Origin of the sequence: Komagataeibacter sp. SM21 (assembly GCF_041402665.1) — a bacterium.
Taxonomy (GTDB): Bacteria; Pseudomonadota; Alphaproteobacteria; order Acetobacterales; family Acetobacteraceae; genus Komagataeibacter; species Komagataeibacter saccharivorans.
Map to the genome: position 1 here is coordinate 54,862 of NZ_JBGLOV010000006.1, position 109,557 is coordinate 164,418.

The 109,557-nt window shown below is 63.2% G+C and carries 106 protein-coding genes, 5 tRNA genes and 1 riboswitch (1 of these 112 only partly in view); of the genes, 61 read left to right on the plus strand and 50 right to left on the minus strand.

From position 1 onward, the window contains the following. Positions 1 to 196, minus strand: partial view of a TIGR00645 family protein gene (locus ACBR42_RS07980; protein WP_102325660.1) — the beginning only. Its footprint begins 401 nt before the window's first position; only the first 196 of its 597 coding nucleotides appear in the window; its start codon is at positions 194 to 196; its stop codon lies off the left edge, out of view. Positions 197 to 284: 88 nt separating this feature from the next. Next, a complete protein-coding gene (locus ACBR42_RS07985) occupies positions 285 to 1,505 on the minus strand; it encodes an NADP-dependent isocitrate dehydrogenase (protein WP_110547269.1) in 1,221 nt (406 codons plus the stop codon). A 231-nt stretch (positions 1,506 to 1,736) separates the two neighbouring features. Here ACBR42_RS07985 and ACBR42_RS07990 point away from each other — a divergent pair, with 231 nt between their 5' ends. Next, positions 1,737 to 3,392, plus strand: coding sequence for a phosphoethanolamine transferase (locus tag ACBR42_RS07990; RefSeq protein ID WP_371207687.1), 1,656 nt, complete (start codon positions 1,737 to 1,739; stop codon positions 3,390 to 3,392). Positions 3,393 to 3,409: 17 nt separating this feature from the next. Here the strand turns inward: ACBR42_RS07990 and ACBR42_RS07995 are convergent, their stop codons facing one another. Next, on the minus strand, positions 3,410 to 3,805 hold the full coding sequence (locus tag ACBR42_RS07995; RefSeq protein ID WP_102325363.1) for a hypothetical protein: 396 nt from the start codon (positions 3,803 to 3,805) through the stop codon (positions 3,410 to 3,412). 79 nt (positions 3,806 to 3,884) lie between these two features. Next, positions 3,885 to 4,502 (minus strand): GDSL-type esterase/lipase family protein, encoded by a 618-nt coding sequence (locus tag ACBR42_RS08000; protein ID WP_371207688.1) that lies wholly within the window; start codon positions 4,500 to 4,502, stop codon positions 3,885 to 3,887. A 129-nt stretch (positions 4,503 to 4,631) separates the two neighbouring features. Here ACBR42_RS08000 and ACBR42_RS08005 point away from each other — a divergent pair, with 129 nt between their 5' ends. The 3 genes from ACBR42_RS08005 to ACBR42_RS08015 all read left to right on the plus strand — a co-directional run bounded on the left by ACBR42_RS08005 (position 4,632) and on the right by ACBR42_RS08015 (position 6,542). Next, positions 4,632 to 5,705 (plus strand): restriction endonuclease, encoded by a 1,074-nt coding sequence (locus tag ACBR42_RS08005; protein WP_118962717.1) that lies wholly within the window; start codon positions 4,632 to 4,634, stop codon positions 5,703 to 5,705. A 292-nt stretch (positions 5,706 to 5,997) separates the two neighbouring features. Beyond that, positions 5,998 to 6,204, plus strand: coding sequence for a hypothetical protein (locus ACBR42_RS08010; protein WP_371207689.1), 207 nt, complete (start codon positions 5,998 to 6,000; stop codon positions 6,202 to 6,204). A gap of 5 nt (positions 6,205 to 6,209) precedes the next feature. Next, a complete protein-coding gene (locus tag ACBR42_RS08015) occupies positions 6,210 to 6,542 on the plus strand; it encodes a multidrug efflux SMR transporter (RefSeq protein WP_102325366.1) in 333 nt (110 codons plus the stop codon). A gap of 34 nt (positions 6,543 to 6,576) precedes the next feature. Here the strand turns inward: ACBR42_RS08015 and ACBR42_RS08020 are convergent, their stop codons facing one another. Next, positions 6,577 to 6,936 carry a hypothetical protein gene (locus tag ACBR42_RS08020; RefSeq protein ID WP_371207690.1) on the minus strand — a complete coding sequence of 120 codons (360 nt, stop codon included), beginning with the start codon at positions 6,934 to 6,936 and terminating at the stop codon, positions 6,577 to 6,579. Positions 6,937 to 7,112: 176 nt separating this feature from the next. After that, a complete protein-coding gene (locus ACBR42_RS08025; protein ID WP_162900420.1) occupies positions 7,113 to 7,289 on the minus strand; it encodes a hypothetical protein in 177 nt (58 codons plus the stop codon). 274 nt (positions 7,290 to 7,563) lie between these two features. Between ACBR42_RS08025 and ACBR42_RS08030 the strand changes: the two genes are divergently transcribed. Then, entirely contained in the window at positions 7,564 to 8,058 is a 495-nt protein-coding gene (locus ACBR42_RS08030; protein WP_371207691.1) for a phosphate-starvation-inducible PsiE family protein, read from the plus strand. Between the two features lie 30 nt (positions 8,059 to 8,088). On the opposite strand, the gene ACBR42_RS08035 is transcribed toward ACBR42_RS08030, so the two are convergent. After that, the gene (locus ACBR42_RS08035) at positions 8,089 to 8,250 is read right to left on the minus strand and encodes a hypothetical protein (protein WP_162900421.1); all 162 of its coding nucleotides are present in this window, start codon (positions 8,248 to 8,250) and stop codon (positions 8,089 to 8,091) included. Positions 8,251 to 8,478: 228 nt separating this feature from the next. On the opposite strand from ACBR42_RS08035, the gene ACBR42_RS08040 reads away from it, so the two are divergent. Both ACBR42_RS08040 and ACBR42_RS08045 read left to right on the plus strand, forming a co-directional pair. After that, positions 8,479 to 8,655, plus strand: a complete 177-nt coding sequence (locus tag ACBR42_RS08040; protein WP_162900422.1) for a hypothetical protein — start codon at positions 8,479 to 8,481, stop codon at positions 8,653 to 8,655. A gap of 373 nt (positions 8,656 to 9,028) precedes the next feature. Continuing rightward, complete coding sequence (locus ACBR42_RS08045) at positions 9,029 to 9,220, plus strand: hypothetical protein (RefSeq protein ID WP_102325369.1); 192 nt, start codon at positions 9,029 to 9,031, stop codon at positions 9,218 to 9,220. Between the two features lie 26 nt (positions 9,221 to 9,246). On the opposite strand, the gene ACBR42_RS08050 is transcribed toward ACBR42_RS08045, so the two are convergent. Together ACBR42_RS08050 and ACBR42_RS08055 are read right to left on the minus strand one after the other, a co-directional pair. Next, complete coding sequence (locus ACBR42_RS08050; RefSeq protein WP_162900423.1) at positions 9,247 to 9,420, minus strand: hypothetical protein; 174 nt, start codon at positions 9,418 to 9,420, stop codon at positions 9,247 to 9,249. 81 nt (positions 9,421 to 9,501) lie between these two features. After that, positions 9,502 to 10,692 (minus strand): aldose epimerase family protein, encoded by a 1,191-nt coding sequence (locus ACBR42_RS08055; RefSeq protein ID WP_371207692.1) that lies wholly within the window; start codon positions 10,690 to 10,692, stop codon positions 9,502 to 9,504. Positions 10,693 to 10,827: 135 nt separating this feature from the next. Here ACBR42_RS08055 and ACBR42_RS08060 point away from each other — a divergent pair, with 135 nt between their 5' ends. Next, on the plus strand, positions 10,828 to 11,295 hold the full coding sequence (locus tag ACBR42_RS08060; protein ID WP_174234093.1) for a surface-adhesin E family protein: 468 nt from the start codon (positions 10,828 to 10,830) through the stop codon (positions 11,293 to 11,295). Between the two features lie 252 nt (positions 11,296 to 11,547). Here the strand turns inward: ACBR42_RS08060 and ACBR42_RS08065 are convergent, their stop codons facing one another. Then, positions 11,548 to 12,501 (minus strand): hypothetical protein, encoded by a 954-nt coding sequence (locus ACBR42_RS08065; protein ID WP_243705161.1) that lies wholly within the window; start codon positions 12,499 to 12,501, stop codon positions 11,548 to 11,550. A 323-nt stretch (positions 12,502 to 12,824) separates the two neighbouring features. On the opposite strand from ACBR42_RS08065, the gene ACBR42_RS08070 reads away from it, so the two are divergent. Further along, positions 12,825 to 13,436 carry a hypothetical protein gene (locus ACBR42_RS08070; protein ID WP_243705160.1) on the plus strand — a complete coding sequence of 204 codons (612 nt, stop codon included), beginning with the start codon at positions 12,825 to 12,827 and terminating at the stop codon, positions 13,434 to 13,436. A gap of 130 nt (positions 13,437 to 13,566) precedes the next feature. Beyond that, positions 13,567 to 14,097: a hypothetical protein gene (locus ACBR42_RS08075; RefSeq protein ID WP_371207693.1), complete on the plus strand. Its 531-nt coding sequence runs from the start codon at positions 13,567 to 13,569 to the stop codon at positions 14,095 to 14,097. Here ACBR42_RS08075 and ACBR42_RS08080 read toward each other — a convergent pair. After that, positions 14,091 to 14,327, minus strand: a complete 237-nt coding sequence (locus ACBR42_RS08080) for a hypothetical protein (protein ID WP_371207694.1) — start codon at positions 14,325 to 14,327, stop codon at positions 14,091 to 14,093. The genes ACBR42_RS08075 and ACBR42_RS08080 overlap by 7 nt on opposite strands. Between ACBR42_RS08080 and ACBR42_RS08085 the strand changes: the two genes are divergently transcribed. Further along, positions 14,326 to 15,726: a gluconate:H+ symporter gene (locus ACBR42_RS08085; protein WP_371207695.1), complete on the plus strand. Its 1,401-nt coding sequence runs from the start codon at positions 14,326 to 14,328 to the stop codon at positions 15,724 to 15,726. The two genes, ACBR42_RS08080 and ACBR42_RS08085, sit on opposite strands and share 2 nt — an antisense overlap. Before the next feature lie 80 nt (positions 15,727 to 15,806). On the opposite strand, the gene ACBR42_RS08090 is transcribed toward ACBR42_RS08085, so the two are convergent. After that, positions 15,807 to 18,350, minus strand: a complete 2,544-nt coding sequence (locus tag ACBR42_RS08090; protein WP_371207696.1) for an excinuclease ABC subunit A — start codon at positions 18,348 to 18,350, stop codon at positions 15,807 to 15,809. 224 nt (positions 18,351 to 18,574) lie between these two features. On the opposite strand from ACBR42_RS08090, the gene ACBR42_RS08095 reads away from it, so the two are divergent. The 3 genes from ACBR42_RS08095 to ACBR42_RS08105 all read left to right on the plus strand — a co-directional run bounded on the left by ACBR42_RS08095 (position 18,575) and on the right by ACBR42_RS08105 (position 20,171). After that, positions 18,575 to 19,048 carry a hypothetical protein gene (locus ACBR42_RS08095; RefSeq protein ID WP_243705159.1) on the plus strand — a complete coding sequence of 158 codons (474 nt, stop codon included), beginning with the start codon at positions 18,575 to 18,577 and terminating at the stop codon, positions 19,046 to 19,048. Positions 19,049 to 19,190: 142 nt separating this feature from the next. After that, entirely contained in the window at positions 19,191 to 19,424 is a 234-nt protein-coding gene (locus tag ACBR42_RS08100; RefSeq protein WP_243705158.1) for a DUF2171 domain-containing protein, read from the plus strand. Positions 19,425 to 19,487: 63 nt separating this feature from the next. Then, complete coding sequence (locus ACBR42_RS08105) at positions 19,488 to 20,171, plus strand: M15 family metallopeptidase (protein ID WP_371207697.1); 684 nt, start codon at positions 19,488 to 19,490, stop codon at positions 20,169 to 20,171. 14 nt (positions 20,172 to 20,185) lie between these two features. Here ACBR42_RS08105 and ACBR42_RS08110 read toward each other — a convergent pair whose 3' ends face one another. Then, a complete protein-coding gene (locus ACBR42_RS08110) occupies positions 20,186 to 20,518 on the minus strand; it encodes a hypothetical protein (protein ID WP_254057988.1) in 333 nt (110 codons plus the stop codon). Between the two features lie 91 nt (positions 20,519 to 20,609). Further along, positions 20,610 to 20,927, minus strand: a complete 318-nt coding sequence (locus tag ACBR42_RS08115; protein WP_110547279.1) for a helix-turn-helix transcriptional regulator — start codon at positions 20,925 to 20,927, stop codon at positions 20,610 to 20,612. Between the two features lie 116 nt (positions 20,928 to 21,043). Here ACBR42_RS08115 and ACBR42_RS08120 point away from each other — a divergent pair, with 116 nt between their 5' ends. Beyond that, positions 21,044 to 21,295: a hypothetical protein gene (locus ACBR42_RS08120; RefSeq protein ID WP_110547280.1), complete on the plus strand. Its 252-nt coding sequence runs from the start codon at positions 21,044 to 21,046 to the stop codon at positions 21,293 to 21,295. Positions 21,296 to 21,877: 582 nt separating this feature from the next. Continuing rightward, positions 21,878 to 22,402 carry a nucleoside deaminase gene (locus ACBR42_RS08125; protein ID WP_371207698.1) on the plus strand — a complete coding sequence of 175 codons (525 nt, stop codon included), beginning with the start codon at positions 21,878 to 21,880 and terminating at the stop codon, positions 22,400 to 22,402. A gap of 21 nt (positions 22,403 to 22,423) precedes the next feature. Here the strand turns inward: ACBR42_RS08125 and ACBR42_RS08130 are convergent, their stop codons facing one another. After that, positions 22,424 to 22,954, minus strand: coding sequence for a hypothetical protein (locus ACBR42_RS08130; RefSeq protein WP_243705156.1), 531 nt, complete (start codon positions 22,952 to 22,954; stop codon positions 22,424 to 22,426). Between the two features lie 179 nt (positions 22,955 to 23,133). Here ACBR42_RS08130 and ACBR42_RS08135 point away from each other — a divergent pair, with 179 nt between their 5' ends. Then, a complete protein-coding gene (locus tag ACBR42_RS08135; RefSeq protein ID WP_102325380.1) occupies positions 23,134 to 23,349 on the plus strand; it encodes a hypothetical protein in 216 nt (71 codons plus the stop codon). Positions 23,350 to 23,521: 172 nt separating this feature from the next. Here ACBR42_RS08135 and ACBR42_RS08140 read toward each other — a convergent pair whose 3' ends face one another. The 5 genes from ACBR42_RS08140 to ACBR42_RS08160 form a co-directional block, all read right to left on the minus strand. Beyond that, on the minus strand, positions 23,522 to 24,472 hold the full coding sequence (locus tag ACBR42_RS08140) for an HlyD family secretion protein (protein WP_110547282.1): 951 nt from the start codon (positions 24,470 to 24,472) through the stop codon (positions 23,522 to 23,524). A gap of 12 nt (positions 24,473 to 24,484) precedes the next feature. After that, the gene (locus ACBR42_RS08145) at positions 24,485 to 24,679 is read right to left on the minus strand and encodes a DUF1656 domain-containing protein (RefSeq protein WP_102325382.1); all 195 of its coding nucleotides are present in this window, start codon (positions 24,677 to 24,679) and stop codon (positions 24,485 to 24,487) included. Further along, the gene (locus ACBR42_RS08150; RefSeq protein ID WP_371207699.1) at positions 24,679 to 26,652 is read right to left on the minus strand and encodes an FUSC family protein; all 1,974 of its coding nucleotides are present in this window, start codon (positions 26,650 to 26,652) and stop codon (positions 24,679 to 24,681) included. The genes ACBR42_RS08145 and ACBR42_RS08150 overlap by 1 nt, the downstream gene beginning before the upstream one ends. 189 nt (positions 26,653 to 26,841) lie before the next feature. Then, complete coding sequence (gene cysG / locus ACBR42_RS08155) at positions 26,842 to 28,239, minus strand: siroheme synthase CysG (protein ID WP_371207700.1); 1,398 nt, start codon at positions 28,237 to 28,239, stop codon at positions 26,842 to 26,844. A gap of 91 nt (positions 28,240 to 28,330) precedes the next feature. Next, positions 28,331 to 28,480 (minus strand): hypothetical protein, encoded by a 150-nt coding sequence (locus ACBR42_RS08160; RefSeq protein ID WP_162900424.1) that lies wholly within the window; start codon positions 28,478 to 28,480, stop codon positions 28,331 to 28,333. 156 nt (positions 28,481 to 28,636) lie between these two features. Between ACBR42_RS08160 and panC the strand changes: the two genes are divergently transcribed. Further along, complete coding sequence (gene panC / locus ACBR42_RS08165; RefSeq protein ID WP_371207732.1) at positions 28,637 to 29,491, plus strand: pantoate--beta-alanine ligase; 855 nt, start codon at positions 28,637 to 28,639, stop codon at positions 29,489 to 29,491. Positions 29,492 to 29,554: 63 nt separating this feature from the next. Here the strand turns inward: panC and ACBR42_RS08170 are convergent, their stop codons facing one another. From ACBR42_RS08170 to ACBR42_RS08180, 3 genes are read right to left on the minus strand one after another with little or no spacing between them, the layout of a single operon-like run. Further along, positions 29,555 to 29,749 carry a Trm112 family protein gene (locus tag ACBR42_RS08170; RefSeq protein ID WP_102325386.1) on the minus strand — a complete coding sequence of 65 codons (195 nt, stop codon included), beginning with the start codon at positions 29,747 to 29,749 and terminating at the stop codon, positions 29,555 to 29,557. A gap of 44 nt (positions 29,750 to 29,793) precedes the next feature. Next, positions 29,794 to 30,567, minus strand: a complete 774-nt coding sequence (locus tag ACBR42_RS08175; RefSeq protein ID WP_102325387.1) for an LON peptidase substrate-binding domain-containing protein — start codon at positions 30,565 to 30,567, stop codon at positions 29,794 to 29,796. Further along, positions 30,564 to 31,526: a tetratricopeptide repeat protein gene (locus ACBR42_RS08180; protein WP_102325388.1), complete on the minus strand. Its 963-nt coding sequence runs from the start codon at positions 31,524 to 31,526 to the stop codon at positions 30,564 to 30,566. The genes ACBR42_RS08175 and ACBR42_RS08180 overlap by 4 nt, the downstream gene beginning before the upstream one ends. A 216-nt stretch (positions 31,527 to 31,742) precedes the next feature. Between ACBR42_RS08180 and ACBR42_RS08185 the strand changes: the two genes are divergently transcribed. After that, positions 31,743 to 31,817 (plus strand) — tRNA-Gly (locus ACBR42_RS08185). Between the two features lie 281 nt (positions 31,818 to 32,098). On the opposite strand, the gene ACBR42_RS08190 is transcribed toward ACBR42_RS08185, so the two are convergent. The 4 genes from ACBR42_RS08190 to ACBR42_RS08205 all read right to left on the minus strand — a co-directional run bounded on the left by ACBR42_RS08190 (position 32,099) and on the right by ACBR42_RS08205 (position 36,167). Beyond that, entirely contained in the window at positions 32,099 to 33,178 is a 1,080-nt protein-coding gene (locus tag ACBR42_RS08190; RefSeq protein WP_118962731.1) for a transporter, read from the minus strand. A 97-nt stretch (positions 33,179 to 33,275) separates the two neighbouring features. Continuing rightward, complete coding sequence (locus ACBR42_RS08195) at positions 33,276 to 33,674, minus strand: DUF3597 domain-containing protein (RefSeq protein ID WP_371207701.1); 399 nt, start codon at positions 33,672 to 33,674, stop codon at positions 33,276 to 33,278. A gap of 75 nt (positions 33,675 to 33,749) precedes the next feature. After that, a complete protein-coding gene (ahcY, locus tag ACBR42_RS08200) occupies positions 33,750 to 35,048 on the minus strand; it encodes an adenosylhomocysteinase (RefSeq protein WP_371207702.1) in 1,299 nt (432 codons plus the stop codon). A gap of 81 nt (positions 35,049 to 35,129) precedes the next feature. Further along, the gene (locus ACBR42_RS08205) at positions 35,130 to 36,167 is read right to left on the minus strand and encodes a dipeptidase (RefSeq protein WP_371207703.1); all 1,038 of its coding nucleotides are present in this window, start codon (positions 36,165 to 36,167) and stop codon (positions 35,130 to 35,132) included. A gap of 185 nt (positions 36,168 to 36,352) precedes the next feature. On the opposite strand from ACBR42_RS08205, the gene ACBR42_RS08210 reads away from it, so the two are divergent. The 4 genes from ACBR42_RS08210 to ACBR42_RS08225 all read left to right on the plus strand — a co-directional run bounded on the left by ACBR42_RS08210 (position 36,353) and on the right by ACBR42_RS08225 (position 40,106). Beyond that, positions 36,353 to 37,186 carry an aldo/keto reductase gene (locus ACBR42_RS08210; RefSeq protein ID WP_371207704.1) on the plus strand — a complete coding sequence of 278 codons (834 nt, stop codon included), beginning with the start codon at positions 36,353 to 36,355 and terminating at the stop codon, positions 37,184 to 37,186. Between the two features lie 159 nt (positions 37,187 to 37,345). Beyond that, entirely contained in the window at positions 37,346 to 38,482 is a 1,137-nt protein-coding gene (locus ACBR42_RS08215) for a lytic transglycosylase domain-containing protein (protein ID WP_118962734.1), read from the plus strand. A gap of 34 nt (positions 38,483 to 38,516) precedes the next feature. Further along, positions 38,517 to 39,146 carry a peroxiredoxin gene (locus ACBR42_RS08220; protein ID WP_102325394.1) on the plus strand — a complete coding sequence of 210 codons (630 nt, stop codon included), beginning with the start codon at positions 38,517 to 38,519 and terminating at the stop codon, positions 39,144 to 39,146. An 18-nt stretch (positions 39,147 to 39,164) separates the two neighbouring features. Continuing rightward, positions 39,165 to 39,356, plus strand: a riboswitch (cobalamin riboswitch). Positions 39,357 to 39,380: 24 nt separating this feature from the next. Further along, positions 39,381 to 40,106 (plus strand): CbtA family protein, encoded by a 726-nt coding sequence (locus tag ACBR42_RS08225; protein WP_118963597.1) that lies wholly within the window; start codon positions 39,381 to 39,383, stop codon positions 40,104 to 40,106. A 2-nt stretch (positions 40,107 to 40,108) separates the two neighbouring features. Here the strand turns inward: ACBR42_RS08225 and ACBR42_RS08230 are convergent, their stop codons facing one another. Continuing rightward, positions 40,109 to 41,296: an extracellular solute-binding protein gene (locus tag ACBR42_RS08230; RefSeq protein WP_371207705.1), complete on the minus strand. Its 1,188-nt coding sequence runs from the start codon at positions 41,294 to 41,296 to the stop codon at positions 40,109 to 40,111. 233 nt (positions 41,297 to 41,529) lie between these two features. Between ACBR42_RS08230 and ACBR42_RS08235 the strand changes: the two genes are divergently transcribed. The 5 genes from ACBR42_RS08235 to ACBR42_RS08255 all read left to right on the plus strand — a co-directional run bounded on the left by ACBR42_RS08235 (position 41,530) and on the right by ACBR42_RS08255 (position 47,353). Next, positions 41,530 to 42,651 carry a 1-acyl-sn-glycerol-3-phosphate acyltransferase gene (locus tag ACBR42_RS08235; RefSeq protein ID WP_243705154.1) on the plus strand — a complete coding sequence of 374 codons (1,122 nt, stop codon included), beginning with the start codon at positions 41,530 to 41,532 and terminating at the stop codon, positions 42,649 to 42,651. Positions 42,652 to 42,692: 41 nt separating this feature from the next. Continuing rightward, positions 42,693 to 42,848: a hypothetical protein gene (locus ACBR42_RS08240; protein WP_181417373.1), complete on the plus strand. Its 156-nt coding sequence runs from the start codon at positions 42,693 to 42,695 to the stop codon at positions 42,846 to 42,848. Positions 42,849 to 42,858: 10 nt separating this feature from the next. Continuing rightward, entirely contained in the window at positions 42,859 to 45,072 is a 2,214-nt protein-coding gene (locus tag ACBR42_RS08245; RefSeq protein WP_102325398.1) for an EAL domain-containing protein, read from the plus strand. A gap of 107 nt (positions 45,073 to 45,179) precedes the next feature. Continuing rightward, a complete protein-coding gene (locus ACBR42_RS08250) occupies positions 45,180 to 46,889 on the plus strand; it encodes a putative bifunctional diguanylate cyclase/phosphodiesterase (protein WP_371207706.1) in 1,710 nt (569 codons plus the stop codon). Between the two features lie 11 nt (positions 46,890 to 46,900). Then, positions 46,901 to 47,353, plus strand: coding sequence for a hypothetical protein (locus ACBR42_RS08255; RefSeq protein ID WP_371207707.1), 453 nt, complete (start codon positions 46,901 to 46,903; stop codon positions 47,351 to 47,353). Between the two features lie 41 nt (positions 47,354 to 47,394). Here the strand turns inward: ACBR42_RS08255 and ACBR42_RS08260 are convergent, their stop codons facing one another. The 4 genes from ACBR42_RS08260 to ACBR42_RS08275 all read right to left on the minus strand — a co-directional run bounded on the left by ACBR42_RS08260 (position 47,395) and on the right by ACBR42_RS08275 (position 51,300). Beyond that, positions 47,395 to 48,435 carry an NAD-dependent epimerase/dehydratase family protein gene (locus ACBR42_RS08260; protein WP_371207708.1) on the minus strand — a complete coding sequence of 347 codons (1,041 nt, stop codon included), beginning with the start codon at positions 48,433 to 48,435 and terminating at the stop codon, positions 47,395 to 47,397. Between the two features lie 527 nt (positions 48,436 to 48,962). Then, positions 48,963 to 49,037 (minus strand) — tRNA-Thr (locus ACBR42_RS08265). A gap of 98 nt (positions 49,038 to 49,135) precedes the next feature. Further along, on the minus strand, positions 49,136 to 49,549 hold the full coding sequence (dksA, locus tag ACBR42_RS08270) for an RNA polymerase-binding protein DksA (protein ID WP_102325402.1): 414 nt from the start codon (positions 49,547 to 49,549) through the stop codon (positions 49,136 to 49,138). Between the two features lie 110 nt (positions 49,550 to 49,659). Further along, complete coding sequence (locus tag ACBR42_RS08275) at positions 49,660 to 51,300, minus strand: efflux transporter outer membrane subunit (protein WP_308410035.1); 1,641 nt, start codon at positions 51,298 to 51,300, stop codon at positions 49,660 to 49,662. 171 nt (positions 51,301 to 51,471) lie between these two features. On the opposite strand from ACBR42_RS08275, the gene ACBR42_RS08280 reads away from it, so the two are divergent. Together ACBR42_RS08280 and ACBR42_RS08285 are read left to right on the plus strand one after the other, a co-directional pair. Further along, complete coding sequence (locus tag ACBR42_RS08280; protein ID WP_102325404.1) at positions 51,472 to 52,173, plus strand: TetR/AcrR family transcriptional regulator; 702 nt, start codon at positions 51,472 to 51,474, stop codon at positions 52,171 to 52,173. Positions 52,174 to 52,537: 364 nt separating this feature from the next. Next, on the plus strand, positions 52,538 to 54,736 hold the full coding sequence (locus ACBR42_RS08285) for a TonB-dependent receptor (RefSeq protein WP_371207709.1): 2,199 nt from the start codon (positions 52,538 to 52,540) through the stop codon (positions 54,734 to 54,736). Between the two features lie 110 nt (positions 54,737 to 54,846). Here ACBR42_RS08285 and ACBR42_RS08290 read toward each other — a convergent pair whose 3' ends face one another. Beyond that, on the minus strand, positions 54,847 to 56,187 hold the full coding sequence (locus tag ACBR42_RS08290) for an ammonium transporter (protein ID WP_371207733.1): 1,341 nt from the start codon (positions 56,185 to 56,187) through the stop codon (positions 54,847 to 54,849). 26 nt (positions 56,188 to 56,213) lie between these two features. Beyond that, positions 56,214 to 56,552, minus strand: coding sequence for a P-II family nitrogen regulator (locus ACBR42_RS08295; protein WP_102325407.1), 339 nt, complete (start codon positions 56,550 to 56,552; stop codon positions 56,214 to 56,216). A gap of 221 nt (positions 56,553 to 56,773) precedes the next feature. Here ACBR42_RS08295 and ACBR42_RS08300 point away from each other — a divergent pair, with 221 nt between their 5' ends. Both ACBR42_RS08300 and ACBR42_RS08305 read left to right on the plus strand, forming a co-directional pair. Beyond that, on the plus strand, positions 56,774 to 58,462 hold the full coding sequence (locus ACBR42_RS08300) for an alginate export family protein (protein WP_371207710.1): 1,689 nt from the start codon (positions 56,774 to 56,776) through the stop codon (positions 58,460 to 58,462). Positions 58,463 to 58,565: 103 nt separating this feature from the next. Continuing rightward, positions 58,566 to 59,840, plus strand: a complete 1,275-nt coding sequence (locus ACBR42_RS08305) for a chloride channel protein (RefSeq protein ID WP_110547296.1) — start codon at positions 58,566 to 58,568, stop codon at positions 59,838 to 59,840. Between the two features lie 177 nt (positions 59,841 to 60,017). Here the strand turns inward: ACBR42_RS08305 and ACBR42_RS08310 are convergent, their stop codons facing one another. Further along, the gene (locus ACBR42_RS08310) at positions 60,018 to 60,191 is read right to left on the minus strand and encodes a hypothetical protein (protein WP_162900425.1); all 174 of its coding nucleotides are present in this window, start codon (positions 60,189 to 60,191) and stop codon (positions 60,018 to 60,020) included. 109 nt (positions 60,192 to 60,300) lie between these two features. After that, positions 60,301 to 61,155 carry an aromatic ring-hydroxylating dioxygenase subunit alpha gene (locus ACBR42_RS08315; protein ID WP_371207711.1) on the minus strand — a complete coding sequence of 285 codons (855 nt, stop codon included), beginning with the start codon at positions 61,153 to 61,155 and terminating at the stop codon, positions 60,301 to 60,303. A gap of 177 nt (positions 61,156 to 61,332) precedes the next feature. Between ACBR42_RS08315 and ACBR42_RS08320 the strand changes: the two genes are divergently transcribed. The 3 genes from ACBR42_RS08320 to ACBR42_RS08330 all read left to right on the plus strand — a co-directional run bounded on the left by ACBR42_RS08320 (position 61,333) and on the right by ACBR42_RS08330 (position 63,341). Continuing rightward, entirely contained in the window at positions 61,333 to 61,989 is a 657-nt protein-coding gene (locus ACBR42_RS08320) for a Rieske 2Fe-2S domain-containing protein (RefSeq protein ID WP_371207712.1), read from the plus strand. Next, positions 61,986 to 62,603: a glutathione S-transferase family protein gene (locus tag ACBR42_RS08325; protein ID WP_371207713.1), complete on the plus strand. Its 618-nt coding sequence runs from the start codon at positions 61,986 to 61,988 to the stop codon at positions 62,601 to 62,603. The genes ACBR42_RS08320 and ACBR42_RS08325 overlap by 4 nt, the downstream gene beginning before the upstream one ends. Before the next feature lie 135 nt (positions 62,604 to 62,738). Continuing rightward, positions 62,739 to 63,341, plus strand: coding sequence for a preprotein translocase subunit YajC (locus ACBR42_RS08330; protein ID WP_102325413.1), 603 nt, complete (start codon positions 62,739 to 62,741; stop codon positions 63,339 to 63,341). Here ACBR42_RS08330 and ACBR42_RS08335 read toward each other — a convergent pair. After that, on the minus strand, positions 63,322 to 65,478 hold the full coding sequence (locus tag ACBR42_RS08335) for an FUSC family protein (protein WP_371207714.1): 2,157 nt from the start codon (positions 65,476 to 65,478) through the stop codon (positions 63,322 to 63,324). The two genes, ACBR42_RS08330 and ACBR42_RS08335, sit on opposite strands and share 20 nt — an antisense overlap. Positions 65,479 to 65,719: 241 nt before the next feature. Here ACBR42_RS08335 and ACBR42_RS08340 point away from each other — a divergent pair, with 241 nt between their 5' ends. The 6 genes from ACBR42_RS08340 (at position 65,720) to ACBR42_RS08365 (ending at position 74,081) form a co-directional block, all read left to right on the plus strand. Beyond that, positions 65,720 to 66,223 carry a MarR family winged helix-turn-helix transcriptional regulator gene (locus ACBR42_RS08340; RefSeq protein WP_371207715.1) on the plus strand — a complete coding sequence of 168 codons (504 nt, stop codon included), beginning with the start codon at positions 65,720 to 65,722 and terminating at the stop codon, positions 66,221 to 66,223. A 149-nt stretch (positions 66,224 to 66,372) separates the two neighbouring features. After that, complete coding sequence (locus ACBR42_RS08345) at positions 66,373 to 67,359, plus strand: HlyD family secretion protein (RefSeq protein ID WP_371207716.1); 987 nt, start codon at positions 66,373 to 66,375, stop codon at positions 67,357 to 67,359. Continuing rightward, positions 67,356 to 70,136, plus strand: coding sequence for a ribosome-associated ATPase/putative transporter RbbA (gene rbbA / locus ACBR42_RS08350; RefSeq protein WP_371207717.1), 2,781 nt, complete (start codon positions 67,356 to 67,358; stop codon positions 70,134 to 70,136). The genes ACBR42_RS08345 and rbbA overlap by 4 nt, the downstream gene beginning before the upstream one ends. A 4-nt stretch (positions 70,137 to 70,140) precedes the next feature. After that, positions 70,141 to 71,268 carry an ABC transporter permease gene (locus tag ACBR42_RS08355; RefSeq protein WP_371207718.1) on the plus strand — a complete coding sequence of 376 codons (1,128 nt, stop codon included), beginning with the start codon at positions 70,141 to 70,143 and terminating at the stop codon, positions 71,266 to 71,268. Beyond that, positions 71,268 to 72,701, plus strand: a complete 1,434-nt coding sequence (locus ACBR42_RS08360) for a TolC family protein (RefSeq protein WP_371207734.1) — start codon at positions 71,268 to 71,270, stop codon at positions 72,699 to 72,701. Before ACBR42_RS08355 ends, ACBR42_RS08360 begins: the two co-directional genes overlap by 1 nt. Before the next feature lie 30 nt (positions 72,702 to 72,731). After that, positions 72,732 to 74,081 carry a gluconate:H+ symporter gene (locus ACBR42_RS08365; RefSeq protein ID WP_371207720.1) on the plus strand — a complete coding sequence of 450 codons (1,350 nt, stop codon included), beginning with the start codon at positions 72,732 to 72,734 and terminating at the stop codon, positions 74,079 to 74,081. A 220-nt stretch (positions 74,082 to 74,301) separates the two neighbouring features. On the opposite strand, the gene ACBR42_RS08370 is transcribed toward ACBR42_RS08365, so the two are convergent. Then, positions 74,302 to 74,376: transfer RNA gene (locus ACBR42_RS08370), tRNA-Thr, on the minus strand. 95 nt (positions 74,377 to 74,471) lie between these two features. On the opposite strand from ACBR42_RS08370, the gene ACBR42_RS08375 reads away from it, so the two are divergent. The 3 genes from ACBR42_RS08375 to ACBR42_RS08385 are packed head-to-tail and all read left to right on the plus strand — an operon-like array spanning position 74,472 to position 78,292. Further along, on the plus strand, positions 74,472 to 75,959 hold the full coding sequence (locus tag ACBR42_RS08375) for a paraquat-inducible protein A (RefSeq protein ID WP_102325421.1): 1,488 nt from the start codon (positions 74,472 to 74,474) through the stop codon (positions 75,957 to 75,959). Further along, positions 75,956 to 77,620, plus strand: a complete 1,665-nt coding sequence (locus ACBR42_RS08380; protein ID WP_102325422.1) for an intermembrane transport protein PqiB — start codon at positions 75,956 to 75,958, stop codon at positions 77,618 to 77,620. Before ACBR42_RS08375 ends, ACBR42_RS08380 begins: the two co-directional genes overlap by 4 nt. Positions 77,621 to 77,623: 3 nt before the next feature. Then, entirely contained in the window at positions 77,624 to 78,292 is a 669-nt protein-coding gene (locus ACBR42_RS08385; protein WP_371207721.1) for a membrane integrity-associated transporter subunit PqiC, read from the plus strand. Positions 78,293 to 78,395: 103 nt separating this feature from the next. Here the strand turns inward: ACBR42_RS08385 and nusG are convergent, their stop codons facing one another. The 3 genes from nusG to ACBR42_RS08400 form a co-directional block, all read right to left on the minus strand. Continuing rightward, positions 78,396 to 78,926, minus strand: a complete 531-nt coding sequence (gene nusG, locus ACBR42_RS08390) for a transcription termination/antitermination protein NusG (protein WP_102325424.1) — start codon at positions 78,924 to 78,926, stop codon at positions 78,396 to 78,398. 8 nt (positions 78,927 to 78,934) lie between these two features. Next, complete coding sequence (gene secE / locus ACBR42_RS08395; RefSeq protein WP_174234146.1) at positions 78,935 to 79,129, minus strand: preprotein translocase subunit SecE; 195 nt, start codon at positions 79,127 to 79,129, stop codon at positions 78,935 to 78,937. 134 nt (positions 79,130 to 79,263) lie between these two features. Further along, positions 79,264 to 79,340, minus strand: a tRNA-Trp gene (locus ACBR42_RS08400). A 224-nt stretch (positions 79,341 to 79,564) separates the two neighbouring features. Between ACBR42_RS08400 and ACBR42_RS08405 the strand changes: the two genes are divergently transcribed. The 7 genes from ACBR42_RS08405 (at position 79,565) to atpC (ending at position 86,466) form a co-directional block, all read left to right on the plus strand. Beyond that, positions 79,565 to 79,638, plus strand: a tRNA-Gly gene (locus tag ACBR42_RS08405). 94 nt (positions 79,639 to 79,732) lie between these two features. Then, the gene (locus tag ACBR42_RS08410) at positions 79,733 to 81,163 is read left to right on the plus strand and encodes an MFS transporter (RefSeq protein ID WP_371207722.1); all 1,431 of its coding nucleotides are present in this window, start codon (positions 79,733 to 79,735) and stop codon (positions 81,161 to 81,163) included. Positions 81,164 to 81,470: 307 nt separating this feature from the next. Continuing rightward, positions 81,471 to 82,067 carry a F0F1 ATP synthase subunit delta gene (locus ACBR42_RS08415; RefSeq protein ID WP_102325426.1) on the plus strand — a complete coding sequence of 199 codons (597 nt, stop codon included), beginning with the start codon at positions 81,471 to 81,473 and terminating at the stop codon, positions 82,065 to 82,067. Continuing rightward, positions 82,067 to 83,605: a F0F1 ATP synthase subunit alpha gene (atpA, locus tag ACBR42_RS08420; protein ID WP_102325427.1), complete on the plus strand. Its 1,539-nt coding sequence runs from the start codon at positions 82,067 to 82,069 to the stop codon at positions 83,603 to 83,605. The genes ACBR42_RS08415 and atpA overlap by 1 nt, the downstream gene beginning before the upstream one ends. A 16-nt stretch (positions 83,606 to 83,621) precedes the next feature. Next, a complete protein-coding gene (locus ACBR42_RS08425; RefSeq protein ID WP_102325428.1) occupies positions 83,622 to 84,503 on the plus strand; it encodes a F0F1 ATP synthase subunit gamma in 882 nt (293 codons plus the stop codon). A 32-nt stretch (positions 84,504 to 84,535) separates the two neighbouring features. Next, positions 84,536 to 86,011 (plus strand): F0F1 ATP synthase subunit beta, encoded by a 1,476-nt coding sequence (gene atpD / locus ACBR42_RS08430; protein WP_371207723.1) that lies wholly within the window; start codon positions 84,536 to 84,538, stop codon positions 86,009 to 86,011. Between the two features lie 29 nt (positions 86,012 to 86,040). Further along, positions 86,041 to 86,466, plus strand: coding sequence for an ATP synthase F1 subunit epsilon (gene atpC / locus ACBR42_RS08435; protein ID WP_102325430.1), 426 nt, complete (start codon positions 86,041 to 86,043; stop codon positions 86,464 to 86,466). Positions 86,467 to 86,544: 78 nt separating this feature from the next. On the opposite strand, the gene queF is transcribed toward atpC, so the two are convergent. Next, positions 86,545 to 87,024: a preQ(1) synthase gene (gene queF / locus ACBR42_RS08440; protein ID WP_371207724.1), complete on the minus strand. Its 480-nt coding sequence runs from the start codon at positions 87,022 to 87,024 to the stop codon at positions 86,545 to 86,547. A 137-nt stretch (positions 87,025 to 87,161) separates the two neighbouring features. Between queF and rnd the strand changes: the two genes are divergently transcribed. Both rnd and ACBR42_RS08450 read left to right on the plus strand, forming a co-directional pair. Then, on the plus strand, positions 87,162 to 88,349 hold the full coding sequence (gene rnd / locus ACBR42_RS08445) for a ribonuclease D (RefSeq protein ID WP_102325432.1): 1,188 nt from the start codon (positions 87,162 to 87,164) through the stop codon (positions 88,347 to 88,349). Between the two features lie 149 nt (positions 88,350 to 88,498). Then, a complete protein-coding gene (locus ACBR42_RS08450) occupies positions 88,499 to 89,134 on the plus strand; it encodes a GcrA family cell cycle regulator (RefSeq protein WP_371207735.1) in 636 nt (211 codons plus the stop codon). Between the two features lie 100 nt (positions 89,135 to 89,234). On the opposite strand, the gene ACBR42_RS08455 is transcribed toward ACBR42_RS08450, so the two are convergent. Continuing rightward, complete coding sequence (locus tag ACBR42_RS08455; protein WP_102325434.1) at positions 89,235 to 89,687, minus strand: polymer-forming cytoskeletal protein; 453 nt, start codon at positions 89,685 to 89,687, stop codon at positions 89,235 to 89,237. 426 nt (positions 89,688 to 90,113) lie between these two features. On the opposite strand from ACBR42_RS08455, the gene ACBR42_RS08460 reads away from it, so the two are divergent. From ACBR42_RS08460 to ACBR42_RS08470, 3 genes are all read left to right on the plus strand, one after another. Continuing rightward, positions 90,114 to 91,124, plus strand: coding sequence for an adenosine kinase (locus ACBR42_RS08460; RefSeq protein ID WP_102325670.1), 1,011 nt, complete (start codon positions 90,114 to 90,116; stop codon positions 91,122 to 91,124). Positions 91,125 to 91,310: 186 nt separating this feature from the next. Continuing rightward, positions 91,311 to 93,134, plus strand: coding sequence for a translational GTPase TypA (gene typA, locus ACBR42_RS08465; RefSeq protein ID WP_102325435.1), 1,824 nt, complete (start codon positions 91,311 to 91,313; stop codon positions 93,132 to 93,134). A 223-nt stretch (positions 93,135 to 93,357) separates the two neighbouring features. Continuing rightward, a complete protein-coding gene (locus tag ACBR42_RS08470) occupies positions 93,358 to 93,618 on the plus strand; it encodes a hypothetical protein (RefSeq protein ID WP_102325436.1) in 261 nt (86 codons plus the stop codon). A gap of 88 nt (positions 93,619 to 93,706) precedes the next feature. Here the strand turns inward: ACBR42_RS08470 and ACBR42_RS08475 are convergent, their stop codons facing one another. Together ACBR42_RS08475 and ACBR42_RS08480 are read right to left on the minus strand one after the other, a co-directional pair. Next, complete coding sequence (locus ACBR42_RS08475; protein WP_371207726.1) at positions 93,707 to 94,972, minus strand: D-amino acid dehydrogenase; 1,266 nt, start codon at positions 94,970 to 94,972, stop codon at positions 93,707 to 93,709. A gap of 97 nt (positions 94,973 to 95,069) precedes the next feature. After that, complete coding sequence (locus ACBR42_RS08480; protein ID WP_102325671.1) at positions 95,070 to 96,095, minus strand: NAD(P)/FAD-dependent oxidoreductase; 1,026 nt, start codon at positions 96,093 to 96,095, stop codon at positions 95,070 to 95,072. Positions 96,096 to 96,284: 189 nt separating this feature from the next. Here ACBR42_RS08480 and tsaE point away from each other — a divergent pair, with 189 nt between their 5' ends. From tsaE to trxA, 5 genes are all read left to right on the plus strand, one after another. Next, positions 96,285 to 96,752: a tRNA (adenosine(37)-N6)-threonylcarbamoyltransferase complex ATPase subunit type 1 TsaE gene (gene tsaE, locus ACBR42_RS08485; RefSeq protein ID WP_102325672.1), complete on the plus strand. Its 468-nt coding sequence runs from the start codon at positions 96,285 to 96,287 to the stop codon at positions 96,750 to 96,752. Then, the gene (locus ACBR42_RS08490; protein WP_102325438.1) at positions 96,749 to 97,510 is read left to right on the plus strand and encodes a nucleotidyltransferase family protein; all 762 of its coding nucleotides are present in this window, start codon (positions 96,749 to 96,751) and stop codon (positions 97,508 to 97,510) included. Before tsaE ends, ACBR42_RS08490 begins: the two co-directional genes overlap by 4 nt. Further along, on the plus strand, positions 97,507 to 100,563 hold the full coding sequence (gene addB, locus ACBR42_RS08495; RefSeq protein ID WP_371207727.1) for a double-strand break repair protein AddB: 3,057 nt from the start codon (positions 97,507 to 97,509) through the stop codon (positions 100,561 to 100,563). Before ACBR42_RS08490 ends, addB begins: the two co-directional genes overlap by 4 nt. Then, complete coding sequence (addA, locus tag ACBR42_RS08500; RefSeq protein WP_371207728.1) at positions 100,560 to 104,165, plus strand: double-strand break repair helicase AddA; 3,606 nt, start codon at positions 100,560 to 100,562, stop codon at positions 104,163 to 104,165. The genes addB and addA overlap by 4 nt, the downstream gene beginning before the upstream one ends. A gap of 74 nt (positions 104,166 to 104,239) precedes the next feature. Then, positions 104,240 to 104,569, plus strand: coding sequence for a thioredoxin TrxA (gene trxA / locus ACBR42_RS08505; RefSeq protein ID WP_102325441.1), 330 nt, complete (start codon positions 104,240 to 104,242; stop codon positions 104,567 to 104,569). 24 nt (positions 104,570 to 104,593) lie between these two features. On the opposite strand, the gene hpnK is transcribed toward trxA, so the two are convergent. The 5 genes from hpnK to ACBR42_RS08530 form a co-directional block, all read right to left on the minus strand. Further along, positions 104,594 to 105,448, minus strand: coding sequence for a hopanoid biosynthesis-associated protein HpnK (gene hpnK / locus ACBR42_RS08510; RefSeq protein WP_371207729.1), 855 nt, complete (start codon positions 105,446 to 105,448; stop codon positions 104,594 to 104,596). 78 nt (positions 105,449 to 105,526) lie between these two features. Beyond that, positions 105,527 to 106,951 (minus strand): hopanoid biosynthesis associated radical SAM protein HpnJ, encoded by a 1,425-nt coding sequence (gene hpnJ / locus ACBR42_RS08515; RefSeq protein ID WP_102325443.1) that lies wholly within the window; start codon positions 106,949 to 106,951, stop codon positions 105,527 to 105,529. A 106-nt stretch (positions 106,952 to 107,057) separates the two neighbouring features. Continuing rightward, positions 107,058 to 108,236, minus strand: a complete 1,179-nt coding sequence (hpnI, locus tag ACBR42_RS08520) for a bacteriohopanetetrol glucosamine biosynthesis glycosyltransferase HpnI (RefSeq protein ID WP_110547314.1) — start codon at positions 108,234 to 108,236, stop codon at positions 107,058 to 107,060. A 63-nt stretch (positions 108,237 to 108,299) separates the two neighbouring features. Beyond that, positions 108,300 to 108,962 carry an ABC transporter substrate-binding protein gene (locus ACBR42_RS08525; protein WP_102325445.1) on the minus strand — a complete coding sequence of 221 codons (663 nt, stop codon included), beginning with the start codon at positions 108,960 to 108,962 and terminating at the stop codon, positions 108,300 to 108,302. Beyond that, positions 108,959 to 109,557, minus strand: a 599-nt coding sequence (locus ACBR42_RS08530) for a transketolase C-terminal domain-containing protein (RefSeq protein ID WP_371207730.1), incomplete at its 5' end; no start/stop codon positions are given. The genes ACBR42_RS08530 and ACBR42_RS08525, both read right to left, overlap by 4 nt.

Consider the following 109,557-nt stretch of genomic DNA (forward strand, 5'->3'; position numbering starts at 1 on the left):
TGTCGCGCAGCAACCCCCACATGGTCTGGAGGAACTTGACCAGAATGACCACCAGACCCGCTGTCAGGCCCAGATAAAGCGGCGCGCATAACCACCGCGCGCGAAAGAAAAGCTGTTCCAGCGTGCCTTCCAGCCACGGCGTTTTCTGCGCGGCGGGAGATGGGGGCGTTACGGCGGGTGGATGGTCGTCGTGCATGACCATCATATAATCACGCCCCCATCCCGACAGGTAGGCGCATCTGCGCGCATGGATGATTTTTCATCCATGCGGCGCGTCCGCGTGTTCAGCTACGCGACAGGGCGGTGCGCAGCTTTGTGTCCAGCACATCGAGGAAGGGCTGGGTATCGAGCCATTTCGTATCGGGGCCGACCAGCAGGGCCAGGTCCTTTGTCATCTGGCCCCCTTCGACCGTTTCGATGCACACGCGTTCCAGCGTGTTGGCGAAGTGGGTCACATCGGGGGTATCGTCAAAACGCCCGCGATAGGCCAGTCCGCGCGTCCATGCGAAGATGGAGGCGATGGGATTGGTGCTGGTCGGGCGTCCCTTTTCATGTTCGCGGAAATGGCGGGTCACGGTGCCATGTGCTGCTTCCGCTTCCACCACGTCGCCCGTCGGGTTCAGCAGGACCGATGTCATGAGACCGAGGCTGCCGAAACCCTGCGCCACGATGTCGCTTTCCACATCGCCGTCATAGTTCTTGCACGCCCAGACATAACCGCCCTTCCACTTCAGCGCGCAGGCGACCATGTCATCAATCAGGCGATGTTCGTAGGTCAGGCCCAGCTTCTCGAAATCGGCACGGAATTCCCGTTCGTACACTTCCTGGAACACATCCTTGAACATGCCGTCATAGGCCTTGAGGATGGTGTTCTTGGTGGACAGGTAGACCGGCAGCTTGCGGTCGCGCCCATAGGACAGCGATGCGCGCGCGAACCCTTCGATGGATGCACGGGTATTGTGCATGCCCAGCGCCACGCCGGGGCCGGTGAAGTCATGCACGTCCAGCACCTGTTCCGGGCCGCCATCGGCCGGGGCGTAGCGCAGCGTCACCTTGCCGGGGCCGGGAATGCGGGTTTCGGCGGCGCGGTAGATGTCGCCATAGGCATGGCGGCCGATCACGATCGGCTGGGTCCAGTGGGGGACAAGCCGCGGCACGTTGGAACAGATGATCGGTTCGCGGAAAATCGTGCCATCAAGGATGTTGCGGATCGTGCCGTTGGGCGAACGCCACATCTTCTTCAGGCCGAATTCCTCCACCCGTGCCTCGTCAGGGGTGATGGTGGCGCATTTCACGCCCACGCCGTAGCGGCGCACGGCTTCCGCCGCTTCCACCGTTACGCGGTCGTCCGTCTCGTCACGATGGCGGATGCCCAGATCATAATATTTCAGATCGATGTCCAGATACGGCAGGATCAGCCGTTCGCGGATGAAATGCCAGATAATGCGGGTCATCTCGTCGCCATCCATCTCGACAACGGGATTCCTGACCTTGATCTTTGCCATAATACGTTTGTCTGCCTTTATGATTCCGGTTTTCTGGTAACCGTTTTTTATCAACGACTGTTCTTCTGGCACCCGTCTGCGCGGGCCTCCCGGGGGGCGCATTATTAGGCGTCCGGACGGGGGATAAAAAGCGTTGCCGCGCGCCGGTTCATTCACAAACGTGCCATCGCCTGTTCTCGCCCCGGTACCATGGGGCTACCGGCAGGGGCCGCCCCATGGCATGAAACGTCCATGACGATCCCGCCCAGCCCGCCTGCCCGATCCCGCTGGCGTCTTCCGTGCCGACAGGCATGGCCTGATGCGTTGCTGGCCATCATGGGAGTACTGGCCCTTCTGCCCGCCTGTACGGCGTTGCAGGGCGTCATCCGCGCGGTGGTGCTCTGGACGGTCGTGGCGCTGCTGTTCAACAGCAGGCGGGTGCTGCTGGCGCTGTTCCTGCCGGTGGTCATGCTGTTTCCGGCCGCCGTGTATTATATCAGCATAAGCGGGACACCGCCGGGCTATCCGCTGTGGCTGATCCTGTTTTACTGCTCCGTGCCCGTTGTCGTGGGTTATGTGCGCCCGGTGCTGCCGTGGCTGTGTGTGTGGATCGGGATATGGACGGTGCTGGCGGGGTTCTATCTCGCCCGCCCGCGCGGGCCGGTGGTGCGATGGGGGATTCCCGCGCGTCTGGGTGCGGTCGCCGCGCTGCTGGCATGGATTGTCGTGCCGACGGTGCGGTTATGGCAGCATCTGCCGCCCACGCGCGGGGGCACCGAAAATCCCATGGTGGCCATTCATTCGCGTTTCGACCGGGCATGGCCGTGGGGCATGGCGACGGGTTATGTCGCGGCGCGGCGCGAAACCCGCCGTGTAACCGATATGGCGCGGCGGATCAGCCATGAACCGATTCATTTCCTTACGCCGCCGCGTCCGGACCCGCGACAGGTGATCGTGCTGGTGATCGGGGAAAGCGCGCGCCGCGACCATCACCACATTTACGGCTACGGATCGCCAACCACCCCGGAAATGGAGCAGGTGGACAGCCTGCTGCATTTCGATGACATGGTGACACCCTTCGACTACACGGTCGGCGCGGTGCCGGTCATCCTGTCGGGCTACGACCGGCTGCGGCCGGGCGGTGGGCCGGGACATGATCTGGTCTCGGTCTTCAACGCCGCGGGATATGATACGTGGTGGATCAGCAACCATCCCCGGCTTGGCCCCTATGACAGCGTGATCGGCGCCTATTCGGAACAGGCGCACCACATCGCCTATACCACCGTGCATGACGGACTGATGAGCAGCCCGGTGCTGGATGAACGGATGCTGCCGGTAGTGGATGATGCGATTACCGGGGCGAAAGGTCCGGTCTTTATCGTGCTGCACCTGTTCGGCAGCCATGAAAACGCGGGTGATCGTTATCCCCGCGGTTTCGGGGGGTTGGGCACGGCCTATGACAACAGTATTGCCTATACCGACCATATGCTGGCCCATGTCGTATCCACCCTGCATGCCCATGGCGGTCCGGCAGTGCTGTTTTACGTCTCGGACCACGGGGTGCGCGTAAGTGAGTGTTCGGGCGGGATTCCGGCGCATGGGGATGTGCGCGCGGCCTATGAAATCCCGTTCTATCTGTGGGCGTCCGCCGCATGGCGGGCAACCCATCCGCAGGCGGATCAGGCGGCGCATGACAACCTGCACGCGCCCTTCATGCTTTCCGCCATTCCCGGCAGCGTGCTGGATGCAGCCGACCTGCATTACGTGGGGGACGGGCGGGAGCAGTCCGTCCTGTCAGCCCATCCCGCCCGTCCGCGCCGCATCATCCACGGCGACAGCAGCGCTAACCAGAATGTTGATTACGACCACAGCCATGATGACGGGCGCTGCCATATCGCCCCGGACTGATGTGGGGCAGGCGGCGATCAGTGTCCCGCCGGATGCTTTTTGCGCCATGCTTCGTAGCGGCGGCTGTCCAGACAGTAGGCAAGGTTTTTGTATAGCTGGATGTGGCGGATATGGGTCACGTCTTCCTGACAGGCGATCTTGTCGCTGTCCGTATATTCATCCCATGCGGGCTGCAGGACCAGCGCGCGTTCCTTTTCCCCCGTGACGCAGGCATTGGTGACCGCATCGCCGAATTCGGTCGTGCAGTCATCCACCACCGGATAGTTCGGGAAGGAAAGGGCAGGGGCGGGCAACTGCACTTCGGGGCGGATATACAGGGAATTGAGTTCCCCTTCGGGCACATCGGCGCGGGCGGCGGGAGCGCAGGCCACGGCCAGTATGCCCAGCAGGGCACAGGGAATGATCTTTTTCATGTCTGCATGCCTTGTTTCAGAAAACGGAACCAGCCGTCATGGCGGGTAATGTGGCAAGCATGGCTGCTGCTGCCAAGCGTCATGATGGGACGCGCAGCGGGGACACCGCGCCCATCCATTTCCGCCATGCGGGCCAGTCGTGAACCAGCCGGGCCAGTTCGGCATATCCGCCGCCCGTGGGATGGAATCCGTCGCCGCGCGCGATTTCCGCACACCACAGGGGGCGCGCGCGCAGGGGTTCCCATATCGGCAGGAAGGGTATCTTCATATCCGCGCATAGCCGGGCCATGGCGTCCGACAGGGCGCGGATGCGCCAGTCATGGTCCTCATGCCCCACCGGCGGCGGCCCGACCATGAGCACGGGCCATGTCTGCCGCGCCTGTTCCAGTATGCTCCGGGTGGCGCGCATGCTGTCCGCCCATGTAACCCGGGTCTGTCCACGCGGCGTGGTGGTGCAGTCATTGACCCCGAAGGACAGGACCACGCCGCCATCATGCCGCCCGTCCAGCCGGGAGCGGGTTTCGGTCAGCCAGCGCCGGGCGATGTCGCAACTGGTCTGTCCGCGCACGCCCAGATTGTACAGCATGACATCCCGCCCGCCCCGCCGTTCCATGGCGCATAGCCGTCCGGCCCAGCCCTGGCAGGTCTGATCGCCCGTTCCCGTGACATAGCTGTCACCGATAAAGCAGAGTCGCATGTGCGGTATATTACGCGCCTGACGGCCCTGATGCCATGGCGTAAGTGACTGGGGTTTCCGTACTTTCCTATTTTGTTCTCATGCTCTAGTCTCGCCCCGTAACCAAAGCCAGGGGGCGATAACGGAAAGATGGGTGCAGGGATCATGCCATGGCTGTGGTGCGGGTTGCTGCTGGCCCCTGTTCCCGCGCGCGCGGCGTCGGAAGCCTGTTACGTACCGCCCGCATCCGTGGGCTGCGCACAGCCGGGCGCGCTGCACCGGGCGGATAATCTGCCCGCCGGGCCGGGGCAGGCCCATGCGCTGGCCCAGTTGCATTGCCAGCGCGTGGCCACGGGCGGGGAATGGGAACTGCTCGGTCATCATGCGGATACCGTGCTGCTGCGCCATCTGTCGGCATCCCGTGGCGCGATCTCCCTCTATTTTCTCGCAAGTACTGTCCGGCCTGCGTCGGGTCTGGCGGTGGGGCTGATGCGGCTTGTGCTGGTCGGGATCGCGGCCACGCTTCTCTGGCCCTTCATGCGGTATGGCTGGCGGTGGCTGCGGCGTCGCCGGGCATGGCGGCTGTGTATCCGCATGGTCAACCGGCATGCCGATGCGCTGCGCATACGGCGCAGGCAGCTTGTGCAGATCAACAGCTATGGTGTGGAACGCACGGGCCGGTGGCGGCGTGAACAGGCGGAATTCATCAAGACGGTCATCCAGCCAGCCCTGCGCCGCAGTCGGCTGGAAGGCGTATGGCCCAGCATTGCCCGGACCGTGCTTGCCCGTATCGAACAGGTTGCCCGCCAGCCGCTGGCCGGTGCGGGTAACAGGCATGAGGACGCCCGCTACACGCCTGACATGGACCCCATCGCCTATGAACGCTTTTGCGCGGCCAGCCTGCGGGCTGCCGGATGGGACGCACGCGCAACCCAGCCTGGCAGCGATCAGGGGGCTGATGTGATCGCCACGCGCGGCAGGCTGCGGCTGGTCGTGCAGTGCAAGCTGTATCGCAGTGCTGTGGGGAATGAGGCGGTGCAGCAGGTATCAGCCGCGCGAATGCATTACCGGGGTAATGTGGCGGCTGTCGTTTCCAATGCTGATTATACGGCTTCGGCCCGTGCGCTGGCGCGGTCCAATGACGTGTTTCTGCTCCATCATGAGGAACTGCCCGCCTTCGCGGCCCGTCTGGCGCGGGCACGCGGCAAGGCGTTCATGTCATAACATGTCAGATAGGGGATGGTCGCCCCGTCCCGGCTCCGGTTCATCAGCCCTTTCGGGGCTGTGAAACCGGCACGGAAGGCTGATTGCGCGTACTCAGACGGGCCGTGATCAGCAGATGGGCGATCATACGTGCAGAGTTGCTCATGTATCATACCTCCTATCTTCCCTATACATGAAGCGTTTCGGGAAAGCGAAGGTTTCCTGCAACATTGCAAACAGTTTCCGCGCCGGTTGCGATTCAGGCGTGGCCTGCCCATCTTTGTTGGCAGATAATGGCCGTATGGGGGAAAAGTTGCGACGACATCGTGTAATGCTGGACGGGCGCGAACTCTATGCAGGGGCACAGTGGACCCATGTCCAGCGCTTTGCCGAAGCCCTGCGTGCGCGCGGGCAGGATGCGGTGGCGATTCGTGATGAAACGCCCCGTCCCCCACGCCAGCCGCGCCGCCGTATGGCCGGGCTGCCGCCGCGTGCCACGCCCGCGTCCACACAGGGCTGAACGGCATGGCCTATTTCTATCTGGCCCTCGCCATCGTGGCGGAGGTTACGGCCACGTTCTGCCTGACGCTGTCCAATGGTTTTACCCGGCTGGCGCCGTCCTGTGTGACGGTGGTGGGCTATACGGCGGCTTTCTATTCGCTATCGCTGGCTTTGCGCAGCATTCCTGCCGGCATGGCCTATGCCATCTGGTCGGGCGTGGGCACCGTGCTCATCACACTGGTATGCCGTGTGGTGCTGGGGCAGAAGCTGGATATGGCCGCCGTGCTGGGCATGACCCTTATCGTGGGCGGGGTGCTGGTCATGAACCTGCTGTCAGGTGCGGGAGAGCATGGATGAAAAAGGCTGGCCCCGTCGGGAGCCAGCCATCAGGTCAGTGTCGACCGCCGCCGCCGTGACCACCACCACCGTGACCGCCCCCGCCGCCGGGTCCACCGTGGCCACCACCACCGGGTCCCCCGCCGGGGCCACGTCCACCGCCCCCGCCACCGGGACCGCCCCCCCCGCCGGGGCCGCGTCCGCCAAAATGTCCCCCGCCACGCGGGCCGCCACGACCGCCCCGTCCCATATATATGGGAGCGCCCCCGTAATAATCGCCATACCCGCTGTAATAGCCACCATCATAACCATAGCCGCCATATCCCCCGTAATAGTAGGGCGGCGGACCATCGGCGCAGGCGGCCAGAGTGCTGGCCAGCGCCAGTGCGCCCAAGGGCCGGATCAGTCGTTTCATGGGCAGGCAGTTCCTTTTTTCCAATACGGCGTTCCGTCCTGATCTTGTCAGGTTCATTCTGTATAAAGAAAAAAGGTGGCAGGACGATGCAGGGCGATTTTCATGAAAATCGGCCAGACGACAGGGGCGATGCACATTTGTCCGTACATCGCCCCCGCGCTGACCGTTATGCAGGCTTATTTCAGCCCGTCGGCCTTGGCCAGTTCCTTGACCCGGCGCAGAAGGGAGACGGCGTAATCCTCCCCTTCCATCTTGGAGCTGAAACCGGAGATGGTGCCGGTCAGGCCACCAATATTAACCTCAAGACTGAATTTGCCCTGCGCATCGGGACCACTGGTCGTGACGTTGCTCATAATCGTCTCCTGTCGTGTTGTGACATGCGGGTCCCATATTGGGGTCCGGTTTTCTAGACATAGGATGAATGGGCCGCGATCCAAGATCTCCCCCCGCATGCCTGCATACCGGTCGGCTGGCTTGACAGGGCAGGTCAGGATACCGGTCCCGCCTGTCATGGTCATGCCCCACGGTTTTGCACTGTCTGGCATGTTTCTGTTACAACCCTGATCCTCTCATGGCGTGGCTGAAGGCGGCGTCCTTCATTTCTCTGACCTTTGGCCGCTTACGCTTATGATGACACGCCTGCCCGGCTTTTTTCAGATGGCCCGCCTGTTCGACCTGTTCGAGGAGGGGGTGATGCTGATCCTGACCCTGCTGATTGTCGCCATTGCCGGGACATCGCTTGTGCATGTGGTGGTGGCGGTCTGGCGCATGCTGGTTTCAAGTGGTCTGAACCCAACCAGCCCCGATGTGCTGCAAAGTATTTTCGGCATGTTCTTTACGGTGCTGATCGCGCTGGAATTCAAGCATTCCATTCTGGTGCTGCCCGATGCACAGCCGCACAGCATGATCCGCATGCGCTCCGTGCTGCTGATCGGCATGCTGGCCACGGTGCGTAAATTCATTGTCATCGACCTCAAGGAGGTCAACGTGATGGAGCTGCTTTCGCTGTCGGCTGCCATCCTGTCACTGGGTATCGTCTACTGGCTGGTGCGGGCGCCACAGCCCGCCGCCGTCAGAACGGATGACCAGCCAGCTTCCGTAACCGCTGGCACCGGGAACTGACGGATCAGGCCCCGGCAACCGGCCACGCCATTATTTCTGGCGCGCCAGTTCGGCTTCCAGCTTGTGGATGCGCTGTTCGAGCGCGCGGGCGTGTTCCGGCCGGTCCTTCAGCGCAATGTCATGCTCACGCCGGACCTGTTCCAGTTCGCGTGCCAGATCGGTGGCGGAAGGAAGATGATGTTCTGATGCCATTGTTCAGGTTCCTGTATGAAAAAGGGTTTCCTGACATGTCGGCACGTATCCGCCCGTCACAACCTGCTGTTTATGCGCAGGAGATATGTCGGGGCGGGTCAATGCTTGCAGCGCCCGATATGACTGGCATGATAACCGCGGCCATGAACCGGGAACCGGGGTGCCGGACCGTAGGCGGCAAGTACTCCGGCGCAGGCCACCGTCACGACCGGAAAGGGAGATCAGCGGATGGATTTCAAGATGGGCGATATTGTCGCAGTCAGGGATGACGCGTCAGTCAAACCCCAACTGCGTGGCGTCAAGGGCACTATTGTCGAAATGATCGATAATGGTCAGGTCCGCGTGCGCAATGACAGTACCGGTAATGACGAATGGTTTCCCGCAAACGCTTTGCAGCAGGAATAGGCGGGCGGGTGGACTCAGTCCCCTTCCCAAAGGTGTATGAAGGCGTAAGGGTAGGTCAGGCAGGTCCGGACAAGATGCCGCATCTGCGTGGTCCACTGCTGTGGGGTGCGCAACGGTGTCATGATCTGGCCTCCTTGCCGTGTAACGGTAGCGCGTCGGGGATGGGGGACCATGCCCCTCGTCGTGTGCCGTAAAGACAGGGAAGCATGGAAAATGCAGTGGCAGGGATCACGTATGCATGAGCATGCGCCTGTTGCGCGGCAGGCGCATTGCCGCTGCGCATGCCATGTTTGGACGATTGTGTAACCATGGTGATACAAGGCAGGGAGAGGGTTCCCGTCGGAAACCGGACCGAGAGACAGCGAAGAGATTGATGAACCGCGGCAAGATTGTGAAATGGGCGACCATCGTGTCCCTGCTGCTAATGATTGGCAGCGTTGGCGTTCTGGTGCGTGGTATGACGGCCGACGGGATCGGCCCGGTTTCATGGATGGTGGCTGAAGGGCTGGCGGGTCTGGGCCTGCTGGGCCTTGGTCTGGTCAATATCAGTGGCGGGCGCGATTAGGCTCCACGCGCCCGCACGGGCATGCCTTATCCCCCCATGCCCGGTCCGCCGGAGCCACCGGGGCCATCACCGGGTCCATCCTGACCGGGGGAACCGGTCATCCCGCCCACGCCGCCGCTCTGGCTTGGGTCGCTGGGTGCATGGCCGGATTCGCACGCCGTAAGTCCGGCCAGAAGCAGCAGCACGGAAAATATCCTCATGGGGTCCTGTATCCTTCGATCACGCTTGAGTGATGTATTTAAGGGGTCATCCCGAGGAATCAACGTTTTCGTCCCTTATCGCTAAGGCTGCGTGCGCCCGGTCGGTTCCACGCCAAGACGGTATATGGTCGTTTCGTCGTAAGTCTGCCCCGGCCTGAGTACGATGCTGGGAAAATCCGGATGGCTGGGACTGTCGGGGTAATGTTCGGCTTCCAGCGCCACGGCATCGGTCTGCCGGTAGGCATGACCGGAAGGCCCGGCGTACCGCCCGTCGAGTGCATTGCCGGTATAGACCTGCAGTCCCAGCTGCGTTGTTAGTACATCCATCATCCGCCCCGATGCGGGATCAGCCAGACGGGCTGCAAGTACCGGCGTGGATGAAAGCTGTCCGTTGACGATCCAGTTCTGGTCATAGCCATGTGTGTACATCATCTGTGGATCACTACTGCGCAATCCGGCGCCAATGCGGTGTGGCGTGCGGAAATCCAGCGGTGTTCCTGCCACCGATGCGATGGTGCCAAGGGGCAGCGAGTGGGAATCGGTCGGGGTGTAGGTCTCCGCATTGATCTGCAGGATATGGTTTTCGACCGATCCGCTGCCTTCCCCCGCCAGATTGAAATAGCTGTGGTTCGTCAGGTTCACCACGGTCGGGCGGTCGGTCGTTGCGCGATAATGCAGCACCAGCGCGTTGTGCTGGTCCAGCGTGAAGGTGACATGTACCCGCAATGTGCCCGGAAAGCCTTCATCCCCGTCCGGGCTGACCAGCCCAAGTGTGACGCTGGCATGATCCGGCGTGGTGTCCGTGTCCTCCACCGTCCAGACATGCTTGTCGAACCCCTTGCGGCCACCATGCAGCGCGCTGGTCCCCTCGGTCTGGGGGATATGGTGGATCTGGCCATCCAGCCGGAAACTGCCATTGGCGATGCGGTTGGCCACACGTCCGACGGTCGATCCGAAAAACAGCCCGCCCTGTGCGCTGTCCCTGGTGTAGCCCTCCAGTGTCGGGAAACCCAGCACCACGTCATCGACATGGCCGTTACGGTCAGGGGCATCAATGGCGGCCACGGTCGCGCCATAGGTCAGGATCTTCACGCGCATGCCATGCGTGTTGGAAAGCGTGAATGCTTCCACCTGCTGTCCATCCGGCGTGAGGCCGAACGGCGCGCGTGTGAGTGTGGGGGCGTCCGGCGCGGCATGGGCATCGGGTAGCATCACGCCGATCAGCATCGCCAGTAACAGGGTGCGGTTTATGTGTGAAAAACGGGGGTACATGAACGCTTTCCGTCATTATGGGTTCAGGATGATCCCGTATTGTCCAGACATGCCTTGCTGCTACTGGCCCGATCCTGCAAAACAGTGACAGGAATGCGGGGCCCGGATGGTGCCTGCGCGGATGAAAGGGAGAAAATGGGATACAGGGTTGTGGTGGCGGTGCTGGCCGCGGGTATCGCCTGCGGCGGCATGGCGGACGATGCGCGGGCGGCACAGGAGCAGCCGCTTTCCCCATCCGCGCATCCGGCGGCGAATTTGCAGAAACTGCCCCCCTACCAGAACAAGGTGAACGAATATATCGACCTTGCTTCCGTTCAGGTACACGGCACGCATGCCACCGCCGCCTTCATTCAGGATTTTGACGAGGAGATGATCCGCCACGGCCTGCCTTTCGCTTCGGTCAGGTTTTCGGTCGTCTATAACTGCGCGGCGGATACTTATCGCACCCTGTCCTATTCCACATGGTCGGCCCATATGGGCACGGGCCACAGGATAGCCGATGGCCCGGTGCCGCGTGGCGAGATGGCTGTGGACCCGTCCCTGCGGGATGGCAGGCGCATTGCCTGTTCCCATGTGGCGGGAAAGCATGAAGGGGACAACTGAGTCCTCCATCTGTGGATAATGCGGTAAATCATGTGGATAACGGCGTGGATGAGTCGCATGCTTATCCCATGAATGGCCGGGGAAACAGGTAAAAACAGGCATTCCCCCTTCTGTGGACAGACGCTGGCCTGACCGGGTTGCGCGGGTAAGACCCTGCGGCGTTGATGCAGGGCGGCTGGTCCCTGCCATAACGCATCTGATTGCGTGCGGGTTTGACGCGCCTGTTTTTATGTATGGGCCATCAGGGGAAAGTCAGGGCCTGGGCGTGGCGGCGGCATTGCCGTTCTTGGCGGGCAGGATGTCGTCACTGCCGCTGGACCCGGACACAAGCTGCCACTGCCGGCGGTCATCCTGATAGCGTGACAGGCACATGAACAGCGCCTGATATTTTTCCAGTCGCCCCGGATCGGTCACAAGGGAAAGGCAGGCCGCGCGCAGGTCGCTGTCATACTGCGTCCACTGGGCGGTCAGGCTGGCCTGACTGCCCTGTTCGGCGGTGACGCATTCCCCATCCGTGTCCTGCATCTCGATATGGGCGCGGTCGCAATTGGCGGCGATGTCGTAATGCGGCAGCACGACCCGGCGACCATGCTGGGTGTCATACGGGTGGTGGGCCAGTTTCTCTATGTCCAGTCCCGGTGTGGCGGCTGCCTGCGCGGGGGCCGGTTCCAGCGGCGGCGGCAGGCTTTCGCCATGCGCCAGCGCGTATTTCGCCATATCGTCCAGCGCCGCCCATCCGCCCTTGAGGGAGAAGGAAACGGGGTCATGTTCAAAGGGGATCAGCGTTCCCGTTTGCGCCGTTTTCAGCGCGTTGACCAGATCGGGCATACTGTCTGCCTTAAGGTCGCCACCCGCCGTGTCCCATTTCTGGCCGGTCTGGAAGGTCTGTAGCGCTACGCTGAATTTGGGGCCGATCATGACCACGGCTGTCTGTATGCCCGCCGGGTTGCGGTAGCGGCCATGGCGCTGGTGAACGGCAAGGCCGAGTGTCCCGCTGGCGGAGCGGTAGAACATGATATCCAGCGAACCCTGATGGGACATGATCATGGGCTGGCCGCCCGCACCGCCATTGGCGAAAACCCAGTCCGGGTCAGCCGCCCGCGCATGCGATGTGGCGCAGAGGGTCCCGATTGCCAGGATGGCAGCAGGTAACAGGCGCATCCCGGCTTTTTCCTTCCATAATCCGCAGGTTGTGTGGTCCGCCATGATAACGGTGCGTGACCCACTGGCCAATGCCGCCTGCCGCTGTGCAGGGCTGCGGGCAGGAAAATGAAAATCTTCTTTACTATTATTGTCGGCGACGACGTGGCAGGGATCGCGTTCTGGAGCAGACATACTTTGTCGTAGATCAGCCATGATGCCGCGCCGGGATGTATCATCTTCCTATTGGGGAAAACCGGTCATGCGCTCATGAGCTTCTGCCTTGTGCATAATTATGACAATATGTGTCAATATCACGTTCCAGCGATAGACAGACTTACCCTCCACTCCGATTCGTCGGTCTTTGTTGCAATGGGGATTGTTGCAAAGTGAACAGGAAACAGAATTTTCTACTGGCCTGCATGGTGATTGCCAGCGTGCCCGCGATGGCACGGGCGCAGTCCTATGACGCAAGCCCGCAGGCGGTGCCCGTGGCCATGCAGCCCGAAGATGAGAACCGTGGCCCCAGCCCGTCGCAGATGCTGGTGGATGAGCGTGCGGGCGGCTGGGTCGCCATCCATCACACGCCCGATGCGGGCGTGCATACGGATCTGTGCATCGCCGGATCGGAGAGCGAGATCCTGATGTTCCGCGCCGATGCCGACTCGCTTCAGGTACGCAGCGCCGATGACCACTGGACATTGGGCACGGGCCAGAAAGGCGACATGACCGTAACGGTCGGCGCCTACAGCACGGTGTTCCACATGCAGGCCAATGACGCCACGACCCTTGTGGCGGATATTACGCCAGCGAACCTGACCACCCTGCTCAATGCAATGGCGCATACGCACATGGCGGTGGTGAAGTTTGGCGATCACACCACCCTCAGCGTCAATCTTGCGGGTAGCGTGCCGGTGCTTGACCGCTTCCGCGGGTGCGCGGAAACCCAGCATTTCGCTGATCTGGGGCAGGGTGCCGGACAGAAGGCATCGCCTTTCTAGCAGGCCGCCCGGCTGTCGCGCGCATGGCAGCCCGCACGTTGCCTTGTGGTGACATGGGCGGCGTGTATGGCAGAAACTTCCCTCCGGATCGTCAGCGCGGGCTGATGCTGAAAGAGAAGGAAGACAGGACGTGAGGCGAGGTTTGCATGTGGGCGCGCTGGCCGGGCTGGCCATCATGGCTGCGGGAATGACCCCGGCCGCCACCATGGCCCGGGAAGCGAAGACACGGCACGAAGCGGCCCCCCCGGCTGCGGCAACGATGGATGTAGCGGCGTTCCAGACCCAGGCGGGCCAGTATGTGGGCAGGCTGGTGCATGTATCCGGGTGCTACATCACCTCCGCCAATTCGGGTGGGGCGGACTGCGCCGCGTTCCGTATCGCCGACCTGCCCGGTCAGGTGGACTGGAATGGGTCCGTGCCGCTTGATGGCCCCACGATGGAGGAATCATCCTTCCGCAGGGCGCAGCAGATTTGTGGCGATACCGGCCAGCATGAACAGTGCCGGGCCGAGGTCAGCGGCGTGGTGTATGACCCGTTTGGCGATATGGGCGTGCAGGGGCAGCGTAATTTCGAACTGCGTAACGTCCGCATCCAGTGGCTGGCGGAACCCACGGCCCACCCGGTGGAAAAAACGCATGGCGGACATCACGCCGCTCACTGAAACATTGTCCGTGCATGAAGGGGTGATACAGCCCCTTCGGGTGACGTGCGGGCGGGCGGCTGGTTTCCCCCATCCATGAAATCCGGACGGATCAGCCCCTGAAAACAGTCGTCGCGTGACGGACGGCACTGTTTTTCCGGCATGGCAGCGTTGCGGGCTGTTGCGGGATGCCCGATAAGGTCGGAAGGGTCAGGCGGTGCTGGCCGTTCTTCTGCACGGGATTCGCCCATGACGTCGCTCGCGCTGATACTGACCGGTACCGGCTCCATTGCCGTATTGCTGCTGCTTATCCTTCGGCTGCGGCTGCATCCTTTCGTGGCCCTGCTGGTCGTGGCGATTGGCGTGGCGCTGCTGACCGGCATGCCCGTGGCAAAACTGACCGATGCGATTCAGGGCAGCATGGGCCGGACCATGGGCCATATCGCCATTATCGTGGCGCTTGGGGCCATGATCGGCCGTATGATCGACCTGTCTGGCGGCGCTGCCGTGGTGGCCGACGGGCTGGTCCGCCGCGTGGGGGCGGCCCATGTGCCGCTGGCGCTGGTCATCGCCGCCTTCGGGGTGGGTATTCCCGTATTTTTTGAAGTCGGCGTCATCATGCTGATGCCGCTGGTCTACGGCATGGCGCGGCAGACAGGCCGCGCGCCCGCCATATTCGGTATTCCGATGGCGGTGACCATGCTGACCGTGCATGCGCTGCTGCCGCCCCATCCCGGTGCCGTGGCGGTGGCGGGTGCGCTGGGGGTCGGGGCGGGCCGCATGCTGCTGCTGGGGTTGCCGCTGGCGGCTGTGGTGACGCTGCTGACCTATGTGGTCACGCGCCCGATCATGGCGCAGCCCTTTGGTTGCACGCCCGATATCCGCGCCGTGGTGGATGAGGCACGGACCGCAGCCCACAACCATGATGCGGCGGATGCACCGGCCCGGTCCTTCATGCAGGCATGCCAGCGTAACCCGGTCAGCGGAATGGAGATCGTGTCCGTCATTGCCGTGCCGGTGGTACTGATGGTGGCGGGCACACTGGCGGGGGATCTCATGTCGCCCGGTCGCCTGCGCAGTGTGCTGGTGTTCGCGGGCATTCCCTTTGTCGCCCTTGGGCTCGATGTGCTGCTATGTGCGTGGCTGCTGGGTCTGCGCCGTGGCATGGCGCTTGCCACCGTGTCCGATGTGGTGGCGGCCGCATTGCCGGGTACGGCCATCATCATCCTGATTACCGGCGCGGGGGGCGCGTTCGCGCAGGTGCTGGTTGGCAGTGGCGTGGGCGATGCGCTGGGTGGGTTGCTGGCGGCCACGGGGCTGCCGCTTCTGGTGCTGGCCTTTGTCCTGACCATGATCCTGCGCGTGGCGCAGGGGCCGACCACCGTGGCGCTGATGACCACGGCGGGCATCCTTGGCCCCATGATCGGACGGATGAATCTGGACCAGACGCATCTTGCCCTCGTGGCGCTGGCCATGGGGGCGGGGGGCATGGCCCTCTCCCATGTCAATGATGCCGGGTTCTGGATTGTGACCCGTCTGTGCGGTGTCAGCGTGCGTGAGGGACTGCAAAGCTGGAGCCTCATGACGCTGGTTGCCGCCCTTCTGGCTTTCGCGGGCGTCGCCACGCTGTGGGGCGTGCTGCCTGCCTGATCGGCATGGCGCCGCCCCCCGGGCTTGAGCATTCGTGCAAAGACTGAAGGCGTTAGAAAACGCTGTCTCCCGATACGCCCTCAGCCCGTCAGCGGTAGCAGGAAGGGGGCAGTCCGGCTGACCGGGTCATGCGCGACGGCCTGCGGCGTGCCAGCGGCGACAATCCGCCCCCCCGCATCGCCCGCGCCCGGTCCCATGTCGATTATCCAGTCTCCCCGTGCCGCGACGCGCATGTCATGTTCGGCCACCACCACGCTATGCCCTGCATCGACCAGAGATTGCAGGTGAACCTGCAGCCGGTCCACATCGGCGGGGTGCAGGCCGGTGGTCGGTTCATCAAGGATATACAGGGTATGTCCCCGGCGCTGTTTCTGCAGTTCGGTGGCAAGCTTGATGCGCTGGGCCTCACCGCCAGACAGTTCGGTCGCGGGCTGCCCCAGTTTGAGATAACCAAGCCCGCCCTGCTGCAATGTTCCAAGTGCCGCCGACAGGGCAGGGGTCTGCGCGAAGAATGTGGCGGCTTCATCCACAGTCATGTCCAGCACATCGGCAATGGATCTGCCCCGTATCGTGACTTCCAGCACTTCCGGCTGGTAGCGCGTGCCGTGGCAGGTGGGACAGGGTGAATAGACACTGGGCAGGAACAGCAGTTCCACCATGACCGATCCGGCCCCTTCGCATGTGGGACAGCGCCCTTTCGGCAGGTTGAAGGAAAAGCGGCCAGCATCGTATCGACGCGACTTGGCCAGATCGGTGGCCGCGTACATCTGCCGGATCGTATCGAACAGGCCGGTATAGGTCGCAAGGTTGGAGCGTGGTGTGCGGCCAATCGGTTTCTGGTCGATCATGACCAGCCGTTTCAGTGGCCCTGTCCCCCCGACCACATGCCCCTGCGGCGTGCCGACGGGGCGGTCCGCGATATCGTCCCCATCCGTGTCCGCAGCCAGTTTCTGTCCCAGCGCGCTGGCGACAAGGATGGGAAGCGCCTGACTGACCAGACTGGACTTGCCCGAACCCGACAGGCCGGTCACGGTTACGAAACAGCCCAGCGGGATATCGATGCCCAGGTCATGCAGGTTGTTCCATGTCACCCCCGCCAGTTTCAGCCAGCGTGTGGGTGTGCGTGGCGTGCCCGCGATGGGGGTGTCACTGGCGAACAGATACGGGGCGGTGCGGGAGAGGGGGACATCACGCAGGCCCTCCGGCGGCCCGCTATACAGCACTTCACCGCCGCGCGTGCCCGCATCGGGGCCGACATCGACAATCCAGTCCGCCCGGCGGATCAGGTAGAGGTTGTGTTCAACGATAAACAGCGAATTTCCTGCCGCTTTCAGCCCTTCCAGCGCATCAAGCAGGTTATGGGCATCGGCGGGATGCAACCCGCTGGACGGCTCATCAAGCACATAGACCACCCCGAACAGGCTGGAGCGGATCTGGGTGCCCAGCCGCAGGCGCTGGTATTCCCCCGGCGAAAGCGTCGTGACGGAACGGTCGGCCTGCAGGTATCCCAGCCCCAGATGTTCCAGCACCGCGATGCGCCCGATCAGGTCTGCCGCCATGCGGTGTGCGGCGATGGCCGTGGCGTCCCCTGCCTGCGGGGTATCGTCCAGCGTTGCCGCACCTTCGGCCAGTGGGGCAAGCGTGCGCGCGATGGTGGACAGGGTCTGGCCGGTCATCTGCGCAATATTCATCCCCGCCAGCGTCACGCGCAGGGCGTCGGGATTAAGACGCTGGCCATGGCAGGTGGGGCATGGTGTCGCGGTCAGGAAGCTTTCGGCCCGCCTGCGCATGCTGGCGCTTTGTGACGTGGCGAAGGTATGCAGCACATAGCGCCGCGCGCCGGTGAAGGTGCCGTTATACGATGGCGGGATATCATGGCGGATGGCGCGCTGTATCTCCGCATGGTCCAGCCCCGGATAGACGGGATAGGTCGGGGTTTCGTCCGTATACAGGATCCAGTGGCGCGTTGCCTGTGGCAGGTCGCGCCACGGACAGTCCACATCCACCCCTTTTGTAATCAGGATATCGCGCAGGTTCTGGCCCTGCCACGCGGTGGGCCACGCGGCGACGGCGCGCTGACGGATGGAAAGACTGTCATCGGGCACCAGCAGCCCGGTGGTCGTGTCCATGATGCGGCCCTGTCCATGGCATTGGGGACAGGCACCGGCAGGGGTGTTGGTGGAAAAGGATTCCGCTTCCAGCCGATTCATGCCCGCCGGGTAACGGCCCGCGCGCGAATAGAGCATGCGCAGCAGGTTGGACAGCGTGGTGATGCTTCCTACGGACGAGCGTCCCGTCCCTGTCCCGCGCTGCTGTTGCAGGGCGATGGCGGGGGGCAGGCCCTCGATTGCGGTGACATCGGGCACCGGCATCTGCCGGAACAGCCGCCTTGCGTAGGGGGAGACGGAGTCCAGATACCGGCGCTGTGCCTCGGCATACAGCGTGCCGAACGCCAGTGATGACTTGCCCGACCCCGAAACCCCCGTGAACACCACCAGCCGGTCACGCGGCATGGCCACGTCCACATCCTTCAGGTTGTGTTCACGCGCGCCACGGACATGCACGAAATTGGCCTGATCCTGCGGGGCGGATGGAACCGGGACGGTTGTGGGGCGCTGCGGCATGAAAGCGGGCCTTTGTGCAATGGGTCGTCAGCGGTGCCTGCGTTACGGCACCATTATGAACGGTGTTAGATGAATTCGCGCTGCCCGAACAGGCCATTGGAATTATCGAACGTTATGCATTTGATTTAGCCATGGTCAACGTCCCCCTGCTTGACCGATGGAGACGGGCAGCGCATCAGAAAGATCGGGTTGTAACAATCTAAATGATGGGATCAGGCAGAAGCATGAACAGGTTCATCATACTGGGGGCATCCCTATGCCTGTATTCCGTGGGCCAGCCTGTGGTGCAGGCCCATGCGGCGGCGCAGGGCGGGGGGAACGCCACCATCATAGCGGAGGCCGAACGCCACGCGGCGGCCACGCTGCCGGACCCGCACACGGCCACGTTCCGTAATGTCGCGGTTCACGCCATGGATGGGGCATCCGTGGTGTGTGGCGAAATGGCACAGCACAATCCGCCGCCCGATGGCGTGTTCAGGAAATTCGGCTACGTGCAGGGGCAGGATGATCCGGTCGTGTTCAGTGGCCGCGACGTACCCACGAAAATCGCGTTCAATGATGTCAATTCCTGGCTGAATGACAGCATCAAGCTCGAGGATCTGGAAGAAATGGGTTGCGTGCCCAAGGGAACCTACAACCGCTACAATGCGCAGTTGAATCAGGTCATGTCGCAGCGCAAACAGTTTGGCGTGAACTGAGGCGGATACAACTTCCGTCCCTGCCGCGCGTTACGCTGGGGCGGCCATCCGGGCGCCCTGTTCCGCGCGATCAGGGCAGGCGCAGGCCGGAAAAACATGGGGCACGATATGGAACGGCCCCGTGCGTGACAGCGAAAGGGAAATGATGACAGATGTAACGCAGGCCATGGTGGGTCAGGACGTAATAGCGTCGGGTTCAGGCCGGATGGGTACCCTTACGGCTGTCAATTCCGATGCGACGATCCAGATCACGGTCGATGGACCGGCGGAAAGTACGTTTACCGTTCCCCAGTCATGGGTGCAGTCCACCGATAATGGCAAGATCCTGCTCGGCCACACGGTCGAAGATGTGCAGTCCTACACCCCGCCATCATAAACCCGGCGCGTCGGGCATCAGCCTGTCGTGGCACGGACGCGGGCTGAAAGGCCGCGCCCGGTCATGACGGGGGCAGGGGACGATACATTCCGGGCGCCGTTGCAACTGGCCCCCGACATATTGCTGGAACGCGCGGCGGCGGCGCGGATGCCCACCTTTCCGGTCGCGCGCAAACCTGCCGACATGGTGGAAATCACGCGGATTGATCCAGCGATCCGGCTGGATATCCGCTACGCCACGGCAGGGAATTTTCTGGGTTTTCCGGTCTATCCCGAAGCGCGGGCCTTCCTGCAGCGACCGGCGGCCATGGCGTTGTCACATGCCCGCAGCCTTGCCGCGCAACATGGATACGGCCTGCTGGTTTATGATGCCTACCGCCCGTGGCATGTAAGCTACCTGTTCCGTCAGGCCGTGCCCGAAACGCTGTATGATTTTGTGGGCGATCCCGCTACCGGGTCACGGCATAACCGTGGCTGCGCGGTTGATCTGAGCCTGTGGAACCTGTCCGATGGCAGGGCTGTTGCCATGCCATCCGGATTTGATGAAATGACGCCGCGCGCCCATACCAGCTACGCTGGCGGCTGCGCCGAAGCGCGGGCCGCGCGTGATCTGCTGGCGCGTATCATGTGCGCGTCCGGCTTTGTGCCGCTGGCGGAAGAATGGTGGCATTTCGATTACGCGGACTGGCAGGACTATCCGGTCATGAACCTGTCCTTTGCCGCGATCGGGCGTGGTGTCACGCCCTGAGCCCGGTGTTCGGTTCAGTCGTTGTGCAGGGTACGGTCAATCGAACGTCCCGCTTTTTCTGCCGGTCCCTTGGGCGGGTCGAACGTGTCCTGCACCTTGTCCCCGAAGTGGTCCACTTTTTCCCCGACCGTTTCGGGATGGCGCTTGCACGCGGTCAGGCCCTGACTGGCCAGCACAAGGGCAAGGGCCATCATGGCAACGGAACGCACGCTGCGCGTAACGGGGCGCGCGGTGTCGCGGCTATCCGTTCTGGCGGTTTCATTCTGATGATGCAGGGCCAGACGGATCTGGATGCGGTTGTCGTCGGTATCGATGCCTGAAGCGGTAGTCGGGGAGAGAAGAGGCATGTGTGTATCCATGTCCGGAGGGCTGACCTTGATGGGTTGGAAAGTCTGAAACTGGCGGTCCGGTTGCGGATGCACGGAAATGTGAAGCGGGTTAACCGAACATTGTCCGGCATTCGGGACACAGGCGCAGGAAGCGGCCATCGGCGACAAAGGCGCTGTCGCAGTTCAGGCAGTTGCGCCGGACCTGATCGGGTCTGTCCAGCGGGATGGCGTGGCGCAGGCGATGGCGGCGCAGATGGGCCTCCAGCGTTTTGACGTTCAGGCCCAGCCTGCGTGCGGTTTCGCGAGTGGAATAGCCCTGTGTGCGAAGATTTTCAACGGAAGGGGCGAGTGTGCGCCAGTTCACACGGGGTGGACGGGTGCGACGGGCAGGAGTCTCGGCTGCTGCAAGGGTGTGCGTATTTTTCATACTTAATTTGTGTCTAAAAACCACACATGCAGCAAGAAAATAATTGCGCGTCGCGGAATTTTTCCGTGCCTGCCTCTAATTTGTATATTTTTTTCATACAAATGAAGGAGGCAGTCATGCCCGATCCGTATCTGCCCGATGGTTGTAGTCCCGCTGCCATCGATGCCCGATTCGAGGCGGACGAACCCGCCTGGGTCGCCCGCTACGTAGCGCAGCTTGAACAGCGGCTTGCCCGTCTGGCCGCCATCCGCGCGGAACTGGCGGCCATCCGTTTCGATGGCGCCTACGACGGTGCGGATATTCTGGGATATCTGGATGACGAGATGGAAACGGTTACAATGGCCATGGCCCATCCACGACAGACTTAGATGCAGGGTGCTGCCCTGTATGAAAGAAGTCCACAGATCGACCGGCGTATGGTGGAGCAGCCTGTCGGAATAGGTTCGGATGCCCTGTTATCGCGCGGAAGCGGTTCCTCGCGCCGTAGCATGGCTCGTTTCAGAGAATTGTGTCAGCACTCTTTCTACGGATGAATATTGGCGTGCACAGGTAGCTTGTCCGACCGTGCTTCAACCTGCTCGTCTACTGAACGGAAAGCTCCGACGTTCAGAAACAAAAAATCTGGATTGCTCTACCACGTGGTCCCGCTCGTTCACTATGTAAACCATAAGGTTCCGGTTCCCTTCCGGGCCGGGGCAAGCACCAGTGGCACGACACATCAGGCACCATGCCATCCGTGCCTGTTCATGCCAGAAACGTAACTGTTGTGCCCGGTATGGAGCGGTATATCGGACGGTATGGTGGGATGGCGGCGGTAGGGAGGGCGATCATTCTTCGGTCGTGCAGCCCGCATTTGTAACCCCTTCGCGTGGGATCAGGGATTGCGCCAGGCTTTTAAAAAGCCATAGTGGGACGCCGCAACGGCAACAGATATTTTTTACGGATAAGCAATGACTGACACCGCGCGCCTGCCCGATCTCGATCATGAACATTTCCTGCGGCAGGCTTTTGCCGTGGCCGAACGGTCGCGGCAGGCAGGCGATCATCCCTTCGGCTGTATTCTGGTCGATGCGCAGGGCGAAGTGGTGCTGGAACAGGGTAATGGCTACACGGCGGAAGGCGGTGACATGACCGCGCACGCCGAACGGCTGCTGGCCACGCGGGCTTCCAGGAAATTTCCACCGGCGGCACTGGCGTCATGCACGATGTACACATCGGCCGAGCCATGTGCGATGTGTGCGGGTGCGGTGTACTGGACCGGCATCGGTCGGGTGGTGTTTGGACAGAGCGAGCATAACCTGAAGGAAATGACCGGCAATCATCCGGAAAACCCCACGCTGGACCTGCCGTGCCGTACCGTATTTGCAGCGGGGCAGCGCATGGTGGATGTCATTGGCCCCCTGCTGGAATCCGAGGCGGCGGAACTGCAGCGCAGTTTCTGGAGCGGGCGGGACGACGCCGGAAAGACTGACTGAAAACAGCTTTACCGGGAACGCTCAGAACCCGGTTACGGTCCGCTGTCCGGTGGCCATGGAATAGGAGCACGCGCGTTCCCCATCGGTCACCACCAGCCAGATGATGTTGCGCAGCCCGGTATAGAACTGTCCCGCATCGCGCAGCGATGTATAGCCATGATGGCGGAACCACGACGCGATGATGGTGGTCGGCTGGTTTCCGAAGGATTTATGGACGGTATCAAGCAGCCTGTCGCACTGGTCGCGGGTAAAGCTGTCGTGGTTTTCGTACCAGATGCCAACAAGGATGCTGTTGCGCCGGGGATCGAAATCGGCCACCGGCGCCATGTCGCTGTCATAGCTGTCGGGCAGGGTATCAATTTCGTGCTGCATGGCGCGTTCGGCACGGATCAGGCCCAGATCCATCATGGTCAGCTTGTCCGAAAACAATGTGCTGATGACCTGCGCCGCCGGGGTCTGGGCAGAAGCCGGAACACAATAACCGCCGACAAGAACAAGTAGAATAAACAGGTAGCGCAAGGAATCCCCCATGGCAGGATTGGTACGGGCCATTCCTGTCAGGAATGGACCCTGCCCGGTGCGTGTGGGCGGGTATGGATTTCATGTCATGACACGAATTCCGTAAAAATAACCCTTTAAGCCCGCTGACTGGTCTTGAAAGTCATGCATTTAAATCTTATCTGCCATGAGGAAGATGACTGACTTGGTGGAGAGAAGGAAACGTGCGGGACATGACACGGATGAAACTTGCCCTGCGTGGCTGGTTGCAGGTGCTGCGGGGTCAGATCGTGCGTGAGATGGGTTACGCCATTGCCAGTGACCGCCTGCAGCGTCGTGGCGTGCTGATTGAAAAACTGGGCCATGGGCTGCTTTACCGCGCCCACCGCATGGGCGCGCCTGCTGCCACCCCGCAGCCTGATCCCTACACGATCCCGCCGGGCATCTGACCCGGCAGCCCCGCCATGAAAATACCGGCGGGCCGATGCGGCGCGAATTCAGCCCTTTCTTTCACGAGTCGTTGTGAACACCCACGTTATCCCCGTTTGCTGATGGGTCTGTCCACAGGGTTGCCCGGATATTCGTCCCCTGAATCTGTGGATAACGGATGTGACGCACTGTCTAGCGGTGACCGACCAGATGCTGGATGTCATCGCCCACATGGCGCAGCGCATCGCGGATGGACATGTGGCGGCGGTTACCCGCTGCCGACACCACGGTAACGGTCGTGGTCATGCCCGCAGCCAGCACCAGATCGGGCGGCACTCGGTCGATATGCACGCGCACGGGAATACGCTGCGCCAGCCGCACCCAGGTATAGATCGGGTCTACCGCTGGCAGTCCCTGCGTGGACGTGGCGGCATTGTTGCTGGCGATGCCACGCGTAATGCTTTCCACATGACCGAACAGGGGTTCATGAAACCCCATGAGATCAAGCCGGACCGGGTCGCCGGTTTTGATGGCGTGGATTTTCGTTTCCTCGAAATACCCGTCCACCCAGTAGGAATCGGCATCGATCACCTGCACGTTCACCTGTCCTGCATTGGCGTAATCGCCCGCGCGCATGGTCAGGTTGGTGACGTAACCATTGATCGAGCTGCGTACTTCGGTGCGTTCAAGGTTGATGCGGGCCTGCCGCAGGTCCGCCAGTGCAGCGGCATACTGCGCTTCCGCCTGCTGGGCTACGGCCTCGAACTGCTGTTTTTCCTCACCCGATACGGCCACGCCGGAAATGCTCTGCCGGCGTTCATATTGCGATGTCTTGAATTCCAGATCCGCCCTGCGTTCGTTCACCGCAGCCGTGGCGATATCCACTTTCACCCGGAAATCGAACGGGTCGATGACATACAGGATGTCGCCCGTATGGACGAACTGGTTGTCATGCACGCGCACTTCATTGATCTGTCCCGAAACGCGCGGTGCGATATTGGCAACCTGCGCACGTACCTGCCCGTTACGGGTCCAGGGGGAGGCCGTGTAGTAATCCCACAGCACCACGGCCACGATGACTGCTACAAGCAGGATGACAAGGGTAATGGCCAGACGCACAAGGCGGTTTGCATAAGCGAACACGTCAGTATTCTTTCACAGGATCAGTGTATACAGGCCGACAAGGCAGATCAGCAGCCCGAATTGCGCCAGTGGCGGGTTCCATATGAACCGCCACAGGTTGAGCCATGACAGCAGGCCACGCAGCACCAGCAGCGTGCACAGCGCCAGCCCCAGATTCATGACGAAGGCCGAAACCAGCACGCCTTCCACATCGACAACCTGTCGCATCACAGCCCCTTCTTCATGTTGACGATGCCGTAATGGCGCAGGCGGGGCAGGGCGACCTGCCATGCACGCAGCGCGGCGTTCAGCCCGGCCAGCAGGTTTATGGCCGCAACCTGTGTCGGTAACGGCTGGTCCACCGCAGGGGCGGGAACGGCATCCAGCGCCCTGTGTATCTGCTCGTTCATGGCCATCGGGGCGTGTACCACCAGTTCGCGTTCCGCCATTTCGGCGGCGGGACGCAGTGCTGCAATGTCGCGTGCCTGCCTTGCATAGGCGCGGGCGCGTGCAAGGGCCATGTCGAGTTCCGCAAGGGCGGTAAAGCTTTCGATCTGGTTGCGGCTGCTGCCGGTGGCGGGCAGCAGCTCGGTCCAGAACTGCATCTGCGCCAGCCGGTCAAAACTGCGGGTCAGATGGGCGGGACCCTGTGCTTCGCCATGGCCCTTCATCTGGCGCTCCAGCGCACGCACGATGGTCGCGGCCATCCAGAACCGCTGCCTGCGCGGGGAAGGGGGAAACAGCAGGACAAGAATGATGAAGGCCAGCAGTGCCGCCAGCAGGTAGAAGATGTTGCGGTTGAGGAATTCGGTGGGGTTGTAGCTCTGGTGATTGTCCAGCCCCAGTATGGCGAAGAAGAAGACACCGTAATTGAACCCGATCGCAGCCGTTGCGGGCTGCATCAGCAGCAGGCACGCAATAAATGTCTGCGGCAGCAGGCTCAGCGCCAGGAACGGCATGTCCGCCCCGTGCAGCAGGACAATGAAGTTCAGCACGGCCGCGGCCAGCACGCTGCACGGGATGCCGATTACAGCCCCCATGCCAAAACGGGCCGTATCCACATTGGTCGCCGCCAGTGTCAGCGTCAGCGCGGTCTGGGCCAGCGCGACGGTCGCCCCCGGCAGGCCGGTTATCACGCATACACCCGCCGCGAACGAAAAGCCGATCAGCACCCGCAGCGCGCCGATCAGCGCCAGTCCGTAATTGGGCTGGGTGGCGATCGGGATGGTTCCGCAATGGGCATCCACCTTCTTTCTGCCCGCCAGCATGGCTTGGCCCACATGGGAATTGATGCGTGCGGCCAGCATGCGCGCCGCGCGTTCGATGGCGAAGGCTTCGTCCGCATTGGGCACATGACCGGGCAGATCCGCCCGGATGGTATTGAGGATATGGACGGTGAAAGCCACCTGATCGCCGCGCAGTTCCCGTTGCCGGGCGGTCCGGGCAATGGCGTCGTCAATCACGGGGTCGATGTTGGCGCGACCGGCCTGCCGCCCCAGTCCGCGCGCGCAGTCCAGTACGTTGAGCATCGACACCATGGCCAGACGCGCCCCGTTGGCGCGTGCGCCACCCCGTTCCAGTTCCGTGCGGGCATAGGACAGGCGCGTGGTCAGGGCGAGAATGCGTGACCCCAGCTTCACGTCCGCCTGTGCCCCCCGGTCATACAGATGCAGCAGGGCGGCGCGTGCCGTGGCACTGATGGGCTGGGTCAGCTTTTCAAGCCCGTCCGCAAGGCCACGCCATGCTTCGGGCGAGCCGGAGAGGATATTGACCACCGCCACCGCGAATACCCCGATGGAAATGGCTGAAGCCCGGGAGACGGCAACGTTGAAAACATTCTGGGGCGTGTCGATGCAGTTTACCGCCACAAGGGCGACGGTATAGCCCGACAGCAGCGCGCCATAGGAACGGAAGTCGCGTTCCAGCGAGCCGACAAACGCGCAGGCGGCAAGCCACAGCGCGACCCCGCCAAGGAATGGCCCACGCTGTTCATTCCACACCGCCACAAGCACGATGGACACACCCATGCCCACCACGGTACCCAGCAGCCGGTAAAACGCCTTGGACAGGGCCTGTCCCCGCAATGGCTGGGCCAGGATCATGACCGTAACGCCGACCAGAAGCGGGTTGTCGATCTGGACCCAGAAAGCGGTCGCCAGCCCGAGGACAAGCGAACACCATGTGCGCAGGCTGAAACCCATCCAGCCGGGGGGAAGGCGATCTATCCATGGTAAGAACGCGCGGGCGACAGCATGTGAGCTGCGTGCGTTTCCTGCCGGTAAGTCTGGCATGGCCTCCCTGACCGTTCAGTGGCTCATTGCGCTCAATACAATGAAAGTTGCCGTAAATTCATAACAAATCGTGTACGGCAGCACCGTGGCGCCATGCGGTCAGGCGGGAGAAATGACCCGGTGCCGGACGACTTCCCCCACGATTATCAGCGCCGGACTGCCCACGCCTGCGCTTGCGGCCTGCCGGGGCAGGCTGGCGAGGGTGCCGGTCAGCACACGCTGGTCAGCCCTTGTGCCGCGTTCGACAATGGCGGCGGGCCAGTCGGCGGGCAATCCATGTTCCTCAAGTCTGGCGCACAGCGCGGGCAGGGCGGATACACCCATGTAGATCACCACGGTCTGTCCCGGTCGGGCCATGCTGTCCCATGGCAGGTGCAGCGTCCCGTCGGCACGGGCATGGCCGGTCACGAACATGCACGCCTGCGCGCAGTCGCGGTGGGTCAGCGGGATACCGGCATAGGCCGCGCAGCCATTGGCGGCGGTAATGCCGGGCACGACCTGAAACGGGATGGCGGATTCCAGCAGGGCCTCGATTTCCTCGCCCCCCCGCCCGAACACGAACGGGTCGCCACCCTTCAGCCGCAGCACGCGCTGGCCCGCCTGCGCGCGGCGTACCAGCTCGGCGTTTATTTCTTCCTGCGGCATGGTGTGCCGGTTGCGGCGCTTGCCCACGAACACCAGTTCCGCATCCCGCCGTACCCGGTCCAGCAGGGCGGGGGAGAGTAACTGGTCATACAGCACGGAATCGGCGTTCTGCATCATGTGCAGCGCGCGCAGCGTCAGAAGGTCCGGGTCCCCCGGCCCCGCGCCAACCAGCCAGACCTCACCGCGCGTGGTGGTGCCGGCGATGATGTCATCCAGTATGGCGCGCGCGCGGGCTGTCTCGTTCTGCCGGGCGGCCTGCGCGCCCGCACCGTCGAGGAAGGTTTCCCATACCCGCCTGCGGCGTGAAATGTCGGGGCAGGCCTGCCCCACATACTCGCGCTGCTGCTGCATGAAGATGGCCAGTTCGCCCGTGCCTTCGGGTATGGAGCTTTCGACCTGCTCGCGCAGGCGGCGGGCCAGTACCGGGGCCGCGCCGCCGGTCGATATGGCGATGCGGACAAGGCCGCGATGGATCTGGGCCGGGGTGATGAAGGTGGAAGGCTGCGGGTCGTCCACCGCGCAGACGGGAATGTTCATCTCACGCGCGATGGCGGCCACGGCGCGGTTGGTTTCGCGGTCGTCGGTTGCGGCATAGACCAGCCGGCAGCCCGGCAGGGCAGCGCGCAGGGCGCCTTCATCGGCGGTGGTGGCGATATGGGTGATCGTGCCGTCTTCCTCCCACCGCCGCATTTCATCGTCCAGACGGGTGGCGATGACATCCACCTTCGCCCGGTGGGCCAGCAGAAGCCGGACCTTGTTCGCCGCGATCATGCCGCCGCCCACCACCAGCACCCGGACATCGTCCAGCCGCAGCGCGATGGGGAACCATGCGGGTTCGGAAGTATCGGTCATACAGTCAAGCAGCCGGCAGAACCGGCATCCCGTAGCTGAAGGTAAGGCAGGGCAGTCATGTAACGTGCGGCAGGCAAAGAAGAGGGCCGCGTTAGTGGGAGGCGGCGTTCTTCACCCCTTCGGCATAGCCCCAGCGTGCCCATGTCGAACGGTCCCTGACCGATCCCGGCGTATTGCTGGCGCATGCCGCCAGTGACAGCACAATGCCGCAGAGAGCAAGAACGGGAAGAAAACGGGCCAAAAAAACCTCCTGCATGACGCAAGGGTGGACATAGCAGAAAAGCCATCCCTTCACCACGCCCTTCACATGGGGGGGGACAATGGTGTTAAGCAGCACACGCCCGCCATGCACCCGCATGTTGCGGGATGTGGATAAGGAACCGGGTGAATGCAGCCGATGGAAACCCTCAGCACCGTGGCCACATTGCGCGCGCGGGTCAGGGCATGGAAACAGGCAGGGGAACGTGTGGCGGTGGTCCCGACAATGGGTGCGCTGCACGCGGGTCACCTGTCCCTTGTCCATGCCGCGCGGCAGCAGGCGGACCGCGTGATCGTGACGGTGTTTGTCAATCCGATCCAGTTCGACAATGCCGATGATCTCGCAACCTATCCCCGCACGCTTGAGGCGGATTCGCGCCTTCTGTCCGATGCGGGCGTGGACGTGCTGTACGCCCCGACGGCAGCGCAGATGTACCCGCCCGGCTTCGCCACGCGCATAACCGTATCCGGCGTGTCGGAGGGATTGTGCGGCGGCATGCGTCCCGGCCATTTCGATGGCGTGGCGACGGTTGTGTGCAAGCTGCTGATGCAGACGCTGGCCGATCGCGCCTTGTTTGGGGAGAAGGATTTCCAGCAGGTGCAGGTCATCCGCCGCATGGTGACCGACCTTGACCTGCCCGTCGAGATCATATCCTGCCCCACCCTGCGCGAAGCGGACGGGCTGGCCCTGTCATCGCGCAATCGCCGACTGGGCGCGTCCATGCGGCAGGCGGCGGTGGCCCTGCCGCGTGCGCTTGAAGCCTGCGCACGGGCAATCGCGGGCGGCGCGGAGGTCGTCCCCGCACTGGCGAAAGTCGCGCAGGACCTGACGGCGGCAGGATTTGAACGCGTGGAATATGTCGAACTGCGCGCCGAGGCCGACCTGCAGCCCCTGACTGCCCTTCCACCGGGCATGTCCGCGCGCCTGCTGGCGGCGGCATGGCTGGATGGCGTGCGTCTGATCGACGGTATGCCGGTGCCCCCGGCGGCGTAAAACCATGAAACTGACTGCCGGTTCCGTGTCCCTGACTGGAGACACGGGCGGCAGGGCTGTGGTTCAGGCGTCCAGTCGGCGGGCTTCGTCGGGCAGCATGATGGGAATGCCATCGCGGACCGGAAAGGCCAGTCCGGCGCGCTTGCTGATCAGTTCGCCAGCCTCGCGGTCATAGACCAGCGGCCCCTTGGTCACGGGGCAGACAAGGACGGACAGCAGCCGGGGATCAAGTGGCGGTGCGGGTGGCTTTTCAGTCATGGCGGCATATCCCGTGCAGGTTGCAGTATTACATGCGACATCAGTTACGAGGGGGATGCACCCTCATCGGGTTCGTGTCCAGCCCCGTCCAGCAGATTGCGCAGGATCTGCGCGCGCGCGGCCGGGGTGGGCGCTTCCAGCATCATCTGCCGGGGCGCCGTGCCGAAGGGGCAGATCATGGGCAGCGTGACCAGCAGGGCGGCATCATCCATCTGGCGCAGGGCTTCCCAATGCGTGCTCACGCCCTGTGCCTCACAGAAATCATGCAGCGCGTTCAGCAGCCCTTCCCGGTCAAAGGGAATGTCATCCCCGCTATCCGTCAGGTCCGATACGAAGGAGGATACGTCGATCCGTCCCACCCGGTAGCCCCGGCGCAGCGCCGTCTCGCGCAGCAGGCGGAAACGCGCGATGCCGGTCAGCGTAATGGCGTAGGTGCCATCCACCCGTTCGGTCATGGCGGTGATCCGCCCCACGCACCCGATTCCATACAGGGGCGGGGTATCGCTGTAGCCATCATCCATGCCGGGATCGGTGACGGTATCGTCACCGGGACCGGTATCCCCCATCCCTTCCAGCGGGCGGGGCTGGATCATGCCGATCAGGCGGTTGCTGGCCAGCGCGTCTTCAACCAGCGCGACATAGCGGGGTTCGAACACGTTCAGCGGCAGGCGGCCCTGCGGCAGCAGTAGCGCTTCATCAAGCGGGAACAGCCCCAGTTCCGCCGGGAAATCCGCCAGCGTGATGTCGCCAAGCTGCGGAATGTGACGGGGAATGTCATCATGGATGATGACACTTCCCCTGTTGTCATGCCGCGTCACGAAAACAGCAGCGAGGACATGCGCCGCCGCGCGGCGATGGTGTCGGGGTCCGTCTGGCCCCATGCCTCGAACAGGCGGATCAGTTGCAGGCGGGCCGCGTCGTCATTCCACGTCCGGTCCGCCTTCATGATGGTCAGCAGTTCATCGGCGGCCTGCGCGCGCTTGCCCGCCGCGTTCAGGGCGGCGGCCAGTTCAAAGCGGGCTGCGTAATCCCTGGGGTTGGCTGCCAGACGGGCGCGGATCTCCTCTGCTTCCTCGGCGGCCTTGCGGCCTTCGCGCTTGAGTTCCAGCGCAGCCCTGGCACCCGTGATCTCGGCATGGCTGGCGATGGACGCGGGCGCATCCTGAAGCGCCGTCTCTGCCCCTTCCTCATCGCCCATTTCAATCAGCGCGCGGGCAAGGCCGCCCCATGCGGCAGGGTTCTCGGGCTCGATTTCCAGAACCTGCGAAAACAGCCCGGCAGCGGCTTCCGCCCGGCCTTCTTCCATCGCGGCACGGGCCGCATCGATCAGGTCGGCGGCAGGCAGGGCGCCGCCGCCTGCCTTCAGCACGTTTTCGATGAAGCGGCGCACTTCGCTTTCCGGTTTGGCGCCCTGAAACAGGTCCAGTATCTGTCCCTGCCAGAAAGCCGCGACCAGCGGCACGGACTGCACCGGCAGCCCGATCTGCCCAAGCTGCTGCACCAGCGCCTGATTGGCGTCCACATCCACCTTCACCAGCCGCACGCGTCCGCCTGCGGCGCGCACCACCTTTTCCAGAACAGGCGTAAGCTGTTTGCACGGCTTGCACCATGTCGCCCAGAAATCGACCAGCACCGGCAGGTTACGACTGGCTTCCACCACATCGCGCATGAAGGTGTTCTGCGTGCCGTCCATGACCGGGTCCGGCGCGCCAGCGGGGCTGGCGGCTGCGGGACCGGAACTGGCAGGCCGGGGTGTCTGGCCGATAATGTAGTCCATCTGGTTCTGTATCCTGTCGGTGTGCGGCCACCATGGGGTGGGTGCTGTGGCCCGGATACCCATGGGGACTGATTCATATCGCTGCGTAATAGATTGGCATTCCGGGCCGTACCCGCAACCGCCTTCTGCCCCGATGAAAAAAACTTCGAAAAAAGCATTTTACCCCCTTGCGCACCCTGCGGCATTGGCTTAGAAACCGCCTCACCGACGCGGAGCGCGGGCGTAGCTCAGGGGTAGAGCACAACCTTGCCAAGGTTGGGGTCGTGGGTTCGAATCCCATCGCCCGCTCCAGATCTTCTACAGAAGATCAGCGGATTAAAAGACGGCCTTTCGGGGCCGTTTTTTGCGTTTGGGCCTCAATTCAATCCATTAAGGGTTCTTCCGCCTGCCGGACGCAGCATTTGGCATCGCGGCCATCCCGTAATCATGGCCTGCCACTACAGGCCCATACGGCGCTTATGCCCTTTTCATGACATCATGTCGGGCAGGGGCCTGCTATCGTCGACATGAAGGGCGCTGCGGCCTGATCTGGCATGCAGGCCGGTCTTTCAGGCAGCCCGTCTATTGCCTGCCTAGAGCAGTTTCATGACCTTGAGCAGCAGCCACGTAATCATCATGAACAGGAAGCAGATCCCACCGGCCTCCACCGTGCCCATCGCGCCGGATGCCAGGAACATGCCCCCTGTATTCATGCCGAAAAAGCCGGTGACGAATGTGGCGGGCAGCATGAGGGTGGTCACGATCGACACGGTATAAAGGCGGCGGTTGGTTTCTTCCGCCTGTCCCGATGCCAGTTCGTCCTGTAGCGAGCGCGCGCGGTCCTGTAGCGCCAGAAGGTCATCAAGCGCCGCGTGGATCTGGCGTTGCGACCGGTCGCGTATGTCATCTTCCGCCCATTCGGGCAGTTCCAGATCCTCGTTATGGAAAATGCGGTCCACGGGCGAAATCACGCGCCGCAGTTCGGTCGAACGGCGACGGACCCGACCGATCAGTCCGCTTATGCGACCGAAATCCGTGTGCTGGTCCAGTGTCAGCAGCAGGTCTTCCGCGCGGTCCAGCTGGTCATCGAGCATGGCGATGTTGCGGCGGACGGTATCGGCGAATTCAAGCAGCGTATAATCGACCACTTCCGCAGGGGAATCAAAGGATTCGATGCGCTGGAGCGTGCGATAGACCACCCCCAGCGCCGGCACCGGCTGTCGGCGGGTGGTGATGAGCAGGGTCGGCAGGACCGCGAAACGCCATGCGGAAAGGTTCTTGTCATCTTCCGACATGGCATCGTCAAAGCCGGGCAGCGCGCCATATACGATGTCGCCCTCGGCTTCCACATTCGTGCCCCGGTCCGTGCTGCCAAGCGCCAGACGCACTTCTTCGGGCAGGCAGGGTATGGCCTGTATATGGGCACGGGTGGATGTATGGACGATATCGTAATGCAGCCAGACCCATGCCCCCGGTGTGGCGGGGTCGCCGCCTTCAAGCGCGCGGGCGATCTGTTCATCGGTCAGGCGTTCAGGCTTCTGGCCTGCGCGGCAGGCAATGGCCCAGACCAGACCGTTGGACACGGAAGAGGCTGATGACATGCCCGACGACAGGGTTGCGCTGTCCGTCATGGGAAAATCGGGCACGGTCTCCATCGCGTATCCTTCCGTCATGCCGCGTATCGTGGCGGCTGTCGTGTCGCTTGGTGGGGCCGGTATGCAAAACGGGCGCGCGATGGCTGGCTGCCACGCGCGCCCGTCCCGCCTGGCGTCATTTCATCAGATCGGGGGAGACCTTGCCGCCATTCTGCGCCAGTTTCTGCATCACCTGGGCATGCAGCCAGATGTTCATGGACGCGGAATCACTGATGTCGCCGGTGTAGTGCAGTTCCGACGCCAGTTCCTTGCGCGCGGCAAGGGAACTGTCCAGCCCGAGCAGCTTCATCAGATCGACGATGGATGTCTGCCAGTTCAGCTTTTCGGGGTTCCTGGCGGCCATGGCGGCCAGAACCGCATCCACGTCCACCGGCTGGGCCGGAGCGGCGGAAGCAGCCGGAGCCGCAGCGGCGGCCGGGGCAGCAGCGGGGGCTGCCGCCGGTGTCGCGGCATCAGCGTGGCTGAGTCCCGTATATTCGAAGATCTTGGACATGATTGAACCGAAGATGCTCATATTCTCTCTCCATCGCAGGGTCCGGCCCGGCGGGTGCCGGACCGGTCAAGCGTATATCAGGGACTCTGGCGGTGCTTAGTAACGGTACAGGTCGTTCTTGAACGGGCCGTTTACGGGCACGTCAATGTAGGCTGCCTGTTCCTTGGTCATCCGGGACAGGTGGGCACCCACCTTCGCCAGATGGAGTGCGGCAACCTTTTCGTCCAGTACCTTGGGCAGGGTGTAGACCCTGTTTTCGTATTTGCCCGCCGGTGCCGTCCACAGTTCGATCTGCGCCAGCGTCTGGTTGGTGAAGGACGCGGACATCACGAAGGACGGGTGGCCCGTCGCGTTGCCCAGGTTCACCAGACGGCCTTCGGACAGCACGATCAGGCGCTTGCTATCGGGGAAGACGACCTCATCCACCTGCGGCTTGATGTTGTCCCATGTGAAGTTGCGCAGGGCGCCGATCTGGATTTCGGAATCGAAGTGACCGATGTTGCACACGATGGCGCGGTGCTTCATCTCGCGCATGTGGTCGAGCGTGATGATGTCCACATTGCCCGTGGCGGTTACGAAGATGTCGCCACGCGGGGCGGCTTCTTCCATCGTCACGACCTCGTAGCCTTCCATTGCGGCCTGCAGCGCGCAGATGGGGTCCACTTCGGTCACCAGCACGCGGCAGCCCGCGTTGCGCAGGGACGCGGCGGAACCCTTGCCCACATCGCCATAACCGGCAACGACGGCAACCTTGCCGGCCATCATCACGTCCGTGCCACGGCGGATGGCGTCCACCAGGCTTTCGCGGCAGCCATACAGGTTGTCGAACTTGGACTTGGTCACGCTGTCATTGACGTTGATGGCGGGAACCTTGAGCGTGCCCTTCTTTTCCATCTCCCACAGGCGATGGACGCCCGTTGTCGTCTCTTCCGACAGGCCACGCACGTCCTTGAGCAGCTCGGGATACTTGTCGTGCATGAGGACGGTCAGGTCGCCGCCATCATCCAGGATCATGTTCGGCGTCCAGCCATCGGGACCGCGGACGGTCTGCTCGATGCACCAGTTGAATTCGTCTTCCGTCAGGCCCTTCCATGCGAAGACGGGCACGCCCGTGGCTGCGATGGCGGCCGCGGCCTGATCCTGCGTCGAGAAGATGTTGCATGACGACCAGCGGACCGTGGCCCCCAGCGCCGTCAGGGTCTCGATCAGGACGGCGGTCTGGATCGTCATGTGCAGGCAGCCCGCGATCCGCGCGCCCTTCAGCGGCTGGGACGCGCCATATTCCTCACGGAGCGCCATGAGGCCGGGCATTTCGCCTTCCGCGATCGAGATTTCCTTGCGTCCCCACTCGGCAAGCGAGAGATCCTTGACCTTGTAGTCAGTGCTGGTGGTCATTTCTTGTTCCATATTCGGTCAGTACGGCACAGGATATAGCCCGTTGGGCGCGCGTGATCCAGAGCGGGCGGGATATGACGGTCACGCGATCGTGTCCGCCACCTCTTCCGCCTGCTTCATGATGCGCAGGAAATTCTCTCCCCACAGCGCCGCGATCTGGTCGCGATCATAGCCGCGCCGCAGCAGTTCGGCGGTCAGGTTGCCGGATTCAGCAGCATTGGCCCAGCCGCGTATTCCGCCGCCGCCATCGAAATCGGACGAGATGCCGACATGTTCGATACCGATTCGCTGCACGGCGTAATCGATATGGTCCACGAAATCCGCCACGGTCACGGCCCGCGTGTCGCGCACGTCGCGCGGGCGCAGGAAAGCGTCCATGGCGGTAATGTGGATCACTCCGCCACACGCCTTCAGCGCGTCAAGCTGCGTATCATCAAGGTTGCGCGGATGATCGCACAGGGCACGCACGCAGGAATGGCTGGCGAATACCGGCGCGCGTGACAGTTCGACGGCCTGCATCATCGTGCTGCGCGCGGTGTGGGAAACATCGACCAGCATGCCAAGGCGGTTCATTTCCGCCACCGCGTCGCGGCCCAGCGCCGACAGGCCGCCATGGATGCTTTCGGGGTCCTGCAGGTGCTGCATCGGCCGGGCCGAATCGGCCAGACGGTTATGCCCGTTATGGGTCAGCGTCATGTACCGCGCGCCCAGTTTGCGGAACGCGGCGATCAGGGACAGGTCCTCGCCGATCGTGTAGCCGTTTTCGACGGCGGGAATGATGACGATGTCACCCGCCGCATGGGCGGCGCGTACGCCCTCGACCGTATCGCATACCTGCACGCCCGGTATCTGGCCGGTGTCCGCGATTACGCGCAGCATGGCCAGCGCCCGGTCCGACGCCGCGGCATGACCCGCCGCATCGCACGCGCCCTGTCCCACATAGGCTACAAGGCACGCCGCCCCCAGCCCACCGGCGCGCATGCGCGGCAGGTCCACCCGGCGCGACGGCGCGCCAGTGGCGAAATCGTTCCGGTCGGGCCACGGGATGTCGATATGCGTATCGATCGTCAGGATCGTGTGGTGAAGATCGGCGGCAGGCGGGGTGGGGGTATCGGTCATGTCTGTCCTTTCTGAGCGGGGACAATGAACCATATGCAGCCCAGTAATGAAAACTGGGCATAAACCAAACGGGGCCGGGCATCGTTACCCTGACCATAGGCGACACGTCCTGCCCCGGCCAGATCGCCGCCCCGCCGCCCGCGCGGGGTCAGTTGCTGCCGGGAGCGTCTGGCGAAGGAATGACCATGACCACGATTCCCCTGCTTACCCTCAATGACGGATACAGGATTCCCGCGATCGGTTTCGGCACCTATCCACTGGATAACCCGCAGGCCGAAGCGGCGGTGCGTGAAGCGCTGGCGGCGGGGTACAGGCTGTTTGATACCGCAGCGCGTTACGGCAATGAAAGCGGGGTGGGTACGGGGCTGCTCAGTTTCGATGTCGGGCGTGAGGATATTTTCGTCACCACCAAGCTGCGCGGGGCCGACCATGGCTTCGACAGCACCCTGCGCGCGTTCGAACGCAGCCTTGAACGGCTGAAGATGAGTTATGTCGACCTCTACCTCATCCACTGGCCGCTTCCGGCCAAGGACCTGTATGTGGAAAGCTGGAAGGCAATGATCCAGTTGCAGAAGGATGGCCATGTACGCTCCATCGGGGTGTCCAACTTCCTGCCTGAACACATCCAGCGCCTGATTGACGAAACCGGCGTGGTGCCCGCCGTCAACCAGATCGAGATGCACGTCGATTTCGCGCAGTCGGGCCTGCGCGCCATGCACCGCAAGCACGGCATCCTGACCGAAGCGTGGAGTCCGCTGGGCCGTGGCGCGGTGATGGAGAATCCGGTCCTCAACCGCGTAGCGGAACGTCATGGCAAGACCCCCGCACAGGTCATGCTGCGCTGGATAGTACAGACCGGCTCGGTGCCCATTCCCAAAAGTGCGCATCCCGAACGCATGCGCGCCAACCTGCAGACATTCAGCTTCAAGCTGACGGATGAGGACATGCGTGACCTTGCGGCACTGGACAGCCCCAGCCATCGCACCGGTCCCGACCCCGCGACCTGCACCGAGGAATAACTCCCTTTAATTCCGGGCGGGAAATGGCATGTACGCAGCCTGCGCATCAGGATTGCGCAAGCTGGAGCCGCGCTGTTATGGTGCGGCCCTCCCGTCGGATGGGGCCATGCTGGCATGTCCACCATGGGAACATGGGCATGAGCGGGATAACGGCAGGACATGGCAACAGCGCAGGCAGTAGTGGAACCGGCATCTGACGAATGTGGGCAGGCGGCCCCGGTCGCCCGGTCCACCACTACGCGCGGGGCCGTGCGGTGGCTGGCGCTGGCATTCGCGGGTTTTCTGGCCGCCTGCGCGCAGGGGCCACGCCCCATGACCGAAGCGCAGATGATGGACGAAGCCGATACCTATCGCGCCCGCGCCCATACCAGCTATACCCCGCCCGGCCCGCCGGACGATCCATGGGGACCGTATATTACCGAGGCGTCGCAGCGCTTCGACGTGCCCGCCGTCTGGATCAGGCAGGTCATGCAGCGCGAATCCGGTGGCCAGCTTTACCGTAACGGGCAGTTCGTGACCTCGCTGCCCGGTGCGATGGGGCTCATGCAGCTCATGCCGCCCACTTATGACGAGATGCGCGCGCGCTACAGCCTCGGCCCCGATGCCTATGAACCCCATGACAACATCGTGGCAGGCACCGCCTACATCCGCGAGATGTACGACATTTACGGCTCCCCCGGCTTTCTTGCCGCCTATAACAGCGGGCCGGGACGGCTGGATGATTTTCTGGACCGCTACCACACCCTGCCCAAGGAAACCCGCGATTACGTAGCCTCCATCGGACCGAAGATCGCGGGCAGCACGCCGCTCAACCGCTCGCAGGCGGACCTGCTGGTGGAAGCGCGCGCACTGGCCCGCGCGCAGGCGGCGCAGAACAGCCGTGGCGGACGAAACCGCGCCCGCACCCTGATGGCCGCCGCACCGCAGGATACGGTAGCCGAGACCCCGTCGCCCGAAGCTGCCGCTGTCCGTGCGGCATGGAGCGCGCGTGAACAGAGCGGCGTGACCCCCATGACATCGGCTGCGGTGCATCCCGGGGTCATCAGCATGGCGGGTGGACATGACTGGGCGGTGCAGGTGGGCGCCTTCGGTTCCGCCGGGCAGGCCGAACATGCGGCGGGGCAGGCAAAGGCCAGGGTTTCCTACAGCGGGGTGCGCACGCAGGTCGCCAGCGTTGCATCGCAACGCGGTCATGTCTATCGTGCAAGGCTGACCGGCCTGTCGCACGCTGCTGCCGAACAGGTCTGTCAGCGACTGGGTGGCGGTGGCTGCCAGATCCTGCCGCCCGCCACATGATGGCTGGAACCCTGCTTTCAGGGTGTGAGGAAACATGAGGTATTTTTACAGGCGTTCGCGCTGGTGCATGCCGGGGCTGTGCCTGCCGCTGGCGGGGGTGCTGGCGTTTGCCGGGTTCGTGTGTTTCTCACCCGCGCGCGCGGCGTTGCCGGTGGGCAGCCAGGCCCCGATGTTTGATACCCAGGCCACGCGCAATGGCAGTGAATTCAGCTTCCATCTGGCCGATGCGCTGCGCAAGGGGCCGGTGGTGGTGTATTTCTATCCTGCGGCCTTTACCCGTGGCTGCACCATGGAAGCCCACGATTTTGCTGCCGCCATGGACCAGTACACGGCGCTGGGCGCCACGGTGATCGGCGTTTCGACCGATGACCTGCCAACCCTCGACCGTTTTTCCGTCAGCGAAGGCCATGGCCGCCTGATGGTCGCAACCGACCCGAAGGGGCAGATCGCGCGGCAGTATGACAGCCGGCTGCCGCTGCTGAACCGGGCCAACCGCACATCCTATGTGATCGCGCCCGATGGCAAGGTGATTTACGCCTATAGTGCGCTTTCGCCCGATGGCCATGTCGCCCATACGCTTGATGCGCTGCGGCAGTGGCGTGCGGCGCAGGGTCAGGCCAGCAGGGTGACGCTGCCGCAGTCCCCGGCCACGGCTGCGCCGTAGGCCGCGCGATATTGACTTGGATGCGGGCGCGGTATTGACTGCGCCCCTCGTGATCCGCGGGAGGGAAGCCGGTGGGATTCCGGCACGGTCGCGCCACTGTACATCGCATGTCGTCATGCGGAAGTCAGACCTCTCCCGGTGGATAAAGAATAATTCCGTTGCGGGACGCGCTTTCCCGACAGGAGATCTGACAATGAATTTCCATTCCTCCCTTTCCGGTCGGGGGGCTGGCTGATGGCGGGCCGCCTTCTGCTGCGTGGCATGCTGGCTGGTATTCTTGCCGCCTGCCTTGCCTTCGTGTTCGCCCGCGTGTTCGGTGAACCGCAGGTCGCCCTTTCCATCGCTTATGAAGCGGCGCAGGACGCGGCGGCAGGCGATGCGCCAGAGCCGGAACTGGTCAGCCGCGCGGTGCAGGCATCCATCGGCATGCTGACCGCCGCCGTCATGTATGGTGCTGCCTATGGCGGTCTGTTTTCGCTGGTCTTTGCAACCGCTTATGGCCGGATTGGCCGTTTTTCGCCGCGCATGCTCGCCCTGCTTCTGGCCGGGGCGGGATTTCTGGCGGTGGTTGTCGTGCCCGATCTCAAATACCCGGCCAACCCGCCTGGCGTCGGCACGCCGGAGACGATCGGCCTGCGCACGGCCACCTATTTCGAGATGGTGGTCTTTTCGCTATGCGCGCTCGTTCTGGCGGTTCTTGCCGGCCGCGCGCTGGTGGCGCGGCTGGGTGAATGGAGTGCCTCGCTGTGCGGGGCGGCGGTGTTCGTGGTGCTGATCGCGCTGCTGCAATGGGTGCTGCCCGATGTGAACGAGGTGCCGGACAATTTCCCCGCCCTCGTACTGTGGCGCTTCCGGGAGGCAGCACTGGGCATGCAGCTTGTTCTGTGGGGTAGTCTGGGGCTGATGTTCGGTGTTCTGGCCGAACGGCTGCTTACGCCCCAGGCCGTGCGTCACGGCTGAAATCAGGGACCGGCTGTGCCGTCATCCGCATTGTCTGTGGCGGGCGTGACCGTGGTGGGCGTGACGGGAGTACTGTCCTTCATCACGCCGTCCCATAACGCATGCAGCCTGCCATCCATGGCCTCGTCAACGATGGGGTAGGGATGGCTTGCGGCGATATAGCCCGGCTGCTGGTCCCAGTGCAGCGCGGCGCGGGCCGCATCATCCAGCGGGGCAAGCGGACTGGCGGGCATGCCCCAGTAACATGATGATGTGGCAAGCCGCGCCTGCGCGGCAGGCGTGCGCAGATACTGCGCGAATGCCAGCGCCAGCGCCTTGCGCTGCGATGTGGCGACAATCGAAATCCCGTGCTGCCAGCGTATGCCCCCCTGCCGGGGCACGGTAAAGGTCAGCTCCGGGCGCCGGGCTGTGGCGGGGGGCTGCGCATCGGCCGTCGCCACCGCGCCGCCTTCACCCACGCCCGCCGTGGTCCATGCGCCACCGCCCACGACAATATCCACCTGACCATCCGCCAGCGCCTGCTGCACCGTGGCCATGTCCCCCACCAGTGTGGCGCTGGCGCGCAGGGTGACAAGCCTGTCCCGCAGGGCGGGCAGGTCGGTATCGTGCAGGTGTGCGGGATCAAGGCCCATGGCCAGCGCGATATAGGACAGGACCGGCAGGTAGCTGTCATATATCGCGATCCGCCCGTGATGGCGTGGCTGCCAGATGGCGTTGATGTCCTCCATATCCGCCGGGTCTACCCGCGTGCGGTTGAAGGCTACGGCATTGAAGCCATATTTCTCCGCCACGGAATACAGCCTGCCGTCATAGGACCCGATTGCCGGATCGGCGATGGGGGCTGGCACTTCGGCTGCGGGAAAATCGGCGGGGTCCAGCGGCTGCAGCATCCCGGCCATGGCCAGACGGGGGGCATCCGTTTCATCCATGATCACCACGTCCCAGTCTCCCGGCCTGGACTGGCGCAGGATGGTGCGGGTGGCATCGCCGCTGTCGATGTCCTTGAAGTGGATGCGTACCCTGTTGGCCTGCTCGAAGGGGCCAAGCAGTTCAGGGTCTTCATGATCGCACCATGTCAGCACGTTCAGTACATCATCCGCCGCCCGCGCGGGGCCGTGCGGGAGGGACGCAAGAAGGGTGAAGGCGGTCGTGGCGGCGAACAGGACGCCGCGACGGCTGCATGCGGACATGGGGAAAAACTCCTCAGGGATAAGTACCTAGCATGGACCGGTCATCACGTCCGGTCCAGCGGCGGACGGGACACAGGCCATCCGCGCCGGTCCGTATTCCTTGTCGCCGGGCAATATGACGGCACGATGACGGGCGGGCGCACACCGCGCGCGTTGCATGCATGACACGGCAGCCAGACTGTCCTGCCGCCCTATATTGTCGCGTGCCATGATGGCGGGCTATGGATAGGCGCATGATCGCCGATTTCATCCGCCGCTTTACCCGGCGTCGTTCCACACCACCTGTCCAGTCCCTGCCCGCGCGACGTGCCTCCCGGCAGGTGATCGCCCCTGAAGCGGGTTCGGATGCCGCGCGGGCCATCGCGACCATGTCCGTCACCCCGTCGGGCCGCCTGCGTGAATATGCCCGTACCGCCCGTGGCGTGGGACGGCTGGCCGCCATTACGGTGTGGGTGCCGCTTTCAGTCGGGTTCGAGGCGGTCCTGCTGCTGGTTCCCGGCACGGCCAAGATACGCTGGACGCGCATGGTGTGGGGCGGGCTGTGCCTGCTTCTGTCGCTGCGCATACGCGTGGTTGGCCGCAGGGCGGGCGGCGTGGGGGGCAGGCGTGCCCGGCGCGAAGGCGAACGGCCGGTCATTTACGTCTCCAACCATTCCACATGGCTTGACGTGCCGGTGCTGGGCACCGTGCTGCCATCCAATTTCGTGGCCAAGGGCGATATCGAGGGCTGGCCGATCATGGGGCTGGTGTCCCGCATCGGGCGGACCATATTCGTCAGCCGCCAGCGCAGCACCACGGGCCGCGAGCGGGACGAGATGCTGCACCGCCTGATGGTGGAAGGGGACAACCTGATCCTGTTCCCCGAGGGTACATCGTCGGACGGGTCACGGGTGCTGCCGTTCCTGTCTGCCTTTTTCGCCATCGCCAAGCCGCCGCGCCTGCCCGCGGGGAAGGTGCCGGACGAACCGTTGAGCGAGGCCGCCACCATCGCCGCGAAGCCGGGCATGATCCCGCTGATCCAGCCGGTTTCGGTCGTGTACGACCAGCTTGAGGGCGTGCCGGTCAACCGCGCGCGCCGCCCGGTCTTCGCATGGTACGGGGACATGGACCTTGGCCCCCATGTATGGCAACTGGTCAAATGGCGTTCGATGCGTGCGACCGTGCTGCTGCACCCGCCGCTGGACCCGGCGGATTTCCCCAGCCGCAAGGCGCTGGCGCAGGCGGCGTGGCGTGCGGTTTCAGCAGGTGCTGCCGAGCTGCGCCAGAACATGCCCCAGCCGGAAGGCGAAAGTGCCTATGCCTGCCGCCCGCTGGCGGGCATGCTGCCACAGGATCTGGAACGCCGTCGTGACTGATGGATGGCTTATGGTCCTGTGCTGGCGGGGATGGACGTGATATGGCCACCACCCTTCGGATGCAGATGCAGCGGCACCGTACCGCCAGATCCATCATGCGTCTTACGCTTTGTTGCCCGACCATGACGGGACTGACGCAGCGGATGCGCATGTGGTATGGGCTGCCTGCCTGCCACAATTACGAAGCGTGGCTTTAAATGGTGCATCATGCGCCCCGACGATCTGGAGTTTATGGTGGATCAGCCCGAGATTAGCGCCGATGTCCTGCTTTCCGCCATGGAGCAGGCCATCGACCCCATGGTCGTGATTGATGAGCATAACAATATCATCTTCTTCAATCCCGCCGCCGAGGAGATATGGGGTCTTCCGCGTGAACAGGTCATGGGCCAGAACGTAAACTGCCTTGTACCATTACCGGAACGTGCGAAGCATAACGGCTATATCGACCGCAACCGGGAAACCGGAATAGGCCGGATTGTCGGAACATCCCGCGAAGTCGAGTTCCAGCGTTCCACTGGCGAATATGTATGCGGTGAACTGTCGATTTCCCGCGTGCAACTGACCGGCAGCAGCAAGATCTATTACATCGCCGTCATGAAGGACGTGACGGAACAGAGCCGGCAGCGCAGGATACTCGTCCTGCAGAACGATGTGCTTCAGGCCCTGGCATCCGACCAGACGGTACGCGAAGTGGGCGAACTGCTGTGCCGCCGGGCCGACAGGTTCGTGCCCGATGGCATGGCCGCCCTTATCCTGATCGACAGCGCGCATGCGCTCAAGGTTCTTGCCGCCCCCGGCATGCCGGCCCGGTTCCGTGCCGGGCTGGACAGCATGGTGCTGACCGATGCGCAGGTGGAGGAACTGGGCAGCAGCCCGGCCACCAGCAACGCGGTGGTATGGGACAGCTACCAGTCGGTGGCCCGTTCGCTGGGGCTGGTGCGGTGCTGTTCATCCCCCGTTGTCTCGCGCACGGGAAAGGTGATGGGTATTTTCGCCATCTATCTGCGCGGGGGCGAAAAATCGCATGAATGGGCGGACCGGGTGGTGGCCGCCTGCATGCCGTTCTGCGCGCTGGCGATCGAACAGAACGAGACACGGCTGCATATTGCCCAGCTTTCCAATTTTGACCGCCTGACGGGCCTGCTGAACCGTTCGTCGCTGCATAATGTCATCGAACGTCTGATCCTGCGCGGCGGCAACAGCCGGTTTTCGCTGTTCATGGTCGATATTGACCGTTTCCGCGATATCAATGACGCGCTTGGCCATGTGAACGCCGACCGTTTCCTGATCGAGATCGGGCGGCGCATCCGATCGCAGGTGAAGGATGAATGCATCGTCAGCCGTTCGGGCGGGGATGAGTTCATCATCGTTATCCCCGACTGTTCGCATGAAAAGGCGGAAAAATTTGCCGAAGGGCTGATCAACGCCATCGCCAGACCCCTTCAGGTGGGGGAAAATACGCTCAGCATTTCCTGCTGTGTGGGCATCAGCACCTTTCCCGAAAACGGGCCGGACAGTGAAACCCTGCTCAGCCTGGCCGACGTGGCCGCCCATCAGGCCAAGGAAGACGGGCGCGGCGTCTACCGCTTTGCGGGACGCGAGAAGAACCAGGTCGCGCAGGACCGGCTGATGCTGGGTTCGGCGCTGCGGGATTCCCTGGCGCGCGGCATGCTCAACCTGCATTACCAGCCGCAGGTGGAAACCATGACCGGCGGCCTGTACGGGGTGGAAGCCCTGTCGCGGTGGCATCATCCCAAGCTGGGAAACATCTATCCTTCCCGTTTCATCGCCGTGGCGGAAGAAACCGGCCAGATCGAGGCCATCGGCCGCTGGTCGCTGAAGGAAGCCTGCACGCAGATGATGAAATGGGATCAGGACGGCGTGCATGTGCCCACCGTTTCGGTCAATCTTTCAGCCGTGCATTTCCGCAATCGTGGCCTGCCCGAATATATCGCCAACCTGCTTCAGTACCATAACCTCACGCCCAACCGCCTGACGGTTGAAATTACCGAGAGCGTGATGATGGACAGCAGCGGTGATACGGAAGAGGTGCTGCACGCCATCCGCAGGCTGGATGTCGGGCTGTCTATGGATGATTTCGGTACCGGCTATTCTTCCCTGTCACGCCTGACGCGCCTGCCGCTGAGCGAAATCAAGATCGATCGCAGCTTCATAAATGATTTTGAACACGATACAAATGCGCAGGCCGTGACCATGGCGGTAATCGGCATTGGCAGCAGGCTTGGCCTGACGGTCGTGACCGAAGGGGTGGAGACGGTGCAACAGCATAAACTGCTGGAAAAACTGCGTTGCGATGTGATGCAGGGCTACCTGTTCGCCAAGCCCCTTCCACCTGCGGCACTGGAAGAATGGTTCCGTGCGGGGCAGGAGCGTGGATCGTTCATTCTTCCCGGGCAATAGATGGTGCGCCTGCCGGGGTGGCGCATCCGGGTCAGGGGGCGCTACCCATTGTCAGTTGAATTTAATGGATAACGCCCCATTTTCTACTTTGGTTTTCAGACAGGAAGATGGCATTGCAACACGATGATCGGCTGCGGGCACTGACACGTCAGGATGTGGATTTCTGGGCTGATCTGGTTGACAATATCCTGATTGTCGCCATTACCGACAGACAGGGCGTCATTACATATGCGAATGACCGTTTTTGTGAAATAAGCCAGTATTCGCGTGAGGAACTGATCGGTTCCACCCATAGTATTGTCAATTCCGGTTATCACGACGCCAACTTCTTTCGCGACATGTACCGCACGATCGGCGCGGGTGAACTGTGGCGTGGCAATATCTGCAACCGCGCCAGGGATGGCTCGCTTTACTGGGTCGCGACCACCATCATCCCCAAGATGGATGCGCACGGTCAGATACTGGGCTATGTGGCCAGCCGCTACGAAATTACCGAACTGATGAACACCCGCGACCGTCTGTGCGAACTGGCGGAAACGGATACGCTGACCGGACTGCTCAACCGTGGGGGCTTCAATACGGCACTGGCCGATGAAATCGCGCATTGTCGGGAAGGCGGGGCGATCCAGCCCGCACTGGTCATGTTCGATCTGGACGGCTTCAAGCAGATCAACGACGTGCATGGCCATCATGCCGGCGATATCGTGCTGCGGGCCGTGGCTTCGCGCCTGATCGAACTGACGCATCCCGATGATCCGGTCAGCCGTCTGGGCGGGGACGAATTCGCCGTGATCCTGAACCGGACGCTGGAAGACATGCCGCTGGACCGGTACCTCGACCGGCTTCAGGCCGTTCTGGAGCGCCCGATCGATATCGAGACGGTGACCGTATGCGTCGCGGGCAGTGTGGGTGCTGTGCTGCTTGACGGTAACGATACGATGGAGGATGTGCAGAAAAACGCCGATATGGCCATGTATGCCGCCAAGCGCGCGGGCGGCAAGCAGTCGCAGATGTTTACGCGGACCCTGCGCGAACGCGCACAGGCGCGCGTCACGATCCTGAGCGAGGCACGCTGCGGGGTGGAACATGACCAGTTCGAGATCTATTACCAGCCCATCCTGAACTGCCGCACCCGGCAGATGGATCAGGTCGAGGCGCTGCTGCGCTGGCATCACCCCGAACGCGGGCTGCTGGCGGCGGAAGACTTTTCCGATGTGTTTACGGATGCGGGTCTGGCGCAGGCCATGGGGCCAAACATGATCGAAGCCTTCCGGCGCAATGTCGCCATGTGGAAGAGTCACGACCTGCCCCCGCGCCAGCTTGCCATCAACCTGTCGCGTATGGACCTGATCCGCGATGATTACGGGCGTGAGTTTGAAGCGGCGCTGCGCCATTCCGGCATGGCCTCGGACAGTTTCGTGCTGGAAGTGACAGAAGCCATGCTGCATGGCCGCCGGGCGGATCAGGGCATCCGCCATCTGCGCGAACTTGCTCAGGCCGGGTTCAATATTGCGCTTGATAATTTCGGCAGGGGGGCAACCGTTCTCAACCACCTGCGCGAACTGCCCTTTTCCCAGATCAAGATCGACCAGTCCATGGTCGCAAATATCGTGGATGACCGGGGCGCATGCATGGTCCTGTCCAGCCTGATCGAGATGGGGCAGGGACTGGATATGGAAGTGACGGTGGAAGGGATCGAGAACCGTGCCCAGTTTGATCTGGTCATGGCCATGAAGCCGGAGCGGATACAGGGCTTTTTCATCTCCACCGCCCTGTCGGCCGCCGATATCGTGAAACTGCCCACATATTTTGACTGAACGGGATACCCATGACTGATACCCCCCGCACGGTTGCGGCCCGCATTGGCGATGACCTGCCCCGCATCGATGTTATCGGACTGGCCAATACAAGGCGCATCATGCATGCCGAACGTCATAATGATGGAACGCGCATGCCCCTGTTCATCCCATCGGCATCATGGGCACGCCTGCTGGAACTGCACTGCATGGGGGATGAGGTGCAGGATCGTCCCCGTCTTTCCCCTTCACGGGTGATGGAAGGGCTGGAACAGGCTCTGGGCCGGATCATGACGGAGATCGTCCACCATGACGCGCAGCATGATGAACCGCTGCGCCCGGCTTACAGTGTCACATCGGACCTGTTCGGGGCGGAGGGACCGGTTGACATCCGCATGGTTGTGGATGGCGCCACGGGAGTGGCCTGCATGCTGGCGGGGCCACCGGTCGATATCGCGGGGCTTGGGCTGGATAACCCGGCGTAAGGTCAGGCGAATTTTTTGTCTGCTCTGGTTTTCCCATCGGCTTACAGCGCGTGCCCGCAATCCTGTTCCGTGGGCGCGGTAGCGGCGGGAACCCTGTAATAGTCCCTGTACCACGCAACGAATTCCTCCACGCCCGCCTGCACGGGCGTGGCGGGGGCGAAGCCGGTCAGGGCCTGCAGGGCGGAACAGTCCGCCCATGTGCGCGGCATGTCACCGGGCTGCATGGGCAGGTTGTTGCGGATGGCGGTCCTGCCCAGCGCCTTCTCGATCGCCGCGATGAATGCCAGCAGGCTGACAGGCTGGCCGTTACCGATATTGATGACACGATAAGGTGCTACCGGACTGGCGCCGGGGTCGCTTTCACCCGCCTTGCAGGGTGGTTTCGTACAGAGCAGGCGCACCGCTTCGACCAGATCGTCAATATAGGTGAAGTCCCGCGCCATATCGCCGTTGTTATAAACGTCGATCGGCCTGTCATGCAGTATGCTGTCGGTAAACCGGAACAGGGCCATGTCCGGTCGGCCCCATGGGCCATAAACGGTAAAGAAACGGAATGCCGTGACCGGAATTTTCCACAGATAGGAATAGGAATGGGCCAGTTCCTCCGCCGCTTTCTTGGTGGCGGCGTAAAGGCTGAGCGGGTGGTCGCAGCGTTGGGATTCAACAAAGGGCAGATCCCGGTTCGCCCCGTAGACGGAAGACGTCGAAGCCATCATCAGGTGGCCGGGCGCATGCTGGCGGACCTGTTCCAGCACGTTGTAGGTACCGACAAGGTTGGCATTGATATAGGCGCCGGGGTTTTCCAGGCTGTACCGCACGCCCGCCTGCGCCGCCAGATGGATCACCAGTTCCGGCCTGCACCGTGCGAATGCGTCGCCGACGGCCTGCGCATCTTCCAGCATGAATTCGTTACAGGCAAAGGTGTCAAAGGCGCGTAGCATGGCGTGGCGCTGGCGTTTGAGCGTGATATCGTAATAAGGGGTCATGCCGTCGATGCCCGTTACCCTATGCCCGTCCGCCAGCAGGCGGCGTGCGATATGGTAGCCGATAAATCCGGCAGTGCCCGTAACAAGAATACGCATCCAAAACTCCAGCGGGTACATACGACCCGTGCTGCTTTACCCTGTCTGTTCCATATGTGGTGCTGTGCTGTTTACATTCCCGCCTGACGGTTGGCACGTCTGTAGCCTGAGGGGCAGACGTGCAAATCCCTGCGGTGCCTGTAGCGGCCCGCTTTTCCCGCGGTAGCGGTCACGACATGTTCTGACATACCAGTCCGGTCAGGGGCGGTCAGGTCTCTTCAGGAATATGTGATGGATGCGGGGGGCGGTGCATGCCTGTCGATATCGCGGGAAGCGGATCTGCGAGGATCAGGACCGTGTTCAACAGGCCCGTCGCCAAAGCAGGCCTGAAGTATATGATGCCGCACATGCTACGCCATTGAATGGCGATGGCCGGGGTGTTTTTGCGATGGTCGCCATGATCGAACGAGTTTACGGACACCCGGTCCGGACTGGCGGAAAAAGGCTATCGACGCACTATCGGTATTCTCTGGTCCATATGGTCCAGACGACACGAAAATGCGGAGCAAAAAAATATAGGGAAATCATGGTGCTGCTGGACAGGATTGAACTGTCGACCTCTCCCTTACCAAGGGAGTGCTCTACCACTGAGCTACAGCAGCACTGTATGCGCGCTTCCTAACTTTTCCTGTCCCGGCTGGCAACCCCTTATTTGCCGTGTTCTGACTAATTGGGGCTGCTGGCCGGTTGGAAGGGCGTACTAGTCGTCGCGATGAATGCGTTCCATGCGTTCATGGCGTTCCTGCGCTTCGATCGACAGGGTGGCGATCGGGCGGGCTTCCAGCCGTTTCAGGCCGATGGGTTCGCCCGTTTCCTCGCAGTAGCCATAGGTGCCCGCCTCAACCCGCTGAAGGGCCTGGTTGATCTTGGAAATCAGCTTGCGTGCGCGATCACGCGTGCGCAGTTCCAGCGCCCGGTCGGTCTCGACGCTGGCGCGGTCGGTAATATCCGCTTCGTGGATACCGCCTTCAGACAGGCTGGCCAGCGTCTCATCCGCTTCCTTGAGCAGATCGGCCCGCCATCTCAACAGCTTCAGGCGGAAATATTCCACCTGCTGCGGGTTCATGAACTCCTCATCCTCCGAAGGGCGATAATCGGGGGGCAATGTAATCATTATGACAGATCCCTGCGCCGTGGTTCCACATGGCGGCCACTGGCCAGCCAGTCGGGAACGGGGCGGCTTATACTAGCAAGGGGCGTGCGCGCCAAGCCTTTAACGCAGTGTCATGCGGGTTGACGTGCAGTGGAAGGAGCAGGCGAAGCCGCCTGCGATCCGGTCGCAACCGGGGTTGGGGTGGTGGCAGTCTGCTTCGTGCGACGGACCGGTTCGGGGTAGGTCGTCTCCCATCCACCGCCCAACGCATTGTACAGGCGCACAAGATTGCCCGATATGGTGGCCCGGCTGGTGGTCAGGTCGGATTGCGCGGACAGATACTGGCGCTGTGTATCCAGCACGGTCAGGTACGTGACCATACCGTTACGATACTGGTCCTGTGCAAGTTGCAGGGCGTGACGGCTGGCATCGGCGCGCTGGGCCAGGTTGTCGTTGCGGATCTGCTCGTCCGTATAGGCGGTAAGGGCGTTGTCCACGTCGTGCCATGCGCCCAGCACGGTCTGCTGGTACGAAATGGCGGCTTCCTTCTGCGCGGCCTTGCGCAGTTCAAGCTGTCCACGCAGCCTGCCGCCCTGAAACAGGGGCAGCGTGATGGAGGGGCCGACATTCCACGCCTTGGCGTTCCAGAACCCCAGATCGCGGAAGGACAGGGACTCGAACCCGAAACCCGCATTGATGGTGACGCGGGGATAGAACTCGGCCACGGCCTCGCCCACCTGTGCGATGGCCGCATGCAGGTTGGCTTCCGCGCGGCGGATATCGGGGCGGCGGCGGGCCAGTTCGGACGGTACGCCCACCGGCACGCGCGGCGGCACGGGGGGAATGGCCGATGCGGTCAGCAGTTCATCGGACAGGGCGCGCGGCGGCTCACCCATAAGCAGGCTCAGCGCATTGACCTGCACGGTAAGCTGCTGCCCAAGCTGGGGGATCTGCGCCAGCGTATTTTCATACTGCGCGCGGGCCTGTTCCACTTCCAGATTGCTGGCCAGTCCCTTGCTGTAACGCTGCTGGTTCAGGTCCAGCATGGATTTCGCCACATCGCGGTTTTCCATCACGATGCGTAGCTGTTCCTGCGTGTTACGCAGTTCCATGTAATCGCGCGCCACTTCGGACTGGCGCGAAATCAGCATGCCGCGCCGGGCTTCGTTCGTGGCCTGCGTTTCGGCGGCGGCAGCTTCGTACTGGCGGCGCACGCGGCCCCACAGGTCAACTTCCCATGTGGCGTCGATGCTGTCGCGCCACTGGTTGAACAGGGGAATCTTGGCCTGGCCGGGAGAGGGCGCATACTGGGAAAATACAGGGTTATTGCTTAGTTGCGGATCGCTTTCCACATCGGTCACGATACGCTGCAGCATCTTGGTGCTATACTGCTGGCGCGCATACGAACCGGTAGCCGACATGGCAGGGTAGCGTTCCGCACCGGCAATGCGCAGTTCCGCGCGGCTCTGGGCCATGCGGTACGCATAGCGGCGCACGTCAAGGTTGTCTGTCGCCACGCGCTGCTCAAGCTTTGTCAGCTCCGCATCGTGGAAAATATTCCACCATGCGGCATCCGGTTCATCGGACGTGATCTGGCTTTCGACCTTGGGCGGCTGGCCTTTCGCGTCGGTTGCGGCCTGAATCCGGTCCGGGCCGCCATACTGTTTGGGCGTCCACGGTGTGGGTTTATGGAAATTCGGGCCGACCGCGCACCCGGCGGTCACGACCGACAACCCGACCACTGCCGTGCGCCATGAAATTCCCCTACCCACCAACGCGGCCCCCTGTTGTCCCTGTAACAGTTAATATAAATCTGTCCTGCACGGCATGGTTTCGCTACCATGGCATGAATGACCGATCAGTTCGGTCAGTCCCCTAGCCTATCGGCTTTCCTCACGGGGTCAATCGAAAGTACGCACCGACTTGGGAGCAGGATGATTTCAATGGGCGCTACGCCAGACCATTCAGGCCAGATGCAGGCGCAGGACTGCCCGCTTTCCGGTGCCTCCGCTGCCAAGCGCCAGCAGATACTGGCTGGTGCCGCCCGTGTTTTTGCCGAAAATGGATATGAAGGCGCCAGCATGTCCGGCATCGCGCGCGATGCCGGGGTATCGAAGGGGACGCTGTATAATTATTTCGACAGCAAGGCCACGCTCTTCTCCGCCTTTGTGGAAGAATGCGCGTGTGAAAAGATGCCGCTACTGTTCAGCCGGATTGACGAAGGGGCCAACCTTACGGAATCGCTGGAACATCTGGCGGTCGCCATGATCCGGCTGCTGACTTCGCCGCTGTCACTCATGCTCAACCGCATCATCATTTCCGAAGCGGGCAAGTTCCCCACACTGGCCGAAACCTTCTGGAAACATGGTCCGCAGAAGGCGATCAACATCCTGTCCGCATGGCTCATGCAGCATAACGATGCCGGTATCCTGAACATTCCCGACCCGGTTTTCGCCGCCGAACAGTTTTATGCCCTGTGCCAGACCCGCATTGCCGCGCGGGCGCGCCTGCAACTGCCGGTCAATACGGATCAGGCGCATATTGATTTCATCGCCCGTTCGGCCGTGCGCACCTTCCTCAACGCCTATCTGCGCGAGGGGCCGCGCCTGCCGCCCGTCGTTATGGAAACGCCCCCGAGCGACTGAGCGCATACCAGTCCATCCGCCGGTTCTTATGACAGTTCCAGCCTGAAAAGGTGGACGTTTTCCGGTGTGTACGTCTGCCGGCATCGCCCCGTGCGGTGCGCGGTCCGGCGCGCCTGCGGGCGCAAGCGTGAAATGGTTTTCTCCCCTCCTGATCCTTCCTGACACTGTTCCCATCCGGGGCGACATGAGGCGTTTGCATGCCCGGTAGCGGGCGCGCGGATCGGCTGCCTGATTTTATGTTGCGAAAATACAACATGTACCGATTGGCGGCGCATGGCCTGCATTTTCATATTGTTATGTTATATTGTACCAAATAAAGCTGCGCATCCCGAAATCTTCCCTCCGGATGCGAGCCCGTTTCACCATGATGCGCTTATGGTTTTCCTCCCGTTCCCTGCCTCCCGCCATGCTCGTGGCCATGACGGCGCTGACCCCGCCGGGTGCCGCAATCGCCCAGACCGTGACGGCCGCGACCCCGTCCGCCACCACCGGCACGCAGGCGGCGGATACCGGTGTCACGCACCTGTCCTCCGCCCCGGATACAATGACCGTGACCGCGAAACTGGACCGTGCCCGCGTGCAGTTGCAGCCTTCGACAGGGGCGACGGTACATGCCTTCAGCCGCAAGGCGCTTGAAACCATTCCCGGCGGCGACAATGCGGGGCTGAATTCCGTGCTGTTGCAGGCCCCCGGCGTGGCGCAGGACAGTTACGGGCAGATCCATGTGCGTGGCGACCATAACGAGGTGCAGTTCCGCCTTGATGGCGTCCAGTTGCCTGAAGGCATGAATGTATTCGGTCAGACGCTCATGACCCGTTTTGCCGACAACCTTTCCCTGACCACTGGCGCGCTGCCGGTGGAATACGGCTTCCTTCAGGCCGGGGTGGTGGACATCACGACCAAGAATGGCGCAACCAACAAGGGGGGCAATGTCTCGATCTATGGCGGTGCGCGGGACTACTTTTTCCCTTCCGCCCAATATGGGGGACAGTTCGGGAAATGGGACTATTTCCTGACCGCCGATTACGTGCATGACCGTGTCGGGATCGAGAACACGACAGCCGCGTTCAACGCGCCGCATGACCTGAGCAACCAGTATCATTTTCTGGGCCATTTACGGTACACGGTGGATGAAAATACCCGTATCAGCCTGATTGCCGGTGTATCGAACGCGCAGTACCAGTTGCCCAATATTGCCGGCCAGCCGCTGTTTGGTGATGATTATACCCGGTTGCTGCCCGGCGCCCCGTCCAGCGGCAACCTGAATGAACGCCAGAAGGAAATCACCGATTTCGGTATCCTGTCCCTACAGAAGGATATCGGGGCGTTCAGCCTGCAGACATCGGTTTTCTCGCGCTACAGCAGCCTTGGCTACAGCCCCGACCCGAATATGGGTGATCTGGCCTATATGGGTATCAGCCAGCATGCCGAACGCTCGGTCATGTCCACCGGCACCCAGAGCGACGTGACATGGCGCGTCCGGCCTGACCATACCATCCGCTTCGGCTTTCAGGTCTTTGCGGAACGGAACATAACCAAGGCGGATGCAACGGTATTCGATGCAAATGACCAGCCCGTCAAAATCCATACCGGCAATGGCCGCACGGGCGACATATATGGCCTGTACGTGCAGGATGAATGGCAGCCCCTGCGCAACGTGACGGTCAATTACGGCCTGCGGTTCGATGGTGTGGGTGAATATACCAATGAACACCAGCTCAGCCCGCGCATAAACGTGGTCTGGCGCGCGTGGAAGGGGGCGACCCTGCATGCGGGATATTCGCGGTACTTCACGCCCCCGCCGTTTGAGGTCGTGGGCGGTGCGGACCTGCAGCAGTTCGCCAATACCTCCGCCGCGGCACCCTCAACGGGAAATGGCACGGTCAAGGCTGAACGCGATCACTACTTCGATGCCGGGATCGAACAGGTGATCGTGCCGGGGTTACGCGTCTCCTTCGACGCCTATTACAAGCTGGCCCATAACCTGATTGATGAAGGGCAGTTCGGCGCGCCCATCATCCTGACGGGGTTCAATTACCGGCGTGGACAGGTGAACGGATATGAGTTCGCCACGTCCTATGATCGCGGGCCGCTCTCGCTATACGGTAATCTCGCATGGTCGCGCGCGATCGGGAAGGACATCACCAGCGCGCAGTTCAATTTCGACCCCGAGGACCTGAACTATATCAGCCATCGCTGGGTACATCTGGATCATGACCAGCGCTGGACCGCATCGGCGGGGGGCGCGTACACGTTCTTCCACCGCACCGGCCATCCCACCCGGCTGTCGGCAACCATGGTCTATGGCAGCGGATTGCGGCAGGATACCGATATTCCCAATGGGGGTGTGGTGCCGCAATATGCGACGTTCAACATGTCGGTCGTGCAGTCCTTCCGCGATCTGTTCCACTCCCCCTTCTTCCGCACCACGCAGTTGCGGCTGGATGTGACGAACCTGTTCGACCATCCCTACATGCTGCGCAGCGGGACGGGCATCGGCGTGGGGGCACCGCAGTACGGGCTGCGCCGGACGATCCTGACGGGTATTTCACAGGCGTTCTGATCCACCGGCCACAGGCGTATTGCGCAGGGCCTGCGGCATAATGACGGACATAAAAAAAGGGCGGCCCATCGGGGCCGCCCTTTCCATTTAGGGTCAGGGGAAAGAAGGGATCAGGAGTTGATCCGCTCGCCATGCAGGGCCATGTCGAGACCTTCCATTTCCTCATCCGTGGAAACCCGCAGTCCAACCGTCAGGTCCACGACCTTGAGGATGATGAATGTCAGCACCGCGCACCATGCGATGGTGACACCCACGGATTCCGCCTGCGCGATGAACTGCGCGAACGAACCGCTGACGCCTTCCGGGCTGGCGTCGGTGGCGGAAAGCGGTCCGTAGGCGAACACGCCCGTCAGCAGCGCGCCGACAATCCCGCCAATGCCATGCACGCCAAACGCGTCAAGGCTGTCGTCATAGCCCATCATGTGCTTCAGGCCGGTTGCACCCCAGAAGCAGATCACACCCGCCGCAAGGCCGATGACCAGCGCACCGCCCGGCAGCACGAAGCCCGATGCCGGGGTAATGGCCACAAGGCCGCCCACGGCACCCGAAATGATGCCCAGAACCGTCGGCTTGCCGGTCTTCATCCATTCGGCGCACATCCAGGACACGCCCGCGGCGGCGCTGGCGATCTGGGTCGTGGCCATGGCCATGCCCGCGCGGCCATTCGCCCCGGCGGCGGAACCCGCATTGAAGCCGAACCAGCCAACCCACAGCAGCGATGCACCGATGATGGCATAGGTCAGGTTGTAGGGAGACAGGTCATCGACGCCATAGCCCTTGCGCCGTCCGATCACCAGTGCCGCCACCAGACCGGCGATACCGGCATTGATATGCACGACCGTGCCACCGGCGAAGTCAATGGCCCCGATCCGGCTTGCGACCCAGCCATCCGGCCCCCAGACCCAGTGGGCGACGGGCACGTAAACCAGCAGCGACCACAGCACGGTGAACAGGCACAGCGCACTGAATTTCATCCGTTCGGCAAACGCACCCGCGATCAGGGCAGGGGTGATGATCGCGAACGTCATCTGGAACGTCATGAACACGCTTTCGGGGATGGTCATGGTCGTTGCGGCCGATGTGCCCGCCGCCATGGTGAACGGTACATCCGCCCCCTTGGAAATACCGGCCCCCAGACCGTTCAGCATCACGCGCGACAGGCCGCCGATGAAGGCATTGCCGGAGGTGAAGGCCAGGCTGTAGCCCAGCACCATCCACACCACCGTCATGATGCAGCAGATCGCGAACGACTGCATGAGTGTGGCAAGGACGTTCTTCTTGCGGACCATGCCGGCATAGAACAGGCCCAGACCCGGAATGGTCATCATCAGCACAAGTGCGGTGCTGGTCAGCATCCATGCCGTGTCGCCGGTGTCGATCGCAGGGGCGGGCGCATCCGCCGCAAGGGCGGGCAGGCTGGTGGTCAGGGCGCCGATAACCGCTCCCGCCAGTGCGGCTTTCTTGCCAATCTTCGTGATCACAGTGCGTTTTCTCCGGTTTCCTGTGTTCTGATCCGTATTGCCTGTTCCAGATCCAGGACAAAAATCTTTCCATCGCCAATCTTGCCGGTGCAGGCAGCGCTCTGGATCACTTCGACCACCTTGTCGCACTGGCTGTCCGGCACCGCGATCTCAAGCTTGATCTTGGGCAGGAACTGGATGTTGTATTCAGCGCCGCGATAGATTTCGGTCTGGCCCTTCTGGCGGCCATATCCCTTCACTTCGGTTGCCGTCAGCGCGTCCACACCGATGGAGTGCAACCCCTCGCGTACCTCATCGAGCTTGAACGGCTTGATGATGGCAATTACGAATTTCATTGTGTTCCCTTCCTGCCTTGCCCCTGAAATTTTTTATTGTCTGTAATTCCGTACATGCAACTATATCTCGAAGCAATATGAAGTTGCTACAGTCTTTCAGGCAGGTCGTTCCTTTATCCATGTGTTGCCGTCCTGCACACCTTTTGGGGTGATCCGGGGTTGCGGCGGGGATAAATGCCGGTATTGGAAAGCATCCGTAACGAAAGGCTTCTTTTCAGCGTATGTCCGTACCTTCCGTCCTGCCCCGCAGGATGTTCGTCCCGTCCCACACCACAAGGGGATGCCTTGGCGCCCTGGCCTGCTGTGTGCCGGTTTCTTCCGCGCTGGCATCGGTCAGCATCACGGCCCGTCCCGCGTCCGAAACCATTCAGGTTCATGCAGCCGCCCCCGTGCCGCCCCCGGCCGAGTACCTGCCATCGCCCAGTCCGGTGGGTCAGCCCATCCGTCCCTCCGCCACGGCGTACCGCCATCCATCCGGCCACCGGTATGACTGGGGCGTGTTCAACCGTGACAACGCGGAGGATTCAGGCTTCGGCGCGGTGGGTCTGTACAGCGTCGCACGCTGGGCGGAGGACTGGAGCTTCCTGCGCAACGCAACGAAGCATGATGATCCGTTCGATGTGCTGAAATACGTCCCGATCACCGGGAATGGTCAGGTATGGGTCAGTTTTTCGGGCGAGACGCGGGTGCGCAACTGGTTCGAGAACCGTCCCCTTATGGGAAGCGCGCATGTAACGGATTCCGGGCGTTTTGCGGTGCGTAACCTGTATGGGGCGGATGTGCATGTGGGCACGCATGTGCGGCTGTATGGCGAACTGGTCAATGCCGATGCCGGGGGATGGGCGGCTTACGGATACGGCAGCACGTACCGCAAGCATCTGGATGCACAGCAGGCGTTTGTTGAAGTAAAGGGACAGGTGGCCGGGGCAAAGGCGGGATTCCTGTTCGGGCGGCAGGCTTTCCTGGATATGCCGTCCTATGTTCTGTACTACCGTATGTCTTCCAGCGTGCCGCTGGCGTGGAACGGGTTCAGGACATACGCGGTCTGGCCGCGTGTGCGCGTGGATGCGTGGGATTTCGTCGGCACCGACATCACGCCGCGCGGCATGTTTCATGATACGCAGGATTACGGCACGCGGCTGTACGGGGTGGCGACGACATGGGCGCCACCGGATTTCACCTTTGCCGGGCAGACGGGGTATTCGTTCCTCGACCTGTTCTATCTGGGCACCAAGGTGGATGGCGCGCTGTCCGCCGTGTCCACTCCCGCCTTTACGGTGCAGTCGGGTTCGGCCACGCGTAACAATTTCGGTGGCCGCTGGCATGGCATTGCAGGCCCGATCGAATTTTCCACCGGGGGGATATGGCAGGGGGGCAGTTTCCGGGCCACCGGGCCAAACAGCCCCGCGCGTCCCATCGATGCGTGGTCTGTCAACGCAACGGTGGGCTACCGCATCCCGCGTGACCGGTTCCACAGTTTCATCGCCATGCAGGCGGATGTGTTTTCAGGTGGTGACGCGCGGCGCAATACGATCGGCACCTACGTCCAGCCCTTCAACCCGCAACTGCCTTATGTCGATTCCTCGCTGACCGTATCCGAATCGAACATGATCGATATCGGGCCGGAACTGCGGATGACCTTCTACCGATCGCTCAGCGTGCAGGCGCGCTACCCGGTATACTGGCGGTATTCGACACAGGCGCCCGTGTCGCGACCGGGGTCGCAGTACGCGTTCCAGTATGCGGGGCGGTTTATCGGTTCTGCCCCGCAGGCGACGCTGACATGGACGATCGATCCCCATCTTTCATGGGCGCAGACACTGGCGCGGTTCATGACCTCATCCGCGCTGACGCGCGCGGGTGGCAGCAGCGGGACATATTACATGTCCAGCCTGTCATTGCGCTTCTGAAACCCATCTTGCGCCCCGGCCCTTATCCGGCATACCTGATGCAATCATGACAGCTTCCGCTTCTTCCCCGTCTGCTCCGGCTTCAACCTCGCCATGGCCCGCCATGATGGTGGCGGTCATCGGTACGGGTGTCCTGTCCGGGCTGGGGGGTATTGCGCTGTCCGTAATGCTGCACACGATCCAGCATCTGGCCTATGGCTACGGGCAGGTGGGTGGTCCGCACAACTTCGTACAGGGCGTGAGTGCAGCCCCGCCATGGCGGCGGTTTGCCGCGCTGTGCATGGCGGGCGTGGTGGCGGGTGTGGGCTGGTGGGCGCTTGGGCGTTTTGGCAGGCCACTGGTCAGCATCGCCGCAGCCGTTGGAAAGCAGCCCGGCAGCGGCAGGGTCATGCCGCCTTTGTCTACCGTGGTGCATGTCCTGCTGCAGATCGTGACGGTGGCGCTGGGTTCGCCACTGGGGCGGGAGGTTGCGCCGCGTGAACTGGGTGCCGTGCTGGCCACGGGCACGGGGCGGGTAATGGGCCTTACGGCCGAAGACCGGCGCATCATCATCGCCTGTGGCGCGGGGGCGGGGCTTTCGGCTGTCTATAACGTGCCGCTGGGTGGTGCGCTGTTCATACTGGAAGTGTTGCTGGCCAGTGTGGGGCAGCGCGCCGTGCTGTGCGCGGTTGCGACATCGGCCATCGGGGCGTTCGTGCCGTGGGCGGTGCTGGGCAACGTGCATCAGTATGCAATCGGTCCGATGGCGGTTACGGCCCCCGTGGTACTGTGGGCGCTGTGCGCGGGGCCGGTCATCGGGATTGGCGCGCAGGGGGTCAAGCGGCTGGCGGGTGTGGCGCAGAACCGGGCGGCGAAAGGTCTTTCGCGCATAGGGTGGTGTCTGTTGGTGTTTCCCGCCCTTGGGGTGCTGACCTGCTTCTACCCGCAACTGCCCGGTAACGGGCGCGGGCCGATGCAACTGGCGCTGTCGGCGCAGCTCGGGCCTGGCCTTGCGGGCAGCCTGCTGGTGCTGAAGATCATCGTCATCATGGGCGCGCTGCGCGCTGGTGCGGCGGGTGGCCTGCTGACACCCAGCCTGACCATGGGTGCCCTGCTGGCGAGCGTGCTGGCATCGGTATGGAACCTGTGGCTGCCGCCGGTGGAAGTCGGCACCGTGGCCCTGCTGGGAGGTATCGCCTTTCTGGGCACGTTCATGTCCATGCCGCTGACCGCCGTTGCACTGGGTATCGAGTTCACACAGGTCGGGCATGACATGTGGATACCCATTTTCCTGACATCGGCGGGGGCAATGCTGGCCTTCCGCTTCAGCGCGCGGGCAAGGCGCCCGGTGGTGCAGGCGCAGCCCGATGCCCCCGGCAGCGTATCGGCGCGGTCCTGACGGTTACCGGATACAAATAAGGCGGCATCGTTGCCGATGCCGCCTTACCCTGAGGACAGTCGCCGTTTTCGTAATCAACGAACCGTCGCCCTGAATAATTCCACACGCCGCGCGCCCCCACAATCCGGGGAGCGGTCACGTTTCAATGACCGGGCGGCCCTGCGGGACCTGGGCGCATTACGCGGCAAACGGGTCGAAATCACCGTCGTTTTCGCGTACGCTCCACCAGCCTTTGTTCCATTCGGCGTAAGCGGGCAGGGTTTCATCAAACGGGTTTTCGATCAGCGGCTCACCCTTTGTCGCTGCGGCCTTGCCCTGTTCAAAGGCATCCTGCGTGTTCTGTTCGGTCATGTCTGTTCTTCCTGACGTGCGCTGTCTGGCAATGCTGCAGATTTACACCAAGCACCCCGCACCGACAGCCCCACGGGGTGAACAGGCGTAATGCGCTATGTGCAGGTGTTCAGCTTATGGTGCCGTAGGCGACATTGCGGTCACGCAGCCAGCGGCGGTAGGCGACCGACATGCGATCGGCCATTGTCGGCACCTCCGCCCCGCCGGAAAGCGGCAGGCGACGTGGGCGCTGGTTTTCCAGGATGATGCGGTCCTGCAGGAATATGGTCTGCTGGAATTCAACCAGACTATCGAGCGCGGAGACATCATCGATCAGGAACATGACCGGATGCGCGCGGCTGCATTCCTGCGTCATGGGCTGGACGAACAGGGTGATGACATCAAAGCGTTCGGGCTGCGCGGGGCAGGTCTTGTACAGCAGGGTAATGAACGGTCCCGCCACGCGGTACAGGTATTCGGTCTCGATTCCGCCCGTGGCCGAAAGGGCTGCCTGCGGCTGGTAGAAATGGCAGTCCGTGGCCCAGACCTCGTTGCCGTTTTCGCGCATTTCAATGGTGTAGCGCGCAACTTCCGTATTCGGTTCAGCGCCGAGGATGTTGGTATGCACAAACGGGAAATGCGCCATGTCGAGGAAGTTTTCGACAATGCGCGGCGCGGAGGTGCGCACCGTGAACACCCCGCAATCCACCACCCTGCGGTCAGGCTCGTCCGCTTCCATAATGGCCGCGATATCGCCCTTTGGCGTGCCAAGGCAGGTCCACAGGCAGCCATAGCGCGCCTGCACCGGCAGCATGCGCTTTTCCGCCACGTCACAGGCAAACGGTTCGCCCCGGCTGTCATGGCCGAAGGTGATGTGCCGGTCCAGCAGCATGGTATCGGTCGGCATGGTGCGCAGTTGCGACAGCGGGCTGATCACATGCCATTCGCCCAGAACGGTTTCGGCGGCAGAAGGGATTGATGTCATGGCCCGGTTCCTGTTGGGGGTGGATGATCCATTGCGCGGGGCGCATTGCCGTAACGACGGTGTAATGTTAGCTGCACCAGTGATGGCACGCCATATGGTTGCGTGAAAAGATGGGACGGTCGCGCCTGAACGCGCATGTACTGGCCGGGCCGGATGTATAGGGGGAGCGGAAACTGCATGGAAAGATGGCATTCGGTCAGTGTCCTGTCCGACATACGCCCCGGCGAGGTCGCGGGCGTGCGGATCGACGGGCATGAAGTCGTGCTGTGGCGTGAGGATACCCCCGCCGCCAGCCTGCATGCGTGGGAGGATCGCTGCCCCCATCGCGGCATGCGGCTCAGTTTCGGCTTCGTGCGCGGGGATGCGATGGGGTGCCTGTACCATGGCTGGCAGTTCGGTGCCGCCGGGCGGTGCAGGCTGATCCCGGCCCATCCGCAGGTGCGGGTTCCGGCTTCGATCCATGTGCGGGCCTATGGCGTGCGCGAACAGGCCGGACTGGCATGGGTCAACATGGAAGGGACGGATGGCTTCCCCGTCCATGCCACGCACTGGCCCGATGATGTGCAGCCGGTGCGCAGCGTGCATGTACGCCGTGGCGCCACGCAGTTGCGGCAGGCGATCGGCCTTGAGGCGGTGGATGGCATGGCCTGGCGCGGCTCCGTCGGCCTTGCGGTGCATGAACCCGTCGCGGGGCAGGCCATGCTGCATGTCGTATGCGCGCGGAGCGGGGAACCGGCCCCGACCCCGGTTGCGCTGTCGCACTGGGCGTCGCGCCTGCGCGATGCGGTGGAAAGCGGAAATCCGACCGCGACGATCATGGGAGAACTGGCATGAGCGCGGACAGGGTGCTGTATGACTGGACGCCGGATGTGCGCAGCTACGCCGTGCGTCTGGGTCTGTCGCTTATGGGTGTGGAATGCCGCATGCAGGCGGTGGATATGGACCTGCCCGCCCCGCACCATGCGGATGGCCTGCTGGCGGGGGAATGCCCGCCCGTGCTGGAATGCGCTGGCGTCAGGCTGACCCGGCCCGGCACGATCCTGCATTACATTGCCCGCCAGCCCGATGTGGCGCGGGCATGGCTTGATCCCGCGCATGAATGGGCCATTCTGGACTGGCTGGATTTTGGTGTCAGTGCGCTCGATACGCTGGCATCCGCCCGTGGCGCGGCGCTGGCCACCGCCATGCCGGTCCCGCCCGCGACCGGGGCGCTGGATGCCGTGCTGCGCCGGATGGAAGACCACATGGCCGTGCGTGAGATGGACGGACATGACTGGTTCGCGGCCCCTGCGGCCAGTATTGCCGATGTGATGCTGTTTGTCGTGTTCGCGCTGTCCGCCGATGTGGGGGTGGAGCGCGATACATGCCCGGCATTGCGGCGCTGGGCGCGCGGCCTGCGTGCCTTGCCGGGCTTTGCGGTCATGCCCGGCGTGCCGGATTACGCCTGACGCATGAGTGCCCCGCACGGTAACGGCTGGATATCTGTGCGTTGCCCTGCGTTACGGAATAGGGGAAGCTGGACCGGGTGTAACCCCGGTCACAGGGATTCGCATTCATTGATAATAAGGGAAGAAACCTGAAGTATGAATAAAAAGCTGTTTGCATCCCGTCGGGTTGCCGTGGCGCTGGCGACGGCTGTTGTGGGTGGGGCCGCCGGTCTGTCCGGTGTGGCCATGCCGGCCATGGCGCAGGCGCCGGTTATCGTGGGCAACCAGCTTGCGACCGCGACGGTCGAAAGTGTGGATCATGACGCCGGGATGATCCTGCTGCGGGACAAGGCGGGCAATCTGGACACCGTGCGCGTGGACCCCGATCTGCGTGCCAAGCTGCCGGTGCTGCATGCGGGCGACAAGATCGGCCTGCGTATCGTCCGCACCATTGACGCGTCCATCGCCGCCCCCGGTACGCCGGTGCCGGAATCGACCGAAAATGCAGCGGGCACCCGCACCGGCCAGCATCCGCATGGCATGATGATTTCCTTCAAGCGGGAACGTGTGAAGGTGACGGGCGTGGATACGGCCCGCAACCAGGTCACCTTTGTCGATCCCGATGAAATCACCCGCGTCGTGCTGGTGCGCCAGAAGCCGATGCAGGAATTCCTCAAGACCCTGAAGGTCGGCGATGAAGTCGATACAACCGTGATGGATGCGGTGTCGTTCTCGGTTCTCAGCCGGCTTCCGGCCTGACGGCGGCAAGGGGAGGGCGATGGGCCGCAGGGTAGTCCTCTCCCCATTGCAGCGGGCCGCGCTGGTCCAGAAAGCCCGGAATGTCATGGATGATCCGGGCGGCCTGTTCCAGACAGGCCATGGCTTCGACCTGTGCTGCGGGACGCTGCGTTATCGCATCGGGCGGACAGAGCACCCCGGCGGCCCGCCGCAGCGCGTTCGCGGTCAGCAGCGGGTTGTGCGCCAGTTCGGAAAAGGCGTCGAGCGCGTCGTAAATCGCACCACGCTGGGCGGGGGTGACATCGGGGCTTGTGGCGATCATGCGCACACGCTCGATCAGCCGCCCCAGCGACAGGGTGGCCAGTGCCGCGTCGATATACTGGTGCATGGCCGCGGGCCTTGCGAAGAAGGACAGGCGCATCGCAAGACGCAGTACCTTCTGTAGCTGAAGATTTTCCCATACCAGCCACTCTTTTCCCTGCCTGCGCCCTGACAGCGCCAGCCTGCGCAGGCTGCGCGTCAGGGAACTGACAAGGCGGGCCGCGTCCAGCCGGTGGTTGGGCGGCAGGATCACACGGAACGACAGCACCAGCATGCCACAGCCCAGAAGCAGCGCCAGCCAGCCGTTCATCAGGCTTATGTCGTTGTAATAGTGGATCGGGTTGTTGATCTGCAGCATGATGGTCGAGAACACGCAGTAGCCGAACGCCCCGATCCCCACCTTGGGATGGAACTGCAGCCACACGCCGGGCAGCAGCATGATGCACAGCGTAAGCCAGAGCAGCGGATAGCCATCAATCTGCGGCAGCAGGTAGATATGGCATAACAGTCCCGCCGGTACTCCCAGCGCAGTGCCCGACGCCATAAGTCCCGCCGCGCGGGAAGCCGATGGCAGGGTGGACAGCAGGCTGGCCGCCGCCACGACATACAGCATCATGGTCGGCCCCGCCGTCCAGTGCAGCACGTACCAGATCAGCGCCGTCAGCATGGTCGTCGTTGCGCCCCGCGCGCCGTTACGCAGTGCGGTCGGCCATTCCAGATAGGGTTGCAGCCGCAGGCGTCGCCCGGCGCTGCCCCGGCGGGAAAGGTCCTGCAGCGCGGTTTCGATCTGGCCCAGCAGATCCTGAATATCGTCAAGGAACAGCAGCGACTGGGGCGAATGGCTGTCACGGGCCTGCGCGATCATGATGGCGCGCGTCTGGCTTATGCGTGCGCATCCCAGGGTCCAGATGGATTCCAGCGGGCTGTCGGCGGTAAGGTCCATGAGATATTGCAGCATGGATACGATTTCGCCATGCACCGCGCGGTCTTCCGCCGTATTGGACGCCGTGACGGTGTGTGGATGGTAGGACGCCACAATGCCGGACAGGCGGGCAAGCCCCGCGCGGATTTCGCGCTGGCGCACGCTTATGTCGTAATTGTCGGTCGCTGCGTATTCCACCGCGTCCGACAGCCGCCCGATGCGCGCCAGCATGGCGGCGCGGCTGTCATGGAAGGTGGCGGGCAGCGTGCGGAAAGTACTTGCGGGCGGGGCATCGGGGTTCTGCGCGGGGACCGTGCTGTAACCCTGATGGAAGGACAGGATGTAGCTGACCGTATCGCGGAACAGGTCATGGATCTGGACAAAAAGCGTGTCCGACCGGCGCGGCGATGTCACCATGAATACTGCCGCCGTGGTCACGATCCCCACCACCACCGCCGACAGGCGCGACATGGCGCTGAGGAAGATGCCGTCAGGGTCGTCAAACGCCGGGGCGGAAATGATGACGATGGTATAGCCCGTCAGCACGGCGGCGTAGGCGCGGAACAGCCGCAGGAAGGTCGCGGCCATGCAGGCCAGTCCCACCGTGACCGACAGCCCCATGAAATACAGCGTGGGTGACTGCACGAATACCGCCATGAGCCCCACGCTGATGGAGGCCCCGATAATGGTGCCGATCACACGCCATACGCTTTTGGATACCAGCGCGCCCACCGTGGGATTGGCCACGATCATGACGGTCGTGACCGAACTCATGGGGGACTGGAGCTGGAAGGTGAAGGCCAGGAACAGCGCAATACCGACAGACAGGAGCGCACGCGCACTGTAGGCCGCCGTGGTGCGCATGGCGGCCCATCGGACGTCGTTCGAAAAACTGCGCATGAGGGTGGACAGCATCTGGGTGCAGGCTCCGGGCTGCGGCATGTGGGCATGGTGATAGAGCATGCCACGGGAAGATAAAGCGGTATGGCGGTCAATATCTATTGTATGACAATTAGTGCCATGTCAATTATAACGATAATATCCATATTATCCCCTCCGGGCAGCCATCACATAAATGGACCATGATCCGCCCCGGCGGGCATGCTATCGGGCGCGGAAGGACTTCCGCAGGGTCGATCATCAGCAGGAGACGCGCATGGCCGAACGTTCACCACTGCCCGATATCGAGGGTACAGGTTTTCAGGACATGCGTATGACGTTCCTGACCATGCGGCTGGCCAATACATGGCGGCTGCTGCTGGACCGCGCCCTGCGGACGGAGGGGATGAGCATGGCGATGATGCGCCCGCTCGCCTATCTCATGATGCTGCCCGCGGGGGTAAGCCAGCGCACGCTGGCGCATGCGATGAATACCGACAGTTCGGCGCTGGTGCGCGTGCTGGACCTGCTTGAAAACGAGGGGCTGGTCGAACGCCATCCCGATCAGGATGACCGGCGGGCCAAGAATCTGGTCCTGACCCGGCGGGGCCGGCAGAAATGCGCCGTCCTGCATCAGATCTGTGCTGCGATGGAAACCCGCGTGCTGGAAGGCGTCACGCCGGAGCGGTCGCAGGCGATGATGGATGTGCTTGCGCTTGTCCTGCGCCGGGCCGAGGATGTGATGCAGCATGACGGGGCCTGCAACGACAGCACGCCCTAGCCGCATATCCCTTTCGGTGGGCAGGGCTGGTTTGCCGTGAAATGGGGCGTGTGGGTCAGCGTCCTGGTTTATAGGGCAAATTAAAGATACGATGCGGTATCGTTTCATGTTAGGGGTGCCGGATCGCATGCGAAGGAAAGGCTGTTGGGATGAAGTGGCGTGATGGGGCGATCGGTGCGGGACTGGCCGTACTGGTCGCGGCTGGCGGGGCCGGGTGGTACGTGGTCCAGCACCGCGGCGAACTGCCACCGGGGCTTGCGCGCGCCAACGGGCGGCTGGAGCTGGCCCGCATTGATGTGGCGGTAAAATATCCCGGCCGCATCACCGAACTGGATTTTAACGAAGGCGATACCGTCACCGCCGGGCAGGTTCTTGCGCGTGAGGATGACGCCAGCGCCCGCGCCCGCCTTGACGCTGCCCGCGCCCACCTGAACGCGGCCCTGGCCGATGTGGCCCGTGCGGGCGCGGAACGTGATGCGCGGCAGGCGGCGCGCCATCTGGCGCAGATGGATCTGGACCATGCGCGCATCATGTTCCGCCAGCATCTGGTGTCGGACATGGAACTGTCCCAGCGTCAGACGGGTCTGGACACCGCAACCGCCGCTGCCGATGCGGCCAGTGGGGCGGTGGATGCGGCGCAGGCCATGGTGGAAGCCGCCCGCGCGCAGGTGGCGGAAGCGGCGGTGGCGGTGGATGACATGACCATTCATGCACCCGTGGCCGGACGGATCGAATACCGTATCGTGGAAAAGGGCGCGGTCCTGCCCGGTGGGGGGCGGGTGGCCTCGCTGCTGGACCCCACGGATATGTACCTGACCATATTCTGCCCATCGCGGGAGGCGGGACGGCTGCATGTGGGCGATGAGGCGCGCATTGCCCTTGACGCCCTGCATGGGCAGGTGATCCCCGCCACCATTTCCTTCGTCTCGCCAGAGGCGCAGTTCACCCCCAAATATGTCGAGACCGCGACCGAGCGTGACAAGCTCGTCTACCGTATCAAGCTGCGCGTCGCCCCCGCCGTGGCGCAGCGGTATGGCACCATGCTCAAGGCGGGCATGACGGGTGATGGCTACGTCCGCACCGATTCCGCAATGCACTGGCCCGCGGGCCTTGATGTGGCTGACGCGGCGCAATGAGCGTGGAAGGCGCGCAGGACCCGACAGGCATCGCCATTACCGGCGTGACCCACCGCTATGGTCCGGTCCGCGCGCTGGATGATGTGACGCTTGACCTGCCCGGCGGCACGACCATCGGCCTTGTGGGGCCGGATGGCGTAGGCAAGTCCACCCTTCTGGGGCTGATTGCGGGTGTGCGGCGTCTCCAGTCCGGCAGGCTTGCGGTGCTGGGGGCGGACATGGCCGCGCGGCGCGCGCGTGAAGCCTTCCTGCCACGGGTCGCTTTCATGCCGCAGGGGCTGGGGCGCAATCTGTATCCGACCCTGTCAGTGTGGGAAAACATCGACTTTTTCGCCCGCCTGTTCGGCATGGACGCGCAGGCGCGCGATGCGCGTATCCAGCGCCTGCTGGACGCTACCGGCCTTGCCCCGTTCCCCGATCGCGCGGCGGGGCATCTGTCGGGTGGCATGAAACAGAAGGTCAGCCTGTGCTGCGCGCTGGTGCATGACCCGGACCTGCTGATCCTCGATGAACCGACAACCGGCGTTGACCCCCTCTCACGCCAGCAGTTCTGGACGCTGGTTGACCAGTTGCGCGCGGAACGCCCGTCCATGACGGTCATCGTCTCCACGGCGTATATGGAGGAAGCGGAGCGGTTTTCATGGCTGGTGGCGATGGATGAAGGCCGCGTCCTGATCAGTGACCGCACCCCCAACGTGCTGGCGAGCACCGGCACCGGATCGGTGGAGGCGGCGTATATCTCCCTCCTGCCCGAAGGCAAGCGCCAGCAGGCAAGCGGCTTTGTCATTCCGTCCTATGTCGATCCCGGCGGTCCCCCCGCGATCGAGGCCGAACACCTGACCCGCCGCTTTGGCAGTTTTACGGCGGTGAGCGATGTCAGCTTTACCATCAGCCGGGGCGAGATTTTCGGCTTCCTCGGCTCCAACGGGTGCGGCAAGTCCACCACCATGAAGATGCTGACCGGACTGCTGGATGTCACCAGCGGCACGGCGGAACTGTTCGGCGAACAGATCACGGCGGGCGACATGAAAACCCGCATGCGCATTGGGTACATGTCGCAGGCGTTCTCGCTTTATGAAGAACTGACCGTGCGCCAGAACCTCATGCTTCAGGCGCGGCTGTACCGCATTCCACCGGCACAGGCAGTAAGCCGGGTCGAGGAATCGCTTGATTCGTTCGAATTGCGTGGCTGTGCCGATGTCAGCCCCGCATCCCTGCCGCTGGGTATCCGCCAGCGCCTGCAGCTTGCCGCCGCGTGCATCAACAATCCCGAAATCCTGATTCTGGATGAACCGACATCCGGCGTGGACCCCGCTGCGCGTGACATGTTCTGGCGGCACCTGATCCGCCTGTCACGGCAGGATCACGTGACCATTTTCGTATCCACCCATTTCATGAACGAAGCGGCGCGATGCGACCGGATATCGCTCATGCATCGTGGCCATGTCCTTGCGGTGGGCACGCCTGCCGAACTGGTGAAAAAACGCAGTGCGCCGGATCTTGAAACCGCCTTCATCGCCTATCTGCAGGATGCGGAGGCGGTAACGGACGCGAAGGAAACCGCCACGGCGGCGGCCAGACCGGCTCCATCCGCGCGTGCGCGATGGTGGCATGCGGCAGTACGGAAATGGAGCGCGCTGGCAGGGCAGTGGGGTGGCGCGTGGCTGCCGCGTGCCTGGGCCTTCGCACGGCGTGAGGCAGTGGAACTGCTGCGCGACCGTCTGCGCCTCATGTTCGCGCTGGTGGGGCCGCTGATCCTGCTGGTGGTTGCCGCGTCAAGCATCTCCTTCGATGTGGAAGGGGTGGGCTTTACCGTCAGCGACCATGACCGCACCACGATCAGTCATGAACTGATCGACAGTTTCCGTGGCTCCCCCTATTTCCATGAACTGCCGCCCGTCGCCGATGCCGATACGCTGGACCGCACCATCCGTAACGGCCATGCGCAGATGGCGCTGGATATTCCCGCCGGTTTCGCCCGTGACCTGGAAGCGGGGCGCAGGCCTGAAATCGGGGTGATCATTGACGGCGCGGTGCCGTTCCTCGCCGCCAATGTGCGTGCGTATGCGACCGGTGTGCTGATGGGTTACGCGGGTACGCTGGGGCGGGAAATGCCCGGCACGGCGGGCCTGCCGATTACGGTGGAGCCGCGCTTTTCCTACAATCAGGAATTCCGCAGCATCTATGCCATGACGCCGGGCGTGATCATGCTGGCCCTGATCCTGATTCCCACCATGCTGACCGCCCTTGGCGTGGTGCGCGAGAAGGAAGTGGGGTCCATCGTCAACCTGTATGCCTCCCCCGCGTCGGTGGGGCAGTATCTTATGGGCAAGCAGGCGCCTTATGCGGCGCTTGCGACCATAAGCTATGTCATGCTGGTCATCGTGGCGGTTGTGGTGATGGGGGTGCCGCTCAAGGGGTCGCTGCTGGCGCTGACGGTGGGCGGTGTACTGTTCGTGCTATCCGCCACGGGGCTGGGACTGCTGATTTCCACCTTTGTCAGTTCACAGGTGGCGGCCATTTTCGGCACGTCCATCATCTGCCTGATCCCCTCGGTCAATTTTTCCGGCCTGCTGTACCCGGCTTCGACGCTTACGGGCATAAGCCGGATGGTGGGGCTGGGTTTTCCGGCGGCGTGGTACCAGTTGATCAGCCTTGGCTGTTTTACCAAGGGGCTGGGGACCGGCAGTTTCGGGACCATGTACCTGGCCCTGGGCGGGTTCGCGGCTATCTATATGGTGGCTGCCCGCCTGCTGCTGAAAAAGCAGGAAGCCTGAGCCGATGATGCGCTGGCTGGTCAATGTCGGTCTGTTATGCGTCAAGGAACTGCGCAGTCTGGTCCATGACCGCGTGCTGCTGGGGCTGATCGTGTTCGCCTTCAGCGCTGGCGTGCTGCTGGTGGCCAATGGCGTGAAGGTTGAAGTCTCCAACGCCACGGTCGCCTTTATTGATGAAGACCAGTCCACCCTGTCACGCAGCATGCGCGACAGGGTCCTGCCGCCCTATTTCAAGCCGCCGGTCATGGTGGACCGCGCCGGGGCGCTGCGGGGCATGGATGAAGGCGACTACATATTCGTGGTCGATATTCCCCCACGGTTCGAAGCCGACGTGCTGGCCGGTCGCACGCCCGCCGTGCAGATCCGGGTGGATGCGACCGCCATGACGCAGGCGGGGCTGGGCACGGCGTATCTGAACGAGATCCTGCTCAACGCGGTGGCGGACATGCTGCATGCGCCATCCGTGGCCGATCAGGCGCCTTTCACGGCGCAGAGCCGCATCCGCTTCAATCCCAACAGTGAATCGAAGTGGTTCACCTCTGTCATGCAGATCGTGACCAACATCACCATCCTGTCCATCGTACTGGTGGGGGCCGCCGTGATCCGCGAGCGTGAACACGGCACGCTGGAACACCTGCTGGTGATGCCGGTCACGGCCAGCGAGATCGCGGTCGCCAAGATCGTAACCAACGGTCTGGTCATTTTCGTCGGCGCCATGCTGTCACTGTGGCTGGTGGTGCATGTGTGGCTGGGGGTGCCGCTTGCGGGTTCGATCCTGCTGTTTGCGGTGTGTTCGCTCCTGTACCTGTTTTCGGCCACGGCGCTGGGCATCATGCTGGCGACGGTCGCCCCCACCATGCCGCAGTTCGGGCTGCTGGTGGTGCCGGTCTATGCGGTGGCTTACCTGCTGTCGGGGGCGGCGACGCCGGTGGAAAGCATGCCCGCCGCCATGCAGGTGGTGGTGCGCTTCCTGCCCACGACGCAGTTCGTCAACCTGTCGCAGGCCATCCTGTACCGGGGGGCCGGGCTGGGCGCGATCATGCTGCCGCTGCTGACCGTCAGTATTACGGGTATCGTTTTTCTTGTATTCGCGCTTGCGCGCTTCAGATCCATGTTGGCAAGGCAGGAATGATGGGGAACAGATTGGCGCGGCTGGCCCGTATGGGGGGCATCGCGATGGCGGTCGGACTGGTGGCGGGATGTTCCCCGTTTCACACGCACGCGCCCGCATCGCGTGTAACGGTACCGGCACGGTTCACGCAGGCACCGGCAACGGCGCAGCCCGCGACGGACCTGACGCGCTGGTGGGAGGCATGGCGTGATCCGGGCCTGACGCAGGCGGTCGAGACGGCGCTTGCCGCCAGCCCGGACATCCGCATGGCGCGTGATCGCGTGCGTGAAGCCCGGGCGCTGCACACGGTAGCCCGGTCCGCGCTGTATCCCACCGTGGGGGCGACGGGTGACATGCTGGGTGGTGGCATGTACTGGCGCAATCCCGATAACCTGCCCGCCAATGATCCGGGTACGGACGGGCATCTGGCCGGTATCGGCGCATCGTGGGAACCGGACCTGTTCGGCGGCCGTCATGCCGATGTAAAAGCCGCCCGGGCGGGGATGCTGGCGCAGGAGGAATATTTCCACGGCGTGCAGATGGTCATCGCCGCCGATGCCGCGAATGACTACCTGCAGATTCAGGGCCTGCAACGCCAGATCGCCCTGACCGATCAGGCTCTCGCCACGCTGGGGCAGTTGCGGGCTTACGGTCAGGCCCGCTTTACGGCGGGACAGGCCACGACGGCGGATGTGACCGCCATTGACCGCAGGCTGTCGGACCTGCGCGCGCGCCGTCCCATGCTGGTGGCACAGCTTGACCTTGTGCGCAGGCGGCTGGCTGTCCTGTCGGGACAGGCGCCGGAAGGGCTGCCCGAACTGCCGCCCCCGCCCGCGTTTTTCGTGCCTGCCCCGCCTGCGGGCCAGATGCCTGATACCGTGCTGGAGCGCAGGCCGGACATCCGTGCGCGCCGCGATCAGGTGGATGCCGCGCTGAACCGGCTGAAAAGTGCGAAAACGGATCTGCTGCCCCGCTTCGGGCTTGAGTTTTTTGGCGGTGACGGGCGGCTGCGTTTTGATGGTATCCCCGGCATTTCCGGCACGGGTGGCCTGATCGCGCTGACGTCCTACCTGCCCATTTTCACCGCCAACCGCATACAGGCGCGCATCCATGCCGCCGATGCCCGGCTGGATGCCGCCGTGGCCGGGTATGACCAGACCATCCTGCGTGCCCTGGCGGAGGTGGAGGACGGGTATGAAAACCGTCTGGCGCTGGATGGCCGCGATGTGGAACTGACCCGCGCCATGCGGCAGGCGGGGCAGGTTGCGCAGGAAATGGCCGGACTGTATGCCGGTGGGCAGCGCACGCTGGGCGATGTGCTTCAGGCGCGCGTGCAGGCGCTGGATGCGCAGGGCAGCGTGCTGGCCAATCAGGACGCCCGCACGGCGGCGACCATACAGCTTGCCCGCGCCCTTGGGGGGGGCTGGCAGCAGGCGACACCCGCCGCGCATTAGGGGTAGCCGCAGGAAAAGGGAAAAGCAGCGATGTCGGTCGGAATGGCCCTGTTACTGGCTGTTGTGGCCATATGTGTCGTTGTTTTCCTGATCGAGCGGGTCAAGCTCAACCCTTTCCTGTCCCTGTTCATCGCGTCCGTCCTGCTGGGTTTTGCCGCGGGCATGCCCGCGGCAAAGGTCGTGACATCGTTCGAGAGCGGGGCAGGGGAAGTGCTTGGCCAGATTGCTTCCGTCATCGCGCTGGGCACCATGCTGGGCAAGATGCTGGAAGTTTCGGGTGGCGCGGACCGTATTGCCATGACCGTGGTGTCACTGGCCGGGGCAAGGCGGCTGGACTGGGCCATGATGCTGATCGGGCTGCTGGTCGGGCTTTCGGTCTTCTTTACCGTCGGCTTCGTCATTCTGGTGCCGCTGGCCTTTTCCATCGCGCGGCAGACAAAAATGCCCGTCCTGCATGTCGCCCTGCCGGTTACGGCGGCGCTATCGGTAGTGCAGGGCTACATGCCACCCCATCCCGGCACCATGTTTGCCGTTGCGGCCTATCATGCCGATGTGGGCCGCCTGATCTGGCTGGGCATGGTGGTCAGCGTGCCGGTGGCGATCATCGCGGGGCCGCTTTACACCCGTTTCATCGTGCCCCGCCTGCCTGCCGATGCGGGATCGGCGGTTGCGGGACAGCATGAGCGCGATGTGCCGCGCGACCCGGCCGCGCTGCCGGGTTTCGGGATCACGCTGTTTACCATCCTTGCCCCCATGGTGCTGATGCTGGCGGGATCGGCCGTGCGGTTCATGGGGCCGATGGCGGATGGCTGGGGCAGTGCGCTGCGTTTCGTGGGGGATGCCAATGTGGGGCTGGCGGTGGCGGCGCTCCTGTCCTTCTGGACGCTGGGGCTGCGGCGCGGGCTGTCGAAGGAAAAGATACTCGCCTGTTCCAATGAATGTCTTGGCCCGCTGGCCAGCCTGCTGCTGATGATCGGCGCGGGCGGCGGTTTTGGCGCGGAACTGATGGATAGCGGCATTTCGGATGCGATCGCGCGCGCGGCGGTGGACATGCATGTTCCCCTGCTGCTGCTGTCATGGGGGCTGGCTGCGGGCATGCGGGTGGCTGTGGGGTCCGCCACCGTGGCCATGAGCACCACTGCCGGGATCGTCGCGCCGATCATGGTGCATGCCCATGGTGTCTCGCCTGAACTGCTGGTGCTGGCCACGGGGGCGGGCGCGGTCATGTTCGGCCCGATGAACGATTCCGGCTTCTGGCAGGTGCGCGATACGCTGGGCCTGAGTGTGACGCAGACCGTATGGACGTGGTCGGTTATCGAAACCCTGATCGGGGTCGCGGGACTGGGGATGTGCCTGATTCTGGCATGGTGCGGGCTGTAGGCGGAACCGGGCCGGGCGCCCCGCTTAATCCTTCATCAACGCAAGGCAGGGTATGGTGTGCCCGTTCGACCGGGATGCCTACGGAGTGGAAAGGCTCATATCCACAGGTGCGTGCATGGCGGAGAAAGAAAGGGGGAGTTTCAGCGTCACGCAGACATGACAGCACAAGGCGCCTGCCAGAGCGGGCAGTAGCGTGGATCAGTCATTCCAGGAAAGTAGGTGGTGCCGACACTCGGAATTGAACCGAGGGCCTACTGATTACGAATCAGTTGCTCTACCCCTGAGCTATGTCGGCAAACCTGTGGCGTCTGATAAACGATGGTCTGGCATGATGCAATATCTCAAATGCGGCATTCCCCATTTTAATTTGATCTATATGCTAGAGATGGCATGAGCATGTCATCCTCCTCCCCGCAGTTGCGCTGCGATGATGCCGGGTTGAATCCCGTCCGCCATGTGCGGATTATCGGCGGCCTGTCGGAATGTCCCGGCTGCGGGCTGTACCAGCGCATACCCGACCTGGAACCGGGGCAGCAGGCGTCATGCGTGCGCTGCGGGCAGAAACTGGCGCGCAGGCGGCGCACGGCCCCGCTGGCCGCCCCGCTGGCGTTCTGTATCAGTTCGGCCGCCTTCTATTTCGCAGCACTCGCCTCCTCGCTCATGACGCTGGATGTTTACGGCAGGCAGCGCACGGTCGACCTGCTGACCGGTCCGATGGAACTCATGCACGAAGGCTGGGGGGAAGCGGGCATCCTTGTCGGCGCGGTGACCATACTGGCCCCGGCTGTGGCCATCGGCTTCATGTTCGCCATCCTGTATGCCGGGTCGCGCGCGCAGTTGCCGGACTGGGGGCCACGCATCCTTGTCTGGTATGACAAGCTGCGCCCCTGGTCGATGGTGGAGGTGTATATCCTTGGCATCTTCGTCGCCTATACCAAGCTGACGGACATGGCGCATGTCGATGTGGGGCCTGCGGTGTACCTGATCGGCGCGCTGATGCTGACCATGGCGGCCACGGATTCGACGCTGGATACGGAAATGATCTGGCGGCACCGCCGGATCGATTCCCTTACCCGCGCCGAAGGCGACCGGATGGTGGCGGTCGATTATACCCATATTGATGACATTCCCATGCCACCGGTGGACCATCTGGTGGCCTGTAGCGCCTGCGGGCTGGTGGGCGAGCTTGCGCACCCGGTGTCCAACCTGTCCTGTGTGGGGATCTGTCCACGCTGCGAACACAGGGTCTGGCGCCGCCTGCCGCAGACGCTGACACGCACCACCGCCTTCCTGATCGCGGCCATCGTGTTCTACATTCCTGCCAACCTGTACCCGGTCATGACTTTCATGCGCATGGGCGGCGGTGGCGGGCACACCATCATCGAAGGGGCGATCGAACTGTGGGTGGACGGCATGATCCCGCTTTCGCTGCTGGTGTTCTTCGCCTCCATCACCGTACCCATGCTCAAGATCCTCAGTCTGGGGTGGATGATCGGGCAGACATGGCGGGGTGCGCGGGGTCATCTGGTCGCCCGCACGCGGCTGTTCCGTCTGGTCGACATGGTGGGCCGGTGGTCCATGATCGACGTGTTCATGATTTCCATTCTGGTCGCCGTCGTGCGTTTCAACGCGATGGCCAGCGTCACGGCCAATGCCGGGATGGTGGCGTTCGCCGCCGTTGTGGTGCTGACCCTGCTGGCGGCCTGGAGTTTCGACCCACGCATCATGTGGGATGCGGCAGGGCGCAACGGTCCCGTAACCGATGGCCTGCCGCCTGCCGTGCTGCGCGCGCGAAAAATGCGTGACGGCACTGCTGCTACATCTTCCCTTTCCCCGGTCGGCCCCGCGCCGGTCAGCATGGAGCCAGATCAGGCGTGAACGACGATTTCCTTTCAAATGACCAGCAGGCCTCCCCGCCACAGGCCCGGACGCGGCGGTACCGTTTCTCGGTTGTCTGGCTGGTGCCGATCGTCGCTATCCTGATCGCGGGCTATCTGGGCTGGCGCGGGCTTACGGGCCGCGGGCCGCTGGTGGTCATAACCTTCGATACGGCGGACGGCCTGACCAGTGGCCAGACCGAGGTGAAGAACAAGGCGGTTCCGCTGGGTACGGTTGATTCCATCCGGCTTAGCGACGACCTGCATCATGTGGAAGTCCGCGTGCGCATGACCTCGGCCGCGGGGCGCATGCTGACGGATCACGCCCGGTTCTGGGTGGTGCGTCCGCGCATCAACGGCGCCAGCATCACCGGGCTGGAGACCGTCATGTCCGGTGCCTATATCGCCATGGATGCGGGCGAGCCGGGCGGACGGTACACGACGCATTTCACCGGACTTGAAGCGCCGCCGGGGGTACGTTCGGACCAGCCGGGACATACCTATACGCTGACTACCCAGTCGCTTGGTTCACTGGGGCAGGGTGCGCCGATCTTCTTCCGTGATGTGGTGGTGGGTGAAGTGCTGGGTTACACCATGCCACCCGAAGGACGCGGGCCGATCCGGGTGCAGATTTTCATCCGCGCCCCGTATGACCATTACCTGCGCACCAATACGCGGTTCTGGAACGTATCGGGCGTGCAGGTGGGGCTTGGTCCGGGTGGGCTGAAGGTCAAGCTCCAGTCGCTTCAGGCGCTGCTGTCCGGTGGTGTTGCCTTTGACCCGCCTGATGCGCGCAACGAAAAGAATACCCTGCCTGTCAATCCGGGGGCCGACCCGGTCTTCCAGCTTTATGACAGTGCGGAAGAAGCCAACAGCGCCGGGTATCGCGAACGCATCCCGCTTGTAACCTATCTGACCAGTTCCGTATCCGGCCTGACCAAGGGCGGACGACTGACCATGTTCGGTATCCAGGTGGGCATGATCGATGATGTCCGGCTGCAGGTCGATCCCGCCACGGGCCGGGCGCATGTGCGGGTGGCCATGGAACTCCAGCCCGAACGCGTGCTGGATAATCAGGAAGTGCCGCCCGAAGCCATGACCGGATTGCTGCGCATGCAGGTCGCGGCGGGGCTGCGGGCCACGGTGCAGAGCACCAGCATGCTGACCGGTGAATCCGAAATCGCGCTGACCTTCGTGAAGAATGCGTCACCGGAACAGATTTCGATGGAAGACAACGCCATTGTCCTGCCCGGACAGGCGGGCGGCATGGCCGGTATCATGGATTCGCTGTCGGTCATAAGCGACAAGATCGCCGCGATGCCGCTGACGCAGGTTGGTGAAAACCTGAACAACCTGCTGGCCCATGCCGATGCACGCATCAACAGCCCCGATACGAAACAGGCGCTGACGGCGCTGCGTGGTTCGCTTCAGAACCTTCAGGCCATATCGCATGACGCGCGCGCCCACATGCCGCAACTGCTCAATGGCATGGACAGCACGCTGAAGAACGCGAATGCGGTTCTGTCCAGCTATGGCGGCGATACCGATTTTCATCGCAACCTGCAGCAGATGATGCTGCAGCTTAACGAGGCCGCGCGCTCGCTGCGCTTCCTGTCCGACTTCCTGACCCGCCATCCCTCGGCACTGATTACGGGACGATAAGACATGCAACGCCCCATCCGGCATTTCATACATTCCGCGCGGCATCATATGGCGGTGGGGGTCACCACCGCCGGTCTGCTGGCGCTGGGCGGTTGCGGGTCGTCCGATCCGACGCTGTATTCCCTTGCCCCCGTCGCCACCACGCAGCCGGTCATGGCTGTTGCAACGGTGCCCGATGTGATCGAGGTTCGCACCCCCGGCATTCCGCCGTCACTGGACCGGCAGAATATCGTGGGGGTGCAGGATGATTATTCCCTCTCCACCTTGCCGGCTGCGGCATGGAGCGAACCGCTGGCGCTCATGGTGGGCCATGTGCTGGCAGCCGACCTGCAGCAGCGCCTGCCCGGACGGACCGTGTTTGCCCAGAACGATGCGACAAGCGTTCCCGCGCAGGCATTTGTGGAAGTCGAGATCAGTCGGTTTGCAAGGGATTCGGCGGGGCTGGTCCATCTGACCGGCAGCCTGTCCGTGCATCGGGCGGGCGATGCGGCGCAGGTCCTGTCCGTGCCGCTGGCCCTGACGGCCTCGCCCACGGGGGCTGGCACGCGCGCCATGGTCGCAGCACTGAGCCAGTTGACGGGGCAGGTGGCGGATATGGCGACGGAGCGGTTGCAGGCCCTTCCGCCCGCACCATCCACGGATCCCCGCCCGCAGCCGCATCGTTCCCGATAAGGCGCGTCGTTGTTGGGCCGGGGCAGGATGCGCCGGTCCACCGGCAGGCAGGCAATAAAAAAGGCACCCGAAGGTGCCTTTAATCAATTGGGTATGGGAAGGATCAGACCTTCTCGACCTGATTGTATTCCAGATCGACCGGCGTGGAGCGACCGAAGATGGAGACGCTGACCTTCAGGCGGCCACGTTCCTCATCGACTTCCTCGATCGTGCCGTTAAAGGACGTGAACGGCCCGTCGGCCACGCGGATCTGCTCGCCCACTTCGAAGGTGACGGAGGGACGGACCCGTTCCACACCTTCCTGCGCCTGCTTCATGATCCGTTCGGCTTCCACCTTGGGGATGGGGGAAGGACGGGTCTTGCTGCCCAGAAATCCGGTGACCTTGGGCGTATCCTTGACAAGGTGCCATGCCTCGTCGGTCAGTTCCATGTTGACCAGAACATAACCGGGGAAGAACTTGCGCTCCGCATTGACCTTCTGGCCACGGCGCACTTCCGTCACTTCTTCCGACGGGACAAGGATTTCACCAAAATGGTCAGCCAGCCCTTTCTGGGCCGCCTGTTCCGTAATGTGCTGGGCTATCTTTTTCTCGAAGCCCGAATAGACGTGGATGACATACCACCGCTTGGCCATGGCTGAACTCAGCCTCCCAGTCCGAAGAGTTTCCGTACGCCAAGGCCGATCACCTCGTCGACGAGGAAGAAGAATACCGACGCAAGACCGGCCATGGCCAGCACCGCACCCGTTGTCATGAGGGTGGCGCGCCGCGTTGGCCAGGTAATCTTTCTGGCTTCGGCACGGACGTCTTCAACAAATTTCGCGGGACCGACCGACACGAAATACCCTTCCTGCAACGCCACGGCGCACCAACCGGAAATTTCCAGCCGATGCGGGGCCTTAGAACCGGTGCGGACCATTGTGGCCCGACCCATCGGGTGCCAGGCCGGAAGGGGAATGCCCGACCGGAGAATGGCAGGGGTGGAGGGTCTCGAACCCGCAACCTCCGGTTTTGGAGACCGGCGCTCTAGCCAATTGAGCTACACCCCTGCAAAGCCGCCTGCGAATGCCCGAAACATGTGGTGCGGCTTGCGTCGCGCCGTTTCGGGTCGTCCATGCGAACCCGGCACAGGAAGCGGAAAAAAGTATGACTCGCGTCCAAAGTCAAGGGGGCATGAAGGAAAAAGAGAAGTTTTATGTGTTTGCGTCCCGCCAGTGGTTTATGGGCTTGCAAGGCAGGCGGCTGAAACGGTATAGGTCGGGCAACCTTATGAGCGGGCGTAGCATAGTGGTAATGCAGTAGCCTTCCAAGCTTCTGAGGAGGGTTCGATTCCCTTCGCCCGCTCCATATCGCCCTGTATGAAAAACTCTTCCAGTTATGGCTGGAATTTGGACGGTACCCGCCTTGTCGGGCAGTCCGGCACGGTCAGGGGCGATCCTTTATGGTAAAAACCACTTCTTCCGCCGTCCATCCGCGTGTGGTGCTGGGTACCTGCTGCCTCAGCCTGCTGCTGGTCATGATGGATGTAACGGTCGTCAATGTCGTCCTTCCTTCCATCCGCGCGCAGTTGCATGGCAGTTTTTCCACCCTGCAATGGGTGGTGGACGCCTATACCCTCATGGTCGCCAGCCTCATGCTGCTGGTGGGATCGCTTGCGGACCGCTTCGGGCGGCGGCGGATGTTCCTGCTGGGGATAGGTCTGTTCTGTACCGGCTCCGCGCTGTGCGGTCTGGCGCGCAGTGTGGAAATGCTGGTCATGGCGCGTGCAGTGCAGGGAATCGGCGGGTCGATGCTCAATCCCGTGGCCCTGTCGATTCTGACCAATGTCTATGTCGAGCCTCGTGCCCGGGCGCAGGCCATCGGGATATGGGGGGCGACTTCCGGCGTGGCGCTGGCGCTGGGTCCGGTTGTGGGCGGCATCTTGGTACACTGGGTTGGCTGGCAGGCGGTCTTCTGGGTCAATGTGCCGATCGGGCTGATCGCGATCGGGCTGACGCTGCGCTTCATACCCGAATCCTCCGGCAGCAGGGGGCGCAGCATCGACGCGCCGGGTCAGCTTCTGGCGATCGTGGCGCTGGCCATGGTGACGTCGGGGTTGATCGAAGCGCATAATTACGGCTGGTCATCGCCTACCATTTCCGGATTCCTCGGGTTCGGGCTGCTGTCCATCGCGGGCTTCCTGATCGTGGAGCAGCGTGCGACCTCGCCCCTGATCGACCTGCGGTTCTTCCGTGCATGGCCGTTTTCCGGCGCGATCGTGACCGCCGTGCTGGCCTTTGCCATTTTCAGCGCCTTCCTGTTCCTCAATACGCTCTATCTTCAGGATGTGCGGGGCCTGCCCGCGCTTCAGGCCGGTCTGTGTACCCTGCCATTCGCTTTTGGCAGCATGCTGTGCGCCCCGGTTTCGGGGCGGCTGACGGGGCGCTATGGCGCGCGCCTGCCGCTGCTGCTTTCGGCTGTTGGATCCGGGTCGAGCGCGGTGCTGCTGACCGGGCTGGATGCGCTCACGCCGCTGCCTCTGCTGCTTGTATCCTATGGGCTGTGTGGATGCGGCTTTGGTCTGTGCAACGCGCCCATTACCAATTCCGCCATTGCCGGGATGCCCCGGACGCAGGCTGGAGTGGCCGCGGCCATCGCTTCCGCCAGTCGGCAGGTCGGCGCGCTGCTGGGGATTGCGCTGGGAGGCGCGCTGACGGCGACGAGCATCCATTCCGGCGCGGTGCAGTGGGCCAGTTTCCCGCAGGCGACCCATGCGGTGTGGTGGAGCATGATCGTGGCCGCGCTGGCGATTGGCCTGCTGGGGTTTGTGTCCACCGGAGTCCGTGCCCGGCGCAGCGCGCAGGCGGTTGCCGCACTGCTCGATTCAAACTGACGCATTATCACTATGCATAATTTGCATAACTTGAGCACCATCATTCCGATGCGCTGATTTCTGTTTGTGCGCCATAAAAAACGGGGCTTTGCCTGTTTCCGAAATGCCGTGGCGCATGTATGATCCCGCCAGCCTTCAGCCGGTGGTTGTGGATGTGCATCAAAACGGGCGGTTCCGCGGCATTGGACGATGCTGTTGTATTGCCTGCTCTGTTGCGTGTGCATGCGCTGCGTGCTAGAGCCGCGCCAGCAGCGCACGGGACCGGGGTTTCCGGGCAGGCGGCTGGTGTTTGAATCAAGATTCTGGATTGGAAAAGCGGACAGTGGATTCGGGTGGAACGACCTCAATACCGATCGCCTCCATTGCCAATGGCCTTCCCGGTCGTTACGCGACGGCGCTTTATGAGCTTGCGGCTGAACGCCAGCAGCTTGACCCTGTTCTGGAGCAGGCTTCGCGTCTTGTCGCGATGATTGACGGCAGCGCCGACCTGCGCACCGTCCTGACGGACCGGACGCTGGATATCCGTATCAGCCGCCGTGCGGTTGAAGCGGTGCTGGATGCCGAAGGTTTCAGTCCCCTTATGCGTGATTTTGTTGGCGTGGTGGCGAATAACCGCCGCCTTCCGCGCCTGCGTGACATTCTTGCCGCGCTGGCGGCCATCGCTGCCGGTCGGCGCGGGGAAGTGGTGGCGGATGTCGTCTCTGCCCATCCCCTGACCGACCTGCAGCGTATCCAGCTTCGCAGCCGCCTTGCCGAGGCCGGCTATTCCAAAGTCAATATCCAGGAGCGTGTTGACGCGGCCCTGCTGGGCGGTCTGGTCGTGCGCGTAGGCGCCCGCCTGTATGATACCAGCCTCAGATCCCGCCTTACCCGCCTGCACCATGCCATGAAGGGAGCCGCGTGATGGAAATCCGCCCCTCCGAGATTTCGGATATCCTCAAGCAGCAGATCGCTACGTTCGACAAGGAAGCTGACATTGCCGAGACAGGAACCATCCTGTCGGTGGGTGACGGCATCGCCCGTGTGTACGGCCTGCAGAATGTCGAAGCCGGCGAAATGCTGGACTTCCCCGCCAGCGGTCAGAAGGGCATGGCCCTGAACCTTGAGAATGACAACGTTGGTGTTGTCATTTTCGGTGATGACAGCGCCATGCGTGAAGGCGATACCGTCGCCCGCACCGGCAAGGTGGTTGAAGTGCCCACCGGCAAGGCGCTGCTGGGTCGCGTGGTTGACGGTCTGGGCAACCCGATCGACGGCAAGGGCCCGCTGGTTGGCGATGTCATCCACAAGCGCGCTGAAATCAAGGCTCCCGGCATCATGCCGCGCCAGTCCGTCAGTGAGCCGATGCAGACCGGCATCAAGGCCATCGACGCGCTCGTGCCCATCGGGCGTGGCCAGCGTGAGCTGATCATTGGTGATCGCCAGACCGGCAAGACCGCCATCCTGATCGACACCATCGTCAACCAGAAGGGCGTCAACGCGCTGGGTGACGAAAGCAAGTCGCTGTACTGCATATATGTCGCGATCGGGCAGAAGCGTTCGACCGTGGCGCAGCTGGTGCGCACGCTGGAAGAAACCGGCGCGATGGAATACTCCATCGTCGTGGCGGCAACCGCGTCCGACCCGGCCCCGATGCAGTATCTGGCTCCCTACGCCGCATGCTCCATGGGTGAATATTTCCGCGATAACGGCATGCATGCCCTGATCGTGTATGATGACCTGTCCAAGCAGGCCGTCGCTTACCGTCAGATGTCGCTGCTGCTGCGTCGTCCGCCGGGACGTGAAGCCTATCCGGGTGACGTGTTCTACCTGCATTCGCGCCTGCTGGAACGCGCGGCGAAGATGTCCGACAAGTTTGGTGCCGGTTCGCTGACGGCCCTGCCGGTGATCGAGACGCAGGCTGGTGACGTGTCCGCCTATATCCCGACCAACGTGATTTCCATCACCGATGGTCAGGTCTTCCTTGAAACCGACCTGTTCTACCGCGGCATCCGCCCGGCGGTGAACGTGGGCGGCTCGGTGTCGCGTGTTGGTTCCGCAGCCCAGATCAAGGCGATGAAGCAGGTTGCCGGCAAGATCAAGCTGGAACTGGCGCAGTATCGTGAAATGGCGGCCTTCTCGCAGTTCGCGTCCGATCTAGACCCGGCCACGCAGAAGCAGCTTGCCCGTGGCGCGCGTCTGGTCGAACTGCTGAAGCAGCCCGAAACCTCCCCGCTTTCGGTTGAAGAGCAGGTTGTGGTGCTGTTCGCTGGCACGCGTGGCTATATCGACGCCGTGGCGGTCGATCAGGTCACGACGTACGAGAAGCGCCTGCTGGATGATGTCCGCACGTCGGGCAAGGACATTCTCGAATCGATCCGGACGCAGCGCCAGCTGACGAAGGATATCGAAAGCCGTCTGAATGATTTCCTGACGACATTCGGCCGTCAGTTCGTCAACTGAGGAAGATCGGGCAACCATGGCTTCCCTGAAGGAACTGCGCGCACGGATTGGCAGCGTCAAATCGACGCGCAAGATCACCAGCGCAATGAAAATGGTCGCTGCGGCCAAGCTGCGTCGGGCGGAAACCCGCGCAGCCGCCGCACGGCCATATGCCGACGCAATGCGCCGCATGCTGGCCGAAGTCGCGCGTAGCGTGGCAGGTGAAGGCGGGCAGCCCGCACTGCTGACCGGAACGGGTCAGGACAAGGTGCATCTGCTGGTCCCCATGTCCAGCGACCGTGGCCTTGCGGGTGCGTTCAACTCCAACATCAACCGTACGACGCGCAACCTGGTGCTCAGGCTCCAGGCTGAAGGCAAGACGGTCAAGCTGCTGCCGGTCGGACGCAAGACACACGACTTTCTTGAGCGTGAGTTTTCCGATCTCATCATCGGGCACCGTCATCTGGCCGCGGGCAAGGAAATCCCCTTTTCCGCTGCTTCTGAACTGGGTGAACAGATTTCGTCCCTGCTGGACAAGGGCGAATTCGATGTCTGCACGCTGGTTTATAACCAGTTCCGCAATGTCATGACCCAGACGCCGACGGAAATGCAGCTTATCCCGCTGGCGCTGCCGGAAAACGACAATGCCGAACAGGCGGATGTCGCGAGCTACGAGTTCGAACCGGATGAAGCGACGCTTCTGTCCAGCCTGCTGCCGCGTAACCTGCAGGTCCAGCTTTATGCGACCATGCTGGAAACCGCTGCGGGTGAAAATGGCGCGCGTATGACGGCCATGGATAATGCGACCCGGAATGCCGGCAAGGCTATCGACCGCCTGACCCTGACCTACAACCGTACGCGTCAGACCAATATTACCAATGAACTGATCGAGATCATCTCGGGCGCCCAGGCTGTCTGAGGACCGATCTTCACGCTCACAGGAGCTGTCCCATGTCGGAAACCACAACTCAAGAGGCTCCTGTCTCCACGCAGGCGCAGAAAAGCAATGTCGTTGGTCGCGTAACGCAGATCCGCGGCGCCGTCGTTGACGTGCAGTTCGAAGGTGTGCTGCCGCATATCCTCGAAGCGCTGCACGTCGAGCTGAACGGCCAGGCCCTGGTGCTGGAAGTGGCGCAGGAAATCGGCGAGCATGAAGTCCGCTGCATCGCCATGGATACGACCGATGGTCTGTCCCGCGGCACGGAAGTCACCGCCACCGGCAACCAGATCACCGTGCCGGTCGGACCGGGAACGCTGGGCCGTATCCTGAACGTGATCGGTGAGCCGATTGACGATCGTGGTCCGGTGAAGGCCGAAGGCCGTTCGCCCATCCACCGTGCCGCCCCCGCTTTTGACGAGCAGGCCGCCGCAACCGAAATCCTGCCCACGGGCATCAAGGTTGTCGATCTGCTGTGCCCGTACCTCAAGGGCGGTAAGGTCGGTCTGTTCGGTGGCGCCGGTGTCGGCAAGACCGTCATCATTCAGGAACTGATCAACAACATCGCCAAGGCGCATGGTGGCGTGTCGGTCTTCGCGGGTGTTGGTGAACGTACGCGTGAAGGTAACGACCTGTATTACGAAATGCAGGATGCGGGCGTTATCAAGATCGATGGCGACTCGACCGACGGGTCCAAGGTGGCGCTGGTCTATGGCCAGATGAACGAGCCGCCGGGTGCGCGTGCCCGTGTCGCCCTGTCCGGCGTGACCGTTGCGGAATACTTCCGTGATGTCGAAGGCCAGGACGTGCTGTTCTTCGTCGATAACATCTTCCGCTTCACGCAGGCTGGTGCCGAAGTGTCGGCGCTGCTGGGCCGTATTCCGTCCGCTGTGGGTTACCAGCCCACACTGGCGACCGAAATGGGCGCGCTGCAGGAACGCATCACCTCCACCAAGAAGGGCTCGATCACGTCCGTGCAGGCCGTGTACGTGCCGGCCGATGACCTGACCGATCCGGCGCCTGCCGCGACCTTCGCCCATCTTGACGCGACCACGGTGCTGAACCGTTCCATCGCGGAAATGGGCATCTACCCGGCCGTGGACCCGCTGGACTCCACCTCCCGCTCGCTCGATCCGAAGATCGTTGGTGACGAGCATTATCAGGTGGCCCGTGACGTGCAGCGCATCCTGCAGACCTACAAGTCCCTGCAGGACATCATCGCCATCCTCGGCATGGACGAACTGTCGGAAGACGACAAGCTGGTCGTTGCCCGCGCCCGTCGTATCCAGCGTTTCCTGTCCCAGCCGTTCCATGTGGCCGAAGTGTTCACCGGCGCGCCGGGCAAGCTGGTTTCGCTGGAAGACACGGTCCGTTCGTTCAAGGCGATCGTGGCTGGTGAATACGATCACCTGCCCGAAGGCGCCTTCTACATGGTCGGTGCGATCGAGGAAGCGGTGGCCAAGGCCGAAAAGATGAAGGAATCGGCCTGACACCACCCCTGACGCAAGGAAGATAGACCATGTCCATTAAGGTCAAGATTGTCAGTCCGGAGAAGGTGCTGTTCGCCCATGACGCCGATATGGTTGTCATGCCGGGGGCCGAAGGCGACATCGCGGCCATGCCGGAACACGCGCCACTCATGCTGACGCTGCGCGGTGGCGTGGTTGATGTTTACGAAGACGGTGCCGTGACGCACCGCTTCTTCGTGGCTGGTGGGTTTGCTGATATCGCGCCGACCCACTGCACCATCCTTGCCGACCGGGCGACCGGACTGGCGGAGCTGTCGGTTGACGACGCCGAAGCCCGTCTGGCGGCACTTGAGAAATCCTATGAGGAAGCGGACAAGATGAACGTGCCCGCACTGGATATTCTCATGGGCAAGATGCAGTCCGCCCGCGCCGAAATCGACGCGGCGCAGTCTGCCGTTCCGGCCATGTCCATCTGATGGTTTCCCCCGCGCCTTCGGGCGCGGACAGAACCAGTAAAAAAGCGCCCTGTCCGGGGCGCTTTTTTTATGTCCGGATCAGCCGCGCCCGCGATAGCCGGGCACGTTCTGGGCAGGTATCCACACACCTTCCGGCGGTGCGCCGGTCTGCCAGAACACATCGATGGGCATGCCGCCGCGTGGGTACCAGTAGGCACCGATCCGCAGCCAGACAGGCTTCAGCAGGTCAACCAGTGTGGTTGCGATCTGCACGGAGCATTTTTCATGAAATGCGCCATGGTTGCGGAAGCTGGTCAGGAACAGCTTGAGCGACTTGCTTTCCACGATCCATTCGTCTGGGATGTAGTCGATGACGATATGGGCGAAATCCGGCTGGCCGGTCACGGGGCAGAGGGACGTGAACTCGGGTGCGGTGAACCGCACGACATAATGCCGCCCGCGTTCGGGGGCGGGAACGCGTTCCAGCCGTGCTTCCTCGGGGCTTGCGGGCTGTGTCGTGTTCTGGCCGAGCTGGGTCAGGAACTGGCTGCCATCGTCGGTGGTGGGGCGGGTGTTCATGGGGCATCCGTCAGCAGGGGGAAGGAGATGTGTGGCTGATGCCGTAAGGTCCGGTCTGGCGTCAACGGAAATGCGGGTGGGCGGCATGTGATTTTCCCCGCTTTTGCAAATTGGCGGAGGCATGATAACTGCTCCTCATGGCACGTGTATCCCGACCCGAATTCCCCGCTCCCGCGCAGGTTACCACCACGGCGGAGCTTGAGGCTGTAACCGCGCGACTGCGGCTTGAGCCGTTTGTGACAATCGACACCGAGTTCGTGCGCGAGCGTACGTACTGGCCGGAACTATGTCTGGTGCAGTTGGCGGGGAAAAACGATGTCGTGGTGATCGACACGCTGGCGCCAGGGCTGGATCTGTCGTCCCTCGGGGCGTTGCTGGATGATGCTGGCGTGGTCAAGGTCTTTCACGCGGCACGGCAGGATCTGGAAATCTTCCTGCATCTGTTCGACCGCCTGCCCACCGCCCTGTTTGATACGCAGGTGGCGGCCATGGTGGCGGGATATGGCGATCAGGTGGGGTACGATAACCTCGTTTCCTCCCTGCTGGGGGTACAGATCGATAAATCCCACCGTTTTTCCGACTGGTCGGCCCGTCCGCTTTCCCCAGCGCAGATCGGTTACGCGGCGGCGGATGTCACCTATCTGCGTCTGGTCTATGGCAGGCTGCTCGAACAGCTTGAAAAGGAAGGGCGGCTGGACTGGGTGGCAGCAGAACTGGATATCCTGAACAATCCCGCAACCTTCCGTCCTGATCCGCTGACATTGTGGGAAAAGATGCGCCCACGCACGAATAACCGGCGTATGCTGGGTATCCTGCGCGCGGTTACCGCATGGCGGGAAGGCGAGGCGCAGCGTGTCAACGTGCCACGGCAGCGTCTTCTGAAAGACGAGAGCCTGATGGAGATCGCAGCCACGGCCCCCGTTACGGTGGAGGCACTGGCCCGCGTGCGGGGCGTGTCCCGTGGCTTTGCCGAAGGGCGTAGCGGGCAGTCCCTGCTGGAAACCGTGACGGGTGCCATGGCGGAACCGGAAGCGGACCTGCCGCGCATGCCAAAGGGGCGGGGAAAGGATGCACAGCGCCCGTCGCCCGCGCTGATCGCCCTGCTCAAGGTATTGCTGGCTGCCTGCTGCGAAACCCATCGCGTCGCCCCGAAACTGGTTGCCTCATCCGAGGATCTGGACCGTTTTGCGCTTGATGACGATGCGGATATTCCTGCCTTCCACGGCTGGCGCAATACCGTATTTGGCAAGCTGGCGCGTGAACTCAAGGCGGGCAGACTTATAATGGGCGTCGAGGGCGGTAAGGTAAAACTGATCCACGATTAGGCGTTTATTAACCGGGTTACGGTTTTACCGGGGTTGCGAACAGGTTATGCTCAGAACTGTCCACAAGATTCTGTGGCATGGTAGTTGAGCCGGGCACAGTATAAGCTTAGTTTCGCACCATTCCGCGTAAGGAGTGCAGAACGATGGCGATGGAATGGACCGAGGAGACGATCGCGCGCCTGCGTGATCTGTGGCAGCAGGGTTTGTCGACCGCAGAAATCGGGCGCCAGCTTTCTGTCACGAAGAACGCAGTGGTGGGCAAGGCGCATCGTCTGGGCCTCAAGCCCCGTCCGTCACCCATCCGCCGCGCACCCAAGGGCGCACCCGCCGAAGCTGTGGCCGATACGTCGGCACCCGCCGCTGTAACGGAGAGCGCGCCCGTTGCGCCGTCCGTAGCGAAAGAGGAAACGGTTTCCGCCCCGGTCGTGTCCAGGGCCCCTGCGCCCCAGCCGGAAAAAGCCCCCGCGCCGTCCACTGCCGCCCCCACCGTATCAACCGCCACGCAGGCCACGTCCCCGGCATCCGCAGGGGATGCGCTGACGAGTGAGCCGGAACCCGCAGCCCGCCCGGCGCGCAGTCAGGCCCGCGCCCCGCGTTCGGCCCTGCGTCCGGTCAGCGAACCGCGCCGCCGCAGCAGCCAGTCCTGCTGCTGGCCGCTGGGCGATCCGGGCACGCCCGGTTTCCATTTCTGCGGGGCAACACCCCTGCCGGGCAAGCCATACTGCGCCGAACATGCCCAGCTTGCCTACGTCAAGCTGCGTGACCGCCGTGATAACGTAGCCTGATCCGGGCTACCTTTTTACGGGTCCATTAAAAAACGCCAGGGCATTGCTGCCGCTGGCGTTTTTTTGTCCCTGCCCGGCAGGCGGGCAGGGGAGGTGTATCCTATTCGGGCTTGGGGGCCGCAGGCTCGGGAGCCGGGGTGGTGATCATCTCAAGCTGGCCGGTGATCTGGCCGCCATCTTCCACCTTCAGGCGGCGGCACTTGGCCTTGCCCAGCAGGCGACCGGTGGAGCGGATGGTCAGGCCACCACGCACCGTCAGCGTGCCGTCGATGGTACCCGCCAGTTCAGCGTCCTCGACCTCGACTTCGCCCTTGAACACGCCGCCCTGAGCGATCTGGAGTTCGGAGGCGTTGATCATGGAGGATTCAACCGTCCCTTCCACAACCAGCCGTTCGGCGTCCTGAATGGTGCCCTGCACGCTGATGCCACGACCCACGACCAGCGTCCGGCGGTCATTTTCCTTCTTCGCGGCCTGACCTGCAGGCGCACCGGGACGTACGCCACCGGGTGCGGGCGAAGGGTTGGGCGTGGGCGGGAAGGGCGGACGGGCCATGGATGTGTTTTCCTTGCTGGCAGGGTTGGAAGTGGACGGAGCGCCACCGGCTGCTGTCGCCGGACGGCCCGGCTGCTGCACGGGGGATGGAGCTGGGGCGGGTGGCTGGGTTTCTGCTGGCTTGCGTCGTCTGAACAATAGTTACCCCGCTTTGGATTTATGCTGCGCCGGAACGCGGACGTTCCGGTTGGAGGAGGTTACGCTTTCGGGCTGGTTGCAGGCTGCAGCCCCCTTAACGGTTATACGCCCCCCGATCAGGTCGACAAGGGCGTTCGAAGGGGAGGCGCGTGAAAACATCACGCATTGCGCCGGTTAACCGCCGATGATAGCGATACGGGCCTCATGCAGGAAAAAAGAGGTTATTTCGTGGCGTTCAGGCGCTGCGGCTGCATGCGCGACGGATTAACGACGGTAGTGGAACAGAATATGGAAAATTCGGGACGGGCGGCGGAATGCCGGTTTGATCTGCTGGGTATCGGCAATGCGATTGTCGATGTGCTGGCACCGGTGGAAGCTGACTTCCCGCAGCGCAATGGCATGGTACCCGGCAGCATGGCGCTGATTGACGGCCAGCGCGCACAGACGCTGTACAACCAGATCCGCAGGGAAAAGGAAATGGGGGGCGGCTCGGCTGCCAATACCTGTGTCGTCGCGTCCAACATGGGCGCGCGCGTGGCGTATCTGGGCAAGGTTGCCGATGATGCCCCCGGTCAGGCCTTTGGCGCGGACCTGCAGGCGGCGGGGGTGTATTTTCCTTCCGTGCCGCTGCAGGGCGATGAGGGCGACCACAATCCCACCGCGCGCTGCATCATTCTGGTCACGCCCGATGGCCAGCGTACGATGAACACCTATCTGGGGGCCTGCGTCACCTTCAGCCCCGAGGATGTGCTGGCTGATGTCGTGCAGGCTTCCAAGGTGATCTATATGGAAGGCTACCTGTTCGATCCGCCGGCAGCGCAGGAAGCCTTCCGCACCGCAGCCCGCATCGCGCATGAGGCCGGGCGCAAGGTTGCGCTGTCCCTTTCGGACCGTTTCTGCGTCGACCGCCACCGCGCGGCGTTTCATGATCTCGTGCGCGGGCATGTGGACATCCTCTTCGCCAACGAGGATGAGATCTGCGCGCTGTACCAGACCGATGATTTTGATGAAGCCGCCCGCCGTGTCGCGGCGGAGACGCATTTCGCCGTGCTGACCCGTTCCGAACGGGGCAGCGTCATCATACAGGACCAGAAGCGCATCGTGATCGAGAGCGTGCGCACGCAGGTCATCGACACCACCGGCGCGGGCGATGCCTATGCCGCGGGCTTCCTCGCGGGCTGGACATCGGACCGGACGCTGGCCGAATGCGGGCGTCTGGGCAGTGTCGCGGCATCGGAAGTGATTTCCCATTACGGTGCGCGCCCGCTGATCAACATGCGACAGGACATGGATTTCTGATCCACGGGGCGCGTCCTGCCGGGCGTGTGATGGGGTTGTGCGCGAAGTTTCGCGTGCAATCCGCGCCCGTCCGCTTTATCTACGCATCCAGCAGCCACCCAATCCGCCGCCGCACGGGCGCCCAGCGCCGGTGCCGCCGCGTCCCTTATGGCGTCCCCGCCAAGGAAAGTCAGGTCAAGAGCAGTTATGGATATCCGCAATATCGCCATTATCGCGCACGTCGATCATGGCAAGACCACACTGGTCGATCAGCTTCTTAAACAGTCCGGCTCCTTCCGTGAGAACCAGCACGTCGCCGAGCGCGCGATGGACAGCAACGACCTGGAGCGTGAGCGTGGCATCACCATCCTGGCGAAATGCACGTCCGTTGTGTGGAAAGATACCCGCATCAACATCATCGACACCCCGGGCCACGCCGATTTCGGTGGCGAGGTCGAGCGTATCCTGAGCATGGTCGATGGCGCCGTGGTGCTGGTCGACTCCGCCGAAGGCGCGCTGCCGCAGACGAAGTTCGTGGTGGGCAAGGCGCTGGCGCGCGGTCTGAAGCCGATTGTGGTCGTCAACAAGATCGACCGTGGCGATGCCCGTCCCGATGAAGTGCATAACGAGATTTTCGACCTGTTCGCAGCCCTTGGCGCCAATGACGAACAGCTTGATTTCCCGATGCTGTACGCTTCTGGCCGTCAGGGCTGGGCGGATACGGAAATCGACGGTCCGCGCAAGGACCTCTCGCCCATGTTCGACCTGATCCTGCGCCACGTTCCGGCTCCGAAAGTGAACAAGGACGCGCCGTTCGCGATGGTCGCCACCATCCTCGAGAACGACAACTTCCTTGGCCGCGTGCTGACCGGCCGTGTCGAGCAGGGCACGGCGAAGATGAACATGCCGGTGCATGTGCTGCGTCCTGACGGATCGGTTGTGGAAACGGGCCGCCTGACCAAGCTGCTGTCCTTCCGTGGTCTTGACCGCGTGCCGGTGGAAGAAGTCGAAGCCGGTGACATCGTGGCCGTGGCCGGTCTGTCGGACGCGACGATTCCGGAAACGATCGCAGCCCCTGAAGTTAAAGAGCCGCTGCCCTCCACCCCCGTTGATCCGCCGACGCTGTCCATGACCTTCCGCCTGAACGATGGCCCGCTGGGTGGCCGTGAAGGCAAGAAGGTCACGTCGCGCCAGATCCGTGACCGTCTGTTCAAGGAAACGGAAGGCAACATCGCCATCCGCGTGTCCGAAAGCCCCGAGAGCGAGGCCTTCGAGGTCGCGGGCCGTGGCGAACTCCAGCTTGGCGTGCTGATCGAACAGATGCGCCGTGAAGGGTTCGAGCTGACCATCGGTCGTCCCCGCGTGCTGTTCCGCACCAACGAGGAAACCGGTGAGCGCGAAGAACCGTTCGAGGAAGTCCTGATCGATGTGGACGAGCCGTATTCGGGCGTCGTGGTCGAAAAGATGGCGCTGCGTAAGGGCATCATGCAGGACATGCAGCCTTCGGGCGGCGGCAAGGTGCGCCTGAGCTTCCTGATCCCGTCGCGCGGGCTGATCGGCTACCATGGCGAATTCCTGACCGATACCCGTGGTTCGGGCATCATGAACCGCCTGTTCTCGGGCTATCAGCCCTATGTCGGCCCGATTGCCGGCCGTCGTAACGGTTCGCTGATCTCGTCCGAAGATGGTGCGACCACGCAGTATTCGCTGTTCTCGCTGCAGGACCGTGGCACGCTGTTCGTCGATGCGGGCGAGAAGGTCTATGTCGGTATGATCATCGGTGAGCATTCGCGTGAGAATGATCTCGAAGTGAACCCGATCCGTGAAAAGAAGCTGACCAACATCCGCGCCGCTGGCAAGGACGAGGCCCTGCTGCTGATCCCGCCGCGCAAGATGAACCTGGAACAGGCCATCGCCTATATCGAGGACGATGAACTGGTTGAGGTCACGCCGTCCGCCGTGCGTATCCGCAAGCGCTACCTCGACCCGCACGAGCGCAAGAAGCGTGAGCGTTCGGGTTCGGTCGACTGATTCCGACTGCCGCAGGACCGGCTGCAATCTTTAGTAATGTTTCAGTTCTTGAGATTGCGGTCATCTTGCGGCAAAAACGGTTCACTCTCCATATATTTAAGAATTTTAATCCGAGACGGCTTTCCTGCGGCATGTTACAGCAGGGAAGTCAGATCGGGTGTGCCGATTCGCCACCTGATAGGCGCATTGGGATAGAAAATCCTGACTTGTGGAGTATTTTCATATGACCGTTTCCCCCCGCCGTTTCCTCGCCGCGCTGTCTGCTGTTGCCGTTATGGGTGTTGCCGCTCCCGTCATGGCCCAGACGCCTGAACCCACCACCCCGTCTGTTTCTGCTCCGCAGCACGCTCCCGACGCTTCCGAAGGTGTCGCTGGCGCCGAAGCGGGTGCGAAGAAGGAAAAGCACCACGGCAGCCATCATGGCAGCCACCATCACGGTGCCAAGAAGGACGAAACGAAGGAAGCCGCTCCGGCTGCGCAGTAATTACTGCTGCGTCAACGCTGGCTTCCCCGCGATGCCAGCGTTGCATTTCCATAAAAAAGCCCGGCTCACGCCGGGCTTTTTTTATGCCTCAGTTCGGGATGTACCGGTCAAGGGACAGGTCAAGGCAGGGGATGTCGGTGCGCTTGCCGCTGATCCGGTCGGTCAGCAGGCGGCCTGAACCGCAGGCCATGGTCCAGCCCAGCGTGCCATGGCCCGTATTGAGCCACAGATTGCCAAAGCGTCCCGCCGGACCGATGATCGGCGTGCCATCAGGCGTACTGGGGCGCAGGCCCGTCCAGTACGCGCCCTGCGACAGGTCCCCACCCGCCCCGAACAGTTCCGAAAAGGACAGTTCCAGCACGCGCCGCCGGTCACGGCTCAGCCGCAGGTTGTAGCCCGTCAGTTCGGCAGTCCCCCCGATACGGATACGATCCCCCAGTCGCGTGATGGCGACCTTGTGGGTCGCGTCGCTTATGGTGGACAGGGGTGCCCGCGCCGGGTCGGTTACGGGCAGGGTCAGCGAATAGCCCTTGGTGGGGTAAACCGGCAGGCTTACGCCAAGCGGGCGCAGCAGCAGCGGGGAATAGCTGCCCATGGCGACCACATACGCATCGGCCACCATCCTGCCTGCCGTGGTACGGACGCCCACGATATCGGTGGCGGTCGCGTCCAGTGCCTCGACCGCCGTTTCGTAATGGAAGGTGACGCCCAGTTCCGCTTCCGCCTTCTGCGCCAGACGCTGGGTGAACATGTGGCAGTCGCCTGATTCGTCACCCGGCAGGCGCAGCCCGCCACGGAGCAGGTGCCGGTTTTCCGCCAGTCCGGGTTCGTGGCGGATGATGTCGTCGGGACTGAGGAATTCGTAAGCGATGCCAGCCTGTTCCAGCAGCCGCATGTCATGCGCGCAGTGGTCCACCTGTTTTTGCGTACGGAAAAGCTCGATCAGGCCGCGCTGTTCATCGTCATAGGTAATGCCCGTATCGCGGCGCAGGGTATCGAGACAGTCGCGGCTGTATTCCGCCACGCGCAGCATGCGGGATTTGTTGATGTCATAGTCATGGGCGTTGCAGTTGGCCATCATCTGCCCCAGCCAGCGCATCATGGCGAAATCGATGCGCGGGCGGATGGCGATCGGCGCATCCCGGCTGAACATCCACCGCATGACCTTGAACGGCAGGGCAGGTTCGGCCCACGGGGCGGAATAGCCCGGCGAAATCTGACCGGCATTGGCGAAGGAGGTTTCCATCGCCGCGGCGGGCTGGCGGTCTATGACCGTGACGTCATGGCCTTCCTTTGCCAGGTACCATGCCGTGGTGACCCCGACCACACCCGCGCCCAGAACGATAACTTTCACAGTCTCATCCTTATTTCCGTCATCAACACAACCGGGGATGCGCCAGAGCGGGGGAATGGTCAACCGTTTCTGTTATGACAGGAACGGGTGGCAGGAATCAGGCTGCGGGCACCCCCTTGGATGTCGAATATTCAAAATGCAGCGCCGTATCGGGATGCACGATGGGATGAATGGCATGGGCCGCCATCGCCCCTTCGGTAAAGCCCTGCAGGATCAGCTTCAGCTTGCCGGGATAGGTTGCGACATCGCCCACGGCAAAGATGCCGGGCTGGCTGCTTTCACAGGTGGACGGGGTTACGGGAATGGTGCCGCGTATGGTGTCCAGCCCCCATTGTGCGATCGGTCCCAGATCGGTCGCCAGCCCGAAGAAGGGCAGCAGGTGATCGCATGCGACATGGCGGATGCTGTTGTCCATGGTGGCCAGATCCACGCCGCGCAACTGCCCGTCCGTTCCGTGCAGGCCATGAAGCTGGTAGCCGATGATCTTTTCGATCTGGCCACACGCCACGGCCTCATCAAGCTGGCGCAGGCTTTCGGGGGCCGCGCGGAAACGGTCGCGCCGGTGCACCAGCCGCACGCTGCGCGCGATGTCACGAAGCGATAGCGCCCAGTCCACCGCTGAATCCCCGCCACCGGCGATCAGGACATCCCTGTCCGCAAAATCGGCGCGACGGCGGACGAAATACTGCACGCCGCCCGTGCGCTCGAATGCCTCCAGCCCTTCCAGCGGGGGGCGGTTGGGGCCAAACGCGCCAGCACCCGCTGCGATGATGACGGCGTGCGCATGGATGACATCACCCCGCGTGGTGCCAAGGCGGAAGGCGCCGCGTGTTCCCTCCAGGCTTTCCACCCGGCGGCCGAGCAGGCGGGGCACGTCAAAGGGGGCGATCTGGCGGTCAAGGGCCTCGATCAGCGCGCCGCCTTCGATCGCGGGGTGGGCGGGAATGTCATAGATCGGTTTTTCGGGATACAGGGCGGCGCACTGGCCCCCGATTTCGTCAAGCGCGTCGATCAGCACGCATGACAGCTTGAGCATGCCACATTCAAAAGCGGCAAACAGCCCGGCAGGGCCCGCGCCGATAATGGCGACATCGACGGTAAGGGGGGAAGATGGCGTGGTCATGTCCGGCTCTGGTGTCCCGTAATCCATGGTCTGGTCAAAGGCATAGGCTGCATGCGGTTTTGCGTTGTTGTCCGCATCGGTGCAAGCCTCAAGCGTGCCCATGCCGTCGCCCCTTGTGCGCGCATGCCCGGTGGGGGCACAATCATTGCATGAAATACAACCACGTAAGGGCCGGGAATCATGACGGGCATGCGTGACATTCCCCTGCCTGACGAACAGGCCACGGCAGCCCTTGGCCGCATGCTCGCGGCCCATCTGCACGCGGGCGACGCCGTGCTGCTGGAGGGGGATCTGGGCGCGGGCAAGACCACGCTTGCCCGCGCGCTGCTGCGCGCGCTGTGCGGGGATGCGACAATGGAGGTGCCCAGCCCGTCTTATACGCTGGTACAGGTCTATGAGGCCGCCGGGACCGAAATCTCGCATTTCGACCTGTGGCGTCTTGATGGTCCCGATGCGTTGCATGAACTGGGATGGGACGATGCGTGTGAAGGCGTCGTCCTTGTCGAATGGCCGGACCGTTTGGGCGCGCTGAAGCCCGATGGCGCGCTGCACATCCATCTGCTGCATGATGGTGCGGGCGGGCGCATCGCGCGGCTGGGCGGATGGGACGGACGGCTTGCATCGCTGGAAGCCCCACGGACAGGAGAGGCATCATGAGCGTGAACATTCCGGCCACCGCCATGGTCTTTGCCGCCGGTATGGGCCGGCGGATGCGACCGCTGAGCGAATCGGTCCCCAAGCCGCTGTTGCGGGTGGGCGGACAGCCGATTCTCGATCATACGCTTGACCGGCTGGAAAACGCAGGTGTGAAACAGGTGGTGGTCAACGCCCACTGGCAGCCCGATGCGATCCACAGGGCGCTGGCGGATCGCGCGGCCAGTGGCCGTGGCCCGCTGACGGTCGAACAGCCTGAACCCACCTTGCTGGAAACCGGGGGAAGTGCTGCCGCCGCCCTGCGTGCGGGGCGGCTGGGGCCGGATGCGTTTTACCTGATCAATGGCGATGTCATGTGGCTTAACGGCCCGGTTCCCGCCCTGCGGCGGCTGGCAGCGGCGTTCGATCCCGACACGATGGACGCCATGCTGCTGCTGGGCGCGATGACGCGCGCGGTGGGTGAAGTGGGGCATGGAGATTTCGCGGTTGATGCGCATGGCAGGCCGCGCCGCCCCCGCGCGGGCGAGATCACGCCTTACGTCTTTACCGGGGTGCAGATTGTCTCCCCCCGTCTGTTTGCGCAGGCGCCCGAAGGCGGATTCAGCATGAACCATCTGTGGGATCGTGCCATTGACGCGGGCAGGCTGGGCGTGATCGTGCATGATTCGCTGTGGTTCCACCTGTCCCGCCCCGATGATATCGCCGCTGCGGAACGCGCGCTGCATTCCGTCTTCAACCCGGATGTGGATAACGACATATGACCGCACGTGCCGCAGCCCCCGTGCGGGGCCGGGTGGCGGTCGTGCCGCCGCATGTGCCGTTTGTCGATCAGATTGCCGCGCGCTGGCTGGAGCAGGCCGGTCATGATCCGCAGGCATGCGGCAATGGCCTGATCCTGCTGCCCAGCCGCCGCGCGGGCCGTGCCCTGACCGAAGCCTTCGTGCGGCAGGTCGATGGCCGTCCCATCCTGCTGCCGCGCATCGCGCCGATCGGCGCGCTGGACGAGGCGTCGCTTGTCCTGTCCGGCCAGAACGCGCTGGACCTGCCGCCCGCCGTTGACCCCATGCGTCGCCTGGCCACGCTGACCCTGCTGGTGATGCAGGCGGGCAAGGCGTTTGGTGATGTGCAGGGCGTGGATCAGGCATGGCCACTGGCCCGTGCGCTGGCCGAACTGATGGACGAGGCGGAATGGGCCGAATGTGACCTGTGCGAACGCCTGCCCCACGCGGCGGAGGGGGATTTCGCGCAGCACTGGCACCAGACGCTGCAGTTCCTGTCCATTGTCACCAGTGTCTGGCCCGCATGGCTGGCGGAACAGGGGGTCATGAACCCCGTCGCCCGCCAGACCGCCCTGCTGCACGCGCAGGCCGCGCGGTGGCGTGATTCCCCGCCGCCGGCGGGTTATCCCGTCTGGGCTGCCGGTTTTTCCGATGCCGTGCCGTCCACCATCGTCATGTTGCGTGCGGTGCTGGACCAGCCTGACGGCATGCTGATCCTGCCGGGTGTGGACATGGAATGTGACGACGCCATCTGGCGGCACCTTCCGCCCGATCACCCGCAGGCGGGCACTGCCCATATGCTGGCGCAACTGGGGGTGGAGCGTGCCGGCATGGAAATATGGTCCAGCCTGCCGCATGACTGCGTGGCCAGCAGTCCGGTTTCCCGCGCCAGCCTGCTGTCGCGCGCCCTGCTGCCCGCCCATGCGCTGGAACGCTGGCGCGAACGCGACGTGCCGGTGGAAGCGGACGGCCTGTCCATCCTGCGCAGTGCCGACCAGCAGGAGGAAGCCGCCGCCATCGCCATGGTCCTGCGTCAGGTGCTTGAACGGCCCGGCAGGCGTGCAGCCCTTGTCACGCCCGATCGCGCACTGGCCGGACGTGTGGCGACGGAACTGGTCCGCTGGGGCGTGGTGGCGGATGACAGCGCGGGTGAAAGCATGCTCACCGTGCCCCAGACCGCCTTCCTGCGGCTGATCGTGCAGGCGGTGGATGGTGGCCTGTCGCCCGTGGCGCTGCTGTCGGCCATCAAGCATCCGCTGGCGGCCTGCGGGCTTTCGCCGGGAACATGCCGCGCCAGCGCCCGCCAGCTTGAACGCCTCGTGCTGCGTGGCCCGGCCCCGCCGCCGGGGATTGCCGGACTGCGTAGCGCGCTCCAGCGCGCGACGGAAGACCCGCATGGCGCACTGGCCGACGCGCCGGATGCGCCGGAAGAAATCAGCGCCTTCATCAACCGGCTGGAAACGGTGTTCGGCCCGCTTCTGGCCCTGCCGCGCGATACCATGGTGCCGGTATCCGTGCTGCTTGCGGCACTGGTCGAAACCGCGCAGGCCCTTGCCGCGACCGATACGGTGGATGGCGCCGAACGGCTGTGGGTGGGGGAGGAAGGCAACGCGCTGGGCCAGCATATGAGTGCGCTGCTGGCATGGTGCGATGTGCTGCCCGATTCCCGGCTTGGTGCGCTGGACGGGCTGCTGGCGTCATCGCTGGCGGGCATGACGGTGCACGGGCGTCGGGCGGTGCGTGGGCGCGACGGGATGACGGCGCATCCGCGCGTGTTCATATGGGGCCTGCTGGAAGCGCGGTTGCAGACGGCGGACACCATCGTCCTCGGCGGTCTGGTGGAAACCGTCTGGCCACCCGCGACCGATCCCGGACCGTGGATGAGTCGCCCGATGCGCACCCGCGTCGGCCTGCCCAGCCCGGAATGGGGGATTGGTCAGGCGGCGCGGGATTTCGTGTCCTGCGCGTGTGCGGCGGGGCAGGTCGTGCTGTCGGTCGCGGCCCGGCGGCAGGGCGCGCCAACCGTGCCCGCGCGGTGGCTGGTGCGGCTTGACGCCTATCTGGCGGGGCATGGGCGCAGCCTGCCCGCACATCCGGCGCTGCGCTGGCTGGACAGTCTGGACCGGCCGGAAGGGGGTGTAGCGACCCCGGTTTCCCCGCCACGGCCCTGCCCGCCCGTTGGCCTGCGCCCCCGCAGCCTGTCGGTGACGGAAATCGAGACATGGATGCGCGATCCCTACGCCATCTACGCGCGTCGCATCCTGCGCCTGCGCAGGCTTGCGGATCTGGAAGAACTGGCTGATGCCGCCGATTATGGCCAGATCGTGCATGCGGCGCTGGAACGCTGGTTCCGCGCCCATCCATCCGACTGGCCCGCAGGCGGGGCGGAACGGATGCAGGCGGTGTTTGCCGAGGTGCTGCGCGAGGCCGGGCTGCGTCCTGCCCTTGCCGCGTGGTGGGCGCCCCGGCTGGACCGTATCGCCGCATGGTGCGCCCGGACGGAGGAAGCGCGTCGCGCCACCGGCACGCCCCGCACGGTCCTGACGGAACTGAGCGGCCGGATGCGGCTGGAAGACCTGCCCGGTGGTCCGTTTACCCTGCGTGGCCGCGCGGACCGGATCGACCTGCATGATGGGGATGGGGGGCTTAGCCTGTTCGATTACAAGACCGGCACCCTGCCCCTGCGGCGTAGCGTGGTGGAAGGCTGGCAGTCCCAGCTTGTTCTGGAAGCGGCGATGATCGAATGCGGCGGATTCCCGCCCCCGGTTGCGGGTAGCGTATCGGAACTGGTGTACTGGCGGCTGACGGGGGGCCACGTCCCGGCGCAGGTGCTTGATGTCGCGCGGGGGGAGGAACTGGCAGAACTGATCGCCAGTTGCCGCGCGGGGCTGCGTGCGCTGGTCAGTGCCTATGACAATCCCGACCAGCCTTACCTGTCCCATCCCTTTCCGGGGGAAGAACCGCGCTTCGCCGATTATGCGCATCTGGCGCGGGTTGCGGAATGGAGCGCCGCGCGTGAGGAGAATGGCGGATGAACAGACCCATTCTGCCCCATGACAGCACGACGGATGCCATCGGCATCGCCAACCGCAGCCAGACACTGGCATCGGACCCGCAGGCTTCGGTATTCGTCTCGGCCTCGGCAGGAAGTGGCAAGACCAAGCTGCTGATCGACCGCCTGCTGCGCCTTATGCTGCCGCGCATCGTGCCGGATCGTGACGGCACGCCGACCCGCGTGCCCGGTAGCGATCCCGCCCGCATCCTGTGCCTGACCTTTACCAAGGCGGCGGCGGCGGAAATGTCCATCCGCCTGCAGAACCGGCTGGGACAGTGGGTCATGCTGCCCGATGAGGCGCTGGATACCGAACTGGCCCGCCTGTCGGTGCCGACGGGCGAGGAAAGCCGCCGTGTCGCGCGCGAACTGTTCGCCCGGGTGCTGGACCTGCCCGGCGGGATGCGCATTGGTACCATCCATGCGTTCTGCCAGTCGCTGCTGAGGCGCTTTCCCGTCGAGGCCGCCATCAGCCCGCATTTCACCTTGATCGAGGAAACCGATGCCCGTCTGGCCCAGCGCGCGGCGGTGGAGGATATCGTGGGGCGCGGCGGCGCGGCGGTCAGCCTGCTGGCGGGGCAGATCGGGGTGGGGGAATTCACCACGCTGATCGCAAGCCTGCAGGCCCAGTCCCGCCGTATCCTGCCACTGGCGCGCCAGTGGGTGGATGACCGCGGCAGCGTGGAAGCGGCGTTGATGCGGATGATGGGCCTGAGCGGACGCAGCGCGGATGAAGTGCTGCACGCCGCCTGCGCCACCATTCCCGATGAGGAAGCCCTGCGCGATGGCCTGCGTTTTGTCGCCAGCGCGGGATCGCCCAAGGTCCGGGTGCAGGCTGAAGCCATGCTGGCATGGCTGGGCAGTGATACGGCGGCGCGGGCGGCGGAGTGGACCGTATGGCGGCAGGCGCTTCTGACGCGCGAAGGTGCGCCGCGCAAGCGTGGTGGCCTGAATCCCAAAATCGACGCGGCGTGTGAAGGGCTGGCCGACATCCTGCTGGCGGAAGCGGACCGGGTGATCGGGGTTGATGCACAGCTTCGCGCCCTGACGGTCTTTGAACTGACCTGCGCGCTATTGTCTGTCGCCCAGCCCGTGCTGGAACGCTACGCCACGCGCAAGAGCGCACAGGGCATGGTCGATTATGATGACCTGATAGACCGCACGCTGGACCTGCTGCGCGATCCGGGTGCCGCGTGGGTGCTGTACAAGCTTGATGGCGGCATTGACCACCTGCTGCTTGATGAGGTGCAGGACACATCCCCCGACCAGTGGGCCATAGCCGGTGGCCTGACATCCGAATTCTTCGCAGGCGAAGGCACGCGGGATGAAAACGGGTGCCCCCGCACCATTTTCGCGGTGGGCGATTACAAGCAGTCGATCTATTCCTTTCAGGGTGCTGATCCCGAAGCCTTCCGCGCATGGCGGCAGCGTTTCCGCGACCGCGCGCAGGCAGCGGAAGCCACATGGCGCGAACCGGCGCTGACGGTCTCCTTCCGCTCCACAGCCCCCGTTCTGCAACTGGTGGATAGTGTATTCGCCAATCCCGCCGCCGCGCGTGGCGTGGTGGAACCGGATGGCTCCGTCCCCGCCCATGTCACCGCACGTCCGGGGCAGGGGGGGCGGGTGGAAATCTGGCCACCCGTGCCCGTCGTGGTGGATGAGACGGATGTAAGCCCGTGGATGGCCCCGCGCGACAATGCCGGACAGTCCACGGCGCAGCAGCGGCTGGCGGATACGCTGGCGGCATGGATCGCAGCAGAACTGCGGCGCATCCCTCCGCCGGGTGAAACCCCGCTTGCGCCGGGGGATGTGCTGATCCTCGTGCCGCGCCGTTCCGCGTTCGCGCGTGCGCTGATCCGTGCGCTCAAGAGCAATGACGTGCCCGTGGCGACGCTGGTGCGCACCGTGCTGACGGACCAGCTTGCGGTGCGGGATCTGATGGCGTTGTGCGCGGCCCTTCTGCTGCCACAGGATGACCTGACCCTTGCCTGCGTCCTGACCTCGCCGCTGGGCGGTCTGGATGACAGGTCGCTCATGGATCTGGCAACCGGGCGTGATGGACAGCCGCTATGGGCCGTGCTGCGCGCCCGCCATGCTGAGCGGCCCGACTGGTCGGCTGCATGGCATTGTCTCAATACCCTGTTCCGGCAGGTTGATTACGCAACGCCGTATCAGTTGCTGGCCGAAGCGCTTGGCCCGCTGGGCGGTCGTGCGCGTCTGCTGGCCCGTCTTGGCCCGGAAGCGGTGGAGCCGGTTGACGAACTGCTGTCGGCGGCGCTCCGTTTCGAGGAAACGCACGCCATTTCCCTGCAGGGGTTCCTGCACTGGCTCAATGCGTCGGATGAAACCGTGCGCCATGAACCCGATGCCTCGGCCAACATGGTCCGTGTCATGACCGCGCATGGGGCGAAGGGATTGCAGGCGCGTCTTGTGATCCTGCCCGATACGGTCGCGACCCCGCGTTCCGATACCGCCATCCTGTGGGAACGCGACCGGGCGACCAAACTGGATATACCGATATGGGTGCCCCGGCGGGAACTGGTTACGGACACCACCGCCAGTCTGCAGGAAAAGATCAGGCTGGCCGCGGCGGAGGAATATAACCGCCTGCTATATGTCGCGCTGACCCGCGCCAGCGACCGGCTGGTGGTGTGTGGGTGGGAACCGCGCCGGGGCATACCCGCTGGCTGTTGGTACGATCTGTGCCGTCAGGGCTTTACAGGTGCGGCAGCCACGGTCCAGCCCTTCGATCTGGGTTGGGAGGGTGAAAGTCTGGTGCTGGAGGAGGCACGGGCCATTTCACCCGCTCCCACGCCGCAGCCAGGGCACGGCACGGACAGCAGGGTAATGGCCCCTGATGTGACCCTGCCGGACTGGATGGGTCATGCCCCGCGCTGGCAGCCCGTCATGCCGGTGGTGGAGGGACCGCTTGCCCGTCCGCTGGCCCCCAGCCGCCCTGATGATATCGGCCTTGGCCCGCAGCCTGCCGTGCGTTCGCCGCTGCTATCGGCGGACATGGTCCGTGATCGCGCCGATACGGCCACCCGGCGGGCCCGTGCCCTGCAACGGGGGCAACTGGTGCATGCGTTGCTGCAGTACCTGCCTGATTGTCCCCCGGACCAGCGGGCGGAGCTGGCGCATGCATGGCTTTCCCGTCCGGCGGCGGGTCTGGAGCCTGCGCTGTGCGATGAACTGGTGACACAGGTGCTGGCGGTCATGGACCGTCCCGATCTGGCCGCCCTGTTCGCGCCCGGCAGTCGTGCCGAGCAGCCGCTGGCCGGTATCGTGGGGCAGCAGGTCATTGTGGGGCAGGTGGACCGTATGGCGGTCAGCGGGGGCAGGGTTACGGTCTGTGATTTCAAGACCAACCGCCACCCACCGGCGGAAGTCGGGCAGACCCCGGTGCTCTACCTGCGGCAGATGGCGGCCTATCGTGCGCTGCTGCGGGGTGTCTATCCGGGTCAGGAGGTCGTATGCGCGCTGGTCTGGACGGAAGGGGTGCGCGTTGACATCCTGCCGTCCGCCCTGCTGGACCAGAACGCGCCGGATGGGCCGTCGCGCACAAAGGGTGGAGCGCAGTCTTGACCGCGTGCGCGGGTGTGGCCATGTCAGTAGGATCAAGGGGGTGGCTTCATGCCACCGTAAAGGAGAAATAAGTGATGAGCGAAAACACGATTGCCGTCAGCGATGACCAGTTCAAGAAGCTTGTTCTGGAATCCAAGGAACCCGTTCTGGTCGATTTCTGGGCGGAATGGTGCGGGCCGTGCAAGATGATCGCCCCCGCGCTGGATGAAATCGGGGCGGAAGGCAAGGGCAAGCTGACCGTGGCCAAGGTCAACATTGATGAAAATCCCCGCACGCCCAACGATTACGCCGTGCGTGGCATCCCGACCCTGATCCTGTTCAAGAATGGTGCGCCGGTAGCGACCCAGACGGGTGCGATGCCCAAGAGCCAGCTCAAGGCATGGGTGCAGAGCAACATCGGCTGAGCCGATGGGATGTGGCCTGCGTCCCTAGCGGGCGCGGGCTACGTCCGTCCATGTTGTGGGTGTGGCGCCCGCATGCGCCAGTCCCGAGCGGAAACCCGGCGCGCAGAGCGTGCGGAATTCCGCTTCATGCTCATAGGTGGGCATGAGTTTCTGAAGCAGTTTATTCTTTGCCGTGGCCGGGTGGAAATAGATTTCCGACAGGCCATCAGGCAGGTGCGCGGCAAGGGCCGAGACACGTTCGGTGGTCATGTGACCACTCCATGCCAGTCCGAAGCACCAGTCATTCGTGACCATGCCCGCCTTGTGTAGCTGGTGGCGCAGCAGACCCGTCCAGCGGCGCAGCGCGGCATCGCCCAGCGTGTCGGTATAGGTTCCGGCGGCATACAGGGGCTTGGGTGGTTCCAGTGGCACGCGCACCGCGCGCAGCCCGTAACGCAATCCGCTTTCAATCAGGTAATGCCCCACGGTGGGATGCAGGTGCATGTGCTTGTGGGCATTGGCATGGTCCAACGCGAGTCCCGTTGCAGCAAAGGCGCGGAACTGGGCTTCGATCTCGGCGGCGAGTTCGCGGCGCACGGCGGGACGGAAAAAATACTCCACACCCAGCTTCAACTGGTCGGAGGGGAACTGCCCATCCTGCGGCACCAGCAGCGGAATGTCGGCAGGGGGCAGGGTGGCCGGTCCCTCGATTGCAACCAGATGCAGCCCCACGCGCAGGTCCGGCAGTTTTTTTGCCCGGCGCACGGCGTCGGCTGCGGCGGGGCCGGATACCATGAGACTCGCGGTCGACAGCAGCCCGTCCCGATGGGCAATCTCGATCGCCTCGTTGACTTCTTCGGACAGGCCGAAATCATCGGCGGATATGATGACGCGCTTCATGGTGGAAAACCGGGTGGCTTGAAAAAAGAAATGCCGGAACCCGAAGGTCCCGGCATGGGATGACGCAGACTGGCCGGATCAGGCGGCGCGGCGTTCGCGCAGGAACTGGAAGAACTCCACCCCTTCGCGCAGGCGGCGCTTCATCATCTGCGGGCTGCGGACCATCTCGTTCAGGATCGACATGATCTTGGGCGCACGGAAATAGAACTTCCGGTAGAATTCTTCCACGCTCTGGAAGATTTCGGTGTGCGACAGGTGCGGGTAGTGCAGCGGTGCGATCTGCACGCCGTTATCGTCGATCAGTTCGGCGTTCTTTTCATCCAGCCAGCCATTCTCGGTCGCCTGCTGGTGCAGGAACGTGCCGGGATAGGGCGCCGCGAGCGAGACCTGCAGCGTGTGCGGGTTGATCTCGGTGGCGAAGCGGATGGTTTCCTGAATGGTTTCCTTCGTCTCGCCCGGCAGGCCGAGGATGAAGGTGCCATGGATCTTGATGCCGAGTTCGTGGCAGTTCTTGGTGAACTCACGCGCCGTTTCGACGCGCATGCCCTTCTTGATGTTGTGCAGGATCTGCTGGTTGCCGCTTTCGTAACCGACCAGCAGCAGGCGCAGGCCGTTGGCCTTGAGCACTTCCAGCGTCTTGCGGGGCACATTCGCCTTGGCGTTGCACGACCACGTCACACCCAGCTTGCCCAGTTCCTTGGCGATCGCTTCCGCACGCGGCAGGTCATCGGTGAAGGTGTCGTCGTCGAAGAAGAATTCCTTCACCTGCGGGAAATACTGCTTGGCCAGACGGATTTCCGCCGCCACATGCTCGGGGCTGCGGGTGCGGTAGTGGTGGCCACCCACTGTCTGCGGCCACAGGCAGAAGGTGCAGCGCGACTTGCAGCCACGGCCCGTATAGATCGAAATATACGGGTGCATCAGGTAACCGATGAAGTAATCTTCAATCTTCAGGTCACGCTTGTACACTTCGGTCACGAACGGCAGGCTGTCCATGTCCTCTATCATCGCGCGGTCGCGGTTATGGACGATCTTGCCATCAGCATCGCGCCAGGAGATGCCATCGACATCCTTCCAGTCGCGGCCTTCCGCCATTTCCTTGATGGTGAAGTCGAATTCGTTGCGCGCCACGAAGTCGACCGGCGGGGCGTTGAGCAGGCTTTCTTCCGGCTGGACGGCAACCTTGGCGCCAACCATGCCGATCTTCACCTTCGGGTTCGCGTCCTTGAGCATCTGGGCCACGCGCACATCCGACGCAAAGGACGGGGTGGAGGTGTGCATGATGACCAGGTCACGGTTGCGCACGTCTTCCAGAATGGGCTCCATGCCCATGCGCGCGGGCGGTGCGTCAATCAGGCGGCTGCCCTCGACCATGGCGGCGGGCTGCGCCAGCCATGTCGGATACCAGAACGACTTGATTTCCCGCTTGGCCTGATAGCGGGAACCGGCTCCACCATCGAATCCATCAAACGAAGGCGGCTGGAGAAAGAGGGTCTTCATCATGCTACGCGTATCCTCGGGTTCTGGCGGGGAACGGGGTTCCCTTAATACCCGTTCTTATTAACGACAGGGTTGGTATCTTACGGCAGTCTGGCCTGCCGGCGGGGGGTCAGTCACCGGGGGAAGCCGGCTGGGATCGTGGTGTCATAACCGAATGTGGCGTGACATGCATCGTCTGTCCGCGCCAGGCAACCCGTGTGCCTGTAACGCTGCCAACCATTACGGCGGCCGAGATCCAGTCCCGCAGGGGCAGCAGCAGTAACGGCAGCAGGCTGCGTTGCGCCAGCGTCCGGTCCAGGATGAAGGAACATACTGCCCGCCATCCCCACACACCAAGGAAGAAAAACCATGTCCAGGACGCATGTGGCGCCAGTACCATGGCGACAGTGGCCCAGAACAGGGGAAGCTGGATGGCCGATGCGGCGTAGCCCACCGGTTCCAGTGTCTTGACGGTCCGGCCCCAGCGCAGTTCATGCGCCAGCACCTCCCGCATTGAGGTCTCGCCCACCGTCGTCCATGTCATGCATGCGGCGATGGCGATATCCTTGCCCTGTTCACGGACATAGCGGCCCAGGATCGCATCATCGGCCACATGCGGCACGAGGGCGGCAAGGCCACCGATCTTCTCCAGCATGGACCGCCGCAGCGCCATGGTCGCACCAAGACAGTCCTGCCGCCCGAGATAGCGCGACAGCATCACGCCGGGCAGGAAGTTGTGGTTGATCTGGCACGCGGCCAGCAGGCGCGGCACGCTGGACGATGCCGGAAGCCCGGCATACAGCGTGGTGACCAGCCCTACATCGGGTGGCACCAGCGCGCCGACCACGTGACGCAGGTAGTCGGGGGCGACGTGGATATCCGAATCGGAAATGACCAGCACATCATGTTCCACGCAGGTCATGATGTTGATCAGGTTGCCGATCTTGCGGTTGACGCCATGGAAGGTGGGATCGATCACCAGTTTCATGGGCACGTCCGGATGGCGTTCCATCAGGCGGCGCACGATCGGTATGGCGGCATCATTTTCGTCCTGCACGCCAAAGACGATCTGCATGTGCGGATAGTCCTGCGTACAGAAGCTTTCAAGCGCCTCCTCCAGCAGCGGTTCGTCGCCGTGGAGGGGCTTGAGCACGGAGACCGGTGGCATGGGCACCGACCGGTCCACCCGTTTTTCCTGCCAGCGGAAACGCGAGACCAGAAAAGTGCCTAGCGCTGCCTGCATGCACCCGGCGGCCGCAATGGTTGCGGCCAGTCCGGCGGGTGAAACAAGAGCGTTGAAAACAGACATTATCTTTCCGGCAAGGTCCCGCGTATGGAGCGAATCAGAAAACGGTATCGGAGAGTTGTGATATCACTCTTCCGAGAATCTCTGGATCTTCTTCTTTAACAGATCCGTCAGTTTCTGCACATTGCCACCCGCCAGCGCGGAACTGAAATCGGCGCGCTGGGCCGCGACCTGGCTGATATGGGCGTTGAGCAGCACGTCAACGATCTGCCATCCCTTCGCACCGGAACGCATGACGTAGTTGATTTCCGTGCCGTTCGGGTCATCGGAGGAGCCGATTCGTGTTATAACAATGCGCTCCCCATCCACGGGGGAAGCCGTCACGCCGGGGTCGATGGTGAAGCGCGCGTCGCTGCCCGGCTTGAAGCTGGAGACGTAGCGGGCGATCGTGAACTGGCGGAACGTGGACAGCAGAAGCTGCTTCTGGTCATCGGGCAGCCCGGCATAGCGGGGGCCGACGGAGGAGGCGAGCACAGCCTGCATGTCATATGCGCGGTCGATGGCGGGGGCCAGTACCTGCGCGCGCTGTTCGAACGAACCGGCGCTCTTGGCCTGAATCCGGTCAAGCGCCGCATATAGCGACTTGATCGGTTCCTGCACCTGCGCGTCGGTCGCGCTGGCGGCATGGGCCACGTTGATGGGGAAGACGGCCGGAATGACGGGCGCCGCCATAAGCCCGGCGCAGAGCGCCAGCGAGGTGGTTTTCAGGACATATTTCATAATGTTCATGATTTCGGTCCGTTTGCTGTCTTTAGCAAGGGCTGCGTCATGCTGATTCCGACACCCAGCGCATCAAGGGCGGTATTGGTGATTGCCGCCGCATCCAGCCCTGCCTCGATATATTGTGCATCCTGCGTGTTGTGGTCGATGAAGCGGTCGGGCAGGGTCATGGGGCGGAAGCGGACACGGTCAAGCAGGCCGGTTTTCGCCAGATGCGTCATGACATAGGACCCGAAGCCACCGACCGATCCTTCCTCGATCGTGATCAGCACGGCGTGATTGCGCGCAAGCTGTTCGATCAGGGCGGTATCCAGCGGCTTGGCGAAGCGGGCATCCGCCACCGTGGGCGACAGGCCCTGGGCTGCGAGCATGTCGGCGGCCTTCAGCGCCTCGGCCAGACGCGGGCCAAGCGACAGGATGGCGATGCCGCCCTGTTCCGGTCCGGACTGGCGGCTCATTTCCCGCACGATCCGGCCCCGCCCGATCTCGAGGATCTCGCCCGCCGCGGGCAGGTCGAGGCCCAGCCCGTTGCCACGCGGATAGCGCAGCCCGATCGGGCCTTCGTCAAACGCGACCGCGGTTGCGGTCATGTGCAGCAGTTCCA

Bases quoted from the DNA above. Each gene is read 5' to 3' on its own strand.
- atpC (WP_102325430.1), top strand. From the start codon at position 86,041: ATGTCCATTAAGGTCAAGATTGTCAGTCCGGAGAAGGTGCTGTTCGCC.
- ACBR42_RS08235 (WP_243705154.1), top strand. From the start codon at position 41,530: ATGATCGCCGATTTCATCCGCCGCTTTACCCGGCGTCGTTCCACACCA.
- ACBR42_RS08470 (WP_102325436.1), top strand. From the start codon at position 93,358: ATGACCGTTTCCCCCCGCCGTTTCCTCGCCGCGCTGTCTGCTGTTGCC.
- ACBR42_RS08315 (WP_371207711.1), bottom strand. From the start codon at position 61,155: ATGACATCAATCCCTTCTGCCGCCGAAACCGTTCTGGGCGAATGGCAT.
- ACBR42_RS08115 (WP_110547279.1), bottom strand. From the start codon at position 20,927: ATGAAAAATACGCACACCCTTGCAGCAGCCGAGACTCCTGCCCGTCGC.
- ACBR42_RS08330 (WP_102325413.1), top strand. From the start codon at position 62,739: ATGAATAAAAAGCTGTTTGCATCCCGTCGGGTTGCCGTGGCGCTGGCG.
- panC (WP_371207732.1), top strand. From the start codon at position 28,637: ATGGAAACCCTCAGCACCGTGGCCACATTGCGCGCGCGGGTCAGGGCA.
- ACBR42_RS08325 (WP_371207713.1), top strand. From the start codon at position 61,986: ATGAGCGCGGACAGGGTGCTGTATGACTGGACGCCGGATGTGCGCAGC.
- atpD (WP_371207723.1), top strand. From the start codon at position 84,536: ATGTCGGAAACCACAACTCAAGAGGCTCCTGTCTCCACGCAGGCGCAG.
- tsaE (WP_102325672.1), top strand. From the start codon at position 96,285: ATGCGTGACATTCCCCTGCCTGACGAACAGGCCACGGCAGCCCTTGGC.
- ACBR42_RS08295 (WP_102325407.1), bottom strand. From the start codon at position 56,552: ATGAAATTCGTAATTGCCATCATCAAGCCGTTCAAGCTCGATGAGGTA.
- ACBR42_RS08375 (WP_102325421.1), top strand. From the start codon at position 74,472: ATGAGCATGTCATCCTCCTCCCCGCAGTTGCGCTGCGATGATGCCGGG.
- ACBR42_RS08150 (WP_371207699.1), bottom strand. From the start codon at position 26,652: ATGGGTTTCAGCCTGCGCACATGGTGTTCGCTTGTCCTCGGGCTGGCG.
- ACBR42_RS08425 (WP_102325428.1), top strand. From the start codon at position 83,622: ATGGCTTCCCTGAAGGAACTGCGCGCACGGATTGGCAGCGTCAAATCG.
- ACBR42_RS08025 (WP_162900420.1), bottom strand. From the start codon at position 7,289: ATGAGCAACGTCACGACCAGTGGTCCCGATGCGCAGGGCAAATTCAGT.
- ACBR42_RS08090 (WP_371207696.1), bottom strand. From the start codon at position 18,350: ATGCCGCAGCGCCCCACAACCGTCCCGGTTCCATCCGCCCCGCAGGAT.
- ACBR42_RS08230 (WP_371207705.1), bottom strand. From the start codon at position 41,296: ATGTCCGCATGCAGCCGTCGCGGCGTCCTGTTCGCCGCCACGACCGCC.
- ACBR42_RS08240 (WP_181417373.1), top strand. From the start codon at position 42,693: ATGGCCACCACCCTTCGGATGCAGATGCAGCGGCACCGTACCGCCAGA.
- ACBR42_RS07985 (WP_110547269.1), bottom strand. From the start codon at position 1,505: ATGGCAAAGATCAAGGTCAGGAATCCCGTTGTCGAGATGGATGGCGAC.
- ACBR42_RS08020 (WP_371207690.1), bottom strand. From the start codon at position 6,936: ATGAAACGACTGATCCGGCCCTTGGGCGCACTGGCGCTGGCCAGCACT.
- ACBR42_RS08015 (WP_102325366.1), top strand. From the start codon at position 6,210: ATGGCCTATTTCTATCTGGCCCTCGCCATCGTGGCGGAGGTTACGGCC.
- ACBR42_RS08480 (WP_102325671.1), bottom strand. From the start codon at position 96,095: ATGACCACGCCATCTTCCCCCCTTACCGTCGATGTCGCCATTATCGGC.
- ACBR42_RS08050 (WP_162900423.1), bottom strand. From the start codon at position 9,420: ATGAGGATATTTTCCGTGCTGCTGCTTCTGGCCGGACTTACGGCGTGC.
- ACBR42_RS08310 (WP_162900425.1), bottom strand. From the start codon at position 60,191: ATGACCGAACAGAACACGCAGGATGCCTTTGAACAGGGCAAGGCCGCA.
- nusG (WP_102325424.1), bottom strand. From the start codon at position 78,926: ATGGCCAAGCGGTGGTATGTCATCCACGTCTATTCGGGCTTCGAGAAA.
- hpnI (WP_110547314.1), bottom strand. From the start codon at position 108,236: ATGTCTGTTTTCAACGCTCTTGTTTCACCCGCCGGACTGGCCGCAACC.
- rnd (WP_102325432.1), top strand. From the start codon at position 87,162: ATGGCACGTGTATCCCGACCCGAATTCCCCGCTCCCGCGCAGGTTACC.
- ACBR42_RS08035 (WP_162900421.1), bottom strand. From the start codon at position 8,250: ATGGCATCAGAACATCATCTTCCTTCCGCCACCGATCTGGCACGCGAA.
- atpA (WP_102325427.1), top strand. From the start codon at position 82,067: ATGGAAATCCGCCCCTCCGAGATTTCGGATATCCTCAAGCAGCAGATC.
- ACBR42_RS08060 (WP_174234093.1), top strand. From the start codon at position 10,828: ATGGGATACAGGGTTGTGGTGGCGGTGCTGGCCGCGGGTATCGCCTGC.
- ACBR42_RS08030 (WP_371207691.1), top strand. From the start codon at position 7,564: ATGATGACACGCCTGCCCGGCTTTTTTCAGATGGCCCGCCTGTTCGAC.
- cysG (WP_371207700.1), bottom strand. From the start codon at position 28,239: ATGACCGATACTTCCGAACCCGCATGGTTCCCCATCGCGCTGCGGCTG.
- ACBR42_RS08490 (WP_102325438.1), top strand. From the start codon at position 96,749: ATGAGCGTGAACATTCCGGCCACCGCCATGGTCTTTGCCGCCGGTATG.
- ACBR42_RS08205 (WP_371207703.1), bottom strand. From the start codon at position 36,167: ATGACCGATACCCCCACCCCGCCTGCCGCCGATCTTCACCACACGATC.
- ACBR42_RS08190 (WP_118962731.1), bottom strand. From the start codon at position 33,178: ATGACGGAAGGATACGCGATGGAGACCGTGCCCGATTTTCCCATGACG.
- hpnJ (WP_102325443.1), bottom strand. From the start codon at position 106,951: ATGATGAAGACCCTCTTTCTCCAGCCGCCTTCGTTTGATGGATTCGAT.
- ACBR42_RS08250 (WP_371207706.1), top strand. From the start codon at position 45,180: ATGGCATTGCAACACGATGATCGGCTGCGGGCACTGACACGTCAGGAT.
- ACBR42_RS08220 (WP_102325394.1), top strand. From the start codon at position 38,517: ATGAGGTATTTTTACAGGCGTTCGCGCTGGTGCATGCCGGGGCTGTGC.
- ACBR42_RS08145 (WP_102325382.1), bottom strand. From the start codon at position 24,679: ATGCGACAGGTTGTCGATGTGGAAGGCGTGCTGGTTTCGGCCTTCGTC.
- typA (WP_102325435.1), top strand. From the start codon at position 91,311: ATGGATATCCGCAATATCGCCATTATCGCGCACGTCGATCATGGCAAG.
- ACBR42_RS08365 (WP_371207720.1), top strand. From the start codon at position 72,732: ATGTCGGTCGGAATGGCCCTGTTACTGGCTGTTGTGGCCATATGTGTC.
- ACBR42_RS08255 (WP_371207707.1), top strand. From the start codon at position 46,901: ATGACTGATACCCCCCGCACGGTTGCGGCCCGCATTGGCGATGACCTG.
- ACBR42_RS08225 (WP_118963597.1), top strand. From the start codon at position 39,381: ATGGCGGGCCGCCTTCTGCTGCGTGGCATGCTGGCTGGTATTCTTGCC.
- ACBR42_RS08285 (WP_371207709.1), top strand. From the start codon at position 52,538: ATGATGCGCTTATGGTTTTCCTCCCGTTCCCTGCCTCCCGCCATGCTC.
- ACBR42_RS08355 (WP_371207718.1), top strand. From the start codon at position 70,141: ATGATGCGCTGGCTGGTCAATGTCGGTCTGTTATGCGTCAAGGAACTG.
- ACBR42_RS08180 (WP_102325388.1), bottom strand. From the start codon at position 31,526: ATGGACTACATTATCGGCCAGACACCCCGGCCTGCCAGTTCCGGTCCC.
- trxA (WP_102325441.1), top strand. From the start codon at position 104,240: ATGAGCGAAAACACGATTGCCGTCAGCGATGACCAGTTCAAGAAGCTT.
- ACBR42_RS08095 (WP_243705159.1), top strand. From the start codon at position 18,575: ATGAACAGGTTCATCATACTGGGGGCATCCCTATGCCTGTATTCCGTG.
- ACBR42_RS08335 (WP_371207714.1), bottom strand. From the start codon at position 65,478: ATGCTGTCCACCCTCATGCGCAGTTTTTCGAACGACGTCCGATGGGCC.
- ACBR42_RS08525 (WP_102325445.1), bottom strand. From the start codon at position 108,962: ATGAACATTATGAAATATGTCCTGAAAACCACCTCGCTGGCGCTCTGC.
- ACBR42_RS08300 (WP_371207710.1), top strand. From the start codon at position 56,774: ATGTCCGTACCTTCCGTCCTGCCCCGCAGGATGTTCGTCCCGTCCCAC.
- ACBR42_RS08410 (WP_371207722.1), top strand. From the start codon at position 79,733: ATGGTAAAAACCACTTCTTCCGCCGTCCATCCGCGTGTGGTGCTGGGT.
- ACBR42_RS08000 (WP_371207688.1), bottom strand. From the start codon at position 4,502: ATGCGACTCTGCTTTATCGGTGACAGCTATGTCACGGGAACGGGCGAT.
- ACBR42_RS08340 (WP_371207715.1), top strand. From the start codon at position 65,720: ATGGCCGAACGTTCACCACTGCCCGATATCGAGGGTACAGGTTTTCAG.
- ACBR42_RS08280 (WP_102325404.1), top strand. From the start codon at position 51,472: ATGGGCGCTACGCCAGACCATTCAGGCCAGATGCAGGCGCAGGACTGC.
- ACBR42_RS08125 (WP_371207698.1), top strand. From the start codon at position 21,878: ATGACTGACACCGCGCGCCTGCCCGATCTCGATCATGAACATTTCCTG.
- queF (WP_371207724.1), bottom strand. From the start codon at position 87,024: ATGAACACCCGCCCCACCACCGACGATGGCAGCCAGTTCCTGACCCAG.
- ACBR42_RS08130 (WP_243705156.1), bottom strand. From the start codon at position 22,954: ATGGCCCGTACCAATCCTGCCATGGGGGATTCCTTGCGCTACCTGTTT.
- ACBR42_RS08105 (WP_371207697.1), top strand. From the start codon at position 19,488: ATGACGGGGGCAGGGGACGATACATTCCGGGCGCCGTTGCAACTGGCC.
- ACBR42_RS08245 (WP_102325398.1), top strand. From the start codon at position 42,859: ATGCGCCCCGACGATCTGGAGTTTATGGTGGATCAGCCCGAGATTAGC.
- hpnK (WP_371207729.1), bottom strand. From the start codon at position 105,448: ATGAAGCGCGTCATCATATCCGCCGATGATTTCGGCCTGTCCGAAGAA.
- ACBR42_RS08005 (WP_118962717.1), top strand. From the start codon at position 4,632: ATGGGTGCAGGGATCATGCCATGGCTGTGGTGCGGGTTGCTGCTGGCC.
- ACBR42_RS07995 (WP_102325363.1), bottom strand. From the start codon at position 3,805: ATGAAAAAGATCATTCCCTGTGCCCTGCTGGGCATACTGGCCGTGGCC.
- addA (WP_371207728.1), top strand. From the start codon at position 100,560: ATGAACAGACCCATTCTGCCCCATGACAGCACGACGGATGCCATCGGC.
- ACBR42_RS08210 (WP_371207704.1), top strand. From the start codon at position 36,353: ATGACCACGATTCCCCTGCTTACCCTCAATGACGGATACAGGATTCCC.
- ACBR42_RS08040 (WP_162900422.1), top strand. From the start codon at position 8,479: ATGGATTTCAAGATGGGCGATATTGTCGCAGTCAGGGATGACGCGTCA.
- ACBR42_RS08110 (WP_254057988.1), bottom strand. From the start codon at position 20,518: ATGCCTCTTCTCTCCCCGACTACCGCTTCAGGCATCGATACCGACGAC.
- ACBR42_RS08360 (WP_371207734.1), top strand. From the start codon at position 71,268: ATGGGGAACAGATTGGCGCGGCTGGCCCGTATGGGGGGCATCGCGATG.
- dksA (WP_102325402.1), bottom strand. From the start codon at position 49,549: ATGATTACATTGCCCCCCGATTATCGCCCTTCGGAGGATGAGGAGTTC.
- ACBR42_RS08045 (WP_102325369.1), top strand. From the start codon at position 9,029: ATGAACCGCGGCAAGATTGTGAAATGGGCGACCATCGTGTCCCTGCTG.
- ACBR42_RS08135 (WP_102325380.1), top strand. From the start codon at position 23,134: ATGACACGGATGAAACTTGCCCTGCGTGGCTGGTTGCAGGTGCTGCGG.
- rbbA (WP_371207717.1), top strand. From the start codon at position 67,356: ATGAGCGTGGAAGGCGCGCAGGACCCGACAGGCATCGCCATTACCGGC.
- addB (WP_371207727.1), top strand. From the start codon at position 97,507: ATGACCGCACGTGCCGCAGCCCCCGTGCGGGGCCGGGTGGCGGTCGTG.
- ACBR42_RS07990 (WP_371207687.1), top strand. From the start codon at position 1,737: ATGACGATCCCGCCCAGCCCGCCTGCCCGATCCCGCTGGCGTCTTCCG.
- ACBR42_RS08055 (WP_371207692.1), bottom strand. From the start codon at position 10,692: ATGTACCCCCGTTTTTCACACATAAACCGCACCCTGTTACTGGCGATG.
- ACBR42_RS08305 (WP_110547296.1), top strand. From the start codon at position 58,566: ATGATGGTGGCGGTCATCGGTACGGGTGTCCTGTCCGGGCTGGGGGGT.
- ACBR42_RS08085 (WP_371207695.1), top strand. From the start codon at position 14,326: ATGACGTCGCTCGCGCTGATACTGACCGGTACCGGCTCCATTGCCGTA.
- ACBR42_RS08120 (WP_110547280.1), top strand. From the start codon at position 21,044: ATGCCCGATCCGTATCTGCCCGATGGTTGTAGTCCCGCTGCCATCGAT.
- ACBR42_RS08065 (WP_243705161.1), bottom strand. From the start codon at position 12,501: ATGGCGGACCACACAACCTGCGGATTATGGAAGGAAAAAGCCGGGATG.
- ACBR42_RS08460 (WP_102325670.1), top strand. From the start codon at position 90,114: ATGGAAAATTCGGGACGGGCGGCGGAATGCCGGTTTGATCTGCTGGGT.
- ACBR42_RS08215 (WP_118962734.1), top strand. From the start codon at position 37,346: ATGGCAACAGCGCAGGCAGTAGTGGAACCGGCATCTGACGAATGTGGG.
- ahcY (WP_371207702.1), bottom strand. From the start codon at position 35,048: ATGACCACCAGCACTGACTACAAGGTCAAGGATCTCTCGCTTGCCGAG.
- ACBR42_RS08100 (WP_243705158.1), top strand. From the start codon at position 19,191: ATGATGACAGATGTAACGCAGGCCATGGTGGGTCAGGACGTAATAGCG.
- ACBR42_RS08195 (WP_371207701.1), bottom strand. From the start codon at position 33,674: ATGAGCATCTTCGGTTCAATCATGTCCAAGATCTTCGAATATACGGGA.
- ACBR42_RS08260 (WP_371207708.1), bottom strand. From the start codon at position 48,435: ATGCGTATTCTTGTTACGGGCACTGCCGGATTTATCGGCTACCATATC.
- ACBR42_RS08385 (WP_371207721.1), top strand. From the start codon at position 77,624: ATGCAACGCCCCATCCGGCATTTCATACATTCCGCGCGGCATCATATG.
- ACBR42_RS08170 (WP_102325386.1), bottom strand. From the start codon at position 29,749: ATGACTGAAAAGCCACCCGCACCGCCACTTGATCCCCGGCTGCTGTCC.
- ACBR42_RS08455 (WP_102325434.1), bottom strand. From the start codon at position 89,687: ATGGCCCGTCCGCCCTTCCCGCCCACGCCCAACCCTTCGCCCGCACCC.
- ACBR42_RS08320 (WP_371207712.1), top strand. From the start codon at position 61,333: ATGGAAAGATGGCATTCGGTCAGTGTCCTGTCCGACATACGCCCCGGC.
- ACBR42_RS08450 (WP_371207735.1), top strand. From the start codon at position 88,499: ATGGAATGGACCGAGGAGACGATCGCGCGCCTGCGTGATCTGTGGCAG.
- ACBR42_RS08080 (WP_371207694.1), bottom strand. From the start codon at position 14,327: ATGGGCGAATCCCGTGCAGAAGAACGGCCAGCACCGCCTGACCCTTCC.
- ACBR42_RS08345 (WP_371207716.1), top strand. From the start codon at position 66,373: ATGAAGTGGCGTGATGGGGCGATCGGTGCGGGACTGGCCGTACTGGTC.